Source organism: Mesorhizobium sp. UC74_2, assembly GCF_042701485.1.
Classification (GTDB): Bacteria; Pseudomonadota; Alphaproteobacteria; order Rhizobiales; family Rhizobiaceae; genus Mesorhizobium.
Map to the genome: position 1 here is coordinate 4,464,476 of NZ_CP170562.1, position 110,033 is coordinate 4,574,508.

Here is a 110,033-nt window from a genome sequence, read left to right on the forward strand (position 1 = left end):
GGCCGGTTCGATCCGGATGCCTTCGAAAAGGATTGCCGCGAACAGGCCGAACTCGCCTCCTGCAGGGGTTATGTCGCGCTCGGCGTCGGCAGAGACGCGGCGTCACGCCAAGCGTTGCGGCAGTCGCTGCGGGATCCACGCATCAAGGCCGCTGTCACGCTCGATGCCGCTGCGACACGCGGCTTCGATCCGGCGAGCCTGGCCGGCATCAAGATTCCGATGCTGGTGATCGCGGCAGGAACGCCGGTCCGCGACCTGCCGGCGGCGCTGGAATCGCGCCGCATGGCAGGCTTCCTGCCGGCGGCGACCACCCGCTATGTCGAGATCGCGGATGCCGTGCACTACAGCTTCCTGCCGGTCTGCGTCGCAGGCGCCGCCAAACATCTGAGCGGCTCCAACGCAACGATCTGCGACGACAATGGCGACCGCGAAAGCATCCATCGGCAGACCAGTACGAAAATCGAGCACCTTCTCGCCAGGGTGTTTCAGGCGAAGGACTGATCTCATATCGGAGGTCCTGGATGCTGACACATCCAGGACGCCTCAATCGCCGGCGCGGCCCATCCGGGCCGCTAGGCTTTCGCGCCAACGGGCGCGGCGCGCGGTCGCGCGCTCCAACGGTCATTCAACATGACCGTTGGTATGACCCTGCCTCACCGAGCGGCGATAGTCGCTCGGGTTCTGGCCGGTCACCCGCAGGAACTCGCGGTTGAAGTTGGATTTGGTCTGGAAGCCGGCCTCGAACATGATCTCGGTCACCGGCGCGGCGGTCCCGGCAAGCAGCCGCCGCGCCTCCTCGACACGGTATTCGTTGACGACCTGCGAGACGTTGCGGCCATGCACCCTGTTCACCGCAGCCGAGATGTGGCGCGCCGGAATGCCGGCCCGGCGCGACAGCCGGTCGAGTGTCAGATTGGGGTCGCGGTAGAGCTTGCGCTCCTGCATCAGCCTGTCGACAGCGGCCAGCACCTGCGCATCGTCTTCCGGCGCGCCGTCGGCAAGTCGCTTGGGCAGGTCGGTGTCGCCGGGCTCCGGCTCCGCGGGCACGCGGCTGCGGCCGGCGACAGCCGCCGCATAACCGATGATGACGAGCACGACGACATTGGCAAAGCCGACGATCCGCGCCGCGCCCGTATCGCCGGCAATGTCGAGCGCGATGGCGGCCTCGACCAGCGCGCCGAAAATGAACAGGACACCGACCGTCGCCATGGCGCGGCTGGCCGCCGCCGCATCGCCGAAGCGGGCGACACGCAAGCCGTCCGGCCCCTGCCGCGCTACCCACAGCAGCGCGATGCCATAACCGGAGAACAGGGCGATCAACGCCACATCGATCGGGTCAGACCAGAGGGCGACCATCGCCGCGATAGCCGCCACCGGGACGGCATGCGGCCAGCGCAGAGCATCGGGCCGGCGCAAATCCGCGAAACCCAGCCAGGCAAGCGGCGGCAAGGCGGCGGCCAGCACAGGCTGAACCAGATGCGCCGCCGGCCAGTCGTAATTCCAGCGCAGGCCGAGCACGACCGCCTGCGCCGCGCACAGCATGACAAACAGCGTCAGCGGCCCGCGCGCCAGTCCACCCTGGCCGGCCATGCGCGCGAGCAGCACGACCAGCAGCAAAGCGGTTACAAAGGGCAATGGAATTGCCGGCATCACTCGATCCGAAGGCATGCAAGGCGGCGGCGCATATCTTGAAGCCCTGCAGCGGAGCTACAGGGTTGAGACCTTATTCCAAAACAATCTTCCGCTGCCACAGGTGAAGGATTTTCTTCCCGACCATACCGCCGAATATTCGATCGTCGACCCGGTCGCATGCGATGATGCCGAGAGCCGACCACCCATTCAATGAAAACCGTTACCGGAAGGTTTGGCAATTGATGTCATTTACCGGGAGCCCCTCGAGCGTGGTGCACCTCTTGCCGCACTCGTCATGAAGACGACGAAAGACGCCAGCCACACCACTACAAAAACATACCCAGTCGCCGTCGCACCGAGACACTCGCTCTCGTTGATGGCGCATGAGCGGGACACTCCGTCCCACATCACAAACCCGCAAACTCCAAGACTACTTCCAACGAGAAGCCAGGCGAACCGCCGCCCCGCTCGTCCAAACCTTCTGCATATCAATGCAAGAGCAACGGCAAAAATCGGAGCGAGGAATGTGAGGAGTATGAAAAGCATCAGTCGAAGCCGTTTCCATCGCAATGCCACGGATATCTTATAGAATGCCTAGCACCTCGGAAGCGTTTCGAACAGGCAGCCGCTTTCGAAGCATTCAACCGACGAAATGCGTAAGGGGACTGGCCGGCACGACAGGTTTGTGCGTTGCCAGATGCACCACCATGCAGCCTGGCAAAACGCCGGAGAAATGGCTGTGGCACTGTACAGATCCGGTGTCAGTTAACCTGGAAAACATCCGCACGATGCTAGCCTCCCGTGTCACGGAAAGCCGGGGACACATTTATGGCGCATGACAATCCAGCACCGGCACCTGACAAGCCAGGTATCCGGGAATTCGACGCCGAAACCTGGGTTGGGGAACCGGATACCCGGACATACCAAGAATTCCAGGACGCACGCGGCAAGGTTGTGCTTGCCATAATACTGGCGGTTGGAGGTACAGTTGCCTTTTTGGTTGTCGTGGCGTTGATCGCGCGGTTGACCTTGCTTGTGTTGCTGTAAGCGGCTGCCCTGATCTTTGTTCCTGCCTACACTGCCGTCCCTGTCGGCTCACTTCTCGCCGCACGCAGCAATTCCGAGCGCACCCAGGGGTCGGCCATGGCGCTGGGAACGGCGCGGGCGCGGACCTGGTCGGGCAGCGTCGAGACCTCGCCATAGAGGCACGACCAGCGCTGGCAGTGCTCGGCGAGCGGACGCTCGTTCTGCTCCCACGCGGCCAGTCGGGCGGGGATGTCGCGGGGATCGGCGAGGTCTTCCAGATGGGCGGCGAGCGCCAGCGCGCTCTGCATGGCCATGCCGCCGCCCTGGCCGAGGTTCGGCGGCTGGGCATGTGCTGCGTCACCGAGGATCGCGGCGCGGCCGGCCGACCATGATTTCACGGTGACGATGCTGTAGGGGCTCCAGGCCAGCACGTCGCCGATACGGTCGATGAGGTGCGCCCAGGCGGGGAAGGAAGCGCGCCAGGTCGCCTTGTCGAGCGGACAGGCCCTGCCCTTCGCGTCCGTGTCCTGGCAGGTCAGTGCCAGATAGATCTGCCCTCCAGCCAGCGGGGTGATGAGGAAACGCCGCATGCCGGACCAGCATTCGATGTATTTGTCTTCCCCGCCCGCCCCGAGATCTTCGATGCCGCCTTCGATGATGGTGCGGATGGCGCCCTCCGTCGTCTGCCGGTGGCTGAGCTCCAGCCCCAGTGACCTGCGGACAGGCGACCACACGCCGTCGGCACCTATGACCAGATCGCCGCGCGCGGAGTGGTTGCCGGCAAAATGCAGTTCACCCTGCGCGCCGGCGCCGATCACCTCCTGGCCGGTGCGGATCGTCACCCCGGCCCTTTCAGCGGCGCCCTTGAGGGCTTCGAGCAGGTCGCGCCGGTGCAAGGTGACCAGCCGCACCTGCGGCGGCAGGCCGCCATCGTCGAGGATGGCGTTGTCATGGCCGCGCTGTTCCATGGCGTAGCCGCGATAGGCGTTCGCCGACAGGCTGCCCAGGCCGAGCGCCTCGAGGATGCGCAGGCCGTTCTCCCAGATGTAGATGCCGGCGCCTGAGGCCCTGAGCTCGGCCTGCCGTTCGAAGACGGTGACCTTCCAGCCGCGCTGCGCCAGCGCCGTTGCCGCCGTCAGCCCCGCGAAGCCTGCGCCGGCGATGAGCGCCGTTGGTTTGTCCGTCATCTCTTCCTCCTCCCGCCGCACGCCTGCGGCCGCGTCACATGCCGAAATAGCGGCGCCTCACTTCCGGATCGTCGACCAGCTGGTGCGCCGGCCCCGACAGCGTCACGACGCCGTTTTCGATGATGTAGCCATGGTCGGCGGCCTCCAGCGCCAGCTTCGAATTCTGCTCCGACAGCAGAAGCGTGTAGCCGTCGGCGCGCAGTTGGCCGATGATCTCGAACACCTTCTTGACCATGATCGGCGCCAGCCCCAGCGTCGGCTCGTCGAGCAGGATCAGCCGCGGCTTCGCCATCAGGCTGCGGCCGATCGCCAGCATCTGCTGTTCGCCGCCGGACATCGAGCCAGCCAGTTGCCGGCGCCGCTCCTTCAGTCGCGGGAACTGGCGGTAGATCTCCTCCAGCCGCTGCAGTGCGCCGCCATGGGCGCGCGGCACGACGGCGCCGAGCCTGAGGTTCTGCTCCACCGTCAGCGCGGCGAACACCATGCGGCCTTCCGGCACCAGCGCGATGCCGCCGTCGACGCGGCTGTGCGAGGAGCTCCTGGAAATGTCGGCGCCGTCATAGGCGATCCTGCCGCTGCTGGCGTGGATCAGGCCGAGGATCGTCTTCATCAGCGTCGTCTTGCCGGCGCCGTTCGGGCCGACCAGCGCGGTGATCGAGCCCGGCTCGACGCCGAGGTCGATGTCGCGCAGGATCACCACCGGCCCATAACCGGCGGACAGGCCCTTGATGTCGAGCAGCGCCGTCATCCGAAATACACCTTCAGGACGTTCTCGTCGGCGACGACCTGACCGGGCGTGCCCATGGCGATGGGCACGCCGTGGTCCAGCACCAGGATGCGGTCGGACAGCTTCATCAGCGCGCCCATGACATGCTCGATGATGAGGATGGTGAGGCCGCGCTCCCGCCGCAGCCGGAACAGCGTCTCGGTCATCTCGGCAACCTCCGTCGCGGTCAGGCCGGCCATGACCTCGTCGAGCAGCACCAGCCTGGCGCCGGTCGCCAGCGCACGTGCGATCTCCAGCCGCTTCTGGTTCGACAAGGTGAGGCTTGCCGCGAGCCGGTCGGCAAGAGGAGCAAGGCCGACATCCTCCAGCGCCTGGCGCCCGGCCAGCGTCGCATCGGCCAGCCGGTGCGTGCGGGCCGATCCGTACATGGCCGAGACGATGACGTTGTCGAGCACGGTGAGATTGCCGAGGGGGCGCACGATCTGGAACGTGCGGCCGAGGCCCAGGCGGCAGATCTGGTCGGGGCGCCGCCCGGCCAATGGTTTGCCGGCGAAGCTGATGCCGCCGCCATTCGGCCTGATCTGACCGGCGATGACGCCGAACAGCGTGGTCTTGCCGGCGCCGTTGGCGCCCATCAGGCCGAAGATGGTGCCTTCGTCCACCGTGAAGGACACATCCTGCAGCGCCTTCAGGCCGCCGAACTGCTTGCAGACGTTCTGGACATCGAGAATGGTCATGAGCGTTTCAGCCCCCTGCTCACCAGACCGGCCAGTCCTTGCGGAACGAACAGGATGAAGACGATGAGCAAGGCACCCAGGATCATCATGTAGGCCTGCGGGAAACGCGCCCACAAAAGCTCCGACAGGACGACCAGGAACAGCGTGCCGAGCAGCGGCCCCGACACCCGGCCGAGCCCGCCGACGATGGCCGTGGTGACGATGGTGAAGGAGACCGCCGGATCGAAGGCCTGGTCGGCAGCGAAATAGCTGGTGCGCAGCACCAGCAGCCCGCCGACGATACCGGGAATGACCGCCGAGGCAACGAAGGCGAACAGCTTAAGCCGGGTCACCGGCACGCCGATGGCTTCCGCGGCGACCTCGTTCTCGCGGATGGCGGCGAGGCCGCGGCCGAAGCGCGACTGCGCGGTCCAGGCGGTGAGCGCGGTGGCGATGACGGCCAGCGCCAGCATGGCGTAGTAAAGCGCCTCCAGCGACGGCGCGTCGAAGATCATGCGGCTGAACTGGCCGAGACGGGTTTCGAGCAGCATGACGAGGTTCTTGACCAGCTCGGCGAAACCGAAGGTCAGGATGACGAAATACGGCCCCTTGACGCGCAGCACCGGCAGCCCGACCACCAGCGCCAGCAGGCCGGCAACGGCGCCCGACAAAAGCAGCGCATAAGGCACCGGCATCCAGTCCAGGCTGATCACCAGAACATAGGCACCGATGCCGTAGAAGACGGCGTGGCCGAGCGAGATGTAGCCCGTCGTCGCCGACAGCAGCGACCAGCTCTGGATCAGCGCGACCCACATGGCGACGATGAAGGCGACGCCCAGCCAGTATTCGGAGCCGAGCTGCGGCACCAGCGCCATGAGGCCGGCGACGATCGCGAAAGCGGCGATCAGGAAAGGCTTGCCGGTCATCGCGCCTGCACCGCCTTGCCGAACAGGCCCTGCGGACGCAGCAAGAGCACGCCGACAAAGATGCCGTAGATGAGGATCGACCGGTAGGTGGCCGAGGTGAGCGCGACGCCGAAGGTCTCGATGAAGCCGAGCACGAAGCCGGCGGCGATGCCGGCCGCGATGTTGCCAAGCCCGCCCATGATGACGACGACGAAGGCGGCGATGGTGAAGGGAAAGCCCATGAAGGGCGTGATCTGCTGCGTCATGGAGACCAGCACGCCTGCGACGCCGGCAATGGCGAAACCGGCGCAGATCGAGATCATCTGCACGCGCTCGACATTGACGCCGACGACGGCTGCCGCATCCTTGCGCTCGATGACCGCAAGCAGGCTCCAGCCGGCGACATGGAAGCGCAGGAAGGCGAGCGCGCCAAGCGTGATCAAGGCGGCAACGCCGAGCAGCAAGAGCATGCTGCCGGTGGCAGAAACACCGGCGAAGCTATGGACGCCGTCCAGGAACTGGTAGCCGCGCGAGGTCGCGCTGAAGGCCAGCGAGGCGCCGTTCTGCAGGATCACCGACAGGCCATAGAAGATGATGAGAGAATTGGCTTCAAGCCGCTGCGCCAGCGCCGGCGAACCGAGCTGCCGCTTCAGCAGCACGACATAGACCAGGAAGCCGAATGCCGCGCACAGCACCGTGGTGGTGACCAGCGACACGACCGGCGAGAGGCCGAGCAGCGTGAACGACCAGAACGCCGTATAGGCACCGATCATGACCAGATCGCCATGCGCGATGTTGAGCAGCCGCAGCGCGCCGTAGACGAGGTTCAGCCCCAGCGCGACGAGCGCATAGAGCGCGCCGGAGACGACCGCCGCGAACAGGAGTTGCTGGAACATCGGACCTTACCAGCCCGTCTTCGGCCTGAAGTCCTTTGTCTTGATCTGCTCGGGCCAGACCAGTTCGAGGCTACCGTCCTGGATCTGCAGGAAGGAGGTCGGCGTCATGGAGTTCTGGACGCCGTCGAACTTGACCGGCCCATTGATGGTGTCGAAGGTCGCCGATGCGATCGTCTCGCGCAGCTTCTCCCTGTCCAGGCCGGCCGTCGCCACCGCCTGCTCAAGGATCTCCATCGACATGAAGGAGAGCACGCTGTCGAGCGCGTCGGGCGCTTCCTTGTACTTGGCGAGATAGGCGTCGTAGAACGGTTTGGCCTTCGGCCATTTGCTCTGGTTCGGCGACCAGTGGCCGACCGTCACGATGTTGTTGGCGCCGGTGCCGAAGGCCTGCTGGTAGGCCTGGATCGTCGGGCCGATCAGCGACAGCACGAACGGCGCCTTGACGTTGAGCTGCCTGGCCTGGGTAGCGAACAGGAAGGTGTCCGACGGATAGCTCAGCACGATGAAGGCATCGGGACTGGACTGGTTGGCGCCGCTGATCAGCGTCGTCATGTCCTTGATGTCGGGCGGGAAGTCCTCGTTGGCAACCAGCTTGATGCCGTGCTTCTCCAGCGCCGGCAGTAGATAGGTCTTGATCTCCTGCGCCAGCGGCAGGACGTTGGCGAAGACGGCCGCCGTCTTGACGTTCTCCCTGGCCATGAAGGCGGCAAGCTCTTCGCCGACCTTGTCGGGGATGACGGCGGTGGGGAACCAGATGTAGCCGGGCTTGACCTCGCGCAGCTTCACGGAAGCGGCGGTGTTGCCGACCATCGGGAACTTGTGCCTGGCCAGCACCGGCGCGAGCGCCAGGTGGATCGGCGTGCTCCACGGCGCGGCCAAAAGGTCGACCTTGTCCTGCGTGATCAGCTTCTCGTAGATGCGCACGGCATTGGCCGGATTGGACTGGTCGTCATAGCTGACGAACTCGACCGGGCGGCGCTGGCCGCCGCCGATGTCGAGGCCGCCGGCGGCGTTGACCTGGTCCTTCCAGAGTTCATAGGCATTGACCTGCGACGGCGCGGCCTGGGCGAACAGCCCGGTCAGGCACATCGAATAACCGACGCGCAGCGGGGCATCTGCGGCCAGTGCCAGGCGCGTCGTCACCGGCGCCAGCGCGGCAGCGGCCAGGAACGTCCTGCGGCTTATCGTGAAAGTCATATGTCCTCCTCCGGCGCGTCTTGCTGCGCTGCCTTCCCATGCCCTCGACGGGGCTGTTCCCACATCATTGTCTGGTGCGTGTTCGCACTCTTGAACGAATGACGTTCTTTTATGAAGGATGATATGCCGGTGAGTGTCAATAGCGAATTACGTTCTTTTATCAGAGAGTGTTTCGCGACACCGGGGTAACCGGATGGGCGTGCCGGCGCGAGGCGATGAAGCGGGCGCAGATGCACAAGCCGGCGATGGGAATCAGTGCCGGCATGCGGCTGACCGGCTGTCCTGGACCGCTGCACCTTCGTCGGCGTTCCGGCATGGATCCCCGACACTCTCAGCTCCCTGCGGTCGCTTCGAGGCCGAGAATGACGGGCTTCCGTTGCCTCGCCAAACCCACGAGCGCCCATACCGCCAACGCGAGCGAGAAAGGCCGGCGTCGTCACCGACGTTGAAGATTGCCGGAACCCTCCTACCCTCGTCATCCTCGGCCTCGAAAGGAGCGAAGCGACTGGCGAGTGTCGGGGATCCATTCCGGAACGGCGACGATAGGCACAGCGGTGCAGAACAGCCCAGCTCCGACAGCCCGATATCTACCGGGAGCCGCCGATCAGCATACCCACCAGCGCATCCTCGACATCGGCCCGGTTGGCGGTGCTTTCATTGGCGGCGCGCTGCGATTTCACGCGCATGGCGACACCGTCGAAGGTGAGCATCAAAAGGTGGGCAAAGGCACGCAGGCGCGGGTCCTGCGGCGTGTAGCCGTCAAGCGCATCGCAGACGATCTGCACGATCTTGTTCTCGGCCCAATGCAGCAGGTCCGGCCTGTACTTGTCCTTGGGCATGACGATGGCCAGGCCTTCCATCAGGGCGGAGGTGTAGCCGGTCTTGTCGTCGGCGATGTCGTTGAGCAGGCCGCTGACGAGGCGCTGGATCTTGCGCTCCGGCGTCTTCAGCCGCGCCACCGCGCGCTCCAGCGCCAGCACCTGCGCTTCGAACCAGGGCGTGTAGATGGTGAAATAGATCTGCAGCTTGGATTCGAAATAGACATAGACGTTGGACGGCGCGATGCCGGCGCCCTTGGCGATCTTGGCCACCGTGGTGTCCATGTAGCTGGTCATGGCGATCTGCGACGCCGCCGACGTCAGGATCGCCTGCCGGACTGATTCATTCTTGACGCGGGCCAAGATCACCCCTCTCGCGCAAATCAGGAACCCTACGCTTAAGCGCGGAATCCGCGGCGGTCAAACGGCCAGCCGACAAATGGGCGCACCAGGGCGATGTGAGGGCGCGTCACCTCAAAAAAGAACGGCATTCTCTATTGACATCGATCGGCTTCAACTCTTTTCATAAGAGAATGCCGTTCGTTATAAAACAAGAACGCATAACGGCATGGCCGAAAAGAGCCCACGCACCCGGGCCAGTAATGGGAGAAGCCTGATGCCGACCGTGCAGATCAACGACCATCCGATCGCCTATCTGGAATTCGGCGACCCCAACAACGACACCATCATCCTGCTGTCGGGCTGGGCGCAGGACAACCGCCTGTTCAAGAACCTGTCGCCGCTGCTGGCCGAAAAATTCCACGTGCTGGTGCCGGACTATCGCGGCCATGACGCCAACGAGACCGTGCATGGCGACTTCGGCACCGAGGAGCTGATCGACGACATCGCGGCCTTCATCGAGCTGAAGGCGCCGAAGAACCCGATGCTGGTTTCGACGTCGCATGGCTGCTGGGTCAATATCGGCCTGTGCGAGCGGCTGGGCCTTGAACGCACCGTCCTGATCGACTGGCTGATGCAGCCGCATCCGGGCTTCATCAAGCAGCTCGAGGACGGGCAGGACCCTGAGCGGTACAGAGAAGGCCGCGACAGCTTCTTCAACGAATGGGAAGCGACGACCGACAATGTCGACGTCATCAACCACATGAAGAAGGAGATGGCCTGGTTCTCCGGCCCGATGTGGATGCGCGCCTGCCGCGAGATCCTCAGGGCCTACACGAAATACGGTTCACCACTGCAGCGTATGGAAGGGCTGAAGAAACAGCCCGAGCTCATCCACATCTACTCCCAGCCACTGTCGACCGAATACCGCAGATTCCAGGAAGACTATTCCGCCGGCCACCCCTGGTTCCGCCCCGTCCACATCCCCGGCCAGACGCATTTCCCGACGCTGGAGAACCCGGCAGCGGTGGCGAAGGCGATCATGGCGTTTGGGAGGAAGGCAAGATGGTAATTGGTAGGTTTCGAGGTGTGGCGTTGCAGCGGAACAGCTCGTTTTGTCGAAGCTTCATTTGCAAAGCGAACCACTTGTAATCGCCTGCTTTTCTGATTGCAGGCCAAGGCGAGATGTCGCGCTCGCCTCTAACACCGGGCAAAAGACAATTAGAACGAGCACTTTACGGATCGCGTAGCCTATTCACCACGTTCATTTTTTCTTTGATCCGGATGTATCCATCCCTTTGGTGGCTCGTATTCGCGCGGCCTCCGACCATGATTATTTCCGTTATTGTTTAGAACCACGGCCGGCATGACGCATCGCTCAAGATGGTCGCGGGTGATCTGAATACGGCCAACACAATACTTTTCGATGTTGGCTGAAAAATTGCGCCCAGGGGGAGCAACCGTTATCAGCGACTTTTCCGCATTTGTTTCTTGCAAAAATCTAGCAGTAGCCGCCTGATCGGAATCGGCTGTAAGCAAATAAGCGCGATCAAAGACGTCTCGCCACGCATCCGTGATAACTGAGAGTCCCAAATTGAGATCAGAAGCCTTTTCCGTTGGCTTCTGACGGATATCTGCGCAATTTCGGCACTCCCACTCTTCTTGAATGTAATGCCCTAGAATACAGTCAACTCCATGAACGCGCAGCGCATTCAGAAATTGATCGTGACGCCACTTTTTTTGAGGATCCCCAGGATAGTATGCCGTACAAAGAACCACTCTAACGAGGGTTTCTGACTTTTGCGGGATAATGATCTCACCAAGCCGCCACAGGTTGCACCATTTCAAAAATGGCTCATTCAAATCCTTAACCGCGTGGTAAAGATTGAAGCCATCAACGTAAAGTGCAGCACGAATAGTCACGTGAAATCTCTTGACTTTTAGGCCTCGAAAGATTATATGCGGCCATCAACGCGATGGGACACGTCCCTAGCACGCCCCAGGCTCCGGCCTGGGGTTCGCGTTTTTAGGCCCTTGAAATCCAGTCAAATTTTGAATTACTGGCGATCGGCGATTACCTCTTCTTCTTTGATAGAAATTCGACCCTTTGTTTTAGATAGCAGCTTGAAAATGCTAGCCGCTGCCCTAAGCCATTCGGCCTGCTCAGTAACGCTCCACCCATTAAATTCTTCCGGAAGCTCGCTTAGAAGCCCCTCGATAAATGGATGATACCCTCCATAACTCTTTCCGCTGACGCCTTTGCTATCGCCGCCAACCTTTTCTTGTTCTGCGTCCCTACGACGATCTGCCTCGTCATCATCCAGCCGCTTGGTTGGTAATTCAGCCTTGGGCCGAACCAGCCGATCCTCCCCACTCTCAAAATAGCCTGCCTGTCGCGCTGACCGCTCGAAAGCTTGGCGAGCCTTATCCGTTTGCTTGCTAGAAACTCCCAACTTTTGCATTTCGCGTTCAAGCGCCTTCATCGGAGGAAGGAGATGTCCACGATAGCTCTCATAAATCGCCGCATAGAGCGGAACGCGCATAAATGCCTCCGCCCTCGCAGCTCTTTCAGTTTCGGGCGACACGACCAACCGGCCCAAGTCTGAAAGCTGTATTCCTCCGCCGGATCCACCTTTGGTGGTCAAGTCAAAAATACGTGCGGTACCAGTCTTTAAACGAAGGGCTCCGCTGACAACTTGCCCCATTTCAGCGGCAAGTTCATCTATCGCACAGGAACCAAGTCCCGCGCGTCGATAGATCGCCCGAGAAACTTCCACACCCGCATCCAAGTCCAAATAGGGGAAGGCAATACTAGACTGCTCCCGTTTGCTTGCATCCGCGGATTCGGTTGACTTCTCGAATTGTGCTGCCTCGCTCACGACCAAGACACTCCACCATTCTATTCAGGCGTGTCTTGTAGACTGAGTCCTATCTACTGTCAAACGATGAATGCGGCTTTCGGAAAACGCTCTCCCACATTTATGGGAATTTCATATCGCATGCCTTTCACGCACATTATACGCGCTATCACAATAATAATTATTCTTTAAAAACAGATAGATAGATAAACGAAATTCACTTCTGTGTAATTGCCGACTTAAGCCCACCTGAAGACGAAGGGAAACAGCTTTCACTGATCACTCTTGGTCTATCGAGATCGAGAGCCAAGCATCGGAGTGATCTCAACGCGCAAATTCGTTTGCGAATCTAACGGGCTTCTCCTTGACGCCCGCTACTTCCAAAGCGTTGCAGCTATCGCGCACTCAGTACCCTTATGGGCATGATATCTTTGCCGCCTTCGCAATAGGTCCTGAACGGTTGCTCTATTCACGTCGCGGCAAACAGCTACCCAAAACGAGTAGTACCCCGGAGACTTACTGACGCTCAGACAGGCACAGCCGCAAACATGCCAACCTGCCCGCACTGGCCATTGGCCTGTCCGCGAAAAGGTTGCCACGCATCAAACCTTAGCTCGTTACCTAGCCTGAACCGTCGTCACCGCGATCATCGAGACCACATCCTCGGCGCTGCACCCTCTCGACAGATCATTAGCCGGCTTGGCCAACCCCTGCAAAATCGGCCCGATGGCGGTGGCACCGCCGATGCGCTGGGCGATCTTGTAGCCGATGTTGGCGGCGTCGAGGTTGGGGAAGACGAAGACATTGGCTTCGCCATGCAGCGCGGAGTCAGGCGCCTTGGCGGCGCTCACCGCCTCGACGAAGGCAGTGTCGAACTGCAGTTCGCCGTCGATGACGAGGTCGGGATCGGCGGCATGGGCAAGGCGGGTGGCCTCGACCACTTTCGAGACGCGTTCGTGCGCGGCGCTGCCATTGGTCGAGAAGGACAGCATCGCCACCTTGGGCTGCGCACCGGCCAGCGCCTGGTAGGAGCGGGCGGACATGCGGGCGATGTCGGCGAGACCGGCGGCGTCAGGGTCGACCACCAGGCCGCAATCGGCGAAGACAAAGGCGCCCTTCTTCACATGGTAGGGCTGGCACAGCATCATCAGGAAAAAGGACGAGACCAGCCCGACGCCGGGCGCGCGGCCGATGCATTGCAGGGCCGCCCGTACCGTGTCGGCCGTGGTGGCGACCGCGCCGCCGACGGTGCCGTCGGCCTCGCCTTCGCGCACCATCATGGCAGCAAAGGTCAGCGGCGTCCGCACGGCCTCATAGGCTGCCGCCGCGTCGACACCCTTGTCCTTGCGCAGCGCGTGGTAGGCCGCTGCCAGGCGAGCGGTCAGCGCCGAGGTCTCGGGATCCTCGATGCGAATGACCTCGCCTGCCGCGCCGGCTTCAGCAAGTCTTTGCTCGACGATGCTGCGGCGGCCGACCAGTGTGATCTCGGCGATGCCTTCACGTACGGAACGCAGGGCCGCCTCGACGATGCGCGGGTCCTCCCCCTCAGGCAGCACGATGCGGCGCGGCGATGCCTTGGCGGCGGCGAGGATGCGTTCCAGCGGCTTCATCAGGCGTGCCCCAGATAATAGATGCCGGCGAGGATGAAGAGGCCGATGAAGATGGTCTCGGCGACGATCAGCGCCACGGCATCGCTGCCGACATCGAGCACGCGACGCAGCGAGGTCTTCATGCCGACGGCGACGATGCCGGCGAGCAGCGCCCAGCGCGACACCTCCATGCCGGCCTTCGAAACCACTTCCGGCACGAAGCCGAGCGAATTGGCGGCGGCGAGGATCAGGAAAGCGATGACGAAGCCGGGCAGCAGCGGCGGGCGCGTGCCGGCGTCGCCGACCGGGCCGGCGCCACGCGTGGCGAGCGAGAACACCAGCACGACCGGCGCCAGCATGGTGACGCGGATGAGCTTGACCAGCGTGGCGGTCTCACCCGCCTCCGGTGAGACCGAGAAGCCGGCGCCGACCACCTGGGCGACATCGTGGATGGTGCCGCCGAAGAAGATGCCGGTGGCACGCGCATCGAGGCCGATGCCTTCGGCGATCATCGGATAGAAGATCATGGCCAGCGTCGACAGCACCGTCACCGACAGCACGGTGAAGATCAGGTTGCGCTCGGAGAACTCGTTGCGCGGCAGCACGGCGGCGATCGCCATGGCGGCCGATGCGCCGCAGATGGCGACCGAACCGCTGGTGATCAGCGCCAGCCGCCAGCCGCGGCCGAGCAGCTTGGCGGCGGCAAGGCCGAACAGGATGGTGGCGGCTATGGCACAGACCAGCAACAGGATGGTGCCGGCGCCGAGCCCGACCAGCAGGTCGACGCTGATGCGCATGCCAAGCAGGGCGACGCCGATGCGCAGCACCTTCTTGGCGCTGAGGTCGATGCCGGCGACGCAGCGCCCCTCCTCCGACAGGAAGTTGAAGGCGATGCCGAGCAGCAGCGCCATCAGCATGGCCGGCGCACCGTAATGGTCCGACAGGAACTGCGCCGCGATGGCGACGGCTCCGGTGACGGCGAGGCCCGGCCACCAGGCCTGCGCCAGCGAAGGCAGGTCGTTGAGGCGTGCGGCGGCGGTGTTCATTTCGTCATTCCCTTATCGAGAGTGGGTATGGCGCGGACGGCGCCCTCTCCGCCTTGCCCGGTCCAGGGCGGGCAATCGCGTGTGCTGATGCGACTTGAAACCAGCTCTGGATCGCCGCGCCTTCGTCTGCGTTCCGGAATGGATCCCCGACACTCTCCACTCCCTTCGGTCGTTCCGAGGTCGAGGATGACGGGCTTCATGTGCCGCCGGCTCCGATTGTCACCGTTGCGCTCACGCCTGTGATTGCCGCAGGCGAAAAGGGAACTCCGTCATCCTCGACCTCGCAGGGAGCGAAGCGACCGGAGAGTGTCGGGGATCCATTCCGGAACGTGGAAAAGGATGGCTGCGGCGCGGCCATACACGATTGACCCGACTTTGTGGGCAGGAGGTGGCGCCGCGACGCTGAAACGGAGAGGATAGTCATAGCCAATTGCCCGGATCGAGAGGGAGCCCCCCGCCCGGCGAACCGGGCAGGGCGTGGCGGCATCAGGCGCGCTGTTGCGGCCGCATGTCGGCGCCGTCGATGCCGGCCACCGGCACCGGCTTCTTCATGGCGTCGCGGCGGAAGGGCTCGCCGAGTTCCTGGTTGAGGATGACCTCGATGAAGGTGGTGACACCCTTGGCCTGATCCTCGATCGCCTTGGCCAGCGCTTCGGTCAGCTTCGTCGTGGTGTCGACGGTGACGCCCTTCAGCCCGCAGCCGTCGGCGACCCTGGCGTAGCTGAGGTTGGGGTTGAGCTCGGTGCCGACGAAATTGTTGGCGTACCACAGCGTGGTGTTGCGCTTTTCCGCACCCCACTGGTAGTTGCGGAAGATCACCATGGTGATCGCCGGCCAGCCGTCGCGGCCGATCGAGCCCATCTCGTTCATCGAGATGCCGAAGGCGCCGTCGCCGGCGAAACCGACCACCGGGACGTCGGGGCAGCCGATCTTGGCGCCGACGATCGCCGGGAAGCCGTAACCGCAGGGGCCGAACATGCCGGGCGCCAGATATTTGCGGCCCTGCTCGAAGCTCGGATAGGCATTGCCGATGGCGCAGTTGTTGCCGATGTCGCTGGAGATGATCGCTTCCTTGGGCAAGGCGGCCTGGATCGCCCGCCAGGCCTGGCGCGGCGACATGCGGTCGGCCTCGCGCCGGCGCGCCGTGGCGTTCCATTCGGTGCCCGGATCGTCGTCCTCGTGGTCCATCGACGACAGTTGCTGCAGCCAGGCCGAGCGGGTCTGGTGGATCGCCGCCTTGCGCGCCTCACGGCCTTCATTGCCGGCCGCCGGCGTCAGCTTTTCGAGGATCTGGCGCGCCACCTGCCTGGCGTCGCCGCAGATGCCGACCGAGACCTTCTTGGTCAGGCCGATGCGGTCGGCATTGATGTCGACCTGGATGACGGCAGCGTTCTTCGGCCAGTAGTCGATGCCGTAGCCCGGCAACGTCGAGAACGGGTTGAGGCGCGTGCCCAGCGCCAGCACCACATCGGCCCTGGCGATCAGTTCCATCGCCGCCTTCGAGCCGTTGTAGCCGAGCGGGCCGACGGCGAGGCGATGGCTGCCCGGGAAGGCATCGTTGTGCTGGTAGCCGCAGCAGACCGGCGCGTCGAGCTTTTCGGCCAGGGCCATGGATTCGGCAATGGCGTTGCCGATGACGACGCCGGCGCCGTTGAGGATGACCGGGAACTTCGCTTCCGACAGGAGCTTCGCCGCCTCGGCAATGGCCTGCGGGCCGCCAGCCGGCCGCTCGAAGCGCACGATCGCCGGCAGGTCGACGTCGATGACCTGGGTCCAGAAATCGCGCGGGATGTTGATCTGCGCAGGCGCCGAGCCGCGCCAGGCCTTCTCGATGACGCGGTTCAGCACCTCGGGAATGCGCGAGGGGTCGCGCACCTCTTCCTGGTAGCAGACCATCTCCTCGAACATCGCCATCTGGTCGACTTCCTGGAAACCGCCCTGGCCGATGGTCTTGTTGGCCGCCTGCGGCGTGACCATCAGCAGCGGCGTGTGGTTCCAGTAGGCGGTCTTCATGGCGGTGATGAAGCCGGTGACGCCGGGGCCGTTCTGGCCGATGGCCATCGACATGGTGCCGGTGGCGCGGCTGAAGCCGTCGGCCATCATGCCGGCATTGGTTTCATGGGCGCAGTCCCAGAATTTGATGCCTGCCCTGGGGAACAGATCGGACACCGGCATCATGGCCGAGCCGATGATGCCGAAGGCATGCTCGATGCCATGCATCTGCAGGACTTTGACGAAGGCTTCTTCGGTGGTCATCTTCATGTCTTGGTTTCCTTTCGATGGGGTCGGGCCAGCGTCGCCGGCGGATTTCTGTTGGAGCGTGATCAGCTTCCGCTCAGAGGATTTCGTCCTTGAGGTAATACCAGCGGTACATGCCGGCCTGGCCGAGGCGCCGGAACGGCGTCAAAAGGCCATGGCTGGGCAGCGGCGAAGTGAAGATCGGCAGGTCGAGTCCGGCGCCCTTGCCGGCCACCATCTGCGCCATGCGGCGGCCGGCCTGGGCCGAATACATGACGCCATTGCCGCCATAACCCATGGCGTAGAACAGGCGCTGGCCGGGGTCGGGCTGGAAGATGCGCGGCATCATGTCGTGGCTGACATCGACCCAGCCCCACCACGAGTAGTCGATCTCGATGCCGCGCAGGATCGGGAACTTGCGCGCGAGCCCCTCCAGCAGCAGCGCCAGATGTTTCGGGTTGACCGCATCGCGCCCGGTGATGGCGCTGCGGCTGCCAATCTGCACGCGCCCGTCCGGCAGCATGCGGTAGTAGTGGCGCAGCGTGCGCGTGTCGGTGAGCGGGATCCGCGCCTTGAAATTGAGCGCAGCCTGTTCATCCCCGGTCAGCGGACGGGTGACCACCGAATTGGACAGGATCGGCATCAGCCGGTGCCGGGTCAGCGCATGCAGGCCGGGCGAGGTGTAGCCGGCGGTGGCGATGCAGACCGCGCGCGCCCGCACCGTGCCGCCCGGCGTCCTGAGATGGTGGACGCCGCCCTTCAGCTCGCTGGCCAGCACCGGGCTTGCCGTGTGCACCTTCGCCCCCAGCCTGCGGGCGAGCCTGAGGTAGCCGAAGGCCAGCTTGGCGGCATGGATGCCGATGCCGTCGGGCTCGTACATCGCGCCCCTGGCCTCGGCGTCGCGCACGAAATCGCCATGCACCTCGTCGCGGCCGACCATGCGGGCCTTGTAGCCGAACACCTCGTTGAGCAGGCGGGTCTCCTTCTCCAGCGCCGGTAGCATCTTGTCGCGGTGGGCGATGTAGAGGTGGCCGCCATCCTGCGGGTCGCAGTCGATCTCGGGCTCGCGGATCAGCGCGCGGAACAGCTCGAAACCCTCGGCGATCTCGGCATGCAGCCTGCGGGCGACGTCGACGCCCCAGCGCTCGATCCATTGCGAGCGCTTCAGCCGGCCGGCCGAAATCTGCGCCTGGCCGCCATTGCGGGTCGAGCAGCCCCATGCGACGCCGTTGGCTTCGAGCACGGTGGCCTTGATGCCGTGTTCGCGGGCGAGATGGATGGCGCAGGACAGCCCGGTGTAGCCCGAGCCGACAATGGCGACGTCGACGTCGATGTCGCCCTTGACGGGGCCATCGTCTTCCGGCTCGGCACCGGCTGTGGCGATCCAGTAGGTCGGCGCGTAATCCTTGCCGTCGCCGGGGTTCGGCGCGTGCACGGGATCATAGGCAGGGTCGAACGGCTTGCGCCGCGCTGCCGGCCTGACGAGCTGTTGTTCCATGGTTCGGTCCTCCCCGCTCATGCGATAAAGGCTGTCAGGCATCCACCGCGAGCAGCGGCCGGTTCTTGCGGAAGGCCTGCTTGCGCACGATCCCGTCGCCGTTGAGCGTGAACAGGTCGCAGCCCTCGGCCTCGACGCGGCTGCCGTCGGCATTGGTGCCGGTGAAGGTCCATTCCGAGACGGCACGGTCGCCCTGGACGAAATGGCCGTGATGGGCCCAATGCGCGTCGGGCATCGTCTTCCAGACACCGCTGAAGGCGTTGGCGATGGCTTCGGGGCCTTCGAAGCGGGTGCCGTAAGCCTCGGCGCCGCCGACCGCGTTGAAGACGCAGTCGTCGGAAAAGAAGCGCATCACGCCGTCGATGTCGTGCCGGTTGAAGGCATCGAACAGCCTGGCAAGGTCGTCGGCGGTGAGCGCCATGGTGTGGTCCTCGTCTCTTGTCATGGTGGTCTTCCCCCGCCGGACACGCCGTGGCTGGTGGATTGGTCAATGGCGCGCCGGGCACGGCTCCGCCGTGGCCGGAAGAACCGGCCGGATGAATTGTCGTTGGTGTGGTTGGAAGCCCGCCCTAGACAGGCGGCGCGGTAGCGGGGTTGCCGAGCATCGCCATCAGATCTTGCCCTTCCAGGGGATCAGGATCTTCTCGAGGTAGCGCAGCAGAAGATCGAAGGCGAAGGCGAAGATGCCGATCACGATGATGCCCATGATGACGGTGTCGCTGGCCAGGTATTCGGCCGCGTTCAGCACCATAAAGCCGAGGCCGCGATGCGCCGCCACCATTTCGGCCGCCACCAGCGTGGTCCAGCCGACGCCGATGCCGATGCGCATGCCGGTGAATATCTCCGGCAGCGCCGCCTTGAGGATGACCTGGCTGATCACCTGGGTGCGGGTGGCGCCCATCGCATAGGCGGCGTGGATCTGCTCGGTCGAGACCGAACGCACGCCGGCCCGCGCCGCGATCGCCATCGGCGCGAAGATCGCCAGGTAGATGAGGAACACCTTCGGGAACTCGCCGATGCCCAGCCAGATGATGATCAGCGGCAGATAGGCGAGCGGCGGCAGCGGACGGTAGAACTCGATGATCGGATCGAACAGCCCGCGAATGGTGCGGTTGACGCCCATCAGGATGCCGATCGGCACGGCGGTGACAAGCGCCAGCACGAAGGCGCCGAGCACCCGGCCGAGGCTCGCCAGCGTGTGCTGGGTCAGCGTCGAGTTGGATACGCCCTCGGTCATGGCCAGCACGAACTTGTCCCATACCGCCAGCGGCGACGGCAGGAACAGCGGCTTGACCCAGCCCATCTCGGTGACCAGCAGCCACAGTCCGAACAGCACCAGCGCGGTGATGAGGCTGATATGGCCGCTGGCGCCGTCGCCGGGGGCGCCGTAGATCTTGCCGGGCGTGACCGGCCGGGCTCGCGAGACGCGGTCAAGCATGGAGGGCGCCGCCGGCCTGGCGCTCGTCGCCGTAGATGATGGAGAGGATCTGTTCGCGCATGTCGATGAAATCGCGGCTGGACTTGATTGCACGGGCGTTGCCCTCCTCGAGGAAGCGTCGATTGAAATCGAGCTCGTAGGTGTGGGTGATGCGGCCGGGCCGCGGCGACATGACGATCAGCCGGGAGCCAAGGAACAGCGCCTCCTCGACGCTGTGGGTGATGAAGAAGAACATCTTGTTGGTGAGCTGCCACACCTCGAGCAGCAGTTCCTGGATGGTCTCGCGGGTCAGCGCATCGAGGGCCGCCATCGGCTCGTCCATCAACAGCATGGCGGGATCGCAGGTCAGGGCCCTGGCGATGCCGACGCGCTGCTGCATGCCGCCCGACAGATGGTAGATCATGTGCCTGTGGAAATCCTGCAGGCCGACCAGCGCCAGGTTCCTGGTGGCGATCTCGCGCCGCGTCTGCCGGTCGACGCCGCGCAGCTTGAGGCCGAATTCGGTGTTGTCGATGACGTTGAGCCAGGGCAGCAGCGCGTGCTTCTGGAAGACGACGCCACGTTCGGCGCCGGGGCCGGTGACCTGGTGGCCGCCCAGCGTGATGTCGCCGTCGCTCGGGGCCATGAAGCCGGCCATGAGGTTGAGCAGCGTGGTCTTGCCGCAGCCGGAAGCGCCGAGCGCGACGACGAAATCGCCGCTCTTGATCTCCAGGCTGACGCCCTTGAGGGCGATCACGGCCTGGTCCGAATAGAGGCCTGGATAGGTCAGGCTGACATTGCTGACATTGAGGGTTTCCATCACGCCGAGCCTTTCGCGTATGAGAGGGGAGACGGCCGCCGGCACGCCGGCGGCGCCTGATGTGAAATCCTGACCTACTTGGACGCCTCCCTGGCGTAGCTCGCGTTGACAAAGGGCGTGTAGTCGTCGAGCGCCTTGTCGATCTGCTTCTGAGCGACGAGGAATTTGGCGCTTTCGCTGATCGCCTTGAGCGCGCCACCGCCGAGCCAGGTCGGGGAGGCCTGCTCATCGGCATTGGGGAAGGACAGGAGGTTCAGCGCCTCGACCGTGCCGGCGCCGTCGCCGCCGATCATCTTGACGATGCCCTTGACCTGTTCGGAGTCCGCCGTCCAGCTCGCCTTGTTCTTGTTATAGTCGGCATAGGCCTCGGCAAGCACCTTGGTGAAGGCGGCCATGAATTTCGGATTGGCGGCGGCCCATTTCCTGTCGGCGACGAGGCCGTCGAACGTCGGCACCGAGGCTGCGCCGATGGTTTCGGAATCGGCGATGGTCTTGCCGGTCTTGAGCAGTTCGGTCAGGGCCGGCGGCCAGACATAGGCGGCGTCGATGTCGCCGCGCTGCCAGGCGGCGATGATCTGCGGCGGCTTCATGTTGAGGATGTTGACCTCGCGCGGATCGACCTTCCAGACCTGCTGCAGGCCGACCAGAAGATGGAAATGCGAGGTCGACACGAACGGCACGCCGACATTCTTGCCCTTGAGATCCTCGGGCTTCTCGATGCCGGAGCCGTTGCGCACGGCGAGCGCTTCCGACTTGCCGATGTTGTCGAGGATCCAGAACAGCTCGAGGTCGACGCCGCGCGTGGCGGCGGCGGCCGTACCGGTCGAGCCGATGACGCCGATCGGCACATTGCCGGAGGCGAGCGCGGTCGAGATGTCACCGCCCGACGAGAACTGGCGCCAGTCTATCGTGTAGCCGGCCTCCTTGGCGGCCTTGTCGAAGCGGCCGTCGGCGATGGCGGTGACGAACGGCCCGACGATCTGCTGGTAGCCGACGACGACGGTTTCCTCGGCATAGGCGAAGCCTGCCTGGAAAAGGCCGGCCGCCAGCGAGGCGACGGCGGCCAACTGCTTGAAATGCTTGAATCCCATTATCGTTACCCTCTTTGTTTTGTTGGTTGCCGGTAGTCCGGGAACACGCCGGCTTTGGTGCCGGTCTTGGTTCTGGCTGATAGGGTTAAAGGAGGGACGCGGATTGCCTTATATCCAGTTTGGAAGTTGAATGATTCCAGTTCAAACGCGGCATGGACATGTTGAACTGGAACGAACAGAACCCCGGTAGCAAGTTATCCGAAGCGAACCCGTGTCCATTCCTCCTGCGTTCCGGCATGGATCCCCGACACTCTACGGTCGCTGCGCTCCCTGCGAGGTCGAGGATGACGGAGTTCCCTCTTCGTCTGCGCCAATCCCCAACGCAGGTGCCAGGCGCCGACGGTGACAGTTGGCGCGGATCTCCAATGCAGTCCGTCATCCTCGACCTCGCAAGCGACCGCAGGAAGCGGCGAGTGTCGGGGATCCATGCCGGAACGGCGGCGATACGATACGGTCCAGGATAGGCTCATGTCCGCGATGGTATCCGCGTGTTCCTGAGATCAGTGCAAAGGCCCCCATGGCGCATCCCACGGTTTCCGAAACGGTGTTCTTCCTCGACCGCGCCAGCCGCGTCGGCCTGCAGGCACAGATCCGCGAGACGGTGGTGTCGGCGGTTCTCGCCGGCCGCGTCCAGCCCGGCGCGCAGCTGCCCTCGACGCGCAAGCTGTCCGACTATCTCAACATCTCGCGCATCACGGTGACGCTGGCCTACCAGGAACTGGCCTCGCAGGGTTATGTCGAGGCGGCGAGCCGCAGCGCCTACCGCATCTGCGACAACCCGCCGCTCAGGCTGCTGGCCACGGAAACGCCGCAGGCGGCGGGCGAGGTGGTGGACTGGTCGGCGAAGCTGCGTTCCAGCTTCATCGTCGCCAAGCAGATGATCAAGCCGCTGGACTGGCGCCGCTTCCCCTACCCGTTCCTCTATGGCCAGATGGACCCTTCGCTGTTCGACCTCAATGCCTGGCGCGATTGCGCGCGGCGGGCGCTGTCGCGCGAGGATTTCGAGCTGATGGCCGGCGACTTCGCCGCCGCCGACGACGTGCAGCTGGTGAACTACATCTGCTCGCGCACCTTGCCGAGCCGGGGTATCCGGGCGCATCCCGACGAGATCCTGGTGACGGTGGGCGCGCAGAATGCGCTGTGGATCGTCACGCAGCTGCTGCTCGCCCGCGGCGCGCATGCCGTCTGTGAGAACCCCTGCCATCCCGACATGAGCGCGTCGCTGAAACTGAGCGGGGCGCAGGTGACGGCGATCGACGTCGACGGCCAGGGCCTGCCGCCGGAGGCGATCCCGGCCGGCGTCGACGCGGTGTTCGTGACGCCGAGCCACCATTCCCCGACCGGGGCGACGATGCCGATCGAGCGCCGGCAGCACCTGCTGGAAGCAGCCGTCGAGCGGGATTTCGTCATCATCGAGGACGACTACGAGTTCGAGATGAGTTTCCTGGCGCCGCCGTCGCCGGCACTGAAGGCTTTCGACCGGGCCGGCCGGGTGTTCTACATCGGCTCGTTCTCCAAGTCGCTGTTTCCGGGCCTGAGGCTGGGCTATCTGGTGGCGCCGGCGCCGGTGATCCGCGAGGCACGCGCCCTGCGGGCGCTGATGCTGCGCCATCCGCCCGGCCATGTGCAGCGCACCGCGGCCTATTTCCTGGCGCTCGGCCATCATGACGCGGTGCTGCACCGCATGCGCGGCGAATATCACAAGCGCCACATCGTCATGGCCGATGCGCTGAAGCGGCAGGGCTTCACCATAGCCGGCTCCTCGGCCTTCGGCGGCACCTCGTTCTGGGTGGAAGGCCCGGAGGGTCTCGATGCGGACCTTCTGATGGCCGCGCTCCGGCAGGACGGCGTGCTGATCGAATCCGGCTCGCCCTTCTTCCCCGACGCGGACGGCCCCTGCCGCTTCTTCCGCATGGGCTATTCCTCGATCGACAAGGACCGCATCGTCGAAGGGGTGGCGCGCACGCGCGCTCGGATCGATGCGTTGCTCGCTTCCTGAGACAACGCGGCGTGCGCAGGCAATCTGTTCTGCCTCGCAAAGGCATCTCGATTCCGTCAGCGGGAATTCGCCTATCGGGAGGTGGCCCGCCAGGTCCAAAGCTGAAGGGGATCGAGCGGCACCGGTGTCCTGGCCGAAGTGAGAGGCAGGCAACAAAAAAGCCGCTGGGGATATCTCCCAACGGCTCTGCTGTCTCTTTCGAGAACCCCTTCCACGATCAACTCGCCAGTACATCCGTGGTCGGACGAAGGCGGAAGGGAAAGCGCATCAACCTCTGACGGGGACGCACCATCGCTATATGGAAACCGATTGCGGTTTATTCAAGGCCCCCGGATGCGCGGGCGAATGGATACATCCAATCATGATTATGAACGGAGGCTCGCGACATATTCAGAGACGGCTCCATTCCATCCACAGACGACGCAATGTCCATTTTCGAACCGGTGCTCGCAATTCGGGTAGCCATAGATGTGGTGGGAGCATTCCGGGCACAGCTCGAGCATGCGCGAGCTCCCCTCATGGTAGGGGTTGAGGCATTCGACGCAGATACGGTGTTCCGACTTGTGCATGCTGTCCTCGAGCCTACTGGAAACGAACGGCCGGTCCTTATTTCGAAAGACGAAGACACTCGATCAGAATCTCGCCCAGACGTCGATCCGATCCCTCGACCATGATCGATTTTTCCGAGAGGCCCACAAAGCCGCCGTTTTTTGAATCCCGTGCCGTCGGCGTCAGCGTAACCAATCCACCAGCCGCCTGGCTTACTGTTGCGCATAGAGCCGAGCGTTCAAACGCCTTGATGGACTTGACGCCCAGAAACTCGACCAGTTGCCGATCGAGGGTGGGCCAATCCTCCCGCTTCGGGTGCGGTATACCGGTTCTGGATTGCGAAAGGCATCGGAGCAGAGCGCGGCCGACTTCGGGGGCATCCGTTTCCTCGACCTCGAACTTCGGCGCGGTAGCAAGCCACAAGCCATCGACGGTCTTCGACTGACTCAACACGTATATCCTGCCGTCTCGCCGATACGTTATCGCAGACCGCACGGCCGATCCTTCTGGCAATGGCTTACGGTCAAGGATGCTGCGGAGGAGTGTCCAAACCATCGTGTTCGCCTGCTTCGAAGGCAAGGTATCGGCATACGCTCCGAGCAACCGCAGCACCGTGCGCTCACGTCAATTCCCGAGCAAGCCGTTCTCCACCGCCTGGATCAGATGGTCAAGACCGACGGCCGCCGCGAGATCATTCGTGAGCCGAATGGCCGCCGCGGGGATTTCGTCTTCGGGGCCAGCAGCGACCATTGCCGCCAGGAAAACCACACGTCCAGGCACTCGAATAGCCCATGGAGCGCCTTCTTCCAACGTCCGCATGCCGTCGGCAACAAAGATGAGGGGGCGATCATACCGGTCAGTATCGAGTGCTTCGCGGGCAAGGCCGCACAGCACCGCCAGGTCAGCCCGGTGCGCGTGGAGCTCCGGCTTCGAATGTGCGGCATCCAGGAGAGAGGCCAGGCAGGCGCGCAGAAACCTGTCGAGCGTATCGGCCCGCGCAGTCGACGACGCTTGATTGGCCATCTTTGAAAGCAAGGAATCGAGCCGTCGCGCGAATTCCGAATCCGGCTCCCGTCTTCTATAGAAGCGAAGCCTGCCGAGCACAGCTTCGAGCCAGCTCGGCAAGTCTGGCCCGATCTCTTCCAACACGCTTGACGACACGATCCTACCCACGCGAAGGCAGATCCCGCAATCTTAGCCGCCCGCCCGATAGGCGATCGCAGTCGCCACGGTTCCAGGCAGGATGCCGCAACGGTCGACAAGACCGGTCTGCGCATATTTCACGTTGTAGATGCCGGCCGCGCCGATGGCCGCCGCTTCGTTCTGCAGCGCCGCCAGCGCGTCGGCAGGGGCCGGCTGCGGGTCGATGAAGCGCTTGGCGCAGATCATGGTGCTGACGCGCTGCATGATGTTTCCATCCGGCGGCAGGTCCGGCGCGACGGTAATGCGGGAGCCGTTGCCGACCATGGCATGCCTGGGAGAAGCACAGCCCGCGAGAGCGACGGCGAAGACGGCAAGGGCTACAACGACACGCATATGGGCCTCCGAACGGAGATCCATTCAGCCGCAACGCTGGTCGGGAGTCAATTTCCCCTGCAACCTGCAAGGGAAACTACGCGTGGCCACACAGTGGAATTCCAAGGCACTCTCCGGCGCCTCTTAACGCGGCGCACCGCTTGAGTTTTAGCGGCCGATGGTGTCGGAACAGCCGATGAAACTGCGCGGCGCCGCAGGACTGGCATCCGTCGACGCTGATCAGGACCATGGCTGACCCATCCTGCCGGCATGGCGGCGTGAGCTGGCGAAAACGGCGCTTGCGCTATGGCTGTTATGATGGCCCAGTGCTTCAGATCGGACCGCTCTGGCTGTTGCTGAGCTGGTTCCGAGCGTTGCGGCGATCCCGCTTATTCGTGGAGCTGTCATGCAGAACTATCCGCAGCGTATCGATTCTACCTGGCTGGCGGTGGACGACCGTGGCGTACCCGCGGCGTTCATCACCGCGGGATGCGGACCGATCCCCGATGCAGTCCTGGCGCACCCGACCGATGTGACCGATATCGAAGACCTGTTGCACGCTTTGCTGCCGGAAAGGTGCGAGGCCAGCCTGCGCGTCGATGTTCCGAATGCGGACTCCTATCTCGGGCTTTGCCGACTTGGCCTCCACGTCTATGACTGGACCGACGTTCACCTTTCGATAGCCCGTTCGCAGAACACTTATGAACTGGTAGCCGTTCCTGCGGTCCCCCTGGATATCGGTCAAATGCCGCCGGAGTTGCGCGAGGTTGCCTGGCCACTGACGGAAGGTCAGTTGACGGGAGCCAGGCGCATCCGCGTGGGAGCAGAAGCGGCCAGCCGGAGCCCGTCACTATCCCGATGACGCCCCTGCCGTCAGCCGCGATCTTCCTCGAACTGCTGCGCGGACCGCACGGGGCGCAGCCAGTGCTCGCGGCGCTTCGTCCACAGCTCATAGCCCGGCGTGAACTGCGTCGGCGCCCGGTCGAGCGCGCCGGCCATGATTTCCGCCTCCTCGGGCCGCAGCGAAAACACGCGCGAGCCGCATGAGGAGCAGAAGCTCCTGCCTTCATAGACCCCCGTCGGGCCGGTGCAGGCGAAGGCGGAACGGTCCCAGACCAGGAACATGGAGAATGCGCTGCCGCTGGCGCGGCGGCAGTCGTGGCAGTGGCAGAGGCCGGCGCGGATCGGGTTGCCCGCGAGCGTGAACGTCACCGCTCCACAGAGACACGAGCCGGTGACGGTGGTTTCCGCGCTGGGCACCGCTCCCTTCCGCAGCGCCGGGGTTCCAGCGGCATCGGTTTCGTTGATCGCGCTGTCCTTCTCCAGATTCCGGACCTTGGCCATGGCTCGATCTCCTTTCGGGATCGAACGGATGAGCACGACAGACGTTCCATCAGACAGGGTGCAGCGGAGGCGGAAGGAGGTGGATGCGAGGCAGGCGCCGGCGTGTCAGAAACGCGAGCCGAGGTGGATCCTGTTCAGGATCTGGCAGGCGGCTTCGGCGCGAAACAGGGACCGGTTGACCAGCTGCTGTCCATCGAGTTCCGCCGCGCGGTTGAGTGCGTTGTCCCAGACCTTCCAGGTGCCCGCGGGCTCCTGAATGCATTCATATCGGGGTCGGCCCATCGAAGCCTCGCTGTCCAAACCTCCCAGTTTTGCGTTGAAGCGGGCGCGAATAATGCAACTTGCGGCTGTTGTCAGCCCCAAATTTTCACTTGGTACGAAAGTACAAGGCGTGAACGGGCACCAGCGGCCGCCAGGCATGACCGCGCGGCCAGCCATAAAAAGCCTCCCGGCGAGCCAGGACGGCGATGGCCAAGGACTGTCACCGCCCTCGATGGCGCGGTCAATCAACGGAACCGCCGTCCTGCTCGTCGGAAATTCCCGGAAGCACCAGCAGCAGCACAACCGACAGCAGGTGGATTGCGCTGACCACCAAAGCGAGCGCCGACAGCCCCCTGGTGATGAACGGTGCGGCGGCAACGGTGCCGAGCGTGGTCATCATGAAGATGAAGAAGACGATCAGTGCCGCGCCGCGCGCATTGTTGCTGCCCGATGCGACGATGCCGCGATAGAAGCCGATCGGGCCACGCAGGCCAAGCCCGATCGCCATCGGCATGAACAAGAGTGGCAGCATCAGCGTGTTGGTGCCGCCGGCAAGGCCGTACGCAAGCAGGGCCAATGCACTGACTGCGCCCAGCACCGTGCCGAACAGGATGACGGTCTCGGTGCCGAAGCGTTCGGCAACCCGCGCGGTGAGATTGGCAGCGACGATGAAGCCGCCAACGTTGATGATCTGCATGATGATGAAGTCGTTCAACGTACCGCCCATCGTGTCGACGATCACGACCGGGGCACCGAACACGAAGGCGATGAGGCCGCCGAGTGTCATCGCCTGGCTCAGCGCATACCGCATGAAAATCCGATCCCCCAGCAGCCGGGCATAACTGCCGCGCCCGCCGGAAATGCGCGGCTCGGCCGGCAGGCCGGCGACCGCGATCAGGATCGCGGCAAGCGCGGTCAGGAGAGCAAGCAGCCCGAAGGAGGACTGCCAGCCGAAATGCGCAAGCAGGGCCACACCGGCAATGGGCGCCAGCGCCGGAACCAGCGATTCGACACTGCCGATGAAACCGATTGCCCGCACGGCGGCCCGATCGTCGAACAGCTGGCGGATGATGCCCGGAGCAAAGACGGGCGCGGCGGCGGCCGCCACCCCTTGCACGAAACGCAACCCGATCAGCGCCGCGATGGTCGGCGACAGGGAACAGGCGACAGAAGCCGCCGCGAAACCGGCGAGCGCCGACACCAGCAGGGTCTTGCGCGAAAAATGGTCCCCCAGCCAGCCGAACAGCAGCAGGCCGATGCCGCTGCCAGCGACATAGGCGGCAAGCACCAGCTGCGCGGTCGCCTCGCTCGTGGCGAAGATGGCCGGCAACTGCGGCACGGCCGGCAGTATGAGATCGGTTCCGGCGAGCGAAAGCGCCGTGCACAATATCAGGACCGTGAAGGTGACAAGGCGGTATGTCATGGCCGGCGCTCCAGCCAGCCCACAATAAACATGTTCATGATCTTGGTCTTCGGTTGTTCGGGTGGCCTGTCTCTCTCGCCTCCGGGCGGGAGGCCGGCCAAACCCAACCCGCTGCTATCCGAAGACGCAAAAAGCGGCATTGGCCGCCGGGGCGCTCAGAACGGCGCGCGCAGCAATGTTCCGGTTCGAAGACATGACGCAGCAGCTACCTGAAAACACGGCTGCGGGCAAGGCGGAGGCGGAAATGCCGGCAAGGAATGGCGGCACCGGGAGCGCTGAACTGTCCTGCCCCGAAGGACCTTTGGTTCCGTTTCATAGCTTGATTTCCCGGCAGCGCTCGTGAAGTTGGTGAACGTCCGGCTGCCGCGCCGGTCATGATTGCAGGAGTTGCGATGCGCCGTGCCGGTCTTTTCGTCCTGATCGCCGTCCTGTTTCTTGCCATAGCGCTGGCGAGTGTGTGGACCGGGCTCGCCTTCTTCTACCGGCTGCCGTTTCCGGAGACCGGCCGCATCGCCGTCGCCGCGCTGTTCTGCCTGTTCGGGCTGGCGACGCTCGTCGTCCTGTTCACCCGCCGGAGATGGCGTGCCATCGGCCTCTTTACCGTGATCTTTGCCGGCGTGTTGGTCTGGTGGGCGAGCATCGTGCCGCCGCGCGACGGCGATTTCGTGCCGGAGGATGCGCACCAGGTGACCGGCCGGATCGAGGGCGATCGCCTGACCCTGACCAACATGCGCAACTTCACCTGGCGCTCGAAGACCGATTTCACCGGGAGCTGGGAGACGCGCAGCTACGACCTGTCGAAGCTCAGGACCGTCGACCTGTTCATGTCCTACTGGGCAGGGCCGAACATGGCGCACACCATCGTGAGCTTCGGCTTCGAGGGCGGCGAGCAGGTGGCCTGGTCGATCGAGGCGCGCTACCGGATGGGCACGGAGTATTCTCCGGTCGCCGACGCCTTCAAGACCGATACGCTGATCGTGATCGCGGCCGACGAACGCGACCTGATCGGCCTGCGCACCAATGTCCGCGGCGAGGATGTGCATCTCTACCGGCTGGCCGTGCCCGCAGACCATGCCCGGGTCTTCCTGGCCGGTTATGTCGAGGACGCCAACGCCCTGGCCGCGAAGCCGCAGTTCTACAACTCGATCACCACCAACTGCACCACGGCGATCGTGCGCATCCTGCGGCTGATCGGGGCAAGCGTGCCGACCGACTGGCGCCTGCTCGTCAACGGCTACCTGCCGGGTTACCTCTATGACCAGAAGCGGATCGACACCAGGCTGCCGCTGAACGAACTGATCGAACGTTCCCGCATCAGCGAGCGCGCCAAGGCTTTTGGCGTCGGATCGGGCTTTTCCGAGGAGATCCGGCGCGGCGTGCCGGATCCGAACGGATAAAGGGCCGCCCCTTCAACTGCTCGCACCTGGGCCAGGGGCGCGGCCCGCGGCTATCTCCACGCCACCGGGTCCAGCGGTGTCCAGGGCGGTGTCGCCTTTTGCCTGTCTCCCCGCGCCCAGAAACCGGTGGCGAACCGGCCGGAGCCGTCGACATCGAGCCTGACCCAGATGGAGCGGGTTTCATCGAACAGGAACACGCTTCTGCCCTTGCGCCTCAGCTCCTCGAACACGGCAAAGGTCTGGCCATGCTGGATCTCCGTCCAACGGCCGTCCCGGCCCGAGAACTCCACGACGACCCGGACATATTCGCCGCCTTCCAGATTGTGCGTGAGCACATTGAGGCGATCCTCGCCGGCCTTGCCGGTGGCCTTCCTCCAGCCGGCCGAGGCGGCTGCGACACGCTCGGCACTCGGCGGGTGCGTCGCCGATCCTGCCCCGAGCCTGGCAAAGACGCGTGTCGCGTCCTCCAGATCTCCGCCGAGGCGGCCGACGATGAAGCCGGCGAAATGATCCGCCTCGAGCTCCCTCGGCGGGCGCGACCCGACATTATCCAGTGTGTGGCCGCACAGATGGTGGCCGATTTCATGGGCAAAGACGGCCATGCTCGACCAGTCGCGATTCTGCCGGTCCGCGATCAGCTCCATGAACGGTTCGCTGTAGACGACAAGACGCTCGCCATCCTGGATGGTGGCGAAGGCATTGGCTTTCGGGTCGTCGATGGCCACGATGCGGAAATTGGCCGGCAGCCCGACGATGCCGCAGATCTCGGCGACGACCTGCCCGGCCGTGTCGCTCGCCGCAACTCCGGTCATCGCCGGCAGCTTCCGGTCGCTCGACAGGCCACAGAATGTCCCGGCGCGGATCCTGAAGGCATGTCCGACAGCCGGAAACGCCAGCATTGTCACCGCCGTCGCCCCGGCGCCACGCAACAAAGCCCTGCGGTCGATCAGACCGCAATTGCAAATCCGCAAGAACCCCTCCCTCGTCGGCATGCACAGCAGTGTGTTTTCTCCGCAATTGCTCTAGCGGTTCCCGGGTTCGGGGCACAAGCGGTTCACGCCAGAATCCGTGGCTTTGTTACATCGGTGTGGATGAATCGGTAACGCTGTCGGGAGAACTGATTGTACCGCCGCCCATCGAGTGCTAGTGCATAATCATGTCGAGTGGTGTTGGGGAGTACCGCTATGCCTGCGAAGGAACACGAATACCAATCGCCTTATGGGCGTTATTACAAAGTCGCTTTTCTTCTCGTCTCTGTCGTCATTGTTGCTCAGGCCTATAGCTGGCTGGCGACCTCCTAGACTCGGCAACACGATTAGCCAACTTGCGAGCCTGCCCGCCCCCCTGGCGGATGCACGCTCCCGCTGTTCCCACCGTCCCAGCCTGCCGGACAGCTCAGGCATCCGGGCAAGGCCCGCCCCGGCTGACCGGAGCGGGTGCCGTTCTAGCCGATCAGCGGAACGGGCTCCAATACTTGCCATTCGGCAGGCTGCCGCTGATGGCGCCCGACCTGTTCGGCCCGGCGGCGTTCGCGGCGGAGGCTGCCAACAGGCAGGCCATGACGGCAATGGCTACACGCTTCATCGATCTATCCCTTTCAGATGCGCGGAAGGCACCTGGCGGTGCCGGGCCGCGGCGCGCCTTCACGCGACCCGTCCGGATATCTGCCCGCGAAACGACGGTGTTGGCATACGGCAGATGCCGTATATCGGCCGGGTTCATGCCGGGATGGTTACCCGTGAATGAACCCGGAGCGCAGGCGCTTGAGGCCGCGGCTGCTGATCGGCGATACCGAGCTCGCGCTCGGCGTGACGGCGCAGAGCCTCGACATCGCCGACATGCTTCGAACCTAGCCGGCGAGCTTCGTCAGAACTTGACGTTGAGATCGGCCCGCACGCCGTGGTCGCTGGTCTTCGATCCGGTCTGGCCATGGTAGGAGATGCCGAGCGTCGCCTGCGGCGCGATGGCGAAGTCCAGCCCGGCTTCGATGACCGCGGCATCCTTCGCGATCGGCGCACCGGCGATGGTGAAAGCGCTGCTGCCGGTGAAGGCCTGGCTGATCTCAGGCGTCACATCGCCATAGGCATGGCGCCAGCCGATCATGCCGCGTGCCGTCGCCCTTGTTGAGCCGATGTCGAAATCGGTCGAAGCGCGGATGCCGAGCGTGGTGAAGCTGTTGTCGTTGGAACCGCTGTGGACGCTGAGCGCCGATGCCCCGCCGGTTTCATTGAAGCCATTGGTGTGGACATTGACATAGGCGAGGTTGGCGAAGGGTTCGAAGGCGAGATTGCCGGCCTTGATGCCGTAGCCGAGTTCGCCGAACAGCTGCGTGGTGCCGGCGCGGTAGGAACCGGTCAGGCTGTCGCTGAAGCCGGGGAAGGCGACCTGCCGGCTCGTATCGATCTCGCTCCATGTGTAGGCAAGGCCCGAGCGCAGCGACAGCGCACCGATCTCGGTGCCGCCATAGATGCCGAGATGGTAGTTGTCGCTCGAAGCCGAAGAACGCCTGTCATCGACCTTGAGCGAGGAATGGCTGTAGCCGGCCACGAAGCCGAGGCGGACATCGTCGGTGATCAGGCCGTCGACGCCGGTGACGAAGCCACCGATCGAACGGTTCAGCCTGGCGGCGTTGCCGTCGCCGCCGAAGTGACCCCATGATCCGAACACCGAACCCCAGGCGCCATGGCGTTCGGAAGCAACCGAAGCCGTGGTGATTGCTTTCGCATCCTCGCCATAGCCCATCGGCGGCAGCGGCTCTGCGCCGACGGTCTCGAAGGCCGAGCGCAGGCGGTCGTTGATGGCCTCGCGCACGAAGCGGCTGTCTTCGATGAGGCCCGTCACCGTCGAGGCATTGACCTCGCCCGACAGGCTGTCGAAGGCGGCGCGTCCCTCGTCGGCCGACAGCACCAGCAGCTTGTTGTAGAGCGCCAGTGATTGCCCGCTCTGCTGCAGCGTATCCAGCGCACCGGCCGTCTGCTTCTGGTTGTAGGTATAGGCCACCTTGGCGAAGACCGGCTTTCCGCCGCCCGGTTCCTGAGGTTTTCCCGGTTCCTGCGGCTTCTTGATGCCGATCTGCAAATCGACGGCATTGGCGCTCTGCAACAGCGTTGCATCGAGGAAAGCCGAGCGGGCCAGCACGGCCGGATCGAAGCCGCCGGTGACACCGCCGGCCGCCGTCAGGATCGTGTAGGTCTTTCCGTCCTGATAGCTGGTCTGCGCATCGAGTGCCGTCACCGCGACCCTGGCGCCGCCGATCGTCGCCTTGCCGCCAGCCGCGATGCGGTCGCTCACGCCATTGCCGGCGATCTCGACCTCATAGGTCGAACCGGCGGCCATCGAGAAATCACCGGCGATGTTCAGCGTGCCGATCGAATTGCCGGGCGCGACGGTGCCGTCGCCGGCGACGGCCAGGCTGCCTATGGTACCCCTGCCTTGCAGGCGGCCGCCATCCAGCGCCGTCACCGCGCCGCCGAGCTTGCCGTCGACCGACAGGATGCCGTTCTGGACAAAGGTCTGGCCGGTGAAGGCCGAACTGTCGCCGCCGAGCTTCAGCGTGCCCGATCCGATCTGACGGATCGTGCCGCTGCCCGAGACCGCGCTGTCGAACGTCATCACATCGCTGCGGTCGAAGGCCAGCGTGGCGTCGTTGATGACGTCGCCGATGATCGAGCCGGCGGTGCCACCGTCGCCGAGCTGCAAGGTGCCGGCGCTGATCGTCGTGCCGCCGGCGTAGCCGTTTGCGCCGGTCAGCATCAGCGTGCCGCTGCCGATCTTCTCCAGCGAGATCGCCGAAAAACCGGATGGACCGATGATGCCGGAAAACCGGCCTTCGCCGACCCGCAGGGATGCGTTTGGCACCAGATAATTCACCACGAAACCAGAGCCGTTCAGGCTGCCGATCGTCTGGGTGATCGGCTTAGGCCCGGCGCCGCCATTGCTGTAGAAATCCACCCGGCCGTTGACGGTCAGCGCCGCATTGGCGGCGAGCTGCTCGTCCTGCAGCAGCGTCAGCACACCCTGTTCCCGGACAAGGACGGGACCGGCAAGCACGGCCTGCCCTTTCCTGCCGAGTTGCAGATATCCGGAGTTGATCGTGACCGGTCCGGTGAACTGCCCTGTCCCTGAGCCGGTCAGGAAGACGGCATGGCTGCCGCTGTCGAAGCTGAGCGGGCCGGAACCCTCGACATCGCCGGTCAGGAAGGTGTCGCGGATGCTGCTGCGGATGACTGCGCCATGCGGTCCGACCGACAGCTTGTTCGCCAGGGTGAAGTCGGCGGCGCGGGCAAAGTCGAGAACGCCGCCGTCGACGATGACCTCGCCCGTGCCGAGCGGTCTGGCATCAGTGCCGGCAACGCGGAGAACGCCGTCGAGGATCGACGTCGGCCCGGAATAGCTGTTTGCTCCGGTCAGCACCAGCGTGCCGTTGCCGGTCTTGGCGAGGCTGGTGGCGGCCGGCCCGTCGACAAGCCTGCTGCCGACGAAGGCGGTGGCGCCACCATCGACAAAGATGGTGCCGGCCAGCCCGGCAGCCGGATCGAAGGCCAGGCTGCCGCCCTCGACACGATAGCCATCGGTGAGGAACTGCAGCGTGTCGAAGTTCTGCGTGCCGGCGACGGTGACGGTGCCGGCAGCGCCGGTGAACACACCGACGGACCGCAGCCAGGGCTGGTTCGTCGCCCCGTCGACGCCTGTCCAGTTTGAACCGATGACATCCCAGGTGCCGGAGCCGCCGTCGACATCGCCGTTTTGCGCGGCGTTGCCGCCGTCCCAGAACTGCACGGTCTGCCCGGCGCCGCGCGCGATCAGATAGACCTGTCCCGGGACATCGAAGCCGACGATGTGGTTGGCGACGGTGAAACCAGCATTGGTCGACGCCACCGTCACGCCATCGAATGTGTTGCCGACGGCCAGCGCTCCATATTCGAACAGTTTGTAATACCCGGCCGAAGCGAGCTGCGCCTCCAGCCTGCCGCCGAGCACGAGTGTGCCGCCGACCTTGACCAGGTCGTTCGTCGGCCCGCCGGTCACGCCCGGGGTGCCGAGTTCGAACCGTGTCGTCGCGCCGGCCTCCAGAATCAGGCTGCCGGCGATCGTCAGGGTTCCAGGGCTGGCGCCCGGCGCCAGCACGCCATTGTTCTTCACCGCGACATCGCCGGCGATGGTGCCGCTGCCCTGCAACGTCCCGCCGGTCACATTGACGGTAGCGGCTTTGCCGGCGGTGTCGCCGAACACGCCTTCGACGCGCAGCACGCCCTGGTCAACGGTCACCGTGCCGGTGAACTGGTTTGCCGTAACGTTCGATCCGTTCAGTGTCAGCGTTCCGGTGCCGGACTTGGTCAGGACGCCGCTTCCCGTGATCAGGCCGCCATAGCTGGTGCTGCCGGACTGACCGACGCTCAGCCGGCCGCTGCCGAGCGCAACGGTGCCGCCGGCTCCCGACAGCGATGCCACGGCCAGGTTGTTGCCGTCGAGATCGAGCGTGCCGCCATTGACCTGAAAGTCCATGGGATTCAGGAACACCAGCGGCGCGCCAAGCTTCAGGGTGCCGCCGTTCAGCGTGGTGCCGCCGCCGAAACTGCTGAGCCCGGTGAGCGTCTGGCTGCCGCCGGAGATCAGCAGGCTGCCACCGAACCCTTCCATGCTGCCGGCAAACGAGCCGCCGGCATTGGTCAGCTCGAGCCGTTGGCTGCCGAGCCGAACGGTGCCAGCGCCGGCAAGGCGGGTTATGGTGGCACCGGCGTTCGCGGCCGAGATATCGAAGGTGCCGGAGGGACCGAGATTGACGCTGCTGGAACTGGCGATGCCGCCGTTGCCGGAGAGCGCCAGCGTGCCGTTGATGACCGAGGTTTCGCCGGTATGGCTGCTGCTGCCCGAAAGCGTCAGCGTTCCGGTGCCGAGCTTGGTCAGCGCGCCCGAACCGGTGAGCGTTCCCTGATACTGGCTGCTGGCGTTCTGGTCGACGGTGAGAAGGGCGGTTCCCAGATCCACCCTGCCGCCATTGCCGGAAAGCGACGAGATGGAAAGGTCGAGGCCGCCGAGATCGAGCGTGCCGCCATTGACGCTGTAGGCCAGGCCGGTGCCGAAAGCACCCGCATTGCCGGCCCGCAGCGTGCCGTCGCTGACCGTCCATCCCTGCGTTGCGCTGCCATTCAATGTCCAGCTGCCGCTGCCCTGCTTCTCCAGGCGCTCGAAACCCTGGATGGGGCTGGAAAGGTCGAACGTAGCGGATTCCGAACCCGTTAGGACAAACCTGTTGCCGATGCCTTGCGCCACCAGACCGCCATTGAAGACCGCCCCCTTGGTGACGGCGAGCGTGTTGTTGTTGCCGGTCAGCTCCACGGCATTGGCGCGGGTGGTGCCGTCGCCATAAAGACCTCCCGAGATCGTGCCGGAATTGCTCAGCGACACGCCATTGGCGGCGATGCGCACGCCGACGCCGCCCGGGCCTTGCGATGGGCTCGCGGCACCAGCATCGGCTTCATAGGCACCGCCCCGACCGCCGGCGATGATACCGCTGTTGCTGATCGAGACGGAACCGGGATTGTTCTCCAGGAAGATGCCGTCGCCACCGCGCCCGGCGACCTTGGCGGGAAGCCCGCCATAGTCGGATGCGCCACCGTCGCCGCCGGTGATGGTGGCGCCACCCTCATTGGCGATACCGACGAACCAATTCACCAACGGATCGCCGAACAGGCGAATGCCGGCGCCACCCGCGCCGCTTGCGCTACGTCCCTTGCCACCGGCACCACCGGCGATCGTCGCCCGGTTGACGTGGTATCCGCCATTGGCAAGCATGCCGGCGCCGCCGGCGCCACCGCCGGGCGGCGTCCCCACATCGATCCCCTGCTCGCCCGTGCCGCCGGTGATCGAGCCACGATTGTCAAGGTTGCCGCCATTGACCAGGAACAGACCAGCGCCGCCGCCACCGCCATGGGAGCCCATACCGCCGGCGCCACCCTCTATCACGCCACCGTCGTTGGTGAAGAAGCCTCCAAAACGATCGAGGACAAGACCGACGCCACCGCCGCCGCCACCGAAGCCGATCCCGCCCTTGCCGCCGGTGACATAATAGTTTGGTTGAAGCGAAAAGCTCGAGGCGCCGTACAGGTAGATTCCGGCACCGCCGCCGCCACCACCACCGCCCCAGCCCCAGTTGGCGCTGTTGGACTGGCCACGCTCCCCTTCACTGCCCCGGGAGGGAAGGCCTGGATACTGCTCCCAGTTGGATGGCCACCAGTTGCCGTCGCCGCCGGCTCCGCCATTGCCGCCGGTTTCCGCCGAGCCCGGCGGTGTCCCGCCACCGCCGCCGCCGCCACCCAGCGGCAGGCCGCCTCTGCCGGCGACACCACCTTTTCCGGGCGTGCCGTTGTTGCCGACGCCACTGTCCTGACCTGGCTGGCCGCCATTGCCGCCGGCACCCCCCCAATGCGTGGGGGCGCCCGACCAACTGCCGCCGCCGCCGCCACCGCCGCCGCCGATGCCGCCAGCGCCGCCCTGGACCTCCGAACCGCCGCTGCCGATACCGCCGCCGCCAGCCCCGCCGCCAACGGTGATGGGTCCACCGGCCTGCGCGACAGAAAGCGTGGCGATCAGCAGTGCCAGGGCCGATGTGCTGGCCAGCGCCGTCCTGCGCAGGCCGGCATGCCGGCAGCTCGTCGCCGCACTGCCTGCAGGATATGTCGCTCCTTGCATGCGCGTGTCGCTGCCGCCGGAAGGACGGGCTGGTCGGATCATGATTTCCCCTCGCCGGCCGCCTGCCGGAAACCAAAGCGCAGTTCCACCACAAGGAAGGCGGCCGAAAAATACGGCAGATGCCGTATATCGACACCCGGTCGGCCGCTATTTTGCCGCGGTGCCGATGGCGGAAGGTTTTGAGGGCCGCCCTGGCCCAAAAGCGTGGCGGCCGAGGTCGTTGAATGCCTGCCGGCCAGGGCGATAATCCGGCGTGACACCGATGGAGATGCCCGTGACTCCGCCCATGGACTGGAACGCCTTTGCCGAACGCTGGTGCGCCGACTGGAATGCGCACGATCTCGAGCGGATCCTGTCGCATTTCGCCGAAGACGTCGTCTTCACCTCGCCGATCGCCGCAGGCCTGTTGCCGCAGAGCGGCGGCAGGCTGGTCGGCAAGGCGGCGTTGCGCGCCTATTGGGAACTGGGGCTGAGCCGCATCCCCGACCTGCATTTCACCATCGAACGCATTTTCGGCGGCATCGACACGCTGGTGATCCAGTACCGCAACCAGAAAGGCGCCAGCGTCAGCGAAGTGCTGCGCTTCGAGAACGGCAAGGTGGTGCGCGGCGACGGCACCTATGCGGTCGGCGCCGACAACCCGGCCGGGCTCAGCGGCTAGATCCCGAATTCAGCCAAACGCCTCGGATCACTTGCCGGAGCATGGAGCGGAATGGATCGCGTTCCGTTCCCCTGCTCGCCCGGCCTGAACCGGGCGAGTAAAACACGGGTTAGCTTCCCCAGCCGCTGCCCAGCGTCTTGCAGCCGAATGGCGTGCAGACCTTGAACGAGCCACCTCCACCGCGGCCTGACCCCGGCTTGTAGTGGACGAGCATCGCCTCGGCCGGCCTGGCGTCCTTGGCTATCACCGCCTTTGCCGGAACCCCGGCGGGAGCCGCGCCGGTCAGCATGAAGACGGCGGCAGCGGCCACGATCATCATTTTCATCTCATCCCTCCTGTTTGATGCGTTGCGGCCCGGACCATGCCGCGGCGGAGGAAACGGCGACATACGGCAGATGCCGTAGATCGGCGGAAAGGCAGGAAAGATGGTTGGCGGCGGCTGAACGCGCACTGTCGCAAGCAAGCAGTGACGGATGGCCGGCAACGATCGTTGCCGCAGTCGCCTTATCGCTGCGCCGGGGCGCTACCCTGCGGCGCCTTCTTCCGTTCCAGGACGGCGAGCTTCGCCTTCAGCGCCTCGACTTCCCCCGCCAGCCTGGCGGCCTCGGCCTTGTCGGTGGCGGCCTGGATCTCGGCTTGCCTGGCGGCGATCTGTCGCTTGAGCGCGGCTTCGGCCAGCTGGCCGAAGCCGGGGAAGATCGGACGCGGCGGCGCGAACGAGATCGACGAAACCATGAGCGGCCCCTGTTGCGGATCGCCCGATGGAAGGCGACGAAAATCGAGACATGGTCGAGGAACCGTCGAGATGTGGCGCAGGAGATGCGGCCTTCCACCACCGGCAAGACCAACACGTTGACGAACACGAAAAACCGGAGATGAAGAGAAAACCGGGCCGATACGGTCAACGGCCCCTGCAGCCAGCGCCTAGCGCATGGCAGGAAACAAGGGGAGGGCGAGGCCCGATCCGGGAGCATGCCGAAGCAAAATCGGGCCTCAGCCCACTGACTTACCCCTCGTCAGCAGATTGAAGTTTGCCAGCAAACGGTGAGTCGGACAATTGCCGGCCGGTCCGGCAAGAGTGGACTTTAGGCGAAGCCCGGATGGCGCCGGCAGGGGCTTGCGACCCCTGCCCCTGGCACCGGTTCATGCCTCACCGTGTACGGTAATGCGCGACTTTTACCAGCCGCCGCGCCAGACGCGCTCACGCCAGCAGCGCACGCGCCATTCGCCACGACGATAGACGCGGCGGCAGACACGGCGCCAGCGCGGGCCGCGGCCGTAACGTGGCCCATCACGCCAGTGGTGGCGGCGCCAGCCGGGGCGACCGTCCCAGCCGGGGCGGCCATCCCAGCCGCGGCGGTGCCAGCCGCGATGGTCGACCTGCTCGACCTGCGCCTCGGCGTCGCCGTCGAGAACCGCGGGCTGCGCCCTGTCCAGTTCGTCCAGGATGCCGGGCCCCGGGGCTGCGACACCCGCGAGGGCTTGGGCGGGCCGCATGGCGGAGACCGCTACTGCTGCTCCGGCGAGACCGAGAGCCGACATCAGAAACTGCCGTCGTTCCATTGTATCCTCCAAGAAAAAGCGTCCCTGAGTCACTGAACAGCCGGAACGCTGAATGGTTCCTGAACGATGATGCCGGCTTTTTATGGGTCCCGGCATCAGGCGCCGCAAAAAATCGTGCCGCCTGCTGGGCGATGGGCGTTCGCCCTCCCAAAGAGGCGAATGAGCGCCGATGCGCCGACCGTTGAGCTGTCGACGGGATGCAAGAAGGGACCCCGGCCGAAGCCGGGATCCCTGCCTCCTCCACCTATGCTTTCATGGCCGGCGTCCTTGCGAGGTCTTGCGGATGGGCGAGGCCTTGCGTATGGCCGCCGCGCGGTTCAGGGCAGACGGCTGAACCAGCTGTCGACGTCGCTCCTGGCGCGATCCTTGGCGATGCCGTAGCGCTCCTGGATCTTGCCTTCGAGCTGGTCGCGGCGGCCGGCGATCTGGTCGAGATCGTCGTCAGTGAGTTTGCCCCACTGCTCCTTGACCTTGCCCTTGGCCTGCTTCCAGTTTCCTTCGATGCGGTTCCAGTCCATGGTTTCTTCTCCATTGGGCGGGGATCGCCCGTTTGCGGTTTGCGGCCTCGCCGGCCGCGTCCTTGGGTATCGGCCTTCACGGCCATCGCGCGGCCGGCCGGCCGCGCTGCCCCGATCATCCAACCCTTGTTCCGGCCCCGAGGGTCAGTGCCAGAACAAAAGGATCAGGATGATGATCGGGATGGGAATGCCGAGCAGCCACAACAGAATGCCACGACCCATTGGCAGGTCCTCCTTTGCAGGGATGGCCTCAACATGGACCGCGCGAGCACGGTCCGGCGAAGATGGATGGTTCCAGCGCAAAAAAGAGGGCTGGAGCGTTGCCGCGTTTGCGTGGAAACGCTCTAGATGCGGCTGGAGCGCAGCCGCTGCACCGGCGCGGCGCGCGCCTGCGGCTGACCCGGCAGCCTGATCGCCGGCGCGGCAAGCCCGGCCAGCCTGACCGGCGTGGCCGCCCTGCCCCGCTTGCGTTTCAGCCCGGTATCCTTCCGCAGGGTATCGTCATGGGCCGCATCCTCGCCGTCGATTTCGCGAAGGGCCAACAGCCAATGATGCTCCTGCTGGTCGCCGGGGCATCCTTCCCGCAGCCATATCTCGGCTGCCCGAGCCCGGATGCGTGCGTAACGCTCATTGCGTGCGTGACCCAAAACAGCCTCCTGGTTGAAATTCGTCATGGAAGGGCAACCGCTCAAAAGAGGGATGGTTCCGAAAAAGTTCGGCAGTCGGCAGTCGGCAGTCGGCAGTCGGCAGTCGGCAGTCGGCAGTCGGCAGTCGGCAGTCGGCAGTCGGCAGTCGGCAGTCGGCAGTCGGCAGTCGGCAGTCGGCAGTCGGCAGTCGGCAGTGAAGATTTGCCGACGCATCACCAGGCGCAAGCGCGGGTGACGCTATTTCTCCTGCAGGGTGCCGAGCTGGGCGCCGTCGCGCTGGATCGCCGCGCCGGCGCCGCTTGCGGGAAGCGGTTGCTGCTCGGCCGCTTCGAGTACGATCTCGTCAGGCAACGCGCTGCCGCGCGATCCGGGCAAAGCTCCACCCTTGTCGAATTCGATCACTGCACCAACCGACAAGGTGGCGTGCAGGACCGCCTTTTCGATGCCCGGCAAAGGCACGTTCTGGAAGCGGCCGCTGCGCCGTATCGCGATGGCGATGGCGGAGACGTTGACACAGCCTTCGCCTGCCTTGGCCTCGATGACGGCGTCCCAGGCTTCGCTGAGCAGCCTGGTGGGAAGGGGACGTTTCATTGTCCGATTCCTTTCCTTGATTGGCAAAGCGGGATAGTGCGCCCCATTGCCGGGAAATACAACCCTCGATCGAATTTTTCTAAATAAAATCAGACAGTTAGTATGATACGCGGCAAGGAGTATCTGTGCCGGCTGCTGACTGTACGCAGATTCCACTTGCAGCACATTAGCAGTGAACTATGTATTGAGCGCAGTGTATGTCACTTACTCATTCTTGGTTTGAGCCGACATGTGACATGTCGATCTGGCTCGAAAGGGTTGTCGGGGGATATATCCATGGCGGATCTGGGAAGACCGGAACGGCTGCAGATCATGTTGAGCGCCGAGGAACTCGAAGCGCTCGAAAACTGGCGCTACGAAAAACGCATGCCCTCGCGCGCCGCTGCCATCCGCGAACTGCTGCGGCTGGGCCTTGCGGCGGAAGGCATACTGGTCAGCGGCCAGGGCATCAAATCCCGCGATTTCGGCGTGATTTCCGGCAATGGCGACGAAGAAGGTTCGGGCTGAGACGTCTTCCTGCCGGCTGATACCCGCTTGCATCGCTCTCGAACTGCGTAAAGATGGTTGGGGTGTTTCCGTGAAGACGGAAACGCTCCAGGTCTCACCACCTATGGCAGGCCTGAAGCGGCCGGAAGGGGAATTGATTTGACCGAACAGCTCGTCACGCTCTGGCGACCGGTGGGACCGGAAGAGCTGGAACTGATCCGCCAGGCCGGCATGAAGGCCTTCCCGCCCCGGCTGCCCGACCAGCCGATCTTCTATCCCGTCACCACGCAGGACTATGCGGTGAAGATCGCGCGCGACTGGAACGTGCCGCGCAGCGGTGTCGGCTATGTCACGCGGTTCGCGGTGCGCCGCGATGTGCTCGACCGCTATCCGGTGCAGGAGGCGGGCGGGCGCGCGCACAGCGAATACTGGGTGCCCGCCGAGGAACTCGATGCCTTCAATGCCGCGATCGTCGGCGACATCGAGGTCATCCAGCAGTTCGGCGGCGACACCGGCGCGGCATGACCGGCGCCCGCTGCCCCTGCTGCGGCTTCCGCACGCTCGGTGAAAATGGCGCGTTCGAGATCTGTCCCGTCTGCCTCTGGGAGGATGACGGCCAGGGCGACAGCGATTGCGACGCCGTTCGCGGCGGCCCGAATGGCGAGCTCTCCCTGCAACAGGCGAGGTTGAACTTCGCGGCGTTCGGCGCCTGTTCGACGCGGGCCGTGCGGCATGTGCGGCCGCCGCTGGATGCCGAACGGTAGCGTGGAATGTCGTACGCGGAGGAAAGTGGCCAAGGGCCGGTTTCAGACATGATGGAGAAGATCCTCGTCAGCGCCTGCCTGCTCGGCCGACCGGTCCGCTACAATGGTTCGGCCAAGCCTCTCGAACATCCCGCGCTGGAGCGATGGCGGCAGGAGGGGCGGGTCGTCGCGATCTGTCCTGAACTGACCGCCGGCTTCAGCGTGCCGCGCCCGCCCGCCGAGATTGCCGGGGGCAAGGACGGCCAGGCCGTTCTTGCCGGAAACGCAAGGGTGTTCGAGCAGACGGGCGGCGATGTCACCGGCCTCTTCGTCGCCGGCGCGCAGGCAGCGCTGGCGCTGGCGCGCCAGCACGATTGCCGGTTTGCCCTGCTGATCGATGGCAGCCCTTCCTGCGGCAGCGGCTTCATCCATGACGGCAGCTTCAGCGGGCAGAAACATGCCGGCGCGGGCGTGACCGCCGCCCTGCTGCGCGAGCACGGCATCGAGGTGTTTTCCGACGGGGACATCGAGGCGCTGGACCAACGGCTGACACGGAAGTCCTGAGTTTCGTTTCATGGCCTGGCGGGCCGGTTGCGTGCCATCACAAGACGGGTGCGGGATGTGGGATGAAAGGGAGATTGGCGGGAACCTTGTTGCGGCGGGATTCCGCAAGACCCGCCCGCGCAACTGGGTGCGGCGCACGGACGATGTCGTCCAGCTCGTCAACCTGCAGCGCTCGCAATGGTCGAAAGAGGACAATTATCTGAATTTCGCGCTTTGGCCGCTGGTTATGGGCGAGCCGCCGTCGCTTTCGGAAAGCAGATTTCCGTTCCGGCTGCGCGTGGAGGGCGACCTCGCCGCCCTCCTGCCGCGGCTGGAGCGCGACTTCGGCTCGCTGCAGCGGCTGCGGCAGTCGATCGAGGCCTATCGCACCGCCTGGGTGACGCTGGAACTGCGGGCCATCCTGGACGGCAACGGCTGAAGGCTGCCCCGGAGCGCGGGCGGCCGGGTCATTTCACGTGCCCGATGACGCGAAAGCCCAGCTCGGTCTCCTCGATCGGGTAAGGCTTGCCGGTGGCGTCGATCACCCCCAGCCAGTGAAAGAACGGCCCCCCCGCAGCGCAACAGCAGCGCGCCGCTCACATCCGGATATCGCCGTCGCATTGGTAGGTGAGGCTGACCTGCTCGCGGGCAATGCTCACATCCACCCCGCTCTCGAACATGCGCGTGCCGATGCTCATGACGAGGACGATCAGAGAGCCGAACCTTGCCTCGCAGATGACGCCGTTGTCGCCCGGCACGCAGCCAAGCGTTTTCGGCGCCGACGGCTTGCCGTTGAATGTGCCGGTCACGGCGATCCTGTTGCCGATCACCTCGATCTGGCGCACGGCGCTAACCCGCATGTTGCCCCAGCGCCCCTCGATCGAACGGCATTCGACCGCGCTCGCCACCGAGGGGATCAACAGCAACAGCCCGGCAATGCGCAGGATTTTCCGCATCGCGATTTTCATGGCAACGAACCGTAATCCCGCCGTTTCAGCCACAGCGATCTAAGCCGCTTTCGCCAGGGCCGACAAGCGGCCGCGCGAGCGGCGGGCTCCTCACGCCGCCCGTATCGCCGCGATCCGGCTGTCGATGGCCGCCTTGCGGGCGGGCACGTCCATATGGGCATCGGCATAGTCGAGCAGGTCGCGCTCGGCTTCGAGACTGTCGATCATGTGCTGGCGCTCTCCGGGCGAGGTCGCGGCAAGCGCGCCCTGCGCCGTCTCGTTCCTGGCCCTGGCGATGGCGCAGGCTTCATGATGGAAACGGGCATGGTCGGCGCAGGCGTCAAGCGCGCGCTGGAACGACCAGTGGCGGTCGCGGCAGCCGATCCAGGCGATGAAGGATGAACCGTCCTTGGTGACGGTGCGCTCGTGCACGCCGTCGATGGTGACCAGCCAGCGGTTCTCACCCGTCTTGCGGAACACCAGACCGTCGGTGGCATCGATGTGGCTGGACATATCCATCCCCCTGTTGAGCATGGATAGTACTATCACATTGCGTGAAGTTATCAATCTTAAAATTCACACTGAGTGAATATCATCAACCGAGATTGCGTCCGACCGAAGACGGTGCGCGCCCGCAAAAAGAAAGCCCGCGCGAGGCGGGCACCGTCAGGATGTGGCGCTCGGCTCGCCTTTGCCACCACCCGCGGAACGCCGGGGATCTGCAACAGCGCCCGGGCGGCGCTTCAGCCCGCCTGGCGCGGCGCGGCAATGGCGCGCGCTCCTGCTGATCCCGCCCGAACATCAGCCCTCAAGACCAGGACCAGCGCCCGCCCGCCGGAGACGCATGAAAGCCGGGCCCGCCGTCGCGGCAGCCCGGCCGTCACCCTGAAGCCGGCTGCGACGCTTCAACGGCGGCGAACCTGCCGCGACAGAACGCCTGGCGCGGAGCGCGCCCGGAGCATTTCCGGCGACAGCAGAATCGCCCGCAACGCTCTCGTTGCTTGACGCAATTCCGGAGGCAAAACCGCTGTGCACTTTGCTGGAATTGCTTTAGCTGGATCCAGTCAGAACGAACGCACGCACGGTTTCGGCTCTCATCCGTTGCCCGGACACACCCGGCGCATCCGCCAGCACCTTGAGGAACTTCTGGTTCACTTCGCAGGCACGAGGATCCTGCGCGCCGGCAGCCAGGCTCTTCAGTTCCGCCGCGGTGCCGCCGCTGGCGACAAACTGCGTTGCAATGGCTTGCCAGTCATCCGCCGTCACGGCACTGATTTCCACCGCCGACTTTTCGCCCGCCCCCATGGCCCGCATGACGGCGGCGGCAAAGCGATCGGCAGGCGCGGCATAGGTTGCGCTCTTCGCCTGCATGGCAGGGGTCATGGTGCCCGTCACGATCCAGCTGCCACAATCCTGCGCCGTTTCGTTGGCCTTGACCAGCTCGAGCATATCCAGCTTGGCCTGGAGCACAGCCAGCACCAGCGCAGGGTCTGCCTTGCGCAGCGCATCCGCATGGCGCCGGCGGATATCAGCCAGGTTCTTGCCGATGAAAGCAGTCGTCTCCTGGGCGCTGCGGCCCTCCTTGGCCAGAGCGAGGTATCCGGCCATGAATTTATCGTACTCGGCGGGCAGCGCCTCCTGCAGCGCCGTGAAGATGGTCAGCCCCGATTTTTCGGCTTCGGCGGCCACGCCCTCCACAGTGGGAGCCGGCGGCTTCGAGAAGCGCGAGACGATGCCCGACACCGAAAACGCGGCGACGACGAGCAGAAAAGCAACAACGATCTTCCAAGGTTTCATCGAATCCCTCACCGGAGCACCGCGTGTCCACCACGCAAAGGATGCCCCGCCCCTTGATCTGGCGCATGAACTCTTCCCGGAATCGACGCCGATTTCGGGCCCATGCGCTTGGCCCGGACGCGACATGATCAGCTTTTCCAGCCTTCCACAAGATGAGTATAAGTTCTTGTTTCGTTCTTGACAAGCAGCACAGGAATTGGTTCCTAATACCGGCTCCAATCAGGAGTGCAGCGGGTGGGTGGAATGGATGCAAAGCTGGACGCCGACGGCCATCTGAAACGGGTGGCCTGCCAACTCTACACGCAGCTGCCGGAAGACAAGCGCGAGGCGCTGCTGGTGCTGCGTTATGTGCGCCAGATCATCTTCTGCCTGGGCGAGGACTGGGAAGCGGTCACTCGCTCCGCGCCGATCCTGCCTTTTGCGGGCGATCGGAAAGGTCGGGCAGAATCTCCAACATCTTTGCGGGTAATCCAGACCGGTCGCCAAGATACAGCCAATCCAGAGTGACCCCGGTCTTCGACTGGATGGCGATGGCCACGTCGAGATCCGGGCGCCTGAGCCCTTTCAGATAATTGTTGAGCGCCGGCTGGCTGATGCCGATCAGCTGGGCAAAGGACGTCTGGTTGCGATTGAGCGCCGCAAGCAGCGCCGCCAGCCGCATCGCTATGTCTTGATTGGAACGTCCGCCATCAGCCATGGCCTGTTTTGCCATATTCACGCCGTGAAAAGAATTAACGCATATGGGCTTGCAATTAATTCACATAGCGTGATATTCAGGATCATGAACAGCGCCTCCCGGCGACGGTGATCCCACCCAACGCCGGGCGCGCCCCAACGCAGCTTTCCGTCATGCGCCGCACCACCGGCGCTTGCCCATCCGCGGCCCTGTCGCGGACGGCCGACGCCTGGGCAGGTCTCCCCTCCCGCCGCCCGGGCGTCGGCTGCCTCTTCCACCTGAGCGAACGGCCCCGAACAAAGAGGAGTTCCGCCGATGAAATACGATTTCGACGACGACCTGCGCGGCCCCGAGCCCTCAGAGAAATTGCATCTGCTGGTCATGGCCGGGCTCGGCGCCGCCGTGGCGCTGCTGACCGGCTTCATCTTCTTCTGCTTCGCCTGGAGCGTGCTGACGTTATGACCGGGGCGCTTTGCATGAAGGCCCGCGCCCTGATCGCGGCCGAGCCGCGGCTGGCCCGCGAAGTGGTGCGGCAGCTGGCGCGCGAGCGCGAGAACAAAGGGGCGGAGTGCCTCCGCGGTTCCGTGAAAAACGGAAACCCTCCGGGCAGAACCGGCGGTATGACCGCGCGCCAGCGCGACCTGCTTATGTTCGTCAAAACTTACATAAAGCGACAGGGCTTTGCCCCGTCCTTCGAGGAGATGAAAAGCGCGCTGGGGCTGGCCAGCAAGGCCGGCATCCACCGCATGATCGCCGGGCTGGAAGAGCGCGGCTTCCTCACGCATGCGCCCCGCCGCGCCCGCTCGATCCGCCTGGTGGCTGCGCCATGACGGAACGCGCAAGCGAAGGTCTCGCCACGCCTCAAGACAAACGCGTCCCCGCCCGCGACATGGCCGATGCGCTGGAGCGCATGGTGCATGGCAAGCAGCTCACGGATTTCAGCCGCCGCAAGCGCGCCGCCCAGGAGGTCCGGCAGAAGCCCGCCTTGCCGACGGCGAAGTGCTCCTTTCATGGGCTCCAGAAGCGCCGGGAGCTCGCCGGGCTGCAACAGGCGGCTTTCGGCCACCGCCCGACGGTGGAGCGCCGGCCATGAGCAAGAAACGCTGGTTCCGGCTCTACATCGAGCGCTGGCGCGACGGCACCTTCGGGCTGACGCCCAACGAGATCGCCGCCTACATCACGCTGTTGTGCGAACTCTACGACCATGACGGCATCCTGATCCGTGCCGATCTCGACCTTCTGGCGCGCCGCTGCGGCATGCGCCCGAGCAGTTTTCGGAAGGCTTTCGAAACGCTGACCCGGCGCGGAAAGCTTACCCTCGACGGTGATGTCATCACCTCCAAGGCGGTCTCCGAAGAAATCATAAGCCGGGAGAGACTCGACGGGAAATCGGCGGAAGGCCGCCAGAAACTCGCCGAAAAACGCAGTGTTATCAACGAAATCCGGCAAAGACTGCCGACTGATACAGAGGAAAGAATCAAGACAAGAGTCTTAGATTCTCTGCCGCTTGCCACCGGCCAATCCCCTTCCGTCCAGAACTTCATCAAGCGCCGGGAAATGGCCCGGCGCAGGAGCACTTGAGCCATGTTCATTGCCCGCTACGAAAACACCATGCGCAACGCCAGGCCGAAAGGCGTCGAGCCCGAGCCGCGCAAACCGAGGCCGCAGCCCGCTCGCCAGGACGCTGCCGTTGCCGCCCATCGCTCGATCGAAGTGCTGGAGCCGAAAATGCCGGCACGCGAGATCATCAGCCGCGTCGGCGCGCTGCACGGCTACACGCTTGCCGAGATCACCGGGCCGCGGCTGGAGAAGAAGCTGGTGCAGGCGCGGTTCGACGCCATCAAGGCGGTGGCCGATGCCCGGCCGGATATGTCGCTGCCGCAGATCGGCCGGATCTTCAACCGCGATCACACCTCCATCCTGCACGCGCTGAAGAAGCGCGGCGGCCGCCGCCAGGAAACCGCAGAAGCCCGGGAACAGGGAGCAGCAGAATGAGCGCGCCGCAGAATGACAATCGTGGGGCCTACAGCGTGGCCGACGACAATGGCTGGTACATCGTCAGCTGCCATCCCCAATCAGAACGCCAGGCCTGCGCCGAGATCGCCGCGCTTGGCCAGACGGTTTACCTGCCCGCCTTCCGCAAGGAATTCCACCATCGCCGCTACCGCAAGTGGATCCGCCAGCACTACCCGCTGTGGCCCGGCTACCTTCTTGTCCTGGCCTCAGAACACTGGTCCCGCGTGCTCGACTGCCAGCATGTGACACGCGTGCTGCGCAGCCAGACCTATGCCGGCGACGGCGCCCCGATCGCCGTCAGCAGCGCTGACGTGCAGGCCATCCGCCACGCCCAGGACAGCGGCGAATTCGACCAGATGCGCATGGACCGCGCCACGGTGAAGCCGGGCGACAGGCTGAAGCTGCACGAGGGTGCGTTCACGGGGCAGAACGGCACGGTGGAGAGCGTGGGGGATGACAGGATCGTGCTGCTGATCAGCGCGATGGGGCGGGAGTTGAGGACGGTGGTGCCGGTGGAGAGGGTGGTGGGCGGGGTGAGTGGGAGCGCTGCAGGAAGGGATCACAGTCGAGTTATCAACCAGTCACCAACCTTAAGCGTTGAATAACGAATTTTGTGCATGTTCTGTTCTTGCGTCCGAGGGCAAATCCTGGCAATTTGACAAAAAAATACCCAGCGAGGAAACATGAGCGATTCGACCACTGAGTTTTCTCGTTTACGTCAGCAAGTCGGTATCAGTTTGGAGGAACTCGCGCCGATCGTGGGTTTCAGCCTGTCGACGTTGTATAGGTGGGAGCGAGGGCAACAGGAGCCACGTCAGGCTGCGATCGTCGTTCTGCAGGGGCTTTTGAATGCACGCGCTCAGGTCGTCAACGAGAACCCGAAATTCACGTTCATCGACCTTTTCGCGGGTATCGGCGGCTTACGTCGTGGTTTTGACCACATTGGCGGAAAGTGCGTTTTCACGTCTGAATGGGACAAGTATTCGCAAGCGACATATAAGGCGAATTATCGCTGCGACCATCATGAAGTGGAGGGCGACATCACGAAGGTCGATGCCGCCGACATCCCACCGCACGACATATTACTCGCGGGCTTCCCTTGCCAGCCTTTCTCAATTGCTGGCGTAAGCAAAAAGAACGCGCTTGGTCGGGCCCATGGCTTTGCGGACGAGACGCAGGGCACGCTATTCTTCGACGTGGCTCGCATCATTAAGCACCATCAGCCCAAAGCCTTTTTGCTGGAGAACGTGAAAAATTTGGTCAACCATGACCGCGGCAATACGTTCGATGTTATCGTTCGCACGTTGAATGATGAACTCCACTACGATGTGAAATTCAAAGTCATAGATGCGAAAGGCTTTGTCCCCCAGCACCGTGAAAGAATCTTCATTGTCGGTTTTCGTAAGGATCTGAAAGTGGAGTTTTCGTTCACTGATTTCAATCTGCCGGACTCGTATGCTGGCCCAAAGCTGAAGACAATCCTGCATCCAGAAGATGGATCGGAGGGACCAGATAAACACTACACCGTGGGCAATATAGGCCGTGTCTCGGAGCGCTACATTCTTACAGACCACCTCTGGAAATATCTGAAGAATTATGCAGCCAAGCATGCCGCCGCCGGCAATGGCTTCGGCTACGGTCTCGTCGGACCAAGCGACGTGGCGCGTACCTTGAGTGCTCGCTACTACAAGGACGGCTCCGAGATCCTTGTCGACCGTGGGCCTGAGGAGAACCCGCGCAGGCTGACACCCCGTGAATGTGCGCGACTGATGGGCTTCGACGAATCGGGCTACGCAGAATTCGTCATCCCAGTCAGCGATACCCAAGCTTACAAGCAATTCGGGAATAGCGTTGTCGTACCTGTGGTCAAAGCGGTCGCCTCACATATGCTGCCCTTTATTGAACAAGCCTTGGCGGCCGCGACCGCGCGGGAGCCTATGAAGCTGTCAGCATAATGGCACGTCTTCCACGTGACTGACGTCGTCGACCCAGCGACTCGCTCTAGGATGATGGCGGGTATCCGGGGAAAGAATACGAAACCGGAGCTACAGATACGCTTCGGTCTTCATGCCCTCGGTTTCCGATATCGGCTGCATCCTCGCGAAATCCCCGGCAAACCTGATTTGTGGTTGCCCAAATACAAAGCCGCGATTTACGTCCACGGCTGCTTCTGGCACGGGCACGATTGCAGTCTTTTCAAACTGCCAAGGACGCGGCAGGATTTCTGGCATGCGAAGATTGATACGAATCGAGCAAGAGATGTTCGCGTAGCCGAGATGCTGGCCGAGCGAGATATTCGTTGGCTATCAATCTGGGAGTGTGCGTTTCGGGGGCCGGGGCGCATTGGGCTGGAGGAGACCCTAGCGCAGACAGCGACGTGGCTGCGGAGCGAGGAGAGTTGGGGCGAAATCAGGGGGAGGCTCTAATGATAGAGCTGAGCGATTGGCTGGCTGAATATAGCGGTCAGGACTATGCGTGGTACGTCAAACGCCTGAGCGGCAACGACACATTGGCAAATGGCAGCCACCAAGCCGGGCCCTACATTCCCAAGCAGCTACTCTTTGACGTTTTCCCTGCTATCAACCGCATTGATATCGACAATCCTGACCTGTGGTTCGACCTCTATGTCGACAGCCATGCCGATGCTCGGAAAATCAGACTCATCTATTACAACAGCAAACGCGCCAAAGCACGAAAGAATGGCCGCGACGAGACGCGGCTGACTAACTTTGGCGGCGGAGACTCTGCTCTACTCGATCCTGACAGCACAGGCGCCCTTACTGTTTTTGCCTTTCCCGCCCGACCGGATATCGCGCCAGAATGCCATGTGTGGGTTTGCCGCCATGGAACAGAAGAGGATCTCGTCGAGGATCGAGTTGGTCCGGTGGAGCCAGGCAAGGCTATCATCCTGCCGGCTGGAGGCATCGTTCAGGGCAGCCTTGGCCTTATGGCGCCCGTTCGCGCTAATTGCTGGCTGAGCGCCATGGAGATACCATCTAGCTGGCTAGTAAAATTTCCTTCGGGATCAGAGATCATCGCCAAGGCTGCAGAGTTGCAGTCCCACGCAGCCTTGATGCCTGATCAGCGATTGATGAAGCGCCGCGCCTGCGAGTTCGAAATCTATCAGAGCGTCGAGCAGGCCGTTGAGCTGCCTCTCATCATGAAAGGCTTCACTACCGTTGACGCCTTCATCGCCAGGGCGCAAACGATTCTTCAGCGCCGGAAGTCGCGCTCCGGCCGCTCTCTGGAACTCCACGCCCGGGAAATTTTCACCGAAGAGAAGCTGGTTGCGGAGAAGCATTTCTCGCATCAACCGGTATCAGAACCGGGCAAGTCCCCAGATTTCCTGTTTCCGTCGCAGGCGGCCTATCAGGATCCGTCCTTCCCGGCGTCCCGGCTGCGAATGCTTGCGGTGAAAACGACTGTAAAGGACAGATGGCGGCAGATTTTGAACGAAGCAAACCGCATTCCCGAAAAGCATCTGCTTACCTTACAGGAAGGCGTGTCCGAGAGTCAGTTTAAGGAAATGATGGACGCTAAAGTGCAGCTCGTTGTTCCGCAGCCGATCATCGACAAATTTCCAAAGAGCGTGCAGCCTCATCTCCAGACACTTGAATCATTTATCGGTGATGTCAGGCTGCTTGCCCACGGATCTTAGGCTGCTAAAGCAAAAGGCTCGATTTGCCTACCACGCGTCGCATGTCGGCACCGAAGATGCTCAAGGGCCGATAAAGTGGAGTACCATTGATATTAACCGCATGCTCTTCGGCCTTCCTTTTCACGATCCCAGCCATCACCGCGCTATGAGTCTCGTCAGGTATGTAGATGGCCGAGAAACCCATCCGCTTGTAAAGGTTCATCCTGCTAGCGGTCCAGAACTCCTCAGGCTGCTTGAAGAACCCGAAGCCAATGCCCTCGATGGCGTTAGAGGAGTAGAGTAACCGTTCGCGCGCAGCCTCGCTTTTGACGGAGATAACAAGGTTAGTTGGCCCGCACGGTATAAGGATATCGCCAAACGCCTTTAGCGACTGCATCTTACCTTCATTTAGCAGAACATGACCCGGCATATTCCAGATCGGCCAGTCTTCTCCATCCCTCTGCATATCAGGAATGTTTTCATTCGTAAGCACTTCGCTGCAGAGCAGTTCCATAATAGCGCCACCATTCTTACCTGGCTGCTGTGCCGGGGGAAAGGCAAATGGTGGAAGTAAGCCGGGGTGCTGCACCTTGAATGCATCGTGAACGTTGGCTGAGTTAATGCGCTCCGCCAATGTGATTTCGCAGAAATGCACGATAGCGCGAGGGGATGGCCTTTCATCAACCTGATTGTAGAGGCACGGGCACAGAGACAGGATGGCTTTGCGCTGCCCACGCAGCATGTTGGGCAAGGGCATAGTCAGGGATGGGTTGGACAACGGACCAAATGCACCAAGGGCCGCTACCAGCAGAGATTGCGTAGCAGATTTCACCGCCATAGATGGATGGGCGACGACATCAGCCCACGTGAAGGCGCCCGACGCCATTGGGCAGTGCGGATGCATACAGTGCATAGTTGCTCCTCTCGAAGGAGAAGCTTAGGTGATTCTAAATGCGATGTCCGCTCAAGATCTTATAGCGTGACATCGAGCTTTCTATTGGAGAACCGAAATTGATTTACTCCATTTCAGATGGCGAATCGGCTAATAGTTATGACGCACAAATTGAATTGGATGGTGCCAACATTCTTCTACACAGCCGTGGTGGTGCGACGGGCGGGAGACCACCTCGAAACACAGATTATGAAAAGGCGCTTCTAACAATAGTGCGGCGTTTGCGATCGGGCGACAGTCCTAATCAATCCAGGATAGCACGCGTTCTGCTTGATAGCCTGCCAGCGCGAAAACTGCCCCTTGAAAAGCGGCTCCTTATGGATGCAAGCGAACTCTCAGGACTGGGTGACGAGCAAGTCGTTAGACTAATCAGATCCAGAGCAAAGAACTTTGGACAAGCACCCGGAGTTTTGGGGGGTAATTCGACGAAGGCACTGCGTATTGAGACGCTGGGTAATTCGCAGGCGAGAATTCATTCCGTCCTGAAGCTCATGGATTGGAAAGATAAACTCGGTGTCTTGAGCGCGGAGGAACAGGGCAAGGTCACCTCCTCGCATATTGACAATGCGATCTGGAGATTGCGTTCAAATGAAGATGCCCCGCGCTTCAACGGCTCACAGGAATATGACGTCTTACTCGACGATGGAACGCGACTTGCTCCTAAGCGGGTTTTCGGACTAGCGCTAGAAGAGGCGCTAGGGAGCGAAGTCCTGCCGGAGCAGTTCACTGCAGAGTTCGGCCAGCCGAGTTTCCGAATTATCGAAGCGGCGGGGTATCTGATAGTTTCGAAAGACGAACCGGCTCCCACCCCAGAGGAAGTCGTACAGGCACAGAGCGTCTTGCCGTCAGCAGACAGCGACAATGGTTCGAGCGAGGGCACGCTAAAACTTGTCATGCACATGCGCAGGGAGCGAGATCCGAGGCTATCCTATAGGAAGAAAGCCGACTTCACTGCGAAACACGGCTTTCTCTATTGTGAACGGTGCAAAATGAATCCAACCGAGCACTATGAGGTTGAGGTGGCAGAGGCATGTATTGAGGTTCATCATGCCAAGAATCACGTTAAAGACATGGAAGATGGTCACGTAACAATGCTTGACGATTTGGAGTGCCTTTGCGCGAACTGCCATCGTGTAACACACCGGGAACTAGCACTTGCAACTCGAAAGCTGCGACGAAGTAACTATCGCGAGACGAGCCTGTAGGCGTCAACTATAGTGCCGTCCCTCGCAGAAAACTCACCCCTCCAAAAACCCCTGCAGCCGCGGCACCACGAAATCCAGGAACACCCGCACCCGCTGCGGCATCCTTTGCCCGCCCAGGAACACGGCGTGCATCTCTTCCTCGTCGGGCTCCACCACGTCGGCCAGCACTTCCACCAGGCGGCCGGCGTTAAGGTCGGCGCGGGCGTGGTAGCCGCCGAGGCGGGCGAGGCCGACGCCGGCCAGCGCCATGCGGCGCACCGTCTCGCCATTGTTGGCCAGCAGCGAGCCGTTGACGGCGCGGTCGACGATGCGGCCGCTTTCCTTCAGCGGCCACACCGGCTCGGCGCGGCGGAAGTTGAAACCCAGGCAGTTGTGGCGGGCAAGATCCTCCACCGAACGCGGCACGCCGGCGCGCTCGAGATAGGCGGGGGCGGCGACGATCTTGCGGCGCGAGGTGCCGATGCGGCGCGCCAGCATGCCGGAATCCGGCAGCGTGCCGATGCGGAAGGCGATGTCGGTGCGGTCGAGATAGAGGTCGACGATCTCGTCACTCAGGGAAAGGTCGACGGCGATGTTGGGATAAGCGCGCCAGAAGTCGGGCAGGATCGGTTCCAGCCCCAGCACGCCGATGGCGACCGAGACGTTGACCCGCACCGTGCCGCCGGTGGCGACAGCGCCGCAGGTGATCTCCTGCTCGATCCGGTCGAGCTCCTGCAACAGCGCCTGGCCGCGCTGGTAATAAAGCTGGCCCTCGGCGGTCAGCGACAGGGCGCGTGTCGAGCGCTCGATCAGGCGCACGCCAAGGCGCGCCTCCACGCGCGATACCAGCTTGCTGACGGTCGACGGCGTCAGCCGCAGCAGCCGGGCCGCTTCCGAGAAACTGCCCGCCTCGACCACGCGCAGGAACACCTGCATTTCACCGGTGCGGTTGTCCATGGCCTGCCCGCCTGTGATTTCGTTTCACAGATGATGGGAATGGTGACGGGATAATCAAGCCTCGGGCGGCTGATTATGTGATGGCCTGAAACAAATCGCCGGGTTCGCGGCGGCCGAAAGAAGGACATCGCCCATGTTAACCGTCACCGCCCATGGGGCAAACATCCCGGCGCTCGGCTTCGGCGTGTTCCGCATGGCGGACGCCGAGGTGGAGCGGGTGGTGCCGGCCGCGCTCGAAGCCGGCTTCCGCCATTTCGACACCGCGCAGATCTACCAGAACGAGGCGGCGCTTGGCCGCGCGCTGCAGCGCGCCGGGGCGCGGCGCGATGAATTGTTCCTGACCACCAAGGTGTGGGTCGACAATTACAGCGTAGGCCGGTTCGCCGCTTCGGTGGATGAAAGCCTGGAGAAGCTCAAGGTCGACCGGGTCGACCTTCTGCTGCTGCACTGGCCGGCCGACACGGTGCCGGTCGCCGACCAGATCGACATGCTCGATGCGGTGAAGGCCGCGGGCAAGACACGTTTCGTCGGTGTCTCCAACCAGAATATCGCGCAGATGCGGCAATCGGTCGAACGCTCCTCGGTGCCGATCGTCACCAACCAGGTCGAGCTGCATCCCTATCTGCCGCAGCATGCACTGGCGGCGGCGGCGCGTGCAGCCGGCGTTGCGATCACCGCCTATTACGGCATGGCCGACGGCGCCGTGCCGCAGGACGAGGTGTTGCGCAAGATCGGCGCGAAGCACGGCAAGAGTGCCGCCCAGGTCGGCCTGCGCTGGCTGGTGCAGCAGGGTTTCGTTGCGCTGTCGAAGACGGCGAACCCGGCGCGCGTGGCCGAAAACATCGCCATCTTCGATTTCGCGCTCGACGCGGCCGACATGGCGGCGATCGCCACCCTGGCGCGGGCGGATGGACGGCTGGTGTCTCCACCGGGGCTGGCGCCGGCGTGGGATGTGTGAGGTGGGCGTCACATGAAAGGCCCCGTCGCTGACGGCTCCTTCTCCCCTTGTGGGAGAAGGCAAGGCGAGCCGCGCAGCGAACCAAAGAATATGCCGAACACCGGGGAGTCGGCTGATCGTTTCAACAACCCGATGCCCAAAAGGGCGCAGTGAAGGCTGAAGCCATGAGCACTGATGTGATGAACACCAACGATAGCAAAGGCGCCGCCGCGACGGCGACCCCCTCCGCGCGGCTGGCGCTTTTGGCGCTGGCGATCGGCGCGTTCGGCATCGGCACCACGGAATTCTCGCCGATGGGGCTGCTGCCGGTGATCGCGCAAGGGGTCGACGTGTCGATCCCGACGGCGGGGCTCCTGATCAGCGCCTATGCGATCGGCGTGCTGGTCGGCGCGCCGTTCATGACGCTGGCGTTCAGCCGCTTCGGCAAGCGCACGGCGCTGATGCTTCTGATGAGTATCTTCACCATCGGCAATCTGATGTCGGCGATGGCGCCGGGCTATTTCACGCTGCTGGCCGCCCGCCTCGTCACCAGCCTCAACCATGGCGCCTTCTTCGGCCTGGGTGCGGTGGTGGCGGCCAGCGTGGTGCCGAAGGACAAGCAGGCCAGCGCGGTCGCCGCCATGTTCATGGGGCTGACCATCGCCAATATCGGCGGCGTGCCGGCCGCCACCTGGGTCGGCCAGCAGGTCGGCTGGCGCATGGCCTTTGCCGGCACGGCGCTGATCGGACTCTTTGCCATTGCTGCATTGTGGTTCGCGCTGCCGAAGGGCGAGCGCGGCCAGATGCCGGATGTCAAGCGCGAGCTGCGCGTGCTGACGCGCCCGGCCGTGCTGCTGGCCATGGCCACCACGGTGATGGGTGCGGGCGCGATGTTCACGCTCTACACCTATGTCGCGCCGACGCTGGAAACGCTGACCGGCGCCTCCGGCAGCTTCGTGACGCTGGCGCTCGCGCTGATCGGCGTCGGCTTCACCATCGGCAACTGGCTGGGCGGCCGGCTGGCCGACTGGTCGCTCGACGGCGCCACCAAGATCTTCCTCGCCGCGCTGGCGCTGATCATGCTGGTGCTGCCGCTGCTGTTCGCCAGCCACATCGGCGTCGCCATCGGCCTGCTGGTCTGGGGTGGTGCTGCCTTCGCCATCGTGCCGCCGGTGCAGATGCGGGTGATGGAGGCGGCCGCCGAAGCGCCCGGCCTCGCCTCCTCGATCAATGTCGGCGCCTTCAATCTCGGCAACGCGCTGGGCGCGGCACTCGGTGCCGCCGTCATCAGCCTCGGCCTCGGCTACGCCGCGGTCTCCATCGCCGGCGGCCTGCTCGCCGCGGCCGGCCTCGGGCTGGTGTTCGTGGGCGGATGGCAGAAGGCGAGGACGATGGCGGTGTGCGGGGCGTAGGCGCCGACGCTTCTTGTCCCCTTGCGAGGCGAGGCCCCGCTTATCTCCCCCCTTGCGGGGGAGAAAGCGATTTCAGCAGCTTAGACGAGCACGCCCGAAGGGCGGCGCAGGCTAAGTGCTAGAAATCGCAAGAGAGGGGATTTTCAGCCGTTACGCTGACAATCTGCGTCCCTCGCATTCGACAAAGAGAGGGCTCTCATTTGCGAAGCACCTCAGCTGAATATCCCCTCTCTTGGATTTTCTACGACTTAGCTGTGCCGCCCTGCGGGCGTGCTCGCTAAGATCGTGAAAATCCTTTCTCCCCCGCAAGGGGGGAGATAAGAGGCGCCGCGCCTGGCCTCTCACTCCCCGCAATATCCGGACTGCTCGATCTTGCGGCTCTGCTCGGAAACCTTCTTAGGTGCTCCCGAGCTGATGTCGTAATAGCGGCGGATGCAGGTGTCGTAGCTGCCGACGCTGGTGTCCATCCAGTCGGCCTGCAGCAAGGTGCTGTCGAGCCCGTACTTCATCTGCAGCTGGTAATACTCCTCGCCGCCGAGCGGAAAATCCACCACCTTGCCGGTGCGGGCGTCGATGAGGAAGGTGAAGATGCAGGAGCCGCCGCAGCCGATCTCGATCAGGCTGAAATGGCCGGCGAAATTCGGGCCGTCCTTCATGCCGTTGCGGATGCGCGTGCGGAACTGCGCGGTGTCGCCGGTGAATTTCGGCAGCACCGGCTTGCCCTTCAGATAGGTTTTGGCCGGATAGTCGGCGAATTGCGGCTCGGCCGCCGCCGTGCCGGTGAAGATGGCAGCCAGCAGCGCCGCCGCGATCAGTGTCTTCATGATGCCGTCCCTCGCAGTGCGGCAATGTCTGTGGCGGTGGACAGACCATGTCAACAGGGCGCGATGGGGGTGCGTCAGGGTGCCTTGTCTTTCCACCAGGGTTCTCCATTCTTCGCTGCGAGCCGCAGGCACCGCTTATCTCCCCCTTGCGGGGGAGAAAGGATTTTCACGATCTTAGACGAGCACGCCCGCAGGGCGGCGCAGGCTAAGTGCTAGAAATCGCAAGAGAGGGGATTTGCCGGCACAACGCCAGCAATCTGCTTCTCTCATCTCTTCGGGAAAAGAGGGGCTCATTCAAGAAGCCTCTCAGCTGAATATCCCCTCTCTTGGATTTCTACGACTTAGCTGTGCCGCCCTGCGGGCGTGCTCGCTAAGATCGTGAAAATCCTTTCTCCCCCGCAAGGGGGGAGATAAGAGGCGCCGCGCCCGGTCCTCGGCCATGGCCTCGGGTGTTTGCGCCCCCCTTAAACTCCTGGCACACAAATTCAGCGCGCGTCCCCGGATGACCATTGCCGGAGGAGCCTCTATAACTATGCTCAACCAGTGAAGGGGAGACGATGCGCTACATACGTCCGCTTACGATCGAGGATGCCGTCGGCCAGCTGGTCGGCGCGTCCGGCACGGCCGCCGTCCTGGCGGGAGGCAGCGACCTCCTGGTGCGGATGAAGGGCGGGTTCGTCGAACCAGACCTGATCGTCGACATCAAGGCGATCAACGGCCTTAGTGAAATCCGGGAAACCACGGAGGGCTTCAGCATCGGCGCCGCCGTGCCCTGCGCGGTGCTGGGCGAGAACAAGGTGCTGAAAAAGGCATGGCCGGGCGTCGTCGAAGCGGCGAAGCTGATCGGCTCGAAACAGGTGCAGGGCCGCTGCACCATCGTCGGCAATCTGTGCAACGCCTCGCCGGCCGCCGATTCGGTGCCGGCGCTGGTGGCGGCCGGGGCAAGGGCCGTGGTGGCCGGACCGTCGGGCAAGCGCACGGTTGCCGTCGAAAGCGTGCCGACCGCGCCGGGCCGGACCTCGCTCGCCAAAGGCGAGATCATCGAGGCGATCCTGCTCGACAAACGCGCCCCGCGCTCGGGCGATGCCTATCTGCGCTTCATCCCCCGCACGGAAATGGACATCGCCGTGGTCAGCGCCGGCGTCAACCTGACGCTGGACGAGGCGGGCACGGTCCGGACGGCGCGCGTGGCGCTGGGTGCCGCCGCGCCAACCGTGCTGCTGGTCGAGGAGGCCGCCGAGGTGCTGGTCGGCTCGAAACTGGACGAGGCGACGCTGGAGCGGCTGGCCAAGGTCTGCGCCGGGGCCTGCCGGCCGATCGACGACAAGCGCGGCACCATCGAGTTCAGACGCAAAGTCGCGGGCGTGCTGGCCAGACGCGTGGCCACCGCCGCTTACGAACGTGCAGGAGGCAAATGATGGCCGGTATCGCGGTTTCCACGACGATCAACGGCGATGCCGTCGAATATCTCTGCCAGCCCGACGAGACCCTGCTGGAGGTGCTGCGCGACCGGCTCGGCCTGACCGGCGCCAAGGAAGGCTGCGGCACCGGCGACTGCGGCGCCTGCAGCGTCATCGTCGACAACCGGCTGGTCTGCTCGTGCCTGGTGCTGGGCGCGGAAGCGGAAGGGCGGCAGGTCGAGACCATCGAAGGCATGGCGCATGGCGACACGCTGCATCCGCTGCAGCAGAAGTTCCTCGAACATGCCGCCCTGCAATGCGGCATCTGCACGCCGGGCTTCCTGATCGCGGCCAAGGACCTTTTGGCCAAGAACCCGGACCCGACCGAAGAGGAGATCCGCTTCGGCCTGGCCGGGAACCTGTGCCGCTGCACCGGCTATGACAAGATCGTGCGCGCCGTCCAGGACGCCGCCAGCGTGATGAGGGGCTGAGACGATGAATTTCGATCCGCGTCTGACCAACCGCAGTTTCACCGCCGTCGGCACCCGGCCGATCCGTCCCGACGGCATCGACAAGGTGACCGGCCGCGCCCGCTACGGCGCCGACTTCAACATGGCCGGGCAACTGGTCGGCCGCGTGCTGCGCAGCCCGCATGCCCATGCCGTCATCCGCGGCATCGACACCGCGAAGGCGGAAGCGCTGCCGGGCGTCAAGGCGGTGATCACCGCCGCCGACCTGCCGGACCTCACCAATGGCGACAGCGCGCTGCGCGACATCCTCGACAACTGCATGGCGCGCGGCAAGGCGCTCTATGACGGCCATGCCGTGGCGGCGGTGGCGGCGATCGACGCCCGCACGGCCAGGCAGGCGCTGAAGCTGATAATGGTCGACTACGAGGTGCTGCCGCATGTCACCGATGTCGACGAGGCCTTCCGCCACGGCGCACCGCTGATCAACGAGGCGATCTTCACCGAAGGGCTGGAGGAAAAGCCGGTCAAGCCGTCCAACGTCTACAAGCGCACGCAATATGGCCATGGCGACGTGCGCAAGGGGTTCGCAGAGGCCGATTACATCGTCGAACGTTCGTTCAGGACCGAACAGACGCACCAGGGCTATATCGAGCCGCATGCCTGCGTGGCGAGCGTCAGCTCCGACGGCATGGCGGAGCTGTGGGTCTGCACGCAGGGTCCGTTCGTCTACCGCCAGCATTGCGCCCAGCTGCTCGGCATGGAAGCCTCGAAGCTGCGCGTCACTTCGTCGGAGATCGGCGGCGGCTTCGGCGGCAAGACCCATGTCTGGGCCGAGCCGGTGGCGCTGGCGCTGTCGCGCAAGGCGGGCCGGCCGGTGAAGCTGGTGATGACGCGCGACGAGGTGTTCCGGGCGTCGGGCCCGACCAGCGCCACCTCGATCGACGTGAAGATCGGCGCGCGCAAGGACGGCACCATCACCGCGGCGGAAGCGACGCTGCGCTACAGCTGCGGCCCCTATCCCGGCATGTGGGCCGAGGTCGGCGCCATGACGGCGTTTGCCTGCTACAGGCTGGACAATGTCAGGACGGTCGGCTTCGAGGTGCTGGTCAACCGGCCGAAGACGGCGGCCTATCGCGCGCCGTCGGCACCGATGGCGGCGTTCGCGGTGGAAAGCAGCATCGACGAGCTGGCCAGGAAGGTCGGCATGGACGCGGTCGACTTCCGCATCAGGAACGCGGCGCAGGAAGGCACGCGGGCTTCCTATGGCCCGGTCTACGGCCCGATCGGCATCGGCCCGACGCTGGAGGCGGTGAAGAAGCATCCGCACATGCAGGCGCCGCTCAAGGAAAACCAGGGCCGGGGCATGGCCTGCGGCTTCTGGTTCAACTTCGGCGGCCAGACCTGCGTCGACCTCAACATCGGCATGGACGGCTCGGTCTCGCTCGCCGTCGGCACCGTCGATGTCGGCGGCTCGCGTGCCTCGCTGTCGCTGGTGGCGGCCGAAGAGCTCGGCATCGACTACAGCCAGGTCAAGGCGATCGTCGCCGACACGTCCAGTCTTGGCTACAACGACATGACCGACGGCAGCCGCGGCACCTTCTCCTCGTCGATGGCGACGATTTCGGCCGCGCGCAACGCCATCAGGATCCTGCGCGAACGCGCCGCGCAGATGTGGGACATCCCCGCCGACGACGTGGTCTGGGAAAAGGGCCATGCGCTGGCCCGAGGCGAGAAATACGGCAACCTGTCGCCGCTGTCGCTCAAGGAGATCGCCGCCCAGTCCGGCACCACCGGCGGGCCGATCGCCGGCCACAGCGAACTGGTCGCCGACGGCGCCGGCGTCTCCTTCGCCACCCATATCTGCGACATCGAGGTCGACCCCGAGACCGGGGCGACCCGGGTGCTGCGCTACACGGTGGTGCAGGATGCCGGCAAGGCGGTGCACCCGACCTATGTCGAGGGCCAGTACCAGGGCGGCGCGGCGCAAGGCATCGGCTGGGCGCTCAACGAGGAGTACATCTACGGCAAGGACGGGCGGCTGCAGAATGCCGGCTTCCTCGACTACCGCATCCCGGTGTGTTCCGACCTGCCGATGATCGACACGCAGATCCTCGAGATCCCCAACCCGAACCACCCTTATGGCGTGCGCGGCGTCGGCGAGACCTCGATCGTGCCGCCGCTGGCGGCGATCGCCAATGCGGTGTCGAACGCGGTCGGCGTGCGCATGACGCACATCCCGATGTCGCCGCCGCGCATCCTGGCGGCGCTCGAGCAATTCCGGGAAAAGTGAGAATGGGATTGCGTGAAAACAAAGGGTCAGAGCGTTTCCGCGTTTCCGTGACAGACGGAAACGCTCTCGAACGAGGCGGCTGATGGTCGCCGTCACGCTCTGGGGGTCGCTCGCGGCTGCCACCGGGGGCAGGGACAAGCTCGACATCGAAGCCAAGGACATCAGGGAACTGTTCAGGAAACTCGCCGAACAGTTCCCGGCCATCGAGCCGTTCATCGACCGCGGCATCGCGGTCGCCATCGATGGCACCATCTACCGCGACACCTGGTCGAAGACACTGCCGCAAGGATCGGAGATCTTCCTGCTGCCCAGACTCGCTGGGGGGTAGAGGCCCCGCCTTTGGAGCGTGGCGACCGTTGCCGGCACGTCCTCATACAAGGTGCGTCCTTCGAGGCTCGCTTCGCGAGCACCTCAGGATGAGGACCGCTGTGCCTTTCGGGCGAGAATCTGGAACGTCCTGGAGATTGAGCACCGTTTCGCCCAACGCCCCTCATCCTGAGGTGCTCGCCCGCACATCGACCGAAAGCGCAGCCCGGCCCTTTGCGGGGCGAGCCTCGAAGGACGCCCCCCGCCTTCAAACCGTTCGCTGGCAAGAACGGGCAGGAGTGTTGGAACGGCCCGCGTCGCGGAGGTGTTTTCAGGCGTAGGATACGGGGCCGCCCCGGCAGGACGGCATTCCCGAACAACGCACGATCCCGGAGGAGCGCCGCATGTCTACCTCGGCAATCGAACTGGCAACAAAACGCAAACCCTGGCCTGGAGAAACCGACGCCTATGCGCAGGCCCGGCAGAGCCTGCTGGCGCAGGAAATCGAACTGCAGCGGCGCATCGACAGCGTGGCCGAGCAGCGGCGAAAGCTGCCACCGGGCCCGGCCATCGAGAAGGACTATCGCTTCAAGGATGTGAACGGCACGGAAGTCTCACTGGCCGACCTGTTCGGCGACAAGCAGACGCTGGTCACCTATTTCTGGATGTACGGACCCGAGCGCGAGCGGCCCTGCCCGATGTGCACCAACCTGCTCGGGCCGCTGGATGCAAACGCCAGGGACCTGAAGCAGCGCGTGGCGCTGGCCATTCTCGGGCGCAGCCCGGTGGAGCGGCAGGTGGCGTTCGCCCGGGAACGCGGCTGGCAGCATCTGCAGTTCCACCAGACCGTCGGCGACGACTACGCGCTCGACTTCCGGGGCCTCGACCCGGACAAGGGCTGGGAATATCCGGTGCTCGCCGTGTTCCAGAAATCCGGCGATGGCAGCGTGCGGCTGTTCTGGAAGGGCGAGATGACCGGCGAAATGGCCGATGCCGGCAAGGATCCGCGCGGCGGCCCGGATTTCGCGCCGCTGTGGTCCGCCCTCGACCTCACGCCCGAAGGCCGCGGCGAGAAATGGTACCCGAGGCTGGAATATTATTGAGCACGGGCGTCCCTGCCCGGCGCCGGCAGTCGACGCGAAGCGCGCCGTGCCCTCACGCGCGCTTGACGTTGGCCGCCACGACCTGCCTGATGTCATCGACCTGAGCGGGTGTCAGCACCCGCTTCGGCAGCATGTTGAACACGCGTGGGCCCTGAAAGAGGAGGATCACCTTGTCGTCCTCTGCCCATTTCAGGTAGTCGCTCCAGGCGTTGTTCCAGTCACCCTGCTGCGCAGTGCTCCTGAAGCCGTCGGCCGACCATGAGACCGTCATCGGGTGCTGCAGGGTTTTCTGGGCTGCGTAGGCCCGGCGGGCAAAAACGGCCGCGCCGACGAAATACTGGTAGAACGGCAACGCGATCACGACCGCGAAGCCGATATAAACAAGCGGCGCATAAGGCGCATCGTGCATCTGCAATGCCGGTACGAAGAGCATGCCGAGCAGCAGCGCCACGAAGCCCAGCCAGGAAATCAACGGCCAGCGCGAGGTCGCGTATTTCAGCATGAAAAGCCTGTTGGCCGCGACATAGTCATCCGCGGTCAAGGTAAGGGTGACACTGCGGTTCAGATCGCGCTGGCGCTGATTCATTTCGCTCTTCCTGCCAAATACGTCGCCGCAGGTTAATGGAAGCGGGTGGATGCTGGCCACCCGCTTCTCGTTTCGATCAGACCGTCCCTGTCGCCAGCCCGTAGAGCACGCCGAGCAGCGAACAGCCTGCCAGCACCCACAGCATGCCGATCCTGAAGCGGAAGACGGCGAACAGCGCAACAACCGCAAGGGTCAGCGCCGCAGGGTTGACGCTGGCCAGCACCGGGATGTCGAGGGTCGCGCCGAACGCCTTGATTTCCCGGACCTCGCCGAACAGCACGTGCAAGGCGAACCAGACGGCGAGGTTGAGGATCACCCCGACCACGGCGGCGGTGATCGTGGCGAGCGCAGCCGAAAGCGCCCTGTTCGATCGCAGCGCCTCGATATAGGGCGCGCCGAGGAAGATCCACAGGAAGCAGGGCGTGAACGTCACCCAGGTGGTGAGCAGCCCGCCAAGCGTGCCCGCGAGCAAGGGATGCATGCTGCCCGGCGCGCGGAACGCGCCCATGAAGCCGACGAACTGGGTGACCATGATCAGCGGGCCGGGCGTGGTCTCGGCCATGCCGAGCCCATCCAGCATCTCGCCCGGCTTCAGCCAGCCATAGCTGTCGACCGCCTGCTGGGCGACATAGGCAAGCACGGCATAGGCGCCGCCGAAGGTGACCACCGCCATCTTGGAGAAGAAGATGGCGATCTGCGAAAAGACGTCTTGCGGCCCGTAGAGCAAAAACAGGGCCGCGACCGGCGCCAGCCACAGCACGAGCAGGATCGCCGCCATCCTCAGCGACGACCTGCCGGCAGTGCTGGCATGCGCCGGAATGTCTTCGCCAAGCGCCGTGTCAGCATCGGCGACCTGATGCGGGCCTGCCTTGCCATGACCGCCAGCCGCCGCGAAAGCTGCCCAGCCGGCGCGGCCGCCGGCATAGCCGGTCAGCGCCGCGGCAAGTACGATCAGCGGGAACGGCAGGCGGAAGACGAAGATGGCGATGAAGGCAGCAGCAGCCAGCGCCACCATGACGGCGTTGCGCAGCGCCCTGCGGCCGATGCGCACGACGGCTTCCAGCACGATGGCCAGCACGGCGGCCTTCAGGCCAAAGAACAGGGACTGCACGAGCCCGGCATTGCCGACGGTCGCGTAGACCCAGCTCAGCGCCATGATGGCGACGAGGCCAGGCAGGACGAAGAGGATGCCGGCGACGAGGCCGCCTTTGGTCCTGTGCAGCAGCCAGCCGATATAGATGGCGAGCTGCTGCGCTTCGGGGCCAGGCAGAAGCATGCAATAGTTCAGCGCATGCAGGAACCGGGTCTCGCCGATCCAGCGTTTTTCCTCGACGAGGATGCGGTGCATGACCGCGATCTGCCCGGCCGGGCCGCCGAAGCTCAGCGCGGCGATCCGGGCCCAGACCTTTACCGCCTCGGCAAAGCTTATGTCGTGGGCCGGGGGATGGTCGGCGGCCCGCGCATCCGGAGCCGCGACCGTCATGACACGGCTCCCGGCCTTGCGCTCGGCCAGTTGTGGCTCTCGTCCGTCGCGTCGCGGCACCAGCGGTAGAAGGCATCGTAGAGCGTCATGCCCGCTTCCAGTTGCGCGAGGTCGTCGGAATGCATGCGCGACAGGCCAAGCGAAGCCGCAAGCAGCCCCGCGGCCTCCGGCGCAAGGTCGAGACGGGCGGTGTCGGCACCGCGCACGATTGTCGCCAGCCGCAGCAGCGGTTCAGTGGCGAGACCGAATTCCTCGACCATGGTGTCGAAGGTGCAGGTCTCGCCGCGATGGCTCCAGAAGACGTTCTCGACATCGAACGGCGTGGCATCGAACCTGTCGGCGACACCCGCCACTTCCTGCGGGGCAACGAACAGGAAAGCAGCGTGCGGGTCGACGAAACGTCGGATCAGCCAGGGACAGGCGATGCGGTCGATCTTCGGGCGCGCCCGCGTCACCCACACGGTGCGGCCCGCCGCATCAAGCGGTGGCATCCGGGCGGCCGGGACGGCGGGCAGGCCCGAGGCAAACCAGGCTTCGATGCCGCCTTCCAGCGACTCCGCCGGCAGGCCCAGCTGCCGCAGCCACGCGGCGCAGCCTTCGCTGAGCTTCCTGCCGGCGTGGCAGATGATCACCGCCGAGGGCCGGGTGATCGCCTGGTGCCATATCTGGACGTCCCGGTGAGGTCGCCGGATCGAGCCCGGCACGAGACGCTGATCGAGGGCGAAATCCTCGTCATTGCGCACGTCGATCAGCGCCGGGCAATGCGGCGTGCCGATCAGGCGGGCGAGCTTGTCGATGGAAATGGTGGTGGGGGATGGCATGACGCGTCCTTCCGTATCACGGGTTTCTGGACGCGATGCTTGGGCCTGAGCCTCGTGGGGAGATCGCAATCCCCATAAGCAGGATCATTCGCCTGATGCGGCGGCAAGTCAAGGCACGATCAGGCCGGCAGGGGGTAGCGACGTGTCCGCCCCACTTCAATGCCGGCGCGGCCAAGCCGCATGCATGTCGTCGATCACATAGGCATGGACATGGCGGCGATGCCCGGCGAGATGCGGGTGGTTCGCGGGCAGGTCGTCATGACTGTGTTCGACCATGTCGGGATCATCGGCGGGCCAGAGCCGCACCGCCGCGGCCACGGCCGCCGCCGCGATCGCCGCGAGGATGAGGGCGGTTGCCGGCAGGCCGATCATGGCGCCGACCCGGCCCGCCAGCGGGTATGCGAGCAGCCAGCAGGCGTGGGACAGCGCGAACTGCGCCGCGAAAATCGCAGGCCTGTCCTCGGGGTTGGCCGAGCGCCGCAGCAGGCGGCCCGACGGCGTCTGCGCGACGGAATAGCCTATGCCCAGAACGAACCACAGCGGCAGCAGCCAGGCAAAGGAGGGAAGCACTGCTGCCAGCAATGTCGCTACGGCAAGCAGGCCGGTGCCGCACAGCATCGCGATGCGGTCAGGCACCTGCTCGAGCAGGCGCGGCAAAACAAGGGCCGCGATCATCGAACCGCCGCCGAATGCGGCAAGCGCGAGCGCGGTCCGGCTCTGATCCAGCCCGAACTTCGCCTGGACGTAGACGACCGTGTTGACGATGACCAGCGCACCGGCGGCAGCAACCGCCATATTGATGGCCAGCAGGCCGCGCAGGCGCGGCGTGGCGAGATAGATGCGCATGCCGCGCGTCGTGCGGTCGTAGATGCCGCGTGGAGCGGATGGTTTCGGACTGGGCAGGACGACGGTCAGCACCAGCGCCGCCGATGCCAGGAAGCCGATGACGGTTCCCCCGAACAGGCTGTGGAAGGAAATCAGCGTAAGCAATGCTGCCGCCAGCATCGGGCTGAGCAGGCTCTCCAGATCGTAGGCCAGCCGGGAAAGCGACAGCGCCCTGGTGTAGTCCTTCTCGTCCCCCAGGACATCGGGAATCGTGGCCTGGAAGGTCGGGGTGAAAGCTGCTGAAGCGGATTGCAGCACGAAGATCAGGACATAGACCTGCCAGATTTCGGTGACGAAGGGCAGGAACAGCGCAACCGCAGCGCGCACCAGATCGAGACTGACGAGCATGGTGCGGCGTGGCCAGCGCTCGGCAAAGGCGGATGCAATCGGCGCTACACCGACATAGGCGATCATCTTGATGGCAAGGGCGGTTCCGAGCACCGCGCCGGCCTGGCCGCCAGCCAGATCGTAGGCGAGAAGGCCGAGCGCCACGGTTGCCAATCCGGTGCCGACAAGCGCGATGACCTGCGCGGCGAAGAGATGCCGGTAGGTTCGATCCCCGAGAACAGCCAGCATCACAGATACTTCGCGATTTCCTTGAATTCGTCGATCGACACGCGCTGATCCTGGCCGAGCTTGCCGACAACATGGTCCAGGCAATGGTCGAGATGATCCTGGATCAGGGTCTTCTTGGCCTGCGCGATCGCCTTTTCCACCGCGTGCAATTGCTGGGCGATATCCAGACAGGGGCGCCCGGCCTCTATCATCTCGATGACGCTGCGCAGATGTCCGTCGGCTCGCTTCAGGCGCTTGACGATTTCGGGATGGGTTTCGTGACGATGCGGTTCCATGCCGATGGAATATCCTCCCCGGGAGGATATGGCAACTATCCCCCAGGGGAGGATGTAATGATCGGCCGCCTGCGCCGCGCCTTCTCCCTTCCTTGTGGTGGAGAAAAGAGGCGCGCCTCACATCTGCTTGACCGCCCAGCATACGAACCATATATGCTCCGTATATTCAGCGGAGACGACCATGGGCATCGTGAAGATCGACGAGGAACTGCATGAGGAGGTGCGGCGCGCCTCGACCGTGATGTGCCGTTCCATCAATGCGCAGGCCGAATTCTGGATGAAGATCGGCATGCTGGCCGAGGCCAACCCGACGCTGTCCTTCACCGAGATCGTCAAGCGAGAGCTGGCCACGGCCCACGATCCCTCCTCTCTCAATCTGGCGGTAGCCTGATGCTGGTCGCGATCTTTCAGATGCGCTCCTGGCGCCTCAGGTCTCTTGTTTTGCGCATGCCGTTCTCGCAAAACCGCTTCGCACTTTTGCGCGGCATGCTGACATGGTGAAAACCCCGGACGAGCTGGCGCTGATGCGCCAGTCGGGCAGGCTGCTCGCCTCCGTCTTCGAGATGCTGGACGGGCTGGAGCTTGCCGGCATGTCGACGCTGGAGGTCGACACGCTGGTCGACCGCTTCATCACGCAGGACCTTGCCGCCCGCCCCGCCAGCAAGGGGCAATACGGCTTCAAGCATGTGCTGAACTGCTCGATCAACGACGTTGTCTGCCATGGCGTGCCGGACGCGGCCGCGATCATCCGCAACGGCGATATCGTCAATTTCGACATCACGCTGGAGAAGAACGGCTTCATCGCCGATTCCTCCAAGACCTATCTGGTCGGCGATGCCTCGCCCGTTGCGAGACGGCTGGTGCGCGTCGCCCAGGAGGCGATGTGGCAAGGCATCCGGCAAGTGCGGCCCGGCGCGTTTCTCGGCGACATCGGCTACGCCATCGAGAAACACGCGAAGAAGAACGGCTATTCGGTGGTGCGGGAATATTGCGGCCACGGCATCGGCCGCGAGATGCATGAGGAGCCACAGGTGCTGAACCACGGCCGGCCGGGCACCGGCGTGCGGCTGCGCGAAGGCATGGTGTTCACCGTCGAGCCGATGGTGAACCAGGGCACGCGCCGAGTCAGGACCGCGGACGACGGCTGGACGGTGCTGACCCATGACGGCAAGCTCTCCGCCCAGTTCGAGCACACCGTCGCCGTCACCGCCACCGGCGTCGAAGTGCTGACGCTGCGCAGCGACGAAAAGCTGGTGGCGTAGGGCAGCCACCAGCGCACACCATTCCTGCCCGACGCTATTTCAGCGGCAGGAACAGTTCCACCACCACTTCATGCGCCGGCACCTCCGGGATGAGGGCGAGCCGGCGCCGGCAATAGACAGGGAAGTCACGCATCTCCTCGCCGCTGGCCGGAAGCCACTCGCGGTAGAGGTAGAGTGCAGCAGGTTCGAGATTGTTGGTGTTGCCGGGATAACGCAGCACCGCGCAGCGTCCGCCGGGGATGATGCCGGCCTTCATCAGCGTGTCGTCCGGCGCGACCGGCTGGTCGGTCTCGACGCACAGGTCCATCGCGTAGTCGGCCGGATTGGCGGGACAGCGCTCGGAGCGGAACACCATGAAGGTCGAGCGCATCTCGGCCGACAGGCCGGCGGCCTTGCCCAGGCCCTGAAGCGCTCGGCTGTGGTGCCCAGCATGGCCCTGTCGCCGCGATGCTCCAGCATCGCCACCGGGGTGGGCTCCTCATCGCGGATCGTCACGTCGTCTTCGCTAAAAATGATCTGCATCAGCTTGCTCCTCGCAACATCGAGAGGCCCGAAGGCCACAAGCCACGGTTCCCAGTCGGGCGCCTTCCGGAACGACGAAGGCGATTGGCCCAGCCGTTGCCGGAAGGCGCGGGCGAAGGCATCGGGTGCGTCGTAGCCGGCATCCATCGCGATCTCCGTGACGCTTTCGGCGTCCGGAGCGGCCAGCCTGTGTGACGCGCGCTTCATGCGGGCCAGCTGGACATAACGATGCACGGACAGCCCGAAGGTCGCCGTGAACTGCCGGTGGAAGTGGAATTTCGAGAAGGCTGCAACCCGGCTCAGCGCATCGAGGTCCAGATCGCCGTCGAGATGACGGTCGATGTGGTCGAGTACACGCAACATGCGGGCATGATAGGTCCGAAGCGCCGCCTTCATCGTCTTTCTCCGTGGCCGCCCCAGATAGCCAACCGGCGTCATGATGCGCTCGACCGATCTTGCGGTTTTAAACGCGGGGGGCGAGACGGCTCAAGCCGGGCCTGCACGCAGCCGGGCTTCCCTGAAGCCGTTCGATTGAACCCGGCGGCCGCTTGCGGCGTTGAGCACCGCAAACCCGTGCCAAGGAGCCCCGCATGACCGTTCGCAAATTCTCCGTGTCCGACGCAAATTTCGAGCATGTGCCTGGACTGGATGGGGAAGTCCTCACCGGCAACCTGGTCGACCAGCGCCACGGCGCCCCGATCACCATCGGTTATGGCCGCTACGGGCCCGATGTCGGCATCGACATCACGCTCGCCGTCGACGACGTCATGGTGGTGCTGAAAGGACAGCTGTCGGTGTCGAGCGAAGCCGGCACGGTCACTGCCGGCCCCGGCGAGATCGTGCACATGCCGAAGGGCGACAGGGTCACGATCCGTGCGCATGGGGAAGGCGCGATCACCGCCTATGTCACCTATCCGCACTGGCAGGAGGCCGAGAGCGGGTGAGCGCTCCGAATGCCGCCGCGCGGGTTCCAGCTTCAACCCGCCAAACTGCCATCCAGCGTCGCCAGCCGCCCATAGAGTTCGGGCCTGCGATCGCGGAAGACGCCCCAGGAGCGGCGCTGGTGGGCGACGGCGTCGAGGTCGAAGGAGGCGGTCAGCACGGTCTCGGTTTCGCGGTCCGCCTCCGCCACCTTGGCGCCGGTCGGATCGGCGATGAAGGACGAGCCGTAGAAGGTGATGCTGGTGCCGGCGCGGCCGTGCTCGGTGCCGATGCGGTTGGAGGCGAGCAGCGGCATGATGTTGGCGCCGGCATGACCCTGCATCACGCGCTGCCAATGAGCACTGGAATCCAGCCCCGCATCATGCGGCTCGGAGCCGATCGCGGTGGGATAGAGCAGGATCTCGGCGCCCTGCAGCGCCATCGAGCGCGCGGCCTCGGGAAACCACTGGTCCCAGCAGATGCCGACGCCGATCACGCCCGCACTGGTCTTCCACACCCTGAAGCCGGTATCGCCCGGCGAAAAATAGAACTTCTCCGTATAGCCCGGACCGTCCGGCAGGTGGCTCTTGCGGTAGTTGCCGAGCACGGTGCCGTCGGCATCGATGACGGCAAGGCTGTTGAAATAGCTCTGGCCGGCGCGTTCGAAATAGCTGACCGGCAGCACGACGCCGAGCTCTCTTGCCAGAGCCGAGAAATGTCCGATCAGGGGGTTGTCCGCGAATGGCCGGGCGAGATCGAAGAAACCGTGGAACTGGTCCTGGCAGAAATAGGGCGCGGCGAACAGTTCCTGGATCAGCACGAGATCGGCGCCTCTTGTCTTCGCCTCCCGCACCAGCCGCTCGGCCCGCGCGACATTGTCCTTCTCGTCCCAGACACAGGCCATCTGTGTGGCGGCGACGGTTACCTTGCGCATGATGTGGCGAACTCCCTTGTCATGGCTGACTTATAAGCTGCTTGCTTGATGGGTTGCATCGGCTATCGTTCAGGACATGCAGCCGACTTTTTCTCCAGAGCGTTTCCGTTCTTCACGGAAACGCGGAAACACTCCCTGTTCTGACCCGGACGCAAAACCGCAAGGCACTTTTGCTGGAATTTCCCTCGAGCAGTTCGGACGCTGGAGCCAGGGCCTGGCTGCAGCCGCGCAAGCTTGCTCGACTGAAGAAATCTCGGCCACCTTCACCGCCGCCGCCAGCGGACTGCTGGCCTGCGACCGCGCCTATGTCGGGCTCTACCTGCGCGACAACAGTTCCGTGACCATCGACGACCGCGGGCCGGACCCGTGGAACCGCAACTACGACGCGCGGCTCTACCGGCAGGACCCGTTCTTCCTGAGGTTCGCCAGCACACGGCAGGATTTCCTGCTGCCGCTCGCCGCGCTCGACACGGGCGACTTCCGACGGACCGCCTACTACCGGGATTTCTACGAACCGTCGCGGAGCTTCGACGAGATCACCGGCGTCTTCAACCTCGATGCCAGGGCGGCAGGCTACATCACCTTCCTGCGGTTTCGTGGTGCGCCGGCGTTCGGCGCGGACGACCTTGCGCTGGCCGAAGCGATCAGCGGCGCGACGCGGCTGGTGCTGACACAGCTGTGGCATCAATGGCGCGCCGAACAGCAGATGGAAGCCGAGCATGCGCGCTCGGCATTGCGCCTGTCACGGCTCAGCATACGCGAGCGCCAGATCGCGGACCTGCTCATCGACGGCGGCTCGGCCAAATCCATTTCACGCAGCCTCGCCATATCGCCCGGAACCGTGCGCAACCACATCAAGAAGGTCTACGCCAAGCTCGGCTGTCATTCGCAGGTGGAACTGATGGCGGCGGCAAGGGCATCCGATATGGTGCCCTTGCCGCAGGCCGACATCCCGCTTACTGCCCCGTGACGACACGCGTCCACAGCCGGTTCTGCAGGCGCAGCTGCTTGGCGTCTGCAGGGTTGAGCGCGAACAGCTTGGCCTTCACCTCGGCCGGCGGGAACACGCCCGGGTCCTTGGCAACGGCCGGATCGACCAGGGCCAGCGATTCCGGGATCGGGTTGGCGAAAGAGATGTAGCTGGAATTGGCGGCCGCGATGTCGGGGCGCATGTTGAAGTCGATCCAGGCGTGGCCGTTCTGCGGATGCGGCGCATCCTTAGGGATCGCCATGGTGTCGAAGTTGATCAGCGTTCCTTCCTTGGGGATCGAATAGGCGATCTCGCGCTTGTTGGCGGCGGCTGCGGCACGTGTCCTTGCCTGCAGGATATCGCCGGACCAGCCCAGCACCACGCAGATGTCGCCATTGGCGAGATCGTTGATGTATTTCGAGGAATGGAAATAGCGGATGTAGGGCCGCACCTTGGTGAGAAGCGCCTCGACCTTGGCGAGATCGTCCGGATCGGTCGATTTCGGATCGATCTTCAGATAGTTCATCGCGATGGGAATGATCTCGGCCGGCGCGTCCAGCATGGTGACACCGCAGTCGGCGAAGTTCTTCACCACGTCGGGATTGAAGACCATGTCGAGCGAATCGACCGGCGCGTCGGGCATGCGCTTCCTGACCGCCTCGACATTGTAGCCGACGCCGTCGGTCACCTCCATGTAGGGCACGGCATGGACATTGCCTGGGTCGGCGTTGCCGACCAGCTTCTGCGCCTGCGGATCGAGTTTCGCGAAATTGCCGAGCTTCGCCTTGTCCAGCGGCATGAAAGCCGCGGCCGTGACCTGGTTCTTCAGGAAGGGAAAGGCGGAAGGATAGACGACGTCATAACCCGACCCGCCGGTCAAAAGCTTGGTTTCCAGCACCTCGTTGCCGTCATAGACGTCGTAGACGACCTTGATGCCGGTCTCTTTCTCGAACTTCGCCGCCGTGTCTGGCGCGATGTAGTCGGACCAGTTGTAGACGTTGACGACCTTTTCTTCTTCGGCCCGGGCGGCACCGGCGAAAACACAGCTCGCCAGTAAAAATGCCGAGATCATGGATGTGCGCATAATATCTCCCATTGTGGTGGCCTGCGGGGCGTTCGCTCTCTTCAGGCCGGTTTCTGCCCGGCATAGACGGGCAGCGTGATGCAGGCGACGTTGCCGCCGCCAAGCAGAATTTCGCGCGAGTTTTCGATGCCGACAATACGATGACCCGGAAATAATTCGGCGAGCTTCGCCTTGGCTTGATTGTCGAGCCTTTCGTCGGCGAACTGCGGCACCACCACGACGCTGTTGCCGGGATAGTAGTTGATGTAGGTGGCTGCCACCCGGTTCCCCTCCGGCCGCGCCCATGTGGCATCGACACGGTCGACGCCGGCTGCTTCCTCGGCCGTCATCTCGATGGGCAGCGGGTGATGGATGTGGTGCACTTCGAGGCGGCGGCCGCGCGCATCGGTGGCCGAGCGCAATATCTCCTCGGCCTCGCGCACGATCTCATATTGCGGATCGTCGCGCTCGTCGGTCCAGCTCAGCGCGACGACGCCCGGCCTGACGAAGCAGCAGAGATCGTCGATATGGCCATCGGTCTCGTCGAAGGCGAAACCGCGGGGCAGCCAGATCACCCTGTCAAGGCCGAGATAGTCGCAGAGCTGCCGCTCGACCTCTTCCCTGCCCAGATGGCCGTTGCGGTTGCGGTTCAGCAGGCACTGCTCGGTGGTCACCAGCGTGCCCTGCCCGTCGCACTGCAGGCCGCCGCCTTCCGCGATCAAAGGCGAGCGGTAGCGGTCCATCCGCTCCGTCTCCAGCACCTTGCGGGCGACGAGGTCGTCGAGGTCCCAGGGGGCATAGAGGCCGCCGTCGAAGCCGCCATAGGCGTTGAAGGTCCAGTCGACGCCGCGCACCGCGCCCTTGCCGTCGATGACGAAGTTGGGACCGCTGTCGCGCAGCCAGCTGTCATTGGTGGCCATCTCGACGAGGCGGATGTGGTCCGGCAGCATGGCGCGGGCATTCAGCCACTGCCGGCGCGATACCGCGATGGTGACCGGCTCGCTCTCCGCAATGGCTGCGGCCACCTTGACGAATTCCTTCTGCGCCGGCTTGGCGCCCAGCCGCCAGGTGTCGGGCCGCTCGGGCCAGATCAGCCAGCAGCCGGCCTTGGGCTCGAACTCGCCCGGCGCCCGGAACCCGTCCTGTTTCGGCGTGGTGGAAAGCGTACGTGACATGCAGGCCCTGTCCCTTGAAAATCCGGGCTGGATGAGGCCGCAACGGCAGGGTGTGGTCAATGTCCCAATTGGGACATAGCCGGACCTAGCAACGACGGTGCGCGGCGCGCCGTCACATTCGCTAACGCCAATCTCTCGACAAGTTCATTGCCGCGTTACAGCGCGCTCGCGTAAGCATCGCAGCGATATCTTCGGCCAAGGATTCTCGAGCCATGCAGCCGCAACTGCTCAGCATCATGCGCGTGGCGATCGCCCTGACCTTTTCCCAGCACGCGGTGGTCAAGCTGCTTGGCTGCAGCAGCAACGCCTGCATTCCGCAACCCTTCACGCCGCTGTGGCTGAGCGGCATCGTGGAAATCATGCTGGGCTCGATGCTGCTGTTCGGCCTGGCTTCGCGTTCCGTCGCGCTTCTGCTGGCCGGCGTCACGGCCATCGCCTATGTCACGACGCAGACGCAGCAGGGCTTCTTTCCATACCTCGACGACGGCAAGCTCGCGATCGTCTACGGTTTCGCGTTCCTGTATCTCGCCGTGGCAGGGCCCGGCCCGTGGAGCATCGACGGCATCACCGCGACCAGACCCGCGCGGGCGGGCTGAGGCTCTTTATCGCTCCCAGGGCAATCCCTCCTGCCCCGGGGGGCGGGATCACACTGCCCGCCTGCGGCTGTACCAATACACCGCCACGGCGATCGCCGCGGCGACTTCCAGCTGCGAAATGGTGAAGCCGAGCCAGACCGGTATGTTCAACGGTGATTTCGTGAACCCCTCGATAACTCCGAGAGGGAAGCTGACGATGAACGAGATGATGAAGTGGGCCACGGACCCGACAATGACTGCCCAGAAAATCTGCATGACAATCCCTCCGCGAGGCAGCTCAAACGAACCACATAGGCGAGGGAGCGGCAAGCCTTCAGATGTGACGGTGCCAGCAGAGGCGACGGGCCGGCGGGTTGAAATCCTCGACCGCGTTGCGAGATAGGCACAGTTGTCGCCCTCGGCGCGGGCTTCCCCCGTGGAGCATCGACGCCATCACCGAGACCAAACCAGCGCGGGCGGCCGGACGTCTCACGAAACGACACTATGACCGGGTCTCGACGCAGTTCAGGGCTCCGTCATTAGCCTGGCGACGCATCCTCGACGAGTGCCATCTCCTGCGCCTCCAACGCGATTGAATGGCTGCGATAGCTGCCGTCGTCGTTCCAGCTCTTGCTGACCCATGGGTGACCGTATTCGTCGATCTCATCGACGGTAAAGACTTCGCCGATCATGGATGCGACATCGACCCGTTCATCCGGCGCAAGTCTGTCAAACCAGTCACCGGAAAGGCTGAGGATGCGCACGCGTGAGCCGATCGCAACGGGCTTTCCATTCCTGTCGACGGGCAGATCTGGTATCGGCTTCAATCCATTTTCACCCGCGCTTGTGCCCGAGTGCCTCGAGATAGGCACAGAACATGTCGGCCATGGCATCGGCATAGGTGTCGATCTCGGCAGCGCCGCGCGGGCTCTCGGAGAACTCCTTGCCCAGCGCCGCCATGGTCGACAGGATCAGGTCGGCGGCGGCGTCGCGCGTGGCCTGCGGCACGTCCGGCAGCGCTTCCGCCATGAAGGCTTCGATGATGCCATCGCCTTCCGCTCTCGCCTCAAGCGCCTCGGGCGCGTTGCGGTAGAGCGGAGCGACGCTGGCCAGGGCGACACGCACCTCGGCTTCGTCGCACTCCGAGCGGATGAAAGCCCGCACGAGTGTACGCAGGCGCTCGAGCGGCGGCCGGGCGCGATCCTGCAGGACAGTGCGCAGCATTCGCGTCGTCTGTCGCCATTCGTCGCTCTGCAGGCGAAACAGGATCGCGGCCTTGTTGGGGAAATACTGGTAGAGCGAACCGATGCTGGCGCCGGTGCGCTCCGCCACGCGCGCCATGGTAAAACGCCTGATGCCCTCCCGCGCCAGCACCTGGACGGCGGCCTCGAGGATCGCCGCTACCAGTTCGGCAGAGCGGGCCTGCTGCGGTTTCCTGCTTGCGAAATCGTGGGGCGTCGTGGTGGCATGCCGGTCCTGACGATGAAGACCCGAACAGCTAGAGCATTTTGTAGCCAAGTGGAATCACTTGGCGTTACAAAAATGCGACGAAAACAAAAACTTAGAGCGTTTCGCGTTTCCGTGAAAAACGGAAACGCTCTAGGCCCATGGCGGGCAACGCGCAAGGCCGCGCCAAATCTGAACATTCCAGCCACGCATGCGTCCGCAAGCACGGTCTGCCGGCCGTTCGGTGCCAGTTTCATTCATGAAACCAATCGGTTGGCTTCCATTCAGGATACCCCTGGTCAATGCGATTAGCGGGCCCGGCCGGCGCGTCGTACCTAAAGGCACCAGAACGAAGCTCAAGAAACATCGATCGGAGACAGACGTGAACACGTTGACCACAACCCCGCTGGCGCCGCTGCTGGAACGCCTGTTCGAAGAGGCGGCGACATCCGGCTCGAGTGCGGCCAGCATCGGCGGTGCCGATCGGGCCCGGCTGTTCAACAGCAAGACCGAATATCTCGACCTCTACGGACGCATGAAGGACCTCTGGCTTCCCGTCTCCGAGAAGACCGGAACCCTGCTCTACATGCTGGCGCGGGGCAGCGGCGCCCGTTCGATCGTCGAGTTCGGCACCTCGTTCGGCATATCGACGCTGCATCTGGCGGCGGCGCTGCGCGACAATGGCGGCGGCTGGCTGATTACGACCGAATTCGAGCCGTCCAAGGTGGCGCGCGCCAGGCAGCACATCGAAGCCGGCGGCCTGGCCGACCTCGTCGAGATCCGCGAAGGCGACGCGCTGAAGACCCTGGCCGCCGATCTTCCGCAGGCGATCGACCTCGTGCTGCTCGACGGCGCCAAGGCGATCTATCCGGAAGTCCTCGGCCTGCTGGAGCCCCGGCTGAAGCCGGGCGCCATCGTGGTGGCCGACAATGCCGACATGTGCCCCGAATATCTGCAGCGCGTGCGCGACCCGGCGCAAGGCTACCTGTCCCTGCCCTTCGACGAGGATGTCGAGCTTTCGGTGTGGGTGGGTAGAGGCTGATCAAGCCACAGGCCGGGGCGCTGCTTGCCCCATCGTTCCGGCATGGATCCCCGACACTCTTCGCTTCGCTACGAGGTCGAGGATGACGAGGGTAATGAGCGCTTCGGCCAACCTCCAGCGCGATGATGACAATGAGCGCCGGCAGCTCATGAAGCCCGGCATCCTCGGCCCCGGAGGGAGCAAAGCGACCGAAGGGTGTCGGGGATCCATGCCGGAACGGTGATGCCACCAAGGCCGGATCAAACCTCGGGCATGCGATGCGAAGCCGCGTGCCCCTTTCAACAGTCAATTCAACAGGCGGCACCCGTCGGGTGCTGCAACGGAGAACCATTGCCATGCATGTATTCGTAACAGGCGCCACCGGCTGGGTGGGCTCGGCCGTCGTCGACGACCTGATCGAGGCGGGCCACACGGTGACCGGCCTTGCCCGCGATCCGGAGAAGGCGGCGGCGCTTGCCTGGAAGGGCGCGCATGTGGTTCGCGCGACGCTGGAAGACGATGACGCCCTGCGCGGCGCGGCCGCCGAAGCCGACGCGGTGATCCACACCGCATTCAACCACGACTTCTCGAGGTTCCTCGAAAGCGCGGCGCAGGACCAGCATGTGATCGGGATTCTGGGCAGCGCACTGGCCGGATCGCGGCGCCCGCTCCTGGTGACGTCGGGCCTGCTCGGGCTGCCGCGCGGCGCGACCGAGGCCGACATCCCCAACCCGGGGTCGCCCCGGAAATCGGAAGTCGCGGCGCGAGCGCTGGCCGAGCGGGGCATATGTGCGGCAACCGTGCGGCTGGCGCCGTCGGTGCACGGCCTCGGCGATTACGGCTTCGTGCCGCTGCTCATCCGCATGGCGCGCGAAAAAGGCGTCTCGGCCTATATCGACGACGGTTCGAATGCCTGGGCCGGCGTATGCCGCACCGATGCGGCGCGCGTCTACCGGCTGGCGCTGGAACAGGGCGTGACCGAGCAGGCTTACCACGCGGTGGCCGACGAGAGCGTTCCGTTCAGGGAGATCGCCAAGGTGATCGGCCGCCGCCTCGGCCTGCCTGTCGAACCGCGCCCGACGGAGCATTTCGGCTGGTTCGCGCATTTCGCCGGCACCAGCATGTCAGCGTCGGCCGAGCAGACGCGCAGGCTGCTCGGCTGGAAGCCGAAAGGTCCCGACCTCATCGCCGACCTCGACCAGCCCGGCTATTTTGCGGCGTGATGGAACAAACGATTGGAGTCGAGCCGCCCAATTGCAGTTGGGCGGCTAAACGGGGAAACAGACAGCATCCGATTGCTGCAGGGTAGGCTACGAATCCGCCTTGTCGATCCGCACCAGTTGCAGCAGGCCGAGCACGGCGACGGCGAGCACGGTGGCCAGCAGCGCGATCTGCCAGAAGCCGAGCCCGACTGCCAGGCCGATGGCGCCGGCCAGCCACATGCCGGCGCCGGTGGTCAGCCCATGAACTTCACCCTTGGCGAAGAAGATCAGGCCGGCGGCCAGGAAGGCGACGCCGGCGGTGGTCGCTTCGACCAGGCGGATCGGATCGATCCGGATCTCCTGCCCGGCGAAGACGTCGACATGGGTGATCTCGATGGTCAGGATGGCGATCGCAGCCGTTGCCAGGCAGATGAGAATATGCGTCCGCAGGCCCGCAGGCCGGTTGCGCCATTCGCGCTCCATGCCGACGACCGCGCCAAGCGCTGCGGCCAGCAACAGCCGGGCCGACACCACGGAGAAAGGCAGCCATGTCGGTTGCCCGAAGCGGTCGATGAACTCTTCCATGAATTGCGAAACGCATTCCGGAACGCCGGGTTCCAGCCAATTGCCGGCGAGTATCGATGAGGGCGGAGGTGGCTCTCATACGGGCTCGGGCAAGCCAGCATGCAATGACCGAAACCCGCCGGAGGCATCCCTCCGGCGGGTTCTCACCTTTTCAGGCGAAGGAGATCAGCTGCCCTGCCGGCCCGAGAGCTGCGGCACGAACATGTCGCTCCAGCTGTCGGGCTTGACCTTGATGGTGCCGGCGCGGTGCATGAAGTCGGCGAACTGCATGACGCCGTTGGGCGTGGTCGCGAAACGGGCGTCCTTGTCCTCGATCATCTCCTGCACGTCGGCCGGCTCGACCTTGGTCTTGGAGCCGCGGGCGAAGATCTCGGCCGCCAGCTTCTTGTCCCTGGCGATCAGCGCGTTGGCGTCGTCCATCGCGTCGATGAAGGCCTGCGTCATCTTCGGGTTGGCGTCGACGAACTTCTTCGGCGCGAAGGTGACGTCGAGCGTGATGTTGCCGAGATAGTCGACCGAATTCAGCACCGTGTGCACGCCGGGCGATTTCGCCTCGATGTACTGGAAGGGCGGCGAGGTGAAATGCGCCTTGATCTCGGTCTTGCCGCCGACGAGCGCCGCCACCCCTTCCGGATGCGGCAGGCTGACGGTGAGCGGATCCATCTTGGCGTAGTTCTCCTCGCCGAATTCCTTGGCGGAGATCATCTGCAGCACGACGGCGGCGAGCGAAGTCTTGATGCCCGGCAGCGCGATCTTGTCGCTGGGGGTGAAATCCTTCAGTGACTTCAGCTCGGGCTTGTTGCTGTTCAGCCAGAGCGACACCGAGCTCATGCCCGAGACGCCGACGACCTCGACGCCGGGGATGCCCCTGGCCTTCGACCACAGCGTGATGAAGCCCGGCGCGCCGGTGCCGGCGAAATCGAGCGTGCCGGCCATCATCGCATCGTTGATGACATTGCCGCCGTCCAGCATCAGCCAGTCGACCTTGATGTCGCCGAGGCCAGCCTCCTTGGCGCGCTTCTCGAGCAGCTTCTGGTCCTGCATGACGATCAGCGGCAGATAGAGGATGCCGAAGCCTTTCGAAATGCGCACCTCGCTGACCTCGGCCCGAGCGGGCATCGACATGGAAGCGATCGCGGCGGCGGCCAGTGCACCGCAAAGCCAGTTCTTCAGTTTCATCCGTTCCTCCCTTTGGATTTTGTAGTTCAAAGTCACGTCTAGTGCTGCATGCCCCAGCGGCGGATCGTCCGTTTTTCGATCGTGGCGAAGATGACGTATTCGACGAACAGGCCGATCAGGATCACCGTGAACAGGCCGGCGAAGACATTGGCGGTTTCGAGCTGGTTGCGGTTCTCGAAGATGAACCAGCCGAGGCCGCCAGAGCCCGAGGACACGCCGAAGACGAGCTCCGCCGCGATCAAGGTGCGCCAGGCGAAGGCCCAGCCGATCTTGAGGCCGGTCAGGATGGCCGGAAAGGCCGCCGGAATCAGCACGTAGCGCACCAGGCTCAGCCCGCGCAGGCCGTAGTTCTGGCCGACCATGCGCAGCGTGTTGGAGACCGAGCGGAAGCCGGCATGGGTGTTGAGCGCGATCGCCCACAGCACCGAATGCACCAGCACGAAGACGACGCTGCCCGAGCCCAGCCCGAACCAGATCAGCGCCAGCGGCAACAGCGCGATGGCCGGCAGCGGGTTGAACATCGAGGTCAGCGTCTCGAGCAGGTCGGCGCCGATGCGCGAGCCGATCGCCAGCGTGGTCAAAAGCGCCGCCAGCGTGATGCCGATGGAGTAGCCGATGACCAGCGTCTGCAGCGACACCATCATGCGCTGCGGGATGACGCCGTTGGCGATGTTGGTGACGAAGGCCTCGACGGTCTGGCTGAAGGTCGGAAACAGCAGCGGATTGCCGAGCCAGCGGCCATAGGCCTCCCAGGCCAGCGCCAGCACGGCCAGGATGATCGCCTTGCGCACGAAACCGATGCGGTAGATGCGCTCGAAAGTGCCGATGGATTTGGCGACGACGGGGGCATCGCTGGACTGGACGTCGTGCACGATTTCCGCGCGCGGAAAGACAAGACTGGTCATGATCTACCCCTCAATGCGTCGCGAAAAGCATGTCGTTGATGCGGGTCTCGAGCGCGGCCTGCGAGCCGGTGCCGAGCGCGTCGGCGGGAATGCTGTTCAGCTCGGCGCGGACCTGGCCGGGATGCGGCGACAGAAGCAGGATGCGCGTGCCGACGCGGATCGCTTCCTCGATGGAGTGGGTGACGAACAGCACCGTGAAGCGGGTGTCGTCCCACAGGCGCAGCAGCTCGTCCTGCATCTTGCGCCTGGTCAGTGCATCGAGCGCGGCAAAGGGCTCGTCCATCAGCAGCACGTCGGGTTCCATCGCCATGCCGCGGGCAATGGCCACGCGCTGCTTCATGCCGCCCGACAGCATGTGCGGATAGCTGTCGATGAACTTGGTCAGCCCGACCTTGTCGATGTAGGACCTGGCCCGTTCCCCGGCTTCGGCGGCGGAGGCCCTTCCGCTTGCGGTGAGCGCGAAGACGACGTTCTGGCGCACCGTCTTCCAGGGCAGCAGCTGGTCGAACTCCTGGAACACCATCATGCGGTCCGGTCCTGGCGTCGAGACCTCGCGCCCTTTCAGGCGGATATGGCCCTCGACCGGGTTCAGGTAGCCGCCAATCGCCTTCAGCAAGGTCGACTTGCCGCAGCCGGACGGGCCGAGCAGCACGAAACGATCGGACTGGTAGACATCGAAGGAAACACGCCGCGTGGCGGTGACCACGACATCGGGCGTCTTGTACTGGAGCGTCACACCTTCGACCGAAAGAATGGGCGCAAAGGTGCCTGTCGCGACTGGAGCGTGCATCGGTCCTCCCTGTTTACCTGTGCACATGCAGTGTCGGTCGTGTTATTAGCCTGGGTTCCTGACTCCCACCTGACTCCGGCTAAGGATGACTGCCCATTGCGCGTGCTCGTCGTCGAAGACACCGCCGATATCGCCGAAGCCATCGTCATGCGGCTGGAGAAGATCGGCCACGCCGTCGACTGGGAAGCGAATGGCCGCACCGCGGCGGAGCTGCTGGAGGTGCAGGCGTACGACCTGGTGATCCTCGACCTGACGCTGCCGGGCGAAGACGGCATCCGCGTGCTGAAGGGCATGCGGGCCCGCAAGCTCTCGACACCCGTGCTGGTGATCACCGCCCGCTCCGCCGTCGACGAGCGCATCAGCGCGCTCGACCTCGGCGCCGACGACTATCTGGTCAAGCCGTTCGACTATGGCGAGCTGGAGGCACGTGCCCGCGCGCTGCTGCGGCGCAGTGCCGGGGCGAGCGACAACAGGCTGACCGTCGGACCGCTGGAGATCGACCGGGCCGGGCGCATCGCGACGCTGCAAGGACGTCCGCTGAATCTCACCCGGCGCGAGCTAACGGTGCTGGAGATCCTGGCCATCCGCCGCGACCGCATCGTTTCCAAGGAGGACCTGGTCGAGCAGCTGTTCAATTTCGACCAGGAGCCGAGCCCCAACGCCATCGAGCAGTTCGTTGCCCGGCTCAGGCGCAAGCTGGGCGACACCTCGATCGAGATCAGCACCATTCGTGGACTGGGATACAAGCTTGCCACGGCGTGACCTTGGCCTTTCGCTGCATGTCCGCATCATCGCCGTGCTGTCGGCGGTGCTCGGCGGCGGCGCGATCCTGCTCGGGCTCGCCGCCTGGCAGTCGACCTCGCTGGCGGCGCAACAGGCCTACGACCGGCTGCTGGCCGGGGGGACGATCCAGATCGCCGAGAACGTCTATGTGCAGGGCAACGTCGTCACCGTCGACCCGCCGGTCGCGGCGATCTCGACGCTCGCGGCCTACGACATGGTGTTCTACAAGGTCATCGATCCGCGCGGCGTGGTCGTTGCCGGCTATGAGGACCTCACCTCCCTCGCCAACAGCGAAGCCATCCGGCGCGGCGTGGTGATCGAGGACGGCCAGTACCAGGGCCGGAAGGTCCGCATCGCCACACTGGCGAAGCAGATCGAACACGCCTCGCCGGGTAGCTGGGCCACCATCGTCGTCGCCCAGACGGTCAATGCGCGGGGCGCGCTGGCGCGCGACCTCGCCACCAAGGCCTTCCTGGTCATCGGCGCGATGAGCGTGCTGGCGCTGCTCGCCGTCGGTTTCGCGGTGCGCTTCGCCCTGAAGCCGCTCGCCCAGATCGAACAGGAGATCACGCGCCGCCGCCCGGAAGACCTGCGTCCGATCCAGGCGCGACCGCCGGTCGAAATCCGCAACCTGGTCCACGCGATCGACGACTTCATGCGCCGGCTGTCGGAGCGTATGGCCACCACCCAGCGCTTCATCGCCGATGCCGCCCACCAGATCCGCACGCCGCTCGCCGCGCTCGACGCGCAGGTCGAGATCCTGTCCAGCATGCAGCCCTCAGGGCGCCGGCAGGAGACTGTCGGTCGCATCCGCGAACGCACGACCGAACTCGGCCGCCTTACCGGGCAGTTGCTCGACCACGCCATGGTCATCCACCGTGCCGATGCCACGACCCTCGCGCCCGTCGATCTCAACGCACTGGCAAAGACGGTGCTGGCGACAGCGGTGCCGCTGGCACTGCCGCGCGAGGTCGAGGTGGTGTTCAAGCCGGCCGATGCGCCTGCCATCGTCGACGGCGACGCGGTGAGCATCCGCGAGGCGCTGGCCAATCTCATCGACAATGCGCTGACCCACGGCGCCAGGAGCCAGCTGGTGGTGGCCATCTCGATCGACGCCGCCACGGTGTCGATCGACGTGCTCGACGATGGCGACGGTTTCGGCTCGAACCCGCTCGACCTGGCCCGGCCTTTCGCCAAGGGCCTGGCCTCGCACGGATCGGGGCTCGGGCTGGCCATAGCGGCGGACGTGGCCAAGGCGCATCACGGCGCGCTGCTGTTCGATCGGGACGACGGCATGACGCGCGTGCGGCTGCAGTTCAACCGCCGGACAGGCTGACCCAGCGCATTTTGCAGCCAGGCGAGAGCACTCGGCGCTACAAAAATGCGGCGAAAACAAAAAGCCTGGAGCGTTTCCGCGTTTCCGTGAAAAACGGAAACGCTCTAGGCACTCCCCTCCAGGAACTGCGCCGTGGTCAGATAGTAGTTGCGGGCAGTGGCGTTGAGCTGGCGCTCGCCGAGTTCGGTCAGCGCGCGCGCCTTGAGTTGCCTCGCCGCCGTGTCGGCAGGGTCCAGCGCCAGCAGGCAGTCGGCCAGTTCGGCGGCCCACTGGAAATCGCCCGTTGCGATGGCCTGTCCGGCGCGGGCGAGCATCCCGTCCGGTCCGCCTGCCATCTCGATCATCCGGGCGGCGCGCCCGGCCGGCGGCAGCGGGTTCAGATTGGTGGCGTTGCCGTCGAACCAGCCGACATAGTCGGCATAGATGCCGCGCACGGCCCAGGCGACGCTGCCGTAATATTCCTGCAGATACGGGCTGGCGGCGAGTTCCGGCGACAGCCTGACCTCCTGCACGAGTTCGTCCGGCGTCCTGCCATGCCGGATTCCGGCCAGCGTCTGGTCGAGCACCGTGCTGATGCCGTCGCGGTAATCGGTCAGCGCCCTGTGGACCTCGTCCCTGCCGAGCACCGGGCGCATGTGCCCCTGCACCATGGCGTCGGCGTCGAGGGCGAGCATCCTGTCGAGGCTGGCGATCCAGCGCTCCGGCGGCCTGAGCTTGAGGCCGCGGATGGGCGACAGGTTCGGGTAGGATTTCAGGACATCGTCGCCGGGGATCAGGACACGCTTCGCGCCGATCCAGACCGCGATGTTCTCCGGCGACTCGCCCGGCGTGTGGATCAGCTGCATCACCACACCGGCCACCTCGATCGTCTCGCTGTCGCCACCGAAGGTGCGTGTCGGCGCCAGGAAGCCCTCTCGGGTGTGTGGCGTGACACGGCCATATTCGAGCTGCGTGCCCGCATTGATGAACAGCGCGTCGGGAAGCCTGGTGCCGAAGGCGTCACCGCCGTCGCGCGGGCCCCTGCCGAATTCGGGAGCGGCTTCGACCAGCGTGCGGTGGCTGTAGATGTCGGGCCCATCGGCACCGGCAAAGACCGTCGCGCCGCCGGAGTGGTCGGGATGGTTGTGGGTGTAGATGATCGCCCGGACCGGACGCCTGAGGCGGTCGCCAAAAGCGTCCACGATGGCTTGCGCGTCGACGGGGTTGGCGGCGGTGTCGACGATGATCGAGCCGTTGTCGCCCTGGATCAACGTGACGTTGCTGGCCGAATACCCGACTGCTGCAAAGACGCCGTCGGCGACCGCGATGACCTCCCTGCGGAACTCGACGGAGCTCGCCCGCAACTGTTCGCGTCCGGCGAATTCATCGGCGGGTGGCGTCAACGTGGCCATGAAAGCTGATCCTTCCTCGTGCAACGCGACATGCTAAAGCATCTGCTGCCCAGATTGGATTGCCACTCCTGACGAATGGGGCAGGAGTGAAGGCAGGGCGCCTAATCTCGGTCCACAACCTCGCCACCGCGATCTGCGTCCGGACAGGCGTCTTGCAACCTCAGTTCGTCGCGAGGTGAAGTCGCGGTTGCCCCATCTTGAACCATGCCTTGGTAATCTTGCCACCGCTCACTTCATAGATGCAGACAACATCGACCTCACCTGCGCCCTCCGGAAATGTCCGCGTAACGGTTTCATGGTCGATGACAAGATTGTCGAGCGCGATCCGCGACAGCAGGTGGCCATGCAGATCGGGCTCCTTGAACCGTTCGATGTGCCGGGCACGAATTGCCGCCGTGCCCTCGGCGAGCAATGTGGAGGGAAAAGCGAAATACTGGCAATCCTCTGCCCACCACTGCATGAAAGCGTCGATGTCACGGGCGTTGTAGGCCTCCAGCTGTCCCTGCACAGGCAGGGTCGGGTCGATATCCTTGGAGTCCGTCATTGTTTTTCCCTGCGCCTGCGGTTCACCGAACGTGCCGGCAAACAGTGCATGCTCTATCGGCGGCCATCGTTTCCACGAGTGGATAGTCGCCATCGAATGTCGAAAACGTAAAGATGCCGCAGTCCGTCGCCGACACCACAACAGGCATGTCGCCAGCGGCTGTGACAATTTGAAGGCTATCCGGCATTCGGACGCGACAGCTGCAGTTGCAGCATCTGGAGCAGCCCCGCCGTATCGGACGGGCTGCCGATCAGCACGATTTTCATGGTTGCCGTGGCAGGATCGAAGGCGGTGCTGAGATGCAAGGCAGGCGTGGAAGCATCCCCTGTCATGGCGGCAGCACCGAGGAACGTCGCCAGCCGCTCGGCGCGCTGCAGCGTGATATCGGGAATGTCGACGACACAGGTCGCCCGCACGTCGCTTGTCGCGTGACCGCTCGCCACCCCGGCAAAGGCATCCAGCCTGGCCTGCTCGATGCGATAGGATTTTCCGATGCGTGTCGCCGGCAGGCGTCCGTCGCGGATGTAGCGGATCACGGTCTTGGGGTGCAGCTTCAGCTGTTCGGCGGCCTGATCGACGCTGAGAAGGGTTTCGGTCATGCTCCAAATTGCTCCTTAAAATTCTATATTAGTCTAATATATAGTATTATATGTAGCAATACGACTCACCCATGCAAGCCAAATGGAGAAACCCGGTGCCGGCAAGCGATCACATGAAAACCCGCCTGCGGACCGATCTGGTCGCGGCGATGAAGCTGGGCAGCAAAGGCGAAGCGACAATCCTGCGCGAGCTGATTGCCGCGCTCGACAATGCCGAGGCAGCCCCCGTGCGCCGGGATGAACCGTCCTATCTCCAGCATGACTTTCTCAGCGGCGCGGCGGAAACCGAAAGGCTGCTGCTGAGCAGGCAAGAGGTGCACGACATACTGCTCAAAGAAATTGAAACCCGTGAGCAGGCTGCCGCCGAGTACGTTCGGCTGGGCAGAAGCGCCGATGCCTTGCTGGCCGAGGTTGCAGTGGCAAGGCGCTATCTGAAGGACTAGAACCCGCAAAGCCGATCACATCCTGCCGTAAAGAACCGAGCCTTTCACAAGCCGCTCCACCGCACCATGTCGGCGTAATGTTCCACGATCATCTTGTGGACCTGTGCAAACGACGGCGAGGATCCGATGAACAAACCCTGGTTCCGGGTGAAGAAATACGGCTATGGCGCCGGCCTGCCCTATGGATGGCAAGGCTGGACCGTCATCGTCCTCTATGCCGTCGCGGTCATCTGTGTCGCGTTGTCCGGCACCAGCGAAGACCGTCCCTGGCGCTATCTTATGATTGTCACGCCGCTGACCGCGATCGTCGTCTTCGTGGCCTGGGTCAAGAGCGACCGGCCCTGGCGCTGGAGGAACGGCGACGACGACTGAATACCCTGCTCCCGAGCGCCGAAATACGGCATCTGCCGTATTTTTCCGTCCCCGGCCTGCTGCTAGTTTCCCGATAAGATCGGCGGGGAGTGGATCGTGGCGCGCAGATTTCGTCGGAAGCGACTTGTTCCATGGGCAACACTCGCCATCCTCGGGCTGTCCGTCGTGACACTGGACCTGAAGTCCCGGGATCACCCGACAACGGGCCTTGCGTCGATCGATGGCCTGCGGCTGGAGGACGATGGCCGTGTGGCACGGGACATGGATCTGCCCCGCTGAACGCACCCCGGAACAGTCGCTCGACAGCGACCTGATGCCCGGCACATGAACCTCGGAACGTTGGCAAGGATCATGCGCCAAATGCCGGAAATCCATGAACCCTTCCGAAAAAGGCGCATGGTTCCAGGCCCCACCGTACAGGCGGAATTTTCGTCTGTATGGTTGCCGAACCGGGCCTGGACGGTCCCGGTTCGGCTCGCTTGACGCCACGTCAGATCGACCGCGCGGCCTCCACGATCAGGCCCGTCACCTCCTTGGGCTGCGATGCCAGCGAGGCATGGCTGCTGGCGAGGGTGATGATCTTCTTCGCGTTCATCCGCGACGACATCATGGTCTGGTTCTGCGGATTGATCATCCGGTCCTCGCTGGAGATCTGGTACCAGCACGGCTTCGTCTTCCAGGCGGGCGCGGTGATGGTGTCACCGAAGGTCGAACCGAGCGGCGCCTTCTGCGTGACCGCCATGACCAATGCCTCATCCGCCGTCAGGTCCTGGCAGAAGCTCTGGTGATACTGGTCGGGCTTGATCCAGAGATAGCCGTCGCTGTCGGGCACGACGTTGGCGATTGCCGCGGGGGGATTGCCCTGGGTGATGCCGCCCGGGCTTTCGCCGGCATCCGGCGCGAAGGCTGCTATGTAGACGAGACCGGCGACGTTCGGCTGGTTCCCCGCCTCGGTGATGACGGCGCCGCCATAGGAATGGCCCACCAGAAGGACGTCTCCCTTCTGCTGCGCGATCATCTGCTTCAATCGGCCGGCGTCGTCCGCCAACGACGTCAGCGGCACTTCAACAGCATGCAGATCCGAAAACCCCTGTCTGGACAGTTCCACGATCACCTTGGCCCAATGGGCGGCGCCGCCCCAGAAACCATGGACGAGAATGATTGCAGGCATGGTCATGCTCCTCGTTTTGTTGCATCCGGCAGGCTAGGTGCCCGCATCGTTGACGACAATGGCCCGATGGGCAATTGTCGATCGGATCGGGCCAACAGCATGCCGACGACAACACTATAGGGCACACGCTACGAAGAGGTGACGGCCAGGATGCCGGAGGGAACCGGTCAGCGCATCAAAATGGCGGTCGTGGCCTATGAAGGCGTGCGGCCTTTCCAGCTCTGCGTGCCTTGCGAAATCTTCGGCGAGATGCATTGCGACGGGGTCGACAGCGAGCTTTGGGTGTGTGCCCTCGATGACGGTCCAGTGCATACCAGCGCCGGCTTCGACATCGACACCGGCCATACGTTGCCCGATCTGCTCAGGGCGGATGTCGTTTTCGTTCCGAGCTGGCAACTTCCCTACCAGTCTCCGCCGCAACGCCTTGTCGAAACGCTCGTCGCGGCGCACGCCAACGGTGCGGTCATCGTCGGCCTGTGCCTGGGTGCCTATGTCGTCGCCGAAGCCGGGCTGCTCGACGGCAGGCGCGCCACCACGCATTGGGCGTTCTGTGATGATTTCCGCCGCCGCTTTCCCGCCGTGGAACTGGATGAGAACGCGCTTTATGTGGACGAAGGCACGGTCGTCACCTCCGCCGGCGTGACGGCAGGTGTCGACTGCTGCCTGCACATCGCACGGCGCTTCTTTGGCCCGCAGAACGCCAACCGCATCGCCCGCAACGTTCTGGCCCTGCCGCACCGGGCCGGCGGACAGACGCAGTTCATCCGGCGGCCCCTGGCCGACGCCCCACACGATGTCCGCCTCAGGGAAACGGTCGAGGAGATCGCGCGGCACCTCGAGCGCAAATACAGCATCGATGCAGTCGCCGCGGAATTGCGGATGAGCCGCCGCAGCTTCACCAGGCTTTTCCAGCAGTCGATGGGATCGAGCTTCAACAGCTGGCTCACCGATCAGCGCCTGGCGCTGGCGCAGCGCCATCTCGAAACGGGGAACCGGTCCATCGAGCAGATCGCGCACGAGACGGGCTTCGGCAGTGTGGTGACCTTCCGCGCGAAATTCAGGACCGGCTCGGCGTCAGCCCGACCGAATGGCGACGGTCGTTCCGCATCGCAGGCGGAGGGACCGTTGCAAGCTCCGTGGTTGCGCCACCCGCGCCGATTTCCTGAACCGATTTGGAAACATTGCGGGCTGAATGGCCTTGACCAATTATTCAACTAAAGATTGTATAGTGAACGGAATCACAACCTGAAGAATCACCCGCAACATGTTCATGAACGGGCTCAGACAGGGGGCTGTCAAGCACGTTCGTGCAAAGAGGCTGCAAAGGCTTCCCGCCGAAGTCCTGTGCAGCCTCAGCCTCCTCCCCGGCCACATTCCCCGGGGAGGAGGTCATCACAACATCGCACATCGCAACCGCCCCCGATGGAGCCGGATCGACGGCGCCGCAAAGGTTGCGCAGGATGGATCGGCGGCCGGGCTTGGGGGACATGTGAAATGGACGTAGCTGTTCAATGGAAATACCGGCGGCTGCTCGCCAGGAACCTGAAGAAGTATAGGACCGCGAGAGGAATCGACCAGCCCGGCCTCGCCCTGGAGGCAGGACTCAGCCGTCGCTGCGTCGGCGGACTGGAGCGCATGGAGAGGACGCCGACACTCGACATGATCGTCGTGATCGCGGCAGCCCTGAAAATCGAGCCGCACATGCTGATCGCACCGGACAGCGATGCGATGCAGGACGCGGAGGTTGCGTCGTCAAACCCGGACAGGCTTGACCCGTGAAGAGCCGGTTACGCAATTCCGAGCGGAAGCCGTGATCGTCACGCCTCATCACGCCATGGAGCCGGGAACTTCGACGCGATTGCGCCCACGCTGCTTGGCCAGATAGAGAGCGGCGTCCGCGGCTTCCAGCAGGCCGAGATCCAGCTCATCGCACAGCGGTCTCGAAGCGGCGACGCCGATGCTGACGGTCACGATGCCGTACGGGCTTTCCGTGTGCGCCATGTTCAGATCCGCTATCGCCGACAGCACCCTGGCTGCGACCTTGCGCGCATGGGCCTCGTCGGTGTTCGGCAGGATGGCCACGAATTCTTCGCCACCGAACCGCGCGCAGAATTCACCCTCCCGTTTCAATGCGCCGCGGATGGAGCTGCCTATGACGACCAGACACTCGTCACCGGACTGGTGCCCGAACGTGTCGTTGAACTGTTTGAAGTAGTCGACGTCGATCATCAGGATCGACAGCGACGCCTTCGCGGCAAAGGACCTGTTCCATTCCGCCCTGAAATATCTGTCGAACGCCCGACGGTTCGGCAGTTCCGTCAAGGGATCCGTTTCCGACAGTCTGCTCAAGGCGCGCTCATGGCGCCGCTGCTCGGTCACATCGCGCGTCGATCCGATCAGAATCGTCGCTTTTCCGGCGCTCGATGTCTGAACGATCGCCTCGAGTATCTTTTCATGGCCCGTCGCGTCGATGATCCGAAAATCCACCGAAACAGGTTTTCCGGTCCGGACGACCCGGAAGGCGGTCTTGTATATCTTCTTGACGTCGTCCTTTGCGACGTAATTCTTCCAGCCTCGCCTCCCGGCCGCCTGGAGCGGCACGCCGAGAACTTCTCCTATGGACGGCGAGATAAACAGGAGCCTGCCGTAAGAATCCGCGGCAAAGACGATGTCACCGGAGCGCTTGGCCAGCATTTCGTAGATGTGGGCGTTGGCGAGTTGCAGCTTGTGATGGTGCTGCCGTTCTCCCAGAAGCCCCGCGAACAGGACCACGGTACAGAAAATCGCCAGCGCGTAGATCTGGCACATGATGATCGGATCAAAACTGCTCAGCGACGCCAGCCCGATGAACGGGCCGGCGCCGAGGATCGTTGCCGTAATCGATGCCGTCACGAAGAGTGCAAGGCAGACCAGCGACGCCGTCGTTCCCGACAGATAAAGCACGACCACAAGAACCGGGGCGACAAGAAAGATGGGAAGTATGTTGTCCTGCGCCGCGATGGCACCAAACAGGGCCGCGACAACCGCGATGACGCCGAGCGTCGTCAACATCTCGCGCCAGTCAGGCAGGTGACGCAGCCTCATCGAACCCAACCGCATCAGTGTCGTCGTCACCACCACGACACTCAGGGCGTCCGATATGAACCAGGTAAAGGTCGTCATCAGCCAGACATGGCCATTGGCGGGAACGATCCGGGCGATCGTCGCCAAGGATGCTCCAAGCAGCGCGTTGACCCCTGGAGCGATCACCCCCGCCGAAAACACAAACAGCAGCCATGGCCTGAGGCGGTCGTCCCGCCCTTTGATCCAGTCCTGTTCGTTTCTGAGAATCCAAGCGGACCAGATTGCAACGACGCTCGTGATGGCAGCCACTCCGATTGCGAGGAGCGGTGGCACGGCCAGGAACAGCATCGTCGCGGCTGACGCAAGAAACATGGCAAGAATATATGCCCTGCTTCTTTGCACAAGAACCAGTACTGCTATTTGAAATCCGAACGCAAGCCAAACAACTGCGACATTTCTATCATCTTTGAAGAATCTAAGTGAAATAAATATAAATATACATAGCAGAGTACACGAGGAAACTATGCCAATTGAATATGACAAACGCCTAAATAAGACGGCCATTACTCACCGCTATATTCGCGAATCCTAATTTTCCCTCGGTTTTGAATGTACAACATCAACTCCTGAGTGTGAATAGGACACACCCCACAACCACATCAAGTCATTGCTCGAACTCGATGGTTCGTCGGGGCATCCCACCCCGCCCTCGGGCCAGGGCAACGAGGCTGGCAACGCCTGCGCCAAACGATCCCTGACGCGGATGGCTTGCGGCCCATGCGACAGGCATGGCAACACATACGGGCGCGGTTCCGCGCAGCCAATTCAGGCCAACCATCCCAGGAGGATATCATGAAGATCGACGACCGGCGCCCACGCCCTGGGCCCCTGCCCGCCAACCTGCTCGCAATCTCCGACAAGATTTCAGATTGGCGCATAGAAGTGGTGGGACATGACTGATACGGCGAAGTGGCTCGAACAACAGGCGATCTCGGAAGTCGAGTGCCTGGTACCTGACATGAATGGTGTGCTGCGCGGCAAGATCGTGCCTGCACCGAAACTCCTGGCGGCACCCGACGACGCCGCGATCATGCTGCCGAACAGCGCCTTCATGGTGGCGGTGACCGGCCATTACTCCGGCGCCATCGACGACGAAAGCGCCTACCAGGATGCCGACATGCGGCTCCAGCCCGACCTGACCAGCCTCTGCCTGGCGGCGGCAACCCGGCCCGGCCCAGCACCAAAAAGGGCCTATGTCTTCTGCGATGCCTTTGCCCAGGACGGCACACCGTGGCCATCGGCGCCGCGACAGGTGCTGAAGTCGGTGATCGCGCTCTACGCGGCGCGCGGCTGGCGACCGGTGATGGCGCCGGAGCTGGAATTCTACCTGACAGCGCCCAACCCGGACCCGAACGTGCCGCCCGGCGCACCCGTCGGCGTTTCCGGCCGCGCCGAGACCTCGCCAGCGCCCTACGACATGGAAGCGCTCGGCGAGTTCCAGCCGGTCATCGACGAGATTTATCGGCAGGCAGAGATGATGGCGCTGCCGCTGGACACGATGATCCACGAGACCGGCGCCGGCCAGCTCGAGATCAACTTCAAGCATGGCGACCCGCTGCGGCTTGCCGACCAGGTGCTTCTGTTCAAGCGGCTGGTGCGACAGGCGGCGCGCGAGCACGGGCTGGCGGCCACCTTCATGGCCAAGCCGATCGCCGAGCAGGCGAGCAGCTCGATGCACCTGCACATGTCGGTGGTCGATGCGGCGAGCGGCCTCAACCTGTTCGCCGACGAGGACGACGGCGACAGCGCGCTGTTCTCGCAATTCATCGGCGGGCTGCAGGCCTATGTGCCGCAGGCCATGCCGCTGTTTGCGCCCAATGTGAACTCGTTTCGCCGGCTGAAGCCAGGGTTCAGCGCGCCCAACAATGTCGAATGGGCGCGCGACAACCGCACCTGCGGCCTGCGCGTGCCGGGTTCAAAACGCATCGGCCGGCGCGTCGAGAACCGGCTGCCGGGCGCCGACGCCAATCCCTATCTCGCCATGGCCGGATCGCTGCTGTGCGGCTATCTCGGCATCGAGGAGGGGCTGGAGCGGCGGGCGGAAGCGCCGGCCAATGCCTACAGGATCAAGCCCGATCTGCCGCGCACGCTGGAGGATGCGCTGGCGCGCCTCGACGCCTGCGAGCCGGTGCGCCGGCTGCTCGGCCAGAGCTTCACCAACGCGTTCCTGCGCCTGAAGCAGGTCGAGCTCGACAACTTCCAGGGCGTCATCACCGCCTGGGAGCGTGATCACCTCTTTGCGAGGGCGTGATCATGGGCTTCAACTCCGGACTTGACATGGAGCGATCCTACTATGCGGCGACGGCCATCCCGGCGCCGCATCACGCGCCGCTCATCGGCGAGGTTGACGCCGACCTCGTCGTGGTCGGCGGCGGCTGCACCGGCCTGTCGGCGGCGCTGCACGCCGCCGAACGCGGCCTGAAGGTGGTGCTGCTGGAAGGTGGACGCGTCGGCTGGGGCGCCTCCGGACGCAATGGCGGCCAGATGATCGTCGGCCTGCGCAAGGGGGCGGTGGAGCTGGTCAAGCTCTACGGCCGCGAACGCGCCAGGGCGCTGTTCGACCTCGCCTTCGAGGCGTGGGGGCTGGTGCTCGACATGATCGAGCGCCACGCCATCGACTGCGACCTCAGGAAGACCGGCCATCTCGTCTGCGCGGTCAGCGACGGCGACATGGCCTGGTTTGAGCATGAGGTCGAATGCCTGGCCACGGTCATGGACTATCCGCACGCCAGCGTGCTGTCGGCGTCGCAATCCCTCGAGGCCGTCGCCTCGCCCTACAAGGGCGCGCTCTTCGACGCGCTTGGCGGGCACATGCACCCGCTCAACTACACGCTGGGGCTGGCCCGCGCGGCGGTGGCGGCAGGAGTGACGATCCATGAAGCGTCACCGGCGCTGCGGATCGATCGCAGCCGGGGCATCCGGGTGGAGACGGCGACGGGCGCGGTGCGCGCCCGCCATGCCGTGCTCGCCGGCGAACTCCCTGCTCCATGGCATCGACAAGCGCGTGGAAAGCCGCATCATGCCGGTCGGCAACTACATCGTCGCCACCGAGCCGCTGGCCGACGCCGGGGAGATCATCCCCGGCAATGCCGCCGTCTCGGACTCGCGCTTCGTCGTCAACTACTACAGGCTCTCGGCCGACGGGCGCCTGCTGTTCGGCGGCGGCGAGCGCTACACGCCGAGCCCGCCGGCCGACATCGAGGCCTTCGTGCGCCCGCACATGGAGCAGACCTTCCCGCAGCTGAAAGGCCGCCGGATCGACCATGCCTGGGGCGGCCTGGTGTCGGTGACCACGTCGCGCTTTCCACATGTCGGCCGCGACGGCGAGGTCTATTTCGCGCATGGCTATTCCGGCAAGGGCGTCATCCTGTCGACGCTGGCCGGCAAGCTGCTGGCCGAGGCGATCTCGGGCGAAACCAGCCGCTTCGCACTGTTCGAAGGGCTGAACCCGATGCCCTTTCCTGGCGGGGCGGCGCTGCGCGGACCGCTCTATGTGCTCGGCATGCTGTGGTACGCCATGCGCGACCGGCTGAAGCACTGAGCTGACGACGAGCGGCGGGGGCCTCGTGCCCCCGCCGCTCGCGCCTGAATGTCACGGTCAAAATCACACCCGCCTGCACCAACCGCCAACCGAAACAACGCGGAGACTATCCGTCCCGCATCACCGATCTGTATGACATCACGATGTGCACAAATTGCACCAGAATCAGTGACGCCATATACAAAATTGTAAGGTCAGGGCGTCCACAGATCTGGCACGCCAGCGCTATTAAAAACCAAGCCATAAAAATCAAAGGTGACGGATATTCATCCTCGAACAAGCTTGAGAACGGCCTCATCTTTTCCATGTATTCTTTTTTCTTATTTTTGTCGTAATTTGTTATAAAGAAATCGTATATCAATCCCTTCGCATTGGGGATCATACTCCCATTCAACAAGAGATATATATTAACAAACGCATTTAAAAATATCGTCGCATAGAATAATGCATCCAGATCATACAAAACAGACCACGACGCCACCGTAATAACTATTAATGTAAATATCCAGAGTTTCATTCTTATATTTCGACCTCTCGTTGCCTCTTCCTACGATAACAACCACCTGCTTTCGGCACGGCACTGCATAGCCATCGCGCGTATGCAAGCGCCAATCAAGCGAAACAACGCTCCATTCAGCCGATCACTGCTCAACCCACCAACCGCTGCCGCAGGAAAGCCCCCAGTTCCGCCAGCGATCGGTCCGCCTCCGGCATCCTGCCGCTGAACACCTGCCAGACATGCCACATGCCTGGCCACTGCCGGATCTCGACGGCCGTTCCGGCAGCCCGGGCGCGATCCGCCAGCATCACGGAATCGTCGAGCAGGGTCTCCTGCGTGCCGACATGGAGCAGCATCGGCGGCAGGCCCGAGAGGTCGGCATAGAGCGGCGACACCAGCGGATTGCGCCGGTCGGCGCCGGCATAACGCTGCGCCGCGACGTCGAGGATGTCCGGTGTCGGGAAGTACGGATCGAGCCTGGCCTTGCTGCGATGGGTCGCTCCGGTCAGCGCGAGGTCTGTCCACGGCGACAGCAGGGCAAGACCGGCCGGCAGCGGCTCCCCGGCGTCGCGCAGGGCAATTGACAGAGCGAGCGCAAGGCCGCCGCCGGCAGAGTCGCCGGCGAATGCGATGCGACTGAATTCGCCATCTGCCAGCAGTTCGCGATAGACCCGCAGCGCATCGTCCAGCGCTGCCGGAAACGGATGCTCCGGGGCCAGCCGGTATTCGAACAGCAGCACCGCCGAGCCGGACTCCAGGGCAAGGCGCGCCGCCAGGGCGCGATGGGTTGCCAGCGATCCGGTCTGGTAGGCACCGCCATGCAGGTGCAGCACGGCAGTGCCGGCCGAGGCACCCTGCGGCACCAGCCATTCGGCGGCGCAGCCGCCGATGGTGCAGGGCCTCACTGCGACGCCCTGCGGCAGCCGGAACATGCGGCTGGCGATCCTTTCACGATCGGCGCGCAGGTCCGGCAGGGACAGGTTGCGGGCGCGCAGCCGGGCCAGGGTGAAGCGCGATATCTGGTAGTACAAGCGCGAGCGCAAAGACGGCATCTGTGATCCCCGGACGGCCTGAGCGTCGCAGAGTTCAGCGGAAACCGCACGAAATCAAGCAGACCGGCATCGGCATTCACAAAGCAGCCTGCCTCCGCAGGCGCCGGCTCAGCGCGTCACTCCGGTGACGAGCAGCGCCGCCAGCACGATCAGGACGAGGCCACCGAACAGCGTGGCGAGCACCAGCGCCATGCAGACCAGCGGACGCAGCTCGGAATTGTCGCGAAAGTAGAAATACTCCACGACCACCACCCAGGCGAGCGCTGCCGCCGCGGCGATGCCGGAGGCGGCGATTCCGAGCAGCGACGGCCCGATGCCGCCGAGGAAAGTCAGCACGAGTATGGACGGCGCACCGATGTAGCATTGCTGGTCGAATGGCACGCGAAGGCTTTCGCGGCTCACTCTGCCCGGCGTCAGAAGGTCGAGCAGCAAGGCGCCGACCAGCGGCACCAGACACAGCGCGATCATCGAGAAGGCGGTGACGCTTGTCCACGAACCGTAGACCATCTTGCCCAACGCGCTGCTGGTGGTGGCGCGCAACACGTCGATGTCGTCCGGCGAGATGAAACTGCCGAGGATGATGGCGATGGCGAGAAAAAGTGCGGGCCGCATCGCATCCGAGAAGGCCGTGTCGGGATCCAGCGCAGCCTGCTCGCGCACGTAGCGCAAGGTGCGCCTGGGGCTGACGATCATGCGCAGCACGGTGAGCGGAAAGAACAGGATCCACATCATGACGTCGTAGACGCCCTGTTCGATCAGTTCGGGATGTTGAAGAAATCCATGCAGTCTTGCTGCCAGTTGGCCGACGCCGGATGAGCCCGGCATCCGGCGGCAATCGGAACAGATTTACAATGACGGGATTTTCTCCATCATTGCCAGCGCTTTCGCCAGGGAAACGAGGATACCGTACAAGGCATGACCACCTACGATACGTCGCTTTTCCTGGCCGCCATCCTCTTTTTTGTGATTCTCGTTTCCTTGTGGCGCAATCGAAAAAAGCGGTTTCCGAATACGATCGAGCCCGATTCCAGCAATGGCGGCGGCCCATGGGACGCCTCCGATGGAGGAGCAGGCGGTGGTGGCGACTAGACGCCAGCCATCTGACCGCTACAGGGGATAGCGGCCCACACCCCACCGAGCCCACTTCAAGCCCGCTGCCGCTCCAGAACCTGAAGCGCCTGTTCGACGTGCCAGAGGTCGGCCTCTGAAACGCTGTCGAGTGCGCGGTAAAGTTTTTTGGCACCCCGATCGAGCAGCCATGTCCGGATCACGGCCCGATTGTCGTCGCTCACATTGCCCCAGAAGCCGCTCTTGCTGCCCTTGAGTTCAAAAACCGAGCCCTGAATGATGGCCGCAAGCTGCAGGGCGGAATTGCCGCCGCGAGAGCCATCGAGCGCCTCCAGTGCGGCTGCCACCCCGAAATCCAGACCCGCCATGCCACAGAACCAATCCTCGGCATTCTCCTCGTCGGAATGCCGGCCGAGCGCGCGCAGCCAGGCTTCCTCGAACACATGCCGGATTGCCGTCTGCTCATCGACCGGCCAATCCAGCCATCTGGCCCGCTTCAGCTTTTCGCCGATCAGGGAGGGATCGAGGCCCGGCCAGCCTTGCGTCCCGGTGGCCAGTTCGAGAATGCGGGGCAGGAAATAGCGATAGTCGTCGGCACCGCCGACGGTGGTCAAGGCATAGGCTGCATAGGGTCCGATCTGCTCATCGCCGAGCTGGCGCAGCGGCAATGAAACGAGAAGCTTCAAGAGGTCCTGATCCCGCAGCGCCGAAGCGTCCAGGACCCTCGGCCTGGGATAGAAGGCAAACACCTCGTAGCACCGGTCAAGGGCGCGCTGCAGCGGGGACATCTCATCCATGCGGGCGAGTCCTATTGGAGCGGCCGGGAGCATTCAATCCCGGCTTGCGATTGCCCTCTATCAACAACATTCCTTACCGCCTTGTCCCGAATGCACAGCCAAGTGAGCAAATCCCGCCATCCCGTTGAGTTGAAAATACGATTTGCCGATCATCTTTCTCTACGTAATATTCCATCATTAGACTTTCGAATAACATAAATATCCATCCGCAATATTTCTGGATTGAATTACCATATACTCGAAAAATAACCTCTCTTCCGACTGGGGAGGAAAGGTGATTCGAAATGGCCTGTCCTCGATCTTCGCATGACACATTTGGAATAACTTCTGAAATTCAATTTCAAACGAAACATGGAAAGGCTCTATTTGGTTTCTGCTGCGCCGGCCTGTTCAGCTCCGGCCTTTTCTTCGAAGACGCCGCCTGGGCGCAGGCGGCCTGCGTGCTTAGCCCTTGCACCGGCACGACGGTGCTGGAGGCAAACACCAAGGACTTCTTCACCGGCATCTCGCCGGACTGGGTGTTCGAGAACGACAGCAGGCTGAACGTCTCCGCCGCGGAGGCCGTCAGTGGCGGCAAGCAGTTCTTCCGGCACCAGAGCACGCTCAATCTTTCCGCCGCCAAGTCCATCAGCGGCGGCGAGCAGTGGTTCTACGAAACCAGCGTGCTCAACGCATCCACCGCGAACGCCATCAGCGGCGGACACAGTATTTCCGCGACAACAACGTGCTCAACGCCTCCGCCGCCGGCGCGATCAATGGCGGCTTGCAATGGTTCTACGGCACCAGCCGCCTCGAGGCCTCCGTGGCAGGCGCCATCAGCGGCGGTCAGCAGTTCATCAACGAAAACAGCACGCTCAACGCCTCGGCCCGGAACGCCATCAGCGGCGGCGAGCAATATGTGACCGGCACCGGCACGATCAACGCCTCGGCGACCAATGCCATCAGCGGCGGCCAGCGGACGCTGTTCAACAATGGCATACTCAATGCTTCCGCCGCCGGCGCCATCAGCGGCGGCCTGCAATATCTCAGCGGTTCCAGCACCCTGAATGTGCTGGCCGACCAGGCACTGACGACAGGAGCGACCATTGCCTTCGACAACAGCCAGGGCGGCCCCGGCGGCACGCTGAAACTGAACGGCCACAGCACCGCCGTCGGCGGCATCAACAGCGCCTTCGCAGGTTCCGGGATCATCACCAATGGCGGCCTGACCGACGCCCTGCTCACGGTCGACACCTCGAAACTCGGCCTGCCCTCGACCTTTGCGGGGACGATCCAGGACGGAACCGGCGGCGGCAGGCTCGGCCTCGATCTCGCCGGGGGCGGGCTGCTGCTCAGCGGAACCAACACCTACACTGGCGGCACGACGATCTCGGGTGGCCTGCTGCAACTCGGCAATGGCGGCAGCTCCGGTTCGATCGCCGGCGATGTGTTGAACAATGGCGCGTTCGCCTTCAGCCGCGGCGACACCTTCACCTTCGCCGGCACCATCTCGGGAAGCGGCGTCGTCTACCAGAACGGCCCGGGCACGACGATCCTGACCGGCAACAACAGCTACGGCGGCGGCACCGCCATCACCGGCGGCACGCTGCAGGTCTCTGCCGACACCAATCTCGGCGACGGCTCCGGCATCCTGATCTTCTATGGCGGCCAGCTCACGACCACCGCCGGTTTCGACAGCGCCCGCCCGGTTCTGCTGATCCAGGACGGTCGTTTCAACACGGCGGAAGGAACAACGCTCGGGCTGACCGGCGAGGTGCTGGGCAACGGCAATCTGGTCAAGTCGGGCACCGGCACGCTGCGGCTCGACAATGCGAACAATCTCTACGGCAACACGCTTGTCGAGGCCGGCACGCTGATCGGCAACGCTACCTCGATCTCCGGCAACCTGTTCAACGCCGCCGCCACCGTCTTCGACCAGACCGGCGACGGCCGTTTCGCCGGGCAGATCGCGGGGCTGAACGGCAGCGTCGGGACCATGGTCAAGCGCGGCGCGGGCACGCTTACGCTCGGCGGTTTGTCGACGCTCGACTGGACGATCGAGGCGGGCAACCTCGTCGCGGCGGCGGAACGTTTCGGCGGCAATGCCCGGATCGGCGCCGGTGGCTCGCTCACCTTCGACCAGACGACGAATGCCTCTTATGGCGGCGTCGTCTCCGGCAGCGGCACCCTCGTCAAGGCCGGCACCGGAGCGCTTGTCTATGACGGCGACAGCGCAGCCTTCGCCGGCACCACCAGGGTGGCGGCCGGCACGCTCATCATCGGCTCGGACACCGCGCATGGCGGCGCGGTGCTGGGCGGCTCGATGACCGTGCAAGGCACGCTGGGCGGCCATGGCACCGTCGGTTCGGGCCAAGGCTCGACGGTGACCGTCGCTTCCGGCGGCACGCTGTCGCCGGGTAATTCGATCGGCACGCTCACCGTCAACGGCGACCTCGTCTTCGACAAAGGGTCCCGCTTCGCGGTGGAAGTCGACCCGGACGGCCAGGCTTCCGACCGGGTCGATGTCACCGGCAACGCGGCCATCAAGGGTGGTTCGGTGGCACATGTCGGCGCCGGCGGCAATTACCGGCTGCGCTCCACCTATACGATCCTGTCGGCCAAGGGTGGCCTGTCGGGAAAATTCGACACGGTCTCGTCCGATTTCGCTTTCCTGACACCCGTCCTCGGCTACAGCCGCAGCGATGTTACCCTGACCCTGATGCGCAACGATGTCGGCTTCGGCACCAGGGCGACCAGCGGCAACCAGATCGCCACGGCAAGGGCGCTGGAAAGCATCGGTGTCGCCGCCGCCAATCCGCTCTACGATGCGGTCGCCCTTTTGCCCGACGACAGGGCGGTGATCCGCGCCGCCTTCGATGGCCTGTCGGGCGAGGTCAACGCCTCGACGGTGACCGGCATGCTCGAAGACAGTCGCTTCGTGCGCGATGCCATGAACAGCCGGCTGCGCGCCGCAGCCCGGACGGTCGAGCCATTGCCGCTGCTGGGCTATGGCGAAGAGAAGGCCACGGCGACGCTGGTTGCGACCGAAAGGCCCAACGACAACGGCGCCTGGGCTTCGGCCTTCGGGTCCTGGGGTCACACCGGCAGCGACGGCAATGCCGCCGAGACGTCGCGCGACATCCGCGGCTTCATGACGGGAGCGGACGGGCTGGTGGCGGGCGACTGGCGGCTCGGCTTTTTAGCCGGCTACAGCCATTCCTCGCTCAAGGTCGATGACCGCCGTTCGTCAGCCGCGAACGACAGCTACCATCTGGGCCTCTATGGCAGCCGGGAATGGGGTGCGCTCTCCTTCCGCTCCGGCCTTGCCGGACCTGGAGCGATGTCGATTCCAGCCGGCAGGTGTCGTTTCCCGGCTTCAGCGATGCCCTGACCGGCAACAGCCGCGCCCGCACCCTGCAGGTCTTCGGTGAATTCGGCTATGGCATGAAGGCAGGCGATTTCGCCTTCGAGCCCTTCGCCAACCTTGCCTACATCAACGTGCGCAGCGACGGCTTTGCCGAGAAGGGAGGCGCGGCAGCGCTGACCATCCTCGACAGCACCAACGCCGTCACCTTCACCACGCTCGGCATCCGCGCCGCCACAGATTTCGAGATCGGTTCAACAAGGGCGACGGCGCGCGGCATGATCGGCTGGCGGCATGGCTTCGGCGACGTCACGCCGACGGTTGCCCAGGCCTTCGCCGGCAGCAATGTGTTCTCGATCGCCGGCGCTCCCATTGCCAGGGACGCCGCGACGCTCGAAGCCGGGCTCGACTTCGCCATGACGCCCAGGGCCGCGCTCGGGCTGTCCTATCAGGGACAGCTCGGCACGAAGACGGGCGACCATGGCGTGCGGGCCGATCTGAACGTCAAGTTCTGACAGTAGATATGGCAGTATAAGCAGCATCCAGTCGAGATCCGCTCCGGTTCACCGGAGCGGTTTTCTGTGCCTCGGCATGCTATTCTTGACCTGAACTCGCCATGACAGATTGACCATCTTCGTGGAATATGGCTGAAATCAAGCTGGCGAGTGGGGACGAGCTGGGACGAAATTCCTTTGGGGGGAGCCGGGATCTGCCTGGACAAGGTCCAGGGGGGATCCTCCAATCCATTTGAACCCTTTCGTCGAACGGTGCCGGAGCCAGTTGCTGGCGGCTTTCGGGCAACCGTCGTTTTGCGTGGGGTGGGGATGACATATTCACTGAAGATGCGCCGCCTGGGAGGGCTGCCAGGCATTGCCCGGCTGCTGTGCGGGAGCGCGATTTTTTTCGCCTTTCCGGTTTCAGGCTGGGCCGCGGATCTCGATTTGAACGGCGGCAATGTCACGCTGCCGTCGGGAGCCTTTTTTGGCGGTCAGGCGTTCCTGAACGGAAGCGACGGCGTTGGCAATACCAATGCCGCCGCGGCAAGCCTGACCAGCACGGGCGGCAACGCCGTCTATTCCGGCTTCATCAATGAGACGAACGGGACGATCGCCATCCATCAGATTGGTGGGAACAACACGTTCGAAAACACGGCCAACAATTTCTCGGGCGGGTTCTTTGCCAGCGGCGGAGCAACGATTGGAATTGGCGGCGTCAACGGATCGCTCGGCACCGGCACTGTCACGCTGGATTCCGGGACGACATTGCGGGTCGACAATTTCGGCATCACCCTTGCGAACGCCGTCGTCCTCAATGGTGCGGGCATCGTCAAGTTCGACACCAACGCACATGATGATTTCGTGCTTTCCGGCGTGGTGAGCGGAAACGGAACGTTCGAGAAGGCAGCGGGCGGCACCCTGACGCTGACCGGCATCAATACATATGACGGCGGCACCAGGATTTCGGACGGCGTCCTTTCCGTTTCGACCGATGAGAACCTGGGTGATGCATCCGGCGACGTCACCATCACCAGCGGCTCTGCCTACAATCCAGGAACCGGTGGGGGAGCGACCTCGACGTTGCTGGCAACCGCCTCGTTCACCAGCGCGCGCACGGTCAATTTCGGCAATTTCGGTGGCCGCCTCGAGACGAGTGCCGGCACCACGCTGACACTTTCCGGCCTGATCGCCGGCGGCGGCGGCGCCAGCTTCATCAAGCAGGGCGACGGCACGCTGGTGCTGACCGGCGACAGCAGCGGCGCCACCGCCACGACCGGCTTCCTCGGCACGACACGTATCAATGGCGGCATGCTGCGCATCGAAGGCGGCGGCAAACTCGGCAGCGCCAGCGCAGGTGCCGGCTACATCTCGAACGGGGCCACCATGGTGGTAACGGACGGATCGAGCTGGACCACTGGCGGCCAGATCATCGTCGGCGACCAGGGTTCCGGCACCTTGCGGATCGAAAACGGCGGCAAGGTGAGCAGCAACAACAGCGGCATCATCGGGCTGGATGGAGCGAGTTCGGCCTCGATTGACGGCGGCGGTTCGGAATGGACGAGCAGCGGCGCGGATTTCTATGTCGGCCATTTCAACGAAGGTACGCTCACCGTCAGCGACAATGGTGCCTTGAACGTCGGAGGCGGCACCGGCACCATCAATGCGGGCCTGCCCGCGGGCAGCGCCGGCGGTACGATCAACATCGGTGCAGCCTATGGCGCGCCGGCAGCAGCCGCAGGCCAGTTGCTGGCCGGCGCGGTCGCACTCAACGTCGGCACGAGCCGGCTCGTCTTCAACCACACCGATGGCGGATATGCCTTCAAACCCGATATCACCGGGCCGGGCAGCGTGTACCAGGCCGCGGGGACGACGATCCTCAATGGCACCAACAGCTATACCGGCGATACGGTGATCGAGGGCGGAACACTGGTGGCCGGCGTCAACACCGCGCTCTCCGCCGATTCCGTGGTCTATGTCGACCAGGGCGGGACCCTCGACATCGCCGACGGCGTCCAGGCCGACATCAAGGGCCTGTTCGACGGCTCGTCCGGGCATGGCGGCATCATCAATATCGGCACGACGGATGACTCCACCGTTCTCTATGTCGGGTATAGCGGCCCCGTGGCGAGCGATTTCAGCGGACAGATCACAGGTGCCGGATCGCTCGAACTCGACCAGGGCTCCCTGACACTCAGGGGTGCAAGCACCATTGGCGGCGACCTCTATGTCAGCCCCGACGCAACCCTGACGCTGTTCGGCCCGGGCGCGTCGTTCGACGTCGCCGGCGGGACCTTCGGCATCAGCGCGCTGCCGGGTGTCGAAGCCGACGGATCGTTGAACATGCTTGCCGGCGCGAAGCTGACCACCGACAACCTGCTTGTCGGCGGCGTGATGCTTGTCGACGGCGCCGGTACGAAAGCAACCGTCGCCCAGTTGACCTTCGTCGGCTCCATGGCGAACGCCGCCGTGCTGACGATCCAGAAAGGCGCCGTTGTCGACAGCCTGTTCGGCGCGGTCATCGAAAATCCGTTCGATGCGGCGCGCGCCGTGGTCAGCGGGCCAGGCTCGACCTGGAACATCTCGACCTTCCTCGGCGTCGGCAACATGCTTGGCGGCGGCACCGGCACCCTGGCGGTGACCAAGGGCGGCGTCGTCAATGTCGGCGACACCACCGTCATCGCTTCGGACCCGACCTCCACGGGCCTGGGGCCTTCGGAAGTCATCGTGACCGGAGCAGGATCGAAACTTGTGACCGACACGCTGATCGTGGGCCTGCCACCATGTGTCTGTGGCGACCCGCTGCCCGGCCAGCTGTTCGTGGCAGACGGCGGTGCCGTGGTGGCGTCCAAGCCGGTGGTCATCGAAGAGGGCTCGCTGCTGTCGATCGGCAGCGGCGGCCTGTCGGGCTCGCTGGTTGCTCCTTCCATCGGCAACAACGGCCGAATCCAGGCCAATTTCACCGACAGCGTCACGCTCGACGCGCCGATCAGCGGTTCGGGCACGCTGTCGAAATACAACACCGGTACGCTCGTGCTGAACGGCGCCAGCACCTATACGGGTGCAACGACCGTCTATGGCGGCAAGCTGGTCGTCGGCGACAGCACGCATCCGGGCGCCAGCCTCGCCAGCACGGTCACCCTGAAGTCGGGAGCATCGCTTGGCGGCATCGGCACGCTGGGCGGCCTGGCGGTTGAGAACGGCGCAACGATCGCGCCCGGCAATTCGATCGGCACGCTGAACATCGCGGGCGACGTGTCGTTCGCCGCGGGATCGACCTATGCAGTCGAAATTGGCGGCAACGGCACGAGCGACCGCATCGCCGCGACCGGCAAGGCGACGCTGGGCGGCGGCACGGTAAGCGTGACCGCGCTGGATCCTGAAACCAGCTATCAGGACGGCCAGACCTACACCATCCTGACGGCAGCCGGCGGTGTCACCGGCGGCTTCGATCCGGCCGTGCTGGCCCGCTCGGCCTTCCTCGAAGCGACGCTTGCCCAGAGCACCAATGCCGTCGACCTGAAGATCGCCATCAAGAAGCCGCAGGAGCCGGGCGGCGGAAAGCCGGTCTTCGCCAAGGTGGCCAACACCTACAACCAGAAGCAGACGGCCGGCGCGCTGGATACGCTGCAGCAGAGCGGCGCGCCACTGGCGCTCTACAACAAGCTGCTGCTGCTGTCGGCCGACGAGGGACGCGCCGCCTTCGACAGCCTGTCGGGCGAGGTCAATGCCTCGACGGTGACGGGCCTCATCGAAGACAGCCGCTTCGTGCGCGAGGCCATCAACGACCGCCTGCGCTCGGCCTTCGAGACCGTCGGCGCCGAACCGCTGCCGCCGATGGGCTATGGCGAGGATGCGAAAGCAATCACCACGGCTTCGGTTGCTTCCGAACGTTATGGCGCCTGGGGCTCGGTGTTCGGATCATGGGGACATTTCGGCGGCGACGGCAACGCCGCCAGGCTGAACCGTTCGATCGGTGGCTTCGTCACCGGCGTCGACGGGCTGATCACCGACGATGTCCGCCTCGGCTTCGTGGCCGGCTACAGCCATTCCTCGCTCAAGGTCGATGACAGGCGTTCTTCGGCTTCGAGCGACAACTATCATCTCGGCATCTATGGCGGCACCGAGATCGGTGCGCTGTCGCTGCGCTCGGGCCTCGCCTACACATGGAGCGAGATCGATACGAGCCGGCAGGTCGCCTTCCCCGGCTTCAGCGACAGCCTGACCGGTTCCTACCGCGCCGGCACCACGCAGCTGTTCGGCGAACTCGGCTACGGCATCAAGGCCGGCAATCTCGCCTTCGAACCCTTCGCCAACCTCGCCTATGTCAATGTCCACACCAATGGCTTCAATGAAACCGGCGGGGCATCGGCACTGAGCGTCCACAGCGGTTCCAACGACAACAGCTTCACCACGCTCGGCATCCGCGCTTCGACCGATTTCGAGATCGGCTCAACAAGGGCGACGGCACGCGGCATGATCGGCTGGCGCCATGCCTATGGCGATGTGACGCCTGAGATCAGCCAGGCCTTCACCGGCAGCAGCGCTTTCACGATCGCCGGTGCGCCGATCGCGAAGGATGCCGCGGTCATCGAAGCCGGGCTGGACTTCGCCATCGCGCCGCGAGCGACGCTCGGCATCTCCTACCATGGCCAGGCCGGATCGAAGACCAGCGACCACGGCGTGCGGGCCGACCTCAACGTCAAGTTCTGACGGCAGGACATCATCGCCCGCCCCGGCTCGCCGGGGCGGGCGATGCGAGCGCACTTCCACGTCGGCGAACGGCAGATTTCGCGGGGGACGCACGAGCACCGGCGTCCAGAACCAAAAAATTCAGAAAAAATTCAGAATCCGGCGCTTGCCGGATCAAAACATCCATGACCTTTGATCGGAGTGCCTTTTTCGGCCAATCGCTGGCAATTGTGGCACGGGGCGGCAAGGGGAATCGGGGGCTTGCAGACGACGAAATGTCGTCTGGGGGCATTCCCCAGGTGGAGACATGCTTGTTTCGGGCGTCCTCGCCCTGCGCAGGTCTCCACCCCGCCGGCGGCCGGGTGCGGTTGCCTTGTCGCAACGTGCCGGAGCGGACCGATCTCAAGGCGCCGGGCGGCATTCCTTCAAAATCCGCCGCGCGGAGAAGCGTGTGCTTGTCTCCCGGCGAGGGGAGGCACTATCTCGAAATTTCAGCCGATCCTCCGCATCCACTTTGATTCCGCCCCAATCGTCTTGATCATGGCGCGAAAGCCCTGCACATGCACAGGCAACTTCGCGCAAAGTGAGCATCCAGATGACGAAGACAAGAGCAGCCGGCCGATCCGTTCTGGCGTTTCTCGCGCTGATGCTCATCACGGTGGCCGCAACGCTTTCGGCCGCCGACGCCGCGACGGCGGAACGCCAGGCGGGTGTGCTGCGGCTGCAGGTTGCGGACGAGGACGGTCCGTTCGACGTGATGGTCTGGTAC

The 110,033-nt window shown here is 64.2% G+C and carries 113 protein-coding genes and 3 pseudogenes (2 of these 116 running past the window's edge); 51 read left to right on the plus strand and 65 right to left on the minus strand.

The features are described 5' to 3' along the window. Positions 1 to 501, plus strand: partial view of an alpha/beta hydrolase family protein gene (locus ACFJIU_RS21655; protein WP_379063396.1) — the 3' end only. It extends 516 nt beyond the left edge of the window; 501 of the gene's 1,017 nt are visible here — the last part of the coding sequence; its start codon lies off the left edge, out of view; the stop codon is at positions 499 to 501. Between the two features lie 120 nt (positions 502 to 621). Here the strand turns inward: ACFJIU_RS21655 and ACFJIU_RS21660 are convergent, their stop codons facing one another. After that, positions 622 to 1,650, minus strand: a complete 1,029-nt coding sequence (locus ACFJIU_RS21660; protein ID WP_379063398.1) for a helix-turn-helix domain-containing protein — start codon at positions 1,648 to 1,650, stop codon at positions 622 to 624. Between the two features lie 810 nt (positions 1,651 to 2,460). On the opposite strand from ACFJIU_RS21660, the gene ACFJIU_RS21665 reads away from it, so the two are divergent. Next, complete coding sequence (locus tag ACFJIU_RS21665; RefSeq protein ID WP_379063400.1) at positions 2,461 to 2,679, plus strand: hypothetical protein; 219 nt, start codon at positions 2,461 to 2,463, stop codon at positions 2,677 to 2,679. A gap of 26 nt (positions 2,680 to 2,705) precedes the next feature. Here ACFJIU_RS21665 and ACFJIU_RS21670 read toward each other — a convergent pair whose 3' ends face one another. The 7 genes from ACFJIU_RS21670 to ACFJIU_RS21700 form a co-directional block, all read right to left on the minus strand. After that, positions 2,706 to 3,845 (minus strand): FAD-dependent oxidoreductase, encoded by a 1,140-nt coding sequence (locus ACFJIU_RS21670; protein WP_379063402.1) that lies wholly within the window; start codon positions 3,843 to 3,845, stop codon positions 2,706 to 2,708. Positions 3,846 to 3,879: 34 nt separating this feature from the next. Beyond that, on the minus strand, positions 3,880 to 4,593 hold the full coding sequence (locus ACFJIU_RS21675; protein WP_379063404.1) for an ABC transporter ATP-binding protein: 714 nt from the start codon (positions 4,591 to 4,593) through the stop codon (positions 3,880 to 3,882). Next, positions 4,590 to 5,309 carry an ABC transporter ATP-binding protein gene (locus ACFJIU_RS21680; protein WP_379063406.1) on the minus strand — a complete coding sequence of 240 codons (720 nt, stop codon included), beginning with the start codon at positions 5,307 to 5,309 and terminating at the stop codon, positions 4,590 to 4,592. Before ACFJIU_RS21680 ends, ACFJIU_RS21675 begins: the two co-directional genes overlap by 4 nt. Continuing rightward, the gene (locus ACFJIU_RS21685; protein WP_379063408.1) at positions 5,306 to 6,214 is read right to left on the minus strand and encodes a branched-chain amino acid ABC transporter permease; all 909 of its coding nucleotides are present in this window, start codon (positions 6,212 to 6,214) and stop codon (positions 5,306 to 5,308) included. The genes ACFJIU_RS21680 and ACFJIU_RS21685 overlap by 4 nt, the downstream gene beginning before the upstream one ends. After that, positions 6,211 to 7,089: a branched-chain amino acid ABC transporter permease gene (locus ACFJIU_RS21690; RefSeq protein ID WP_379063410.1), complete on the minus strand. Its 879-nt coding sequence runs from the start codon at positions 7,087 to 7,089 to the stop codon at positions 6,211 to 6,213. The genes ACFJIU_RS21685 and ACFJIU_RS21690 overlap by 4 nt, the downstream gene beginning before the upstream one ends. 6 nt (positions 7,090 to 7,095) lie before the next feature. Then, entirely contained in the window at positions 7,096 to 8,286 is a 1,191-nt protein-coding gene (locus ACFJIU_RS21695; protein ID WP_379063412.1) for an amino acid ABC transporter substrate-binding protein, read from the minus strand. Between the two features lie 587 nt (positions 8,287 to 8,873). Further along, positions 8,874 to 9,467 carry a TetR/AcrR family transcriptional regulator gene (locus tag ACFJIU_RS21700; RefSeq protein WP_379063414.1) on the minus strand — a complete coding sequence of 198 codons (594 nt, stop codon included), beginning with the start codon at positions 9,465 to 9,467 and terminating at the stop codon, positions 8,874 to 8,876. Between the two features lie 253 nt (positions 9,468 to 9,720). On the opposite strand from ACFJIU_RS21700, the gene ACFJIU_RS21705 reads away from it, so the two are divergent. After that, positions 9,721 to 10,515, plus strand: coding sequence for an alpha/beta fold hydrolase (locus ACFJIU_RS21705; protein ID WP_379063416.1), 795 nt, complete (start codon positions 9,721 to 9,723; stop codon positions 10,513 to 10,515). Positions 10,516 to 10,694: 179 nt separating this feature from the next. Here the strand turns inward: ACFJIU_RS21705 and ACFJIU_RS21710 are convergent, their stop codons facing one another. The 10 genes from ACFJIU_RS21710 to tauA all read right to left on the minus strand — a co-directional run bounded on the left by ACFJIU_RS21710 (position 10,695) and on the right by tauA (position 22,000). Next, complete coding sequence (locus ACFJIU_RS21710; protein ID WP_379063418.1) at positions 10,695 to 11,366, minus strand: NYN domain-containing protein; 672 nt, start codon at positions 11,364 to 11,366, stop codon at positions 10,695 to 10,697. A 134-nt stretch (positions 11,367 to 11,500) separates the two neighbouring features. Further along, positions 11,501 to 12,322, minus strand: coding sequence for a hypothetical protein (locus ACFJIU_RS21715; protein ID WP_379063420.1), 822 nt, complete (start codon positions 12,320 to 12,322; stop codon positions 11,501 to 11,503). A 596-nt stretch (positions 12,323 to 12,918) separates the two neighbouring features. After that, the gene (gene pta / locus ACFJIU_RS21720; protein ID WP_379063422.1) at positions 12,919 to 13,911 is read right to left on the minus strand and encodes a phosphate acetyltransferase; all 993 of its coding nucleotides are present in this window, start codon (positions 13,909 to 13,911) and stop codon (positions 12,919 to 12,921) included. Beyond that, the gene (locus tag ACFJIU_RS21725; RefSeq protein WP_379063424.1) at positions 13,911 to 14,936 is read right to left on the minus strand and encodes a YeiH family protein; all 1,026 of its coding nucleotides are present in this window, start codon (positions 14,934 to 14,936) and stop codon (positions 13,911 to 13,913) included. Before ACFJIU_RS21725 ends, pta begins: the two co-directional genes overlap by 1 nt. A gap of 486 nt (positions 14,937 to 15,422) precedes the next feature. Further along, positions 15,423 to 17,198 carry a sulfoacetaldehyde acetyltransferase gene (gene xsc / locus ACFJIU_RS21730; RefSeq protein WP_379063426.1) on the minus strand — a complete coding sequence of 592 codons (1,776 nt, stop codon included), beginning with the start codon at positions 17,196 to 17,198 and terminating at the stop codon, positions 15,423 to 15,425. A 73-nt stretch (positions 17,199 to 17,271) separates the two neighbouring features. Further along, complete coding sequence (locus ACFJIU_RS21735; RefSeq protein ID WP_379063428.1) at positions 17,272 to 18,672, minus strand: NAD(P)/FAD-dependent oxidoreductase; 1,401 nt, start codon at positions 18,670 to 18,672, stop codon at positions 17,272 to 17,274. Positions 18,673 to 18,706: 34 nt separating this feature from the next. Beyond that, positions 18,707 to 19,117, minus strand: coding sequence for a nuclear transport factor 2 family protein (locus ACFJIU_RS21740; protein ID WP_379063430.1), 411 nt, complete (start codon positions 19,115 to 19,117; stop codon positions 18,707 to 18,709). Between the two features lie 165 nt (positions 19,118 to 19,282). Beyond that, complete coding sequence (locus tag ACFJIU_RS21745) at positions 19,283 to 20,110, minus strand: ABC transporter permease subunit (RefSeq protein ID WP_379063432.1); 828 nt, start codon at positions 20,108 to 20,110, stop codon at positions 19,283 to 19,285. Then, positions 20,103 to 20,909, minus strand: coding sequence for a taurine ABC transporter ATP-binding protein (locus ACFJIU_RS21750; protein WP_379063434.1), 807 nt, complete (start codon positions 20,907 to 20,909; stop codon positions 20,103 to 20,105). Before ACFJIU_RS21750 ends, ACFJIU_RS21745 begins: the two co-directional genes overlap by 8 nt. Positions 20,910 to 20,983: 74 nt before the next feature. Then, on the minus strand, positions 20,984 to 22,000 hold the full coding sequence (gene tauA / locus ACFJIU_RS21755) for a taurine ABC transporter substrate-binding protein (RefSeq protein WP_379063436.1): 1,017 nt from the start codon (positions 21,998 to 22,000) through the stop codon (positions 20,984 to 20,986). 517 nt (positions 22,001 to 22,517) lie between these two features. Between tauA and ACFJIU_RS21760 the strand changes: the two genes are divergently transcribed. Continuing rightward, positions 22,518 to 23,999, plus strand: a complete 1,482-nt coding sequence (locus ACFJIU_RS21760) for a PLP-dependent aminotransferase family protein (RefSeq protein ID WP_379063438.1) — start codon at positions 22,518 to 22,520, stop codon at positions 23,997 to 23,999. Between the two features lie 606 nt (positions 24,000 to 24,605). Here ACFJIU_RS21760 and ACFJIU_RS21765 read toward each other — a convergent pair. The 3 genes from ACFJIU_RS21765 to ACFJIU_RS21775 all read right to left on the minus strand — a co-directional run bounded on the left by ACFJIU_RS21765 (position 24,606) and on the right by ACFJIU_RS21775 (position 26,084). Next, positions 24,606 to 24,998: a hypothetical protein gene (locus ACFJIU_RS21765; protein ID WP_379063440.1), complete on the minus strand. Its 393-nt coding sequence runs from the start codon at positions 24,996 to 24,998 to the stop codon at positions 24,606 to 24,608. A gap of 174 nt (positions 24,999 to 25,172) precedes the next feature. Continuing rightward, positions 25,173 to 25,709: a hypothetical protein gene (locus ACFJIU_RS21770; protein ID WP_379063442.1), complete on the minus strand. Its 537-nt coding sequence runs from the start codon at positions 25,707 to 25,709 to the stop codon at positions 25,173 to 25,175. A gap of 33 nt (positions 25,710 to 25,742) precedes the next feature. Then, entirely contained in the window at positions 25,743 to 26,084 is a 342-nt protein-coding gene (locus ACFJIU_RS21775; RefSeq protein ID WP_379063444.1) for a hypothetical protein, read from the minus strand. A 385-nt stretch (positions 26,085 to 26,469) separates the two neighbouring features. Here ACFJIU_RS21775 and ACFJIU_RS21780 point away from each other — a divergent pair, with 385 nt between their 5' ends. Then, entirely contained in the window at positions 26,470 to 26,925 is a 456-nt protein-coding gene (locus ACFJIU_RS21780) for a hypothetical protein (RefSeq protein WP_379063446.1), read from the plus strand. Positions 26,926 to 26,936: 11 nt separating this feature from the next. Here the strand turns inward: ACFJIU_RS21780 and ACFJIU_RS21785 are convergent, their stop codons facing one another. From ACFJIU_RS21785 to ACFJIU_RS21795, 3 genes are all read right to left on the minus strand, one after another. Next, complete coding sequence (locus ACFJIU_RS21785) at positions 26,937 to 27,407, minus strand: GFA family protein (protein ID WP_379063448.1); 471 nt, start codon at positions 27,405 to 27,407, stop codon at positions 26,937 to 26,939. 105 nt (positions 27,408 to 27,512) lie between these two features. Then, a complete protein-coding gene (locus tag ACFJIU_RS21790; RefSeq protein WP_379063450.1) occupies positions 27,513 to 27,845 on the minus strand; it encodes a hypothetical protein in 333 nt (110 codons plus the stop codon). 64 nt (positions 27,846 to 27,909) lie between these two features. Continuing rightward, positions 27,910 to 29,091, minus strand: a complete 1,182-nt coding sequence (locus ACFJIU_RS21795) for an MFS transporter (protein WP_379063452.1) — start codon at positions 29,089 to 29,091, stop codon at positions 27,910 to 27,912. 392 nt (positions 29,092 to 29,483) lie between these two features. Between ACFJIU_RS21795 and ACFJIU_RS21800 the strand changes: the two genes are divergently transcribed. Continuing rightward, on the plus strand, positions 29,484 to 30,488 hold the full coding sequence (locus tag ACFJIU_RS21800) for a DUF4105 domain-containing protein (RefSeq protein ID WP_379063454.1): 1,005 nt from the start codon (positions 29,484 to 29,486) through the stop codon (positions 30,486 to 30,488). A 50-nt stretch (positions 30,489 to 30,538) separates the two neighbouring features. Here ACFJIU_RS21800 and ACFJIU_RS21805 read toward each other — a convergent pair whose 3' ends face one another. The 3 genes from ACFJIU_RS21805 to ACFJIU_RS21815 all read right to left on the minus strand — a co-directional run bounded on the left by ACFJIU_RS21805 (position 30,539) and on the right by ACFJIU_RS21815 (position 38,222). Continuing rightward, a complete protein-coding gene (locus ACFJIU_RS21805; protein ID WP_379063456.1) occupies positions 30,539 to 31,459 on the minus strand; it encodes a M48 family metalloprotease in 921 nt (306 codons plus the stop codon). Between the two features lie 481 nt (positions 31,460 to 31,940). Continuing rightward, the gene (locus tag ACFJIU_RS21810) at positions 31,941 to 32,072 is read right to left on the minus strand and encodes a hypothetical protein (protein ID WP_379063457.1); all 132 of its coding nucleotides are present in this window, start codon (positions 32,070 to 32,072) and stop codon (positions 31,941 to 31,943) included. 282 nt (positions 32,073 to 32,354) lie between these two features. Further along, positions 32,355 to 38,222, minus strand: a complete 5,868-nt coding sequence (locus ACFJIU_RS21815; protein ID WP_379063459.1) for an autotransporter domain-containing protein — start codon at positions 38,220 to 38,222, stop codon at positions 32,355 to 32,357. A 232-nt stretch (positions 38,223 to 38,454) separates the two neighbouring features. Here ACFJIU_RS21815 and ACFJIU_RS21820 point away from each other — a divergent pair, with 232 nt between their 5' ends. Continuing rightward, a complete protein-coding gene (locus ACFJIU_RS21820) occupies positions 38,455 to 38,841 on the plus strand; it encodes a nuclear transport factor 2 family protein (protein WP_379063461.1) in 387 nt (128 codons plus the stop codon). Positions 38,842 to 38,950: 109 nt separating this feature from the next. On the opposite strand, the gene ACFJIU_RS21825 is transcribed toward ACFJIU_RS21820, so the two are convergent. From ACFJIU_RS21825 to ACFJIU_RS21855, 7 genes and pseudogenes are all read right to left on the minus strand, one after another. Further along, a complete protein-coding gene (locus ACFJIU_RS21825; RefSeq protein ID WP_379063463.1) occupies positions 38,951 to 39,166 on the minus strand; it encodes a hypothetical protein in 216 nt (71 codons plus the stop codon). A gap of 179 nt (positions 39,167 to 39,345) precedes the next feature. After that, positions 39,346 to 39,576, minus strand: coding sequence for a hypothetical protein (locus ACFJIU_RS21830; protein WP_379063465.1), 231 nt, complete (start codon positions 39,574 to 39,576; stop codon positions 39,346 to 39,348). Positions 39,577 to 40,017: 441 nt separating this feature from the next. Next, positions 40,018 to 40,404, minus strand: coding sequence for a protamine-2 (modular protein) (locus tag ACFJIU_RS21835; RefSeq protein ID WP_379063467.1), 387 nt, complete (start codon positions 40,402 to 40,404; stop codon positions 40,018 to 40,020). 317 nt (positions 40,405 to 40,721) lie between these two features. Further along, entirely contained in the window at positions 40,722 to 40,922 is a 201-nt protein-coding gene (locus ACFJIU_RS21840; protein ID WP_379063469.1) for a CsbD family protein, read from the minus strand. A gap of 344 nt (positions 40,923 to 41,266) precedes the next feature. Continuing rightward, positions 41,267 to 41,464 carry a hypothetical protein gene (locus ACFJIU_RS21845; RefSeq protein ID WP_379073282.1) on the minus strand — a complete coding sequence of 66 codons (198 nt, stop codon included), beginning with the start codon at positions 41,462 to 41,464 and terminating at the stop codon, positions 41,267 to 41,269. A 30-nt stretch (positions 41,465 to 41,494) separates the two neighbouring features. Further along, positions 41,495 to 41,782: pseudogene (locus ACFJIU_RS21850) on the minus strand (hypothetical protein); the annotation flags it as partial. A 24-nt stretch (positions 41,783 to 41,806) separates the two neighbouring features. Beyond that, positions 41,807 to 42,160, minus strand: a complete 354-nt coding sequence (locus ACFJIU_RS21855; RefSeq protein ID WP_379063471.1) for a hypothetical protein — start codon at positions 42,158 to 42,160, stop codon at positions 41,807 to 41,809. Positions 42,161 to 42,436: 276 nt separating this feature from the next. On the opposite strand from ACFJIU_RS21855, the gene ACFJIU_RS21860 reads away from it, so the two are divergent. The 5 genes from ACFJIU_RS21860 to ACFJIU_RS21880 all read left to right on the plus strand — a co-directional run bounded on the left by ACFJIU_RS21860 (position 42,437) and on the right by ACFJIU_RS21880 (position 44,371). Beyond that, a complete protein-coding gene (locus ACFJIU_RS21860) occupies positions 42,437 to 42,667 on the plus strand; it encodes a hypothetical protein (protein WP_379063473.1) in 231 nt (76 codons plus the stop codon). Between the two features lie 192 nt (positions 42,668 to 42,859). Then, on the plus strand, positions 42,860 to 43,171 hold the full coding sequence (locus ACFJIU_RS21865) for a hypothetical protein (RefSeq protein WP_379073188.1): 312 nt from the start codon (positions 42,860 to 42,862) through the stop codon (positions 43,169 to 43,171). Then, complete coding sequence (locus ACFJIU_RS21870; protein ID WP_379063474.1) at positions 43,168 to 43,410, plus strand: CPCC family cysteine-rich protein; 243 nt, start codon at positions 43,168 to 43,170, stop codon at positions 43,408 to 43,410. The genes ACFJIU_RS21865 and ACFJIU_RS21870 overlap by 4 nt, the downstream gene beginning before the upstream one ends. 48 nt (positions 43,411 to 43,458) lie before the next feature. Further along, positions 43,459 to 43,953, plus strand: coding sequence for a DUF523 domain-containing protein (locus ACFJIU_RS21875; protein WP_379063476.1), 495 nt, complete (start codon positions 43,459 to 43,461; stop codon positions 43,951 to 43,953). Between the two features lie 10 nt (positions 43,954 to 43,963). Next, positions 43,964 to 44,371, plus strand: a complete 408-nt coding sequence (locus tag ACFJIU_RS21880) for a DUF4304 domain-containing protein (protein ID WP_379063478.1) — start codon at positions 43,964 to 43,966, stop codon at positions 44,369 to 44,371. Positions 44,372 to 44,528: 157 nt separating this feature from the next. Here the strand turns inward: ACFJIU_RS21880 and ACFJIU_RS21885 are convergent, their stop codons facing one another. From ACFJIU_RS21885 to ACFJIU_RS21900, 4 genes are all read right to left on the minus strand, one after another. Continuing rightward, positions 44,529 to 44,888, minus strand: coding sequence for a hypothetical protein (locus ACFJIU_RS21885; protein ID WP_379063480.1), 360 nt, complete (start codon positions 44,886 to 44,888; stop codon positions 44,529 to 44,531). Between the two features lie 102 nt (positions 44,889 to 44,990). Then, complete coding sequence (locus tag ACFJIU_RS21890) at positions 44,991 to 45,392, minus strand: hypothetical protein (RefSeq protein ID WP_379063482.1); 402 nt, start codon at positions 45,390 to 45,392, stop codon at positions 44,991 to 44,993. A 537-nt stretch (positions 45,393 to 45,929) separates the two neighbouring features. Further along, complete coding sequence (locus tag ACFJIU_RS21895; RefSeq protein ID WP_379063483.1) at positions 45,930 to 46,676, minus strand: hypothetical protein; 747 nt, start codon at positions 46,674 to 46,676, stop codon at positions 45,930 to 45,932. A gap of 391 nt (positions 46,677 to 47,067) precedes the next feature. Next, on the minus strand, positions 47,068 to 47,337 hold the full coding sequence (locus tag ACFJIU_RS21900; RefSeq protein ID WP_379063485.1) for a helix-turn-helix domain-containing protein: 270 nt from the start codon (positions 47,335 to 47,337) through the stop codon (positions 47,068 to 47,070). Between the two features lie 330 nt (positions 47,338 to 47,667). On the opposite strand from ACFJIU_RS21900, the gene ACFJIU_RS21905 reads away from it, so the two are divergent. The 9 genes from ACFJIU_RS21905 to ACFJIU_RS21945 all read left to right on the plus strand — a co-directional run bounded on the left by ACFJIU_RS21905 (position 47,668) and on the right by ACFJIU_RS21945 (position 53,026). After that, the gene (locus ACFJIU_RS21905; protein WP_379063487.1) at positions 47,668 to 47,814 is read left to right on the plus strand and encodes a hypothetical protein; all 147 of its coding nucleotides are present in this window, start codon (positions 47,668 to 47,670) and stop codon (positions 47,812 to 47,814) included. Positions 47,815 to 47,828: 14 nt separating this feature from the next. Then, a complete protein-coding gene (locus ACFJIU_RS21910) occupies positions 47,829 to 48,182 on the plus strand; it encodes a LexA family protein (RefSeq protein ID WP_379063489.1) in 354 nt (117 codons plus the stop codon). Next, positions 48,179 to 48,445, plus strand: a complete 267-nt coding sequence (locus ACFJIU_RS21915) for a hypothetical protein (RefSeq protein WP_379063491.1) — start codon at positions 48,179 to 48,181, stop codon at positions 48,443 to 48,445. The genes ACFJIU_RS21910 and ACFJIU_RS21915 overlap by 4 nt, the downstream gene beginning before the upstream one ends. Continuing rightward, the gene (locus tag ACFJIU_RS21920; RefSeq protein ID WP_379063493.1) at positions 48,442 to 48,933 is read left to right on the plus strand and encodes a DUF1376 domain-containing protein; all 492 of its coding nucleotides are present in this window, start codon (positions 48,442 to 48,444) and stop codon (positions 48,931 to 48,933) included. The genes ACFJIU_RS21915 and ACFJIU_RS21920 overlap by 4 nt, the downstream gene beginning before the upstream one ends. Positions 48,934 to 48,936: 3 nt before the next feature. Then, entirely contained in the window at positions 48,937 to 49,347 is a 411-nt protein-coding gene (locus ACFJIU_RS21925; RefSeq protein WP_379063495.1) for a helix-turn-helix domain-containing protein, read from the plus strand. Beyond that, positions 49,344 to 49,973, plus strand: coding sequence for a transcription termination/antitermination protein NusG (locus tag ACFJIU_RS21930; protein WP_379063497.1), 630 nt, complete (start codon positions 49,344 to 49,346; stop codon positions 49,971 to 49,973). Before ACFJIU_RS21925 ends, ACFJIU_RS21930 begins: the two co-directional genes overlap by 4 nt. 78 nt (positions 49,974 to 50,051) lie before the next feature. Further along, a complete protein-coding gene (gene dcm, locus ACFJIU_RS21935) occupies positions 50,052 to 51,323 on the plus strand; it encodes a DNA (cytosine-5-)-methyltransferase (RefSeq protein ID WP_379063499.1) in 1,272 nt (423 codons plus the stop codon). A 54-nt stretch (positions 51,324 to 51,377) separates the two neighbouring features. Then, complete coding sequence (locus tag ACFJIU_RS21940; RefSeq protein WP_379073189.1) at positions 51,378 to 51,794, plus strand: very short patch repair endonuclease; 417 nt, start codon at positions 51,378 to 51,380, stop codon at positions 51,792 to 51,794. Further along, complete coding sequence (locus ACFJIU_RS21945; RefSeq protein ID WP_379063500.1) at positions 51,794 to 53,026, plus strand: type II restriction endonuclease; 1,233 nt, start codon at positions 51,794 to 51,796, stop codon at positions 53,024 to 53,026. The genes ACFJIU_RS21940 and ACFJIU_RS21945 overlap by 1 nt, the downstream gene beginning before the upstream one ends. 4 nt (positions 53,027 to 53,030) lie before the next feature. On the opposite strand, the gene ACFJIU_RS21950 is transcribed toward ACFJIU_RS21945, so the two are convergent. Beyond that, on the minus strand, positions 53,031 to 53,891 hold the full coding sequence (locus ACFJIU_RS21950) for a hypothetical protein (RefSeq protein WP_379063501.1): 861 nt from the start codon (positions 53,889 to 53,891) through the stop codon (positions 53,031 to 53,033). A gap of 125 nt (positions 53,892 to 54,016) precedes the next feature. Between ACFJIU_RS21950 and ACFJIU_RS21955 the strand changes: the two genes are divergently transcribed. Next, a complete protein-coding gene (locus ACFJIU_RS21955; RefSeq protein ID WP_379063502.1) occupies positions 54,017 to 55,162 on the plus strand; it encodes a hypothetical protein in 1,146 nt (381 codons plus the stop codon). Between the two features lie 33 nt (positions 55,163 to 55,195). On the opposite strand, the gene ACFJIU_RS21960 is transcribed toward ACFJIU_RS21955, so the two are convergent. Beyond that, a complete protein-coding gene (locus ACFJIU_RS21960) occupies positions 55,196 to 56,098 on the minus strand; it encodes a LysR family transcriptional regulator (RefSeq protein ID WP_379063503.1) in 903 nt (300 codons plus the stop codon). A gap of 133 nt (positions 56,099 to 56,231) precedes the next feature. Between ACFJIU_RS21960 and ACFJIU_RS21965 the strand changes: the two genes are divergently transcribed. Together ACFJIU_RS21965 and ACFJIU_RS21970 are read left to right on the plus strand one after the other, a co-directional pair. Further along, the gene (locus ACFJIU_RS21965) at positions 56,232 to 57,056 is read left to right on the plus strand and encodes an aldo/keto reductase (RefSeq protein ID WP_379063504.1); all 825 of its coding nucleotides are present in this window, start codon (positions 56,232 to 56,234) and stop codon (positions 57,054 to 57,056) included. Between the two features lie 179 nt (positions 57,057 to 57,235). Then, the gene (locus tag ACFJIU_RS21970) at positions 57,236 to 58,447 is read left to right on the plus strand and encodes an MFS transporter (protein ID WP_379073190.1); all 1,212 of its coding nucleotides are present in this window, start codon (positions 57,236 to 57,238) and stop codon (positions 58,445 to 58,447) included. Between the two features lie 341 nt (positions 58,448 to 58,788). Here ACFJIU_RS21970 and ACFJIU_RS21975 read toward each other — a convergent pair whose 3' ends face one another. After that, positions 58,789 to 59,271, minus strand: a complete 483-nt coding sequence (locus tag ACFJIU_RS21975; protein WP_379063505.1) for a hypothetical protein — start codon at positions 59,269 to 59,271, stop codon at positions 58,789 to 58,791. A 557-nt stretch (positions 59,272 to 59,828) separates the two neighbouring features. Here ACFJIU_RS21975 and ACFJIU_RS21980 point away from each other — a divergent pair. The 5 genes from ACFJIU_RS21980 to ACFJIU_RS22000 all read left to right on the plus strand — a co-directional run bounded on the left by ACFJIU_RS21980 (position 59,829) and on the right by ACFJIU_RS22000 (position 64,840). After that, a complete protein-coding gene (locus ACFJIU_RS21980; protein ID WP_379063506.1) occupies positions 59,829 to 60,689 on the plus strand; it encodes an FAD binding domain-containing protein in 861 nt (286 codons plus the stop codon). Then, positions 60,689 to 61,162, plus strand: a complete 474-nt coding sequence (locus ACFJIU_RS21985) for a (2Fe-2S)-binding protein (RefSeq protein WP_379073191.1) — start codon at positions 60,689 to 60,691, stop codon at positions 61,160 to 61,162. The genes ACFJIU_RS21980 and ACFJIU_RS21985 overlap by 1 nt, the downstream gene beginning before the upstream one ends. A 4-nt stretch (positions 61,163 to 61,166) precedes the next feature. Then, positions 61,167 to 63,431 (plus strand): xanthine dehydrogenase family protein molybdopterin-binding subunit, encoded by a 2,265-nt coding sequence (locus ACFJIU_RS21990; RefSeq protein ID WP_379063508.1) that lies wholly within the window; start codon positions 61,167 to 61,169, stop codon positions 63,429 to 63,431. 82 nt (positions 63,432 to 63,513) lie between these two features. After that, positions 63,514 to 63,759: a MoaD/ThiS family protein gene (locus tag ACFJIU_RS21995; RefSeq protein WP_379063510.1), complete on the plus strand. Its 246-nt coding sequence runs from the start codon at positions 63,514 to 63,516 to the stop codon at positions 63,757 to 63,759. A gap of 382 nt (positions 63,760 to 64,141) precedes the next feature. Beyond that, positions 64,142 to 64,840 (plus strand): DUF899 family protein, encoded by a 699-nt coding sequence (locus ACFJIU_RS22000; protein ID WP_379063512.1) that lies wholly within the window; start codon positions 64,142 to 64,144, stop codon positions 64,838 to 64,840. A gap of 52 nt (positions 64,841 to 64,892) precedes the next feature. Here ACFJIU_RS22000 and ACFJIU_RS22005 read toward each other — a convergent pair whose 3' ends face one another. From ACFJIU_RS22005 to ACFJIU_RS22025, 5 genes are all read right to left on the minus strand, one after another. Further along, positions 64,893 to 65,486 (minus strand): YcxB family protein, encoded by a 594-nt coding sequence (locus ACFJIU_RS22005; RefSeq protein WP_379063514.1) that lies wholly within the window; start codon positions 65,484 to 65,486, stop codon positions 64,893 to 64,895. Between the two features lie 16 nt (positions 65,487 to 65,502). Next, positions 65,503 to 66,909 (minus strand): chromate efflux transporter, encoded by a 1,407-nt coding sequence (chrA, locus tag ACFJIU_RS22010; protein WP_379063515.1) that lies wholly within the window; start codon positions 66,907 to 66,909, stop codon positions 65,503 to 65,505. Further along, positions 66,906 to 67,730: a chromate resistance protein ChrB domain-containing protein gene (locus ACFJIU_RS22015; protein ID WP_379063517.1), complete on the minus strand. Its 825-nt coding sequence runs from the start codon at positions 67,728 to 67,730 to the stop codon at positions 66,906 to 66,908. The genes chrA and ACFJIU_RS22015 overlap by 4 nt, the downstream gene beginning before the upstream one ends. A 156-nt stretch (positions 67,731 to 67,886) precedes the next feature. After that, positions 67,887 to 69,191, minus strand: coding sequence for an MFS transporter (locus ACFJIU_RS22020; protein ID WP_379063519.1), 1,305 nt, complete (start codon positions 69,189 to 69,191; stop codon positions 67,887 to 67,889). Next, positions 69,191 to 69,466, minus strand: a complete 276-nt coding sequence (locus tag ACFJIU_RS22025; protein WP_379063521.1) for a metal-sensing transcriptional repressor — start codon at positions 69,464 to 69,466, stop codon at positions 69,191 to 69,193. The genes ACFJIU_RS22020 and ACFJIU_RS22025 overlap by 1 nt, the downstream gene beginning before the upstream one ends. 181 nt (positions 69,467 to 69,647) lie before the next feature. Between ACFJIU_RS22025 and ACFJIU_RS22030 the strand changes: the two genes are divergently transcribed. Together ACFJIU_RS22030 and map are read left to right on the plus strand one after the other, a co-directional pair. Beyond that, the gene (locus ACFJIU_RS22030) at positions 69,648 to 69,857 is read left to right on the plus strand and encodes a ParD-like family protein (protein WP_379063523.1); all 210 of its coding nucleotides are present in this window, start codon (positions 69,648 to 69,650) and stop codon (positions 69,855 to 69,857) included. A gap of 103 nt (positions 69,858 to 69,960) precedes the next feature. Next, positions 69,961 to 70,728, plus strand: coding sequence for a type I methionyl aminopeptidase (gene map / locus ACFJIU_RS22035; protein WP_379063525.1), 768 nt, complete (start codon positions 69,961 to 69,963; stop codon positions 70,726 to 70,728). Positions 70,729 to 70,762: 34 nt separating this feature from the next. On the opposite strand, the pseudogene ACFJIU_RS22040 reads toward map, so the two are convergent. Further along, a pseudogene (locus ACFJIU_RS22040) lies at positions 70,763 to 71,646 on the minus strand (GyrI-like domain-containing protein). Between the two features lie 194 nt (positions 71,647 to 71,840). On the opposite strand from ACFJIU_RS22040, the gene ACFJIU_RS22045 reads away from it, so the two are divergent. Continuing rightward, positions 71,841 to 72,194, plus strand: a complete 354-nt coding sequence (locus tag ACFJIU_RS22045) for an AraC family ligand binding domain-containing protein (RefSeq protein WP_379063527.1) — start codon at positions 71,841 to 71,843, stop codon at positions 72,192 to 72,194. 32 nt (positions 72,195 to 72,226) lie between these two features. Here ACFJIU_RS22045 and aguB read toward each other — a convergent pair whose 3' ends face one another. Then, positions 72,227 to 73,108, minus strand: a complete 882-nt coding sequence (aguB, locus tag ACFJIU_RS22050; RefSeq protein WP_379073192.1) for an N-carbamoylputrescine amidase — start codon at positions 73,106 to 73,108, stop codon at positions 72,227 to 72,229. A 73-nt stretch (positions 73,109 to 73,181) separates the two neighbouring features. Between aguB and ACFJIU_RS22055 the strand changes: the two genes are divergently transcribed. After that, on the plus strand, positions 73,182 to 74,075 hold the full coding sequence (locus tag ACFJIU_RS22055; RefSeq protein WP_379063529.1) for a LuxR C-terminal-related transcriptional regulator: 894 nt from the start codon (positions 73,182 to 73,184) through the stop codon (positions 74,073 to 74,075). Here the strand turns inward: ACFJIU_RS22055 and ACFJIU_RS22060 are convergent. Together ACFJIU_RS22060 and aguA are read right to left on the minus strand one after the other, a co-directional pair. Further along, positions 74,062 to 75,159: a polyamine ABC transporter substrate-binding protein gene (locus ACFJIU_RS22060; RefSeq protein ID WP_379063531.1), complete on the minus strand. Its 1,098-nt coding sequence runs from the start codon at positions 75,157 to 75,159 to the stop codon at positions 74,062 to 74,064. The two genes, ACFJIU_RS22055 and ACFJIU_RS22060, sit on opposite strands and share 14 nt — an antisense overlap. A 41-nt stretch (positions 75,160 to 75,200) precedes the next feature. Then, the gene (gene aguA / locus ACFJIU_RS22065) at positions 75,201 to 76,313 is read right to left on the minus strand and encodes an agmatine deiminase (RefSeq protein ID WP_379063533.1); all 1,113 of its coding nucleotides are present in this window, start codon (positions 76,311 to 76,313) and stop codon (positions 75,201 to 75,203) included. A 212-nt stretch (positions 76,314 to 76,525) separates the two neighbouring features. On the opposite strand from aguA, the gene ACFJIU_RS22070 reads away from it, so the two are divergent. Further along, the gene (locus ACFJIU_RS22070; protein ID WP_379063535.1) at positions 76,526 to 76,909 is read left to right on the plus strand and encodes a DoxX family protein; all 384 of its coding nucleotides are present in this window, start codon (positions 76,526 to 76,528) and stop codon (positions 76,907 to 76,909) included. 48 nt (positions 76,910 to 76,957) lie between these two features. Here the strand turns inward: ACFJIU_RS22070 and ACFJIU_RS22075 are convergent, their stop codons facing one another. The 3 genes from ACFJIU_RS22075 to ACFJIU_RS22085 form a co-directional block, all read right to left on the minus strand. Beyond that, on the minus strand, positions 76,958 to 77,164 hold the full coding sequence (locus tag ACFJIU_RS22075; protein ID WP_379063537.1) for a hypothetical protein: 207 nt from the start codon (positions 77,162 to 77,164) through the stop codon (positions 76,958 to 76,960). 263 nt (positions 77,165 to 77,427) lie between these two features. Next, the gene (locus tag ACFJIU_RS22080) at positions 77,428 to 77,715 is read right to left on the minus strand and encodes a hypothetical protein (protein WP_379063539.1); all 288 of its coding nucleotides are present in this window, start codon (positions 77,713 to 77,715) and stop codon (positions 77,428 to 77,430) included. Between the two features lie 7 nt (positions 77,716 to 77,722). After that, positions 77,723 to 78,406, minus strand: a complete 684-nt coding sequence (locus ACFJIU_RS22085) for a TetR family transcriptional regulator (protein ID WP_379063541.1) — start codon at positions 78,404 to 78,406, stop codon at positions 77,723 to 77,725. Positions 78,407 to 78,716: 310 nt separating this feature from the next. Here ACFJIU_RS22085 and ACFJIU_RS22090 point away from each other — a divergent pair, with 310 nt between their 5' ends. Both ACFJIU_RS22090 and ACFJIU_RS22095 read left to right on the plus strand, forming a co-directional pair. Then, complete coding sequence (locus ACFJIU_RS22090) at positions 78,717 to 79,376, plus strand: O-methyltransferase (RefSeq protein ID WP_379063543.1); 660 nt, start codon at positions 78,717 to 78,719, stop codon at positions 79,374 to 79,376. A 335-nt stretch (positions 79,377 to 79,711) separates the two neighbouring features. Further along, positions 79,712 to 80,578: an SDR family oxidoreductase gene (locus ACFJIU_RS22095; RefSeq protein ID WP_379063545.1), complete on the plus strand. Its 867-nt coding sequence runs from the start codon at positions 79,712 to 79,714 to the stop codon at positions 80,576 to 80,578. Between the two features lie 87 nt (positions 80,579 to 80,665). Here the strand turns inward: ACFJIU_RS22095 and ACFJIU_RS22100 are convergent, their stop codons facing one another. The 4 genes from ACFJIU_RS22100 to ACFJIU_RS22115 all read right to left on the minus strand — a co-directional run bounded on the left by ACFJIU_RS22100 (position 80,666) and on the right by ACFJIU_RS22115 (position 84,016). Further along, a complete protein-coding gene (locus tag ACFJIU_RS22100) occupies positions 80,666 to 81,142 on the minus strand; it encodes an MgtC/SapB family protein (RefSeq protein WP_379063547.1) in 477 nt (158 codons plus the stop codon). A gap of 165 nt (positions 81,143 to 81,307) precedes the next feature. After that, positions 81,308 to 82,321, minus strand: a complete 1,014-nt coding sequence (locus tag ACFJIU_RS22105) for an ABC transporter substrate-binding protein (protein ID WP_379063551.1) — start codon at positions 82,319 to 82,321, stop codon at positions 81,308 to 81,310. Between the two features lie 38 nt (positions 82,322 to 82,359). Continuing rightward, positions 82,360 to 83,226 carry an ABC transporter permease gene (locus tag ACFJIU_RS22110; RefSeq protein ID WP_379063553.1) on the minus strand — a complete coding sequence of 289 codons (867 nt, stop codon included), beginning with the start codon at positions 83,224 to 83,226 and terminating at the stop codon, positions 82,360 to 82,362. Positions 83,227 to 83,236: 10 nt separating this feature from the next. Further along, positions 83,237 to 84,016: an ABC transporter ATP-binding protein gene (locus ACFJIU_RS22115; protein WP_379063555.1), complete on the minus strand. Its 780-nt coding sequence runs from the start codon at positions 84,014 to 84,016 to the stop codon at positions 83,237 to 83,239. Positions 84,017 to 84,112: 96 nt separating this feature from the next. Here ACFJIU_RS22115 and ACFJIU_RS22120 point away from each other — a divergent pair, with 96 nt between their 5' ends. Together ACFJIU_RS22120 and ACFJIU_RS22125 are read left to right on the plus strand one after the other, a co-directional pair. Further along, positions 84,113 to 84,778 carry a response regulator gene (locus tag ACFJIU_RS22120; RefSeq protein ID WP_379063557.1) on the plus strand — a complete coding sequence of 222 codons (666 nt, stop codon included), beginning with the start codon at positions 84,113 to 84,115 and terminating at the stop codon, positions 84,776 to 84,778. Next, a complete protein-coding gene (locus ACFJIU_RS22125; RefSeq protein WP_379063559.1) occupies positions 84,765 to 86,135 on the plus strand; it encodes a sensor histidine kinase in 1,371 nt (456 codons plus the stop codon). The genes ACFJIU_RS22120 and ACFJIU_RS22125 overlap by 14 nt, the downstream gene beginning before the upstream one ends. A gap of 104 nt (positions 86,136 to 86,239) precedes the next feature. Here the strand turns inward: ACFJIU_RS22125 and ACFJIU_RS22130 are convergent, their stop codons facing one another. The 3 genes from ACFJIU_RS22130 to ACFJIU_RS22140 form a co-directional block, all read right to left on the minus strand. Beyond that, on the minus strand, positions 86,240 to 87,526 hold the full coding sequence (locus tag ACFJIU_RS22130; RefSeq protein WP_379063561.1) for an alkyl sulfatase dimerization domain-containing protein: 1,287 nt from the start codon (positions 87,524 to 87,526) through the stop codon (positions 86,240 to 86,242). 160 nt (positions 87,527 to 87,686) lie between these two features. Further along, positions 87,687 to 88,070 (minus strand): nuclear transport factor 2 family protein, encoded by a 384-nt coding sequence (locus ACFJIU_RS22135; RefSeq protein WP_379063563.1) that lies wholly within the window; start codon positions 88,068 to 88,070, stop codon positions 87,687 to 87,689. Between the two features lie 176 nt (positions 88,071 to 88,246). Continuing rightward, positions 88,247 to 88,669: a helix-turn-helix domain-containing protein gene (locus ACFJIU_RS22140; RefSeq protein WP_379063565.1), complete on the minus strand. Its 423-nt coding sequence runs from the start codon at positions 88,667 to 88,669 to the stop codon at positions 88,247 to 88,249. Between the two features lie 113 nt (positions 88,670 to 88,782). Here ACFJIU_RS22140 and ACFJIU_RS22145 point away from each other — a divergent pair, with 113 nt between their 5' ends. The 3 genes from ACFJIU_RS22145 (at position 88,783) to ACFJIU_RS22155 (ending at position 89,763) form a co-directional block, all read left to right on the plus strand. Further along, positions 88,783 to 89,112, plus strand: a complete 330-nt coding sequence (locus ACFJIU_RS22145) for a hypothetical protein (protein ID WP_379063567.1) — start codon at positions 88,783 to 88,785, stop codon at positions 89,110 to 89,112. 126 nt (positions 89,113 to 89,238) lie between these two features. Further along, on the plus strand, positions 89,239 to 89,484 hold the full coding sequence (locus ACFJIU_RS22150) for a hypothetical protein (RefSeq protein WP_379063569.1): 246 nt from the start codon (positions 89,239 to 89,241) through the stop codon (positions 89,482 to 89,484). A 96-nt stretch (positions 89,485 to 89,580) separates the two neighbouring features. Beyond that, the gene (locus ACFJIU_RS22155; RefSeq protein ID WP_379063571.1) at positions 89,581 to 89,763 is read left to right on the plus strand and encodes a hypothetical protein; all 183 of its coding nucleotides are present in this window, start codon (positions 89,581 to 89,583) and stop codon (positions 89,761 to 89,763) included. 211 nt (positions 89,764 to 89,974) lie between these two features. On the opposite strand, the gene ACFJIU_RS22160 is transcribed toward ACFJIU_RS22155, so the two are convergent. Next, positions 89,975 to 90,661, minus strand: a complete 687-nt coding sequence (locus ACFJIU_RS22160; protein WP_379063573.1) for an alpha/beta hydrolase — start codon at positions 90,659 to 90,661, stop codon at positions 89,975 to 89,977. Positions 90,662 to 90,805: 144 nt separating this feature from the next. Here ACFJIU_RS22160 and ACFJIU_RS22165 point away from each other — a divergent pair, with 144 nt between their 5' ends. Continuing rightward, positions 90,806 to 91,873 carry a GlxA family transcriptional regulator gene (locus ACFJIU_RS22165; RefSeq protein WP_379063575.1) on the plus strand — a complete coding sequence of 356 codons (1,068 nt, stop codon included), beginning with the start codon at positions 90,806 to 90,808 and terminating at the stop codon, positions 91,871 to 91,873. A gap of 276 nt (positions 91,874 to 92,149) precedes the next feature. After that, complete coding sequence (locus ACFJIU_RS22170) at positions 92,150 to 92,434, plus strand: helix-turn-helix domain-containing protein (RefSeq protein ID WP_379063577.1); 285 nt, start codon at positions 92,150 to 92,152, stop codon at positions 92,432 to 92,434. Positions 92,435 to 92,482: 48 nt separating this feature from the next. On the opposite strand, the gene ACFJIU_RS22175 is transcribed toward ACFJIU_RS22170, so the two are convergent. Further along, the gene (locus ACFJIU_RS22175; RefSeq protein WP_379063579.1) at positions 92,483 to 94,282 is read right to left on the minus strand and encodes a diguanylate cyclase; all 1,800 of its coding nucleotides are present in this window, start codon (positions 94,280 to 94,282) and stop codon (positions 92,483 to 92,485) included. A 388-nt stretch (positions 94,283 to 94,670) separates the two neighbouring features. Here ACFJIU_RS22175 and ACFJIU_RS22180 point away from each other — a divergent pair, with 388 nt between their 5' ends. Continuing rightward, positions 94,671 to 96,029, plus strand: a complete 1,359-nt coding sequence (locus ACFJIU_RS22180; RefSeq protein ID WP_379063581.1) for a glutamine synthetase family protein — start codon at positions 94,671 to 94,673, stop codon at positions 96,027 to 96,029. 2 nt (positions 96,030 to 96,031) lie between these two features. Next, positions 96,032 to 97,319 (plus strand): annotated as a pseudogene (locus ACFJIU_RS22185) (NAD(P)/FAD-dependent oxidoreductase). A gap of 648 nt (positions 97,320 to 97,967) precedes the next feature. On the opposite strand, the gene ACFJIU_RS22190 reads toward ACFJIU_RS22185, so the two are convergent. Both ACFJIU_RS22190 and ACFJIU_RS22195 read right to left on the minus strand, forming a co-directional pair. Then, the gene (locus ACFJIU_RS22190; protein WP_379063583.1) at positions 97,968 to 98,870 is read right to left on the minus strand and encodes an alpha/beta hydrolase; all 903 of its coding nucleotides are present in this window, start codon (positions 98,868 to 98,870) and stop codon (positions 97,968 to 97,970) included. 108 nt (positions 98,871 to 98,978) lie between these two features. Further along, the gene (locus ACFJIU_RS22195; RefSeq protein ID WP_379063585.1) at positions 98,979 to 99,695 is read right to left on the minus strand and encodes a hypothetical protein; all 717 of its coding nucleotides are present in this window, start codon (positions 99,693 to 99,695) and stop codon (positions 98,979 to 98,981) included. Positions 99,696 to 99,785: 90 nt separating this feature from the next. Between ACFJIU_RS22195 and ACFJIU_RS22200 the strand changes: the two genes are divergently transcribed. Next, on the plus strand, positions 99,786 to 99,959 hold the full coding sequence (locus ACFJIU_RS22200; RefSeq protein ID WP_379063587.1) for a hypothetical protein: 174 nt from the start codon (positions 99,786 to 99,788) through the stop codon (positions 99,957 to 99,959). 56 nt (positions 99,960 to 100,015) lie between these two features. On the opposite strand, the gene ACFJIU_RS22205 is transcribed toward ACFJIU_RS22200, so the two are convergent. Then, on the minus strand, positions 100,016 to 100,735 hold the full coding sequence (locus ACFJIU_RS22205) for a hypothetical protein (RefSeq protein WP_379063589.1): 720 nt from the start codon (positions 100,733 to 100,735) through the stop codon (positions 100,016 to 100,018). 284 nt (positions 100,736 to 101,019) lie between these two features. Here ACFJIU_RS22205 and ACFJIU_RS22210 point away from each other — a divergent pair, with 284 nt between their 5' ends. From ACFJIU_RS22210 to ACFJIU_RS22230, 5 genes are all read left to right on the plus strand, one after another. Then, positions 101,020 to 101,637, plus strand: coding sequence for a hypothetical protein (locus ACFJIU_RS22210; RefSeq protein ID WP_379063591.1), 618 nt, complete (start codon positions 101,020 to 101,022; stop codon positions 101,635 to 101,637). A gap of 146 nt (positions 101,638 to 101,783) precedes the next feature. Then, the gene (locus ACFJIU_RS22215; RefSeq protein WP_379073193.1) at positions 101,784 to 104,105 is read left to right on the plus strand and encodes an autotransporter outer membrane beta-barrel domain-containing protein; all 2,322 of its coding nucleotides are present in this window, start codon (positions 101,784 to 101,786) and stop codon (positions 104,103 to 104,105) included. Beyond that, positions 104,075 to 104,593: an autotransporter outer membrane beta-barrel domain-containing protein gene (locus tag ACFJIU_RS22220; RefSeq protein WP_379063593.1), complete on the plus strand. Its 519-nt coding sequence runs from the start codon at positions 104,075 to 104,077 to the stop codon at positions 104,591 to 104,593. The genes ACFJIU_RS22215 and ACFJIU_RS22220 overlap by 31 nt, the downstream gene beginning before the upstream one ends. Before the next feature lie 309 nt (positions 104,594 to 104,902). Beyond that, complete coding sequence (locus tag ACFJIU_RS22225) at positions 104,903 to 109,285, plus strand: autotransporter domain-containing protein (protein ID WP_379063595.1); 4,383 nt, start codon at positions 104,903 to 104,905, stop codon at positions 109,283 to 109,285. 574 nt (positions 109,286 to 109,859) lie between these two features. Next, a protein-coding gene (locus ACFJIU_RS22230) for an alpha/beta hydrolase family protein (protein WP_379063597.1) crosses the window boundary here: on the plus strand, positions 109,860 to 110,033 show its 5' end (the start). 855 nt of this gene lie beyond the right edge of the window; only the first 174 of its 1,029 coding nucleotides appear in the window; its start codon is at positions 109,860 to 109,862; the stop codon falls past the right edge of the window.

What these genes read in the sequence shown, in the direction of transcription:
- ACFJIU_RS22105 (WP_379063551.1), bottom strand. Translation starts at nt 82,321, where the DNA reads ATGAAACTGAAGAACTGGCTTTGCGGTGCACTGGCCGCCGCCGCGATC.
- pta (WP_379063422.1), bottom strand. Translation starts at nt 13,911, where the DNA reads ATGAAGCCGCTGGAACGCATCCTCGCCGCCGCCAAGGCATCGCCGCGC.
- ACFJIU_RS21815 (WP_379063459.1), bottom strand. Translation starts at nt 38,222, where the DNA reads ATGATCCGACCAGCCCGTCCTTCCGGCGGCAGCGACACGCGCATGCAA.
- ACFJIU_RS21745 (WP_379063432.1), bottom strand. Translation starts at nt 20,110, where the DNA reads ATGCTTGACCGCGTCTCGCGAGCCCGGCCGGTCACGCCCGGCAAGATC.
- ACFJIU_RS21675 (WP_379063404.1), bottom strand. Translation starts at nt 4,593, where the DNA reads ATGACGGCGCTGCTCGACATCAAGGGCCTGTCCGCCGGTTATGGGCCG.
- ACFJIU_RS21915 (WP_379063491.1), top strand. Translation starts at nt 48,179, where the DNA reads ATGACGGAACGCGCAAGCGAAGGTCTCGCCACGCCTCAAGACAAACGC.
- ACFJIU_RS22025 (WP_379063521.1), bottom strand. Translation starts at nt 69,466, where the DNA reads ATGGAACCGCATCGTCACGAAACCCATCCCGAAATCGTCAAGCGCCTG.
- ACFJIU_RS21925 (WP_379063495.1), top strand. Translation starts at nt 48,937, where the DNA reads ATGTTCATTGCCCGCTACGAAAACACCATGCGCAACGCCAGGCCGAAA.
- ACFJIU_RS21860 (WP_379063473.1), top strand. Translation starts at nt 42,437, where the DNA reads ATGGCGGATCTGGGAAGACCGGAACGGCTGCAGATCATGTTGAGCGCC.
- ACFJIU_RS22100 (WP_379063547.1), bottom strand. Translation starts at nt 81,142, where the DNA reads ATGGAAGAGTTCATCGACCGCTTCGGGCAACCGACATGGCTGCCTTTC.
- ACFJIU_RS21895 (WP_379063483.1), bottom strand. Translation starts at nt 46,676, where the DNA reads ATGAAACCTTGGAAGATCGTTGTTGCTTTTCTGCTCGTCGTCGCCGCG.
- ACFJIU_RS21665 (WP_379063400.1), top strand. Translation starts at nt 2,461, where the DNA reads ATGGCGCATGACAATCCAGCACCGGCACCTGACAAGCCAGGTATCCGG.
- ACFJIU_RS22135 (WP_379063563.1), bottom strand. Translation starts at nt 88,070, where the DNA reads ATGACGGACTCCAAGGATATCGACCCGACCCTGCCTGTGCAGGGACAG.
- ACFJIU_RS21840 (WP_379063469.1), bottom strand. Translation starts at nt 40,922, where the DNA reads ATGGACTGGAACCGCATCGAAGGAAACTGGAAGCAGGCCAAGGGCAAG.
- ACFJIU_RS21660 (WP_379063398.1), bottom strand. Translation starts at nt 1,650, where the DNA reads ATGCCGGCAATTCCATTGCCCTTTGTAACCGCTTTGCTGCTGGTCGTG.
- aguA (WP_379063533.1), bottom strand. Translation starts at nt 76,313, where the DNA reads ATGTCACGTACGCTTTCCACCACGCCGAAACAGGACGGGTTCCGGGCG.
- ACFJIU_RS22190 (WP_379063583.1), bottom strand. Translation starts at nt 98,870, where the DNA reads ATGCCGTCTTTGCGCTCGCGCTTGTACTACCAGATATCGCGCTTCACC.
- ACFJIU_RS22160 (WP_379063573.1), bottom strand. Translation starts at nt 90,661, where the DNA reads ATGACCATGCCTGCAATCATTCTCGTCCATGGTTTCTGGGGCGGCGCC.
- ACFJIU_RS22000 (WP_379063512.1), top strand. Translation starts at nt 64,142, where the DNA reads ATGTCTACCTCGGCAATCGAACTGGCAACAAAACGCAAACCCTGGCCT.
- ACFJIU_RS21760 (WP_379063438.1), top strand. Translation starts at nt 22,518, where the DNA reads ATGGCGCATCCCACGGTTTCCGAAACGGTGTTCTTCCTCGACCGCGCC.
- ACFJIU_RS22225 (WP_379063595.1), top strand. Translation starts at nt 104,903, where the DNA reads ATGACATATTCACTGAAGATGCGCCGCCTGGGAGGGCTGCCAGGCATT.
- ACFJIU_RS22200 (WP_379063587.1), top strand. Translation starts at nt 99,786, where the DNA reads ATGACCACCTACGATACGTCGCTTTTCCTGGCCGCCATCCTCTTTTTT.
- ACFJIU_RS22020 (WP_379063519.1), bottom strand. Translation starts at nt 69,191, where the DNA reads ATGCTGGCTGTTCTCGGGGATCGAACCTACCGGCATCTCTTCGCCGCG.
- ACFJIU_RS21965 (WP_379063504.1), top strand. Translation starts at nt 56,232, where the DNA reads ATGTTAACCGTCACCGCCCATGGGGCAAACATCCCGGCGCTCGGCTTC.
- ACFJIU_RS21905 (WP_379063487.1), top strand. Translation starts at nt 47,668, where the DNA reads ATGAAATACGATTTCGACGACGACCTGCGCGGCCCCGAGCCCTCAGAG.
- ACFJIU_RS21910 (WP_379063489.1), top strand. Translation starts at nt 47,829, where the DNA reads ATGAAGGCCCGCGCCCTGATCGCGGCCGAGCCGCGGCTGGCCCGCGAA.
- ACFJIU_RS21790 (WP_379063450.1), bottom strand. Translation starts at nt 27,845, where the DNA reads ATGGCTGGCCGCGCGGTCATGCCTGGCGGCCGCTGGTGCCCGTTCACG.
- ACFJIU_RS21725 (WP_379063424.1), bottom strand. Translation starts at nt 14,936, where the DNA reads ATGAACACCGCCGCCGCACGCCTCAACGACCTGCCTTCGCTGGCGCAG.
- ACFJIU_RS21800 (WP_379063454.1), top strand. Translation starts at nt 29,484, where the DNA reads ATGCGCCGTGCCGGTCTTTTCGTCCTGATCGCCGTCCTGTTTCTTGCC.
- ACFJIU_RS21970 (WP_379073190.1), top strand. Translation starts at nt 57,236, where the DNA reads ATGAACACCAACGATAGCAAAGGCGCCGCCGCGACGGCGACCCCCTCC.
- ACFJIU_RS21985 (WP_379073191.1), top strand. Translation starts at nt 60,689, where the DNA reads ATGGCCGGTATCGCGGTTTCCACGACGATCAACGGCGATGCCGTCGAA.
- ACFJIU_RS21995 (WP_379063510.1), top strand. Translation starts at nt 63,514, where the DNA reads ATGGTCGCCGTCACGCTCTGGGGGTCGCTCGCGGCTGCCACCGGGGGC.
- ACFJIU_RS21685 (WP_379063408.1), bottom strand. Translation starts at nt 6,214, where the DNA reads ATGACCGGCAAGCCTTTCCTGATCGCCGCTTTCGCGATCGTCGCCGGC.
- ACFJIU_RS21785 (WP_379063448.1), bottom strand. Translation starts at nt 27,407, where the DNA reads ATGGCCAAGGTCCGGAATCTGGAGAAGGACAGCGCGATCAACGAAACC.
- ACFJIU_RS22175 (WP_379063579.1), bottom strand. Translation starts at nt 94,282, where the DNA reads ATGGCCGTCTTATTTAGGCGTTTGTCATATTCAATTGGCATAGTTTCC.
- ACFJIU_RS21990 (WP_379063508.1), top strand. Translation starts at nt 61,167, where the DNA reads ATGAATTTCGATCCGCGTCTGACCAACCGCAGTTTCACCGCCGTCGGC.
- ACFJIU_RS22150 (WP_379063569.1), top strand. Translation starts at nt 89,239, where the DNA reads ATGAACAAACCCTGGTTCCGGGTGAAGAAATACGGCTATGGCGCCGGC.
- ACFJIU_RS22165 (WP_379063575.1), top strand. Translation starts at nt 90,806, where the DNA reads ATGCCGGAGGGAACCGGTCAGCGCATCAAAATGGCGGTCGTGGCCTAT.
- ACFJIU_RS21945 (WP_379063500.1), top strand. Translation starts at nt 51,794, where the DNA reads ATGATAGAGCTGAGCGATTGGCTGGCTGAATATAGCGGTCAGGACTAT.
- ACFJIU_RS22195 (WP_379063585.1), bottom strand. Translation starts at nt 99,695, where the DNA reads ATGCCGGGCTCATCCGGCGTCGGCCAACTGGCAGCAAGACTGCATGGA.
- ACFJIU_RS22015 (WP_379063517.1), bottom strand. Translation starts at nt 67,730, where the DNA reads ATGCCATCCCCCACCACCATTTCCATCGACAAGCTCGCCCGCCTGATC.
- ACFJIU_RS22075 (WP_379063537.1), bottom strand. Translation starts at nt 77,164, where the DNA reads ATGCAGATTTTCTGGGCAGTCATTGTCGGGTCCGTGGCCCACTTCATC.
- ACFJIU_RS22140 (WP_379063565.1), bottom strand. Translation starts at nt 88,669, where the DNA reads ATGACCGAAACCCTTCTCAGCGTCGATCAGGCCGCCGAACAGCTGAAG.
- ACFJIU_RS21960 (WP_379063503.1), bottom strand. Translation starts at nt 56,098, where the DNA reads ATGGACAACCGCACCGGTGAAATGCAGGTGTTCCTGCGCGTGGTCGAG.
- ACFJIU_RS21880 (WP_379063478.1), top strand. Translation starts at nt 43,964, where the DNA reads ATGGCCTGGCGGGCCGGTTGCGTGCCATCACAAGACGGGTGCGGGATG.
- ACFJIU_RS22205 (WP_379063589.1), bottom strand. Translation starts at nt 100,735, where the DNA reads ATGGATGAGATGTCCCCGCTGCAGCGCGCCCTTGACCGGTGCTACGAG.
- ACFJIU_RS21890 (WP_379063482.1), bottom strand. Translation starts at nt 45,392, where the DNA reads ATGTCCAGCCACATCGATGCCACCGACGGTCTGGTGTTCCGCAAGACG.
- ACFJIU_RS22110 (WP_379063553.1), bottom strand. Translation starts at nt 83,226, where the DNA reads ATGACCAGTCTTGTCTTTCCGCGCGCGGAAATCGTGCACGACGTCCAG.
- ACFJIU_RS21835 (WP_379063467.1), bottom strand. Translation starts at nt 40,404, where the DNA reads ATGGAACGACGGCAGTTTCTGATGTCGGCTCTCGGTCTCGCCGGAGCA.
- ACFJIU_RS21810 (WP_379063457.1), bottom strand. Translation starts at nt 32,072, where the DNA reads ATGAAGCGTGTAGCCATTGCCGTCATGGCCTGCCTGTTGGCAGCCTCC.
- ACFJIU_RS21980 (WP_379063506.1), top strand. Translation starts at nt 59,829, where the DNA reads ATGCGCTACATACGTCCGCTTACGATCGAGGATGCCGTCGGCCAGCTG.
- tauA (WP_379063436.1), bottom strand. Translation starts at nt 22,000, where the DNA reads ATGGGATTCAAGCATTTCAAGCAGTTGGCCGCCGTCGCCTCGCTGGCG.
- ACFJIU_RS21695 (WP_379063412.1), bottom strand. Translation starts at nt 8,286, where the DNA reads ATGACTTTCACGATAAGCCGCAGGACGTTCCTGGCCGCTGCCGCGCTG.
- xsc (WP_379063426.1), bottom strand. Translation starts at nt 17,198, where the DNA reads ATGAAGATGACCACCGAAGAAGCCTTCGTCAAAGTCCTGCAGATGCAT.
- ACFJIU_RS21750 (WP_379063434.1), bottom strand. Translation starts at nt 20,909, where the DNA reads ATGGAAACCCTCAATGTCAGCAATGTCAGCCTGACCTATCCAGGCCTC.
- ACFJIU_RS21930 (WP_379063497.1), top strand. Translation starts at nt 49,344, where the DNA reads ATGAGCGCGCCGCAGAATGACAATCGTGGGGCCTACAGCGTGGCCGAC.
- ACFJIU_RS22070 (WP_379063535.1), top strand. Translation starts at nt 76,526, where the DNA reads ATGCAGCCGCAACTGCTCAGCATCATGCGCGTGGCGATCGCCCTGACC.
- ACFJIU_RS21975 (WP_379063505.1), bottom strand. Translation starts at nt 59,271, where the DNA reads ATGAAGACACTGATCGCGGCGGCGCTGCTGGCTGCCATCTTCACCGGC.
- ACFJIU_RS21875 (WP_379063476.1), top strand. Translation starts at nt 43,459, where the DNA reads ATGATGGAGAAGATCCTCGTCAGCGCCTGCCTGCTCGGCCGACCGGTC.
- ACFJIU_RS22030 (WP_379063523.1), top strand. Translation starts at nt 69,648, where the DNA reads ATGGGCATCGTGAAGATCGACGAGGAACTGCATGAGGAGGTGCGGCGC.
- ACFJIU_RS21775 (WP_379063444.1), bottom strand. Translation starts at nt 26,084, where the DNA reads ATGCGTGTCGTTGTAGCCCTTGCCGTCTTCGCCGTCGCTCTCGCGGGC.
- ACFJIU_RS21780 (WP_379063446.1), top strand. Translation starts at nt 26,470, where the DNA reads ATGCAGAACTATCCGCAGCGTATCGATTCTACCTGGCTGGCGGTGGAC.
- ACFJIU_RS21885 (WP_379063480.1), bottom strand. Translation starts at nt 44,888, where the DNA reads ATGCGGAAAATCCTGCGCATTGCCGGGCTGTTGCTGTTGATCCCCTCG.
- dcm (WP_379063499.1), top strand. Translation starts at nt 50,052, where the DNA reads ATGAGCGATTCGACCACTGAGTTTTCTCGTTTACGTCAGCAAGTCGGT.
- ACFJIU_RS21870 (WP_379063474.1), top strand. Translation starts at nt 43,168, where the DNA reads ATGACCGGCGCCCGCTGCCCCTGCTGCGGCTTCCGCACGCTCGGTGAA.
- ACFJIU_RS22130 (WP_379063561.1), bottom strand. Translation starts at nt 87,526, where the DNA reads ATGGCCACGTTGACGCCACCCGCCGATGAATTCGCCGGACGCGAACAG.
- ACFJIU_RS21740 (WP_379063430.1), bottom strand. Translation starts at nt 19,117, where the DNA reads ATGACAAGAGACGAGGACCACACCATGGCGCTCACCGCCGACGACCTT.
- ACFJIU_RS22170 (WP_379063577.1), top strand. Translation starts at nt 92,150, where the DNA reads ATGGACGTAGCTGTTCAATGGAAATACCGGCGGCTGCTCGCCAGGAAC.
- ACFJIU_RS21900 (WP_379063485.1), bottom strand. Translation starts at nt 47,337, where the DNA reads ATGCGGCTGGCGGCGCTGCTTGCGGCGCTCAATCGCAACCAGACGTCC.
- ACFJIU_RS21950 (WP_379063501.1), bottom strand. Translation starts at nt 53,891, where the DNA reads ATGGCGTCGGGCGCCTTCACGTGGGCTGATGTCGTCGCCCATCCATCT.
- ACFJIU_RS22055 (WP_379063529.1), top strand. Translation starts at nt 73,182, where the DNA reads ATGCAGCCGACTTTTTCTCCAGAGCGTTTCCGTTCTTCACGGAAACGC.
- ACFJIU_RS21825 (WP_379063463.1), bottom strand. Translation starts at nt 39,166, where the DNA reads ATGAAAATGATGATCGTGGCCGCTGCCGCCGTCTTCATGCTGACCGGC.
- ACFJIU_RS21940 (WP_379073189.1), top strand. Translation starts at nt 51,378, where the DNA reads ATGGCGGGTATCCGGGGAAAGAATACGAAACCGGAGCTACAGATACGC.
- ACFJIU_RS22115 (WP_379063555.1), bottom strand. Translation starts at nt 84,016, where the DNA reads ATGCACGCTCCAGTCGCGACAGGCACCTTTGCGCCCATTCTTTCGGTC.
- ACFJIU_RS21920 (WP_379063493.1), top strand. Translation starts at nt 48,442, where the DNA reads ATGAGCAAGAAACGCTGGTTCCGGCTCTACATCGAGCGCTGGCGCGAC.
- ACFJIU_RS21705 (WP_379063416.1), top strand. Translation starts at nt 9,721, where the DNA reads ATGCCGACCGTGCAGATCAACGACCATCCGATCGCCTATCTGGAATTC.
- ACFJIU_RS22145 (WP_379063567.1), top strand. Translation starts at nt 88,783, where the DNA reads ATGAAAACCCGCCTGCGGACCGATCTGGTCGCGGCGATGAAGCTGGGC.
- chrA (WP_379063515.1), bottom strand. Translation starts at nt 66,909, where the DNA reads ATGACGGTCGCGGCTCCGGATGCGCGGGCCGCCGACCATCCCCCGGCC.
- map (WP_379063525.1), top strand. Translation starts at nt 69,961, where the DNA reads ATGGTGAAAACCCCGGACGAGCTGGCGCTGATGCGCCAGTCGGGCAGG.
- ACFJIU_RS21670 (WP_379063402.1), bottom strand. Translation starts at nt 3,845, where the DNA reads ATGACGGACAAACCAACGGCGCTCATCGCCGGCGCAGGCTTCGCGGGG.
- ACFJIU_RS22180 (WP_379063581.1), top strand. Translation starts at nt 94,671, where the DNA reads ATGACTGATACGGCGAAGTGGCTCGAACAACAGGCGATCTCGGAAGTC.
- ACFJIU_RS21855 (WP_379063471.1), bottom strand. Translation starts at nt 42,160, where the DNA reads ATGAAACGTCCCCTTCCCACCAGGCTGCTCAGCGAAGCCTGGGACGCC.
- ACFJIU_RS22095 (WP_379063545.1), top strand. Translation starts at nt 79,712, where the DNA reads ATGCATGTATTCGTAACAGGCGCCACCGGCTGGGTGGGCTCGGCCGTC.
- ACFJIU_RS21830 (WP_379063465.1), bottom strand. Translation starts at nt 39,576, where the DNA reads ATGGTTTCGTCGATCTCGTTCGCGCCGCCGCGTCCGATCTTCCCCGGC.
- ACFJIU_RS22210 (WP_379063591.1), top strand. Translation starts at nt 101,020, where the DNA reads ATGGCCTGTCCTCGATCTTCGCATGACACATTTGGAATAACTTCTGAA.
- ACFJIU_RS21795 (WP_379063452.1), bottom strand. Translation starts at nt 29,091, where the DNA reads ATGACATACCGCCTTGTCACCTTCACGGTCCTGATATTGTGCACGGCG.
- ACFJIU_RS21690 (WP_379063410.1), bottom strand. Translation starts at nt 7,089, where the DNA reads ATGTTCCAGCAACTCCTGTTCGCGGCGGTCGTCTCCGGCGCGCTCTAT.
- ACFJIU_RS22060 (WP_379063531.1), bottom strand. Translation starts at nt 75,159, where the DNA reads ATGCGCACATCCATGATCTCGGCATTTTTACTGGCGAGCTGTGTTTTC.
- ACFJIU_RS22045 (WP_379063527.1), top strand. Translation starts at nt 71,841, where the DNA reads ATGACCGTTCGCAAATTCTCCGTGTCCGACGCAAATTTCGAGCATGTG.
- ACFJIU_RS21680 (WP_379063406.1), bottom strand. Translation starts at nt 5,309, where the DNA reads ATGACCATTCTCGATGTCCAGAACGTCTGCAAGCAGTTCGGCGGCCTG.
- ACFJIU_RS21735 (WP_379063428.1), bottom strand. Translation starts at nt 18,672, where the DNA reads ATGGAACAACAGCTCGTCAGGCCGGCAGCGCGGCGCAAGCCGTTCGAC.